The 112,133-nt window shown below is 70.9% G+C and carries 113 protein-coding genes, 4 tRNA genes and 1 pseudogene (1 of these 118 running past the window's edge); 89 read left to right on the forward strand and 29 right to left on the reverse strand.

What is annotated here, in order from left to right:
• Positions 1–273: pseudogene (locus ACZDYF_RS02940) on the forward strand (pyridine nucleotide-disulfide oxidoreductase); the annotation flags it as partial.
• A gap of 205 nt (positions 274–478) precedes the next feature.
• A complete protein-coding gene (gene htpX, locus ACZDYF_RS02945) occupies positions 479–1,354 on the forward strand; it encodes a zinc metalloprotease HtpX (protein WP_475053196.1) in 876 nt (291 codons plus the stop codon).
• Positions 1,355–1,417: 63 nt separating this feature from the next.
• On the opposite strand, the gene ACZDYF_RS02950 is transcribed toward htpX, so the two are convergent.
• From ACZDYF_RS02950 to rarD, 4 genes are all read right to left on the reverse strand, one after another.
• Complete coding sequence (locus tag ACZDYF_RS02950) at positions 1,418–2,326, reverse strand: alpha/beta hydrolase family protein (RefSeq protein WP_475053199.1); 909 nt, start codon at positions 2,324–2,326, stop codon at positions 1,418–1,420.
• Positions 2,327–2,463: 137 nt separating this feature from the next.
• Complete coding sequence (locus ACZDYF_RS02955) at positions 2,464–3,312, reverse strand: HAD family hydrolase (protein WP_475053201.1); 849 nt, start codon at positions 3,310–3,312, stop codon at positions 2,464–2,466.
• 221 nt (positions 3,313–3,533) lie between these two features.
• A complete protein-coding gene (locus tag ACZDYF_RS02960) occupies positions 3,534–4,028 on the reverse strand; it encodes a YajQ family cyclic di-GMP-binding protein (protein ID WP_191791633.1) in 495 nt (164 codons plus the stop codon).
• 109 nt (positions 4,029–4,137) lie between these two features.
• Complete coding sequence (gene rarD, locus ACZDYF_RS02965) at positions 4,138–5,049, reverse strand: EamA family transporter RarD (protein ID WP_475054583.1); 912 nt, start codon at positions 5,047–5,049, stop codon at positions 4,138–4,140.
• Positions 5,050–5,282: 233 nt separating this feature from the next.
• Between rarD and ACZDYF_RS02970 the strand changes: the two genes are divergently transcribed.
• The 6 genes from ACZDYF_RS02970 to ACZDYF_RS02995 all read left to right on the forward strand — a co-directional run bounded on the left by ACZDYF_RS02970 (position 5,283) and on the right by ACZDYF_RS02995 (position 7,148).
• Positions 5,283–5,364: transfer RNA gene (locus tag ACZDYF_RS02970), tRNA-Tyr, on the forward strand.
• A 364-nt stretch (positions 5,365–5,728) separates the two neighbouring features.
• A tRNA-Thr gene (locus ACZDYF_RS02975) sits at positions 5,729–5,801 on the forward strand.
• A 63-nt stretch (positions 5,802–5,864) separates the two neighbouring features.
• Positions 5,865–5,941, forward strand: a tRNA-Met gene (locus ACZDYF_RS02980).
• An 88-nt stretch (positions 5,942–6,029) separates the two neighbouring features.
• On the forward strand, positions 6,030–6,200 hold the full coding sequence (rpmG, locus tag ACZDYF_RS02985; protein ID WP_030151977.1) for a 50S ribosomal protein L33: 171 nt from the start codon (positions 6,030–6,032) through the stop codon (positions 6,198–6,200).
• Between the two features lie 31 nt (positions 6,201–6,231).
• Positions 6,232–6,699 (forward strand): FAS1-like dehydratase domain-containing protein, encoded by a 468-nt coding sequence (locus ACZDYF_RS02990; RefSeq protein ID WP_475053215.1) that lies wholly within the window; start codon positions 6,232–6,234, stop codon positions 6,697–6,699.
• A complete protein-coding gene (locus ACZDYF_RS02995; RefSeq protein ID WP_191791629.1) occupies positions 6,696–7,148 on the forward strand; it encodes a MaoC family dehydratase in 453 nt (150 codons plus the stop codon). Before ACZDYF_RS02990 ends, ACZDYF_RS02995 begins: the two co-directional genes overlap by 4 nt.
• A gap of 84 nt (positions 7,149–7,232) precedes the next feature.
• Here ACZDYF_RS02995 and ACZDYF_RS03000 read toward each other — a convergent pair whose 3' ends face one another.
• Positions 7,233–8,333 (reverse strand): LacI family DNA-binding transcriptional regulator, encoded by a 1,101-nt coding sequence (locus ACZDYF_RS03000; RefSeq protein ID WP_204807925.1) that lies wholly within the window; start codon positions 8,331–8,333, stop codon positions 7,233–7,235.
• A 109-nt stretch (positions 8,334–8,442) separates the two neighbouring features.
• Between ACZDYF_RS03000 and ACZDYF_RS03005 the strand changes: the two genes are divergently transcribed.
• The 3 genes from ACZDYF_RS03005 to ACZDYF_RS03015 are packed head-to-tail and all read left to right on the forward strand — an operon-like array spanning position 8,443 to position 12,560.
• On the forward strand, positions 8,443–9,996 hold the full coding sequence (locus ACZDYF_RS03005) for an MFS transporter (protein WP_475053226.1): 1,554 nt from the start codon (positions 8,443–8,445) through the stop codon (positions 9,994–9,996).
• Positions 9,993–11,297 (forward strand): MFS transporter, encoded by a 1,305-nt coding sequence (locus tag ACZDYF_RS03010; RefSeq protein ID WP_475053231.1) that lies wholly within the window; start codon positions 9,993–9,995, stop codon positions 11,295–11,297. The genes ACZDYF_RS03005 and ACZDYF_RS03010 overlap by 4 nt, the downstream gene beginning before the upstream one ends.
• Before the next feature lie 45 nt (positions 11,298–11,342).
• A complete protein-coding gene (locus ACZDYF_RS03015; protein ID WP_364077958.1) occupies positions 11,343–12,560 on the forward strand; it encodes a UDP-N-acetylmuramate dehydrogenase in 1,218 nt (405 codons plus the stop codon).
• A gap of 102 nt (positions 12,561–12,662) precedes the next feature.
• Here the strand turns inward: ACZDYF_RS03015 and ACZDYF_RS03020 are convergent, their stop codons facing one another.
• A complete protein-coding gene (locus tag ACZDYF_RS03020; protein WP_475053240.1) occupies positions 12,663–13,559 on the reverse strand; it encodes a L,D-transpeptidase family protein in 897 nt (298 codons plus the stop codon).
• 193 nt (positions 13,560–13,752) lie between these two features.
• A complete protein-coding gene (locus ACZDYF_RS03025) occupies positions 13,753–14,148 on the reverse strand; it encodes a GntR family transcriptional regulator (protein ID WP_191791580.1) in 396 nt (131 codons plus the stop codon).
• A gap of 103 nt (positions 14,149–14,251) precedes the next feature.
• On the opposite strand from ACZDYF_RS03025, the gene ACZDYF_RS03030 reads away from it, so the two are divergent.
• Together ACZDYF_RS03030 and ACZDYF_RS03035 are read left to right on the forward strand one after the other, a co-directional pair.
• Positions 14,252–15,613 (forward strand): phosphotransferase family protein, encoded by a 1,362-nt coding sequence (locus ACZDYF_RS03030; protein WP_475053246.1) that lies wholly within the window; start codon positions 14,252–14,254, stop codon positions 15,611–15,613.
• A gap of 14 nt (positions 15,614–15,627) precedes the next feature.
• On the forward strand, positions 15,628–15,948 hold the full coding sequence (locus ACZDYF_RS03035) for a hypothetical protein (RefSeq protein ID WP_191791576.1): 321 nt from the start codon (positions 15,628–15,630) through the stop codon (positions 15,946–15,948).
• A 126-nt stretch (positions 15,949–16,074) separates the two neighbouring features.
• Here the strand turns inward: ACZDYF_RS03035 and ACZDYF_RS03040 are convergent, their stop codons facing one another.
• The 8 genes from ACZDYF_RS03040 to ACZDYF_RS03075 all read right to left on the reverse strand — a co-directional run bounded on the left by ACZDYF_RS03040 (position 16,075) and on the right by ACZDYF_RS03075 (position 23,983).
• Entirely contained in the window at positions 16,075–16,743 is a 669-nt protein-coding gene (locus ACZDYF_RS03040) for a response regulator transcription factor (RefSeq protein WP_191791574.1), read from the reverse strand.
• Positions 16,740–18,344 (reverse strand): sensor histidine kinase, encoded by a 1,605-nt coding sequence (locus tag ACZDYF_RS03045; protein WP_475053257.1) that lies wholly within the window; start codon positions 18,342–18,344, stop codon positions 16,740–16,742. Before ACZDYF_RS03045 ends, ACZDYF_RS03040 begins: the two co-directional genes overlap by 4 nt.
• A complete protein-coding gene (locus ACZDYF_RS03050) occupies positions 18,344–18,772 on the reverse strand; it encodes a hypothetical protein (RefSeq protein ID WP_475053260.1) in 429 nt (142 codons plus the stop codon). The genes ACZDYF_RS03045 and ACZDYF_RS03050 overlap by 1 nt, the downstream gene beginning before the upstream one ends.
• Positions 18,773–18,852: 80 nt before the next feature.
• Positions 18,853–19,941: an adenosine deaminase gene (locus ACZDYF_RS03055; RefSeq protein ID WP_475053262.1), complete on the reverse strand. Its 1,089-nt coding sequence runs from the start codon at positions 19,939–19,941 to the stop codon at positions 18,853–18,855.
• 86 nt (positions 19,942–20,027) lie between these two features.
• On the reverse strand, positions 20,028–20,756 hold the full coding sequence (locus ACZDYF_RS03060; RefSeq protein ID WP_191791566.1) for a response regulator: 729 nt from the start codon (positions 20,754–20,756) through the stop codon (positions 20,028–20,030).
• On the reverse strand, positions 20,753–22,123 hold the full coding sequence (locus ACZDYF_RS03065; RefSeq protein WP_475053268.1) for a sensor histidine kinase: 1,371 nt from the start codon (positions 22,121–22,123) through the stop codon (positions 20,753–20,755). The genes ACZDYF_RS03060 and ACZDYF_RS03065 overlap by 4 nt, the downstream gene beginning before the upstream one ends.
• Positions 22,110–22,964, reverse strand: a complete 855-nt coding sequence (locus ACZDYF_RS03070) for an ABC transporter permease (RefSeq protein WP_475053271.1) — start codon at positions 22,962–22,964, stop codon at positions 22,110–22,112. The genes ACZDYF_RS03065 and ACZDYF_RS03070 overlap by 14 nt, the downstream gene beginning before the upstream one ends.
• Positions 22,961–23,983, reverse strand: coding sequence for an ABC transporter ATP-binding protein (locus ACZDYF_RS03075; protein ID WP_475053274.1), 1,023 nt, complete (start codon positions 23,981–23,983; stop codon positions 22,961–22,963). The genes ACZDYF_RS03070 and ACZDYF_RS03075 overlap by 4 nt, the downstream gene beginning before the upstream one ends.
• A 144-nt stretch (positions 23,984–24,127) precedes the next feature.
• On the opposite strand from ACZDYF_RS03075, the gene ACZDYF_RS03080 reads away from it, so the two are divergent.
• Positions 24,128–25,969, forward strand: a complete 1,842-nt coding sequence (locus tag ACZDYF_RS03080) for an SLC13 family permease (protein WP_475053280.1) — start codon at positions 24,128–24,130, stop codon at positions 25,967–25,969.
• A gap of 120 nt (positions 25,970–26,089) precedes the next feature.
• Here the strand turns inward: ACZDYF_RS03080 and ACZDYF_RS03085 are convergent, their stop codons facing one another.
• A complete protein-coding gene (locus tag ACZDYF_RS03085) occupies positions 26,090–27,736 on the reverse strand; it encodes an AbgT family transporter (protein ID WP_475053283.1) in 1,647 nt (548 codons plus the stop codon).
• Positions 27,737–28,100: 364 nt separating this feature from the next.
• Between ACZDYF_RS03085 and ACZDYF_RS03090 the strand changes: the two genes are divergently transcribed.
• The 6 genes from ACZDYF_RS03090 (at position 28,101) to ACZDYF_RS03115 (ending at position 33,228) form a co-directional block, all read left to right on the forward strand.
• A tRNA-Trp gene (locus ACZDYF_RS03090) sits at positions 28,101–28,173 on the forward strand.
• Positions 28,174–28,277: 104 nt separating this feature from the next.
• Positions 28,278–28,553, forward strand: a complete 276-nt coding sequence (secE, locus tag ACZDYF_RS03095) for a preprotein translocase subunit SecE (protein ID WP_191791556.1) — start codon at positions 28,278–28,280, stop codon at positions 28,551–28,553.
• A 126-nt stretch (positions 28,554–28,679) separates the two neighbouring features.
• Positions 28,680–29,495, forward strand: a complete 816-nt coding sequence (nusG, locus tag ACZDYF_RS03100) for a transcription termination/antitermination protein NusG (protein ID WP_475053287.1) — start codon at positions 28,680–28,682, stop codon at positions 29,493–29,495.
• 73 nt (positions 29,496–29,568) lie between these two features.
• Positions 29,569–30,000 (forward strand): 50S ribosomal protein L11, encoded by a 432-nt coding sequence (gene rplK, locus ACZDYF_RS03105; protein WP_030151954.1) that lies wholly within the window; start codon positions 29,569–29,571, stop codon positions 29,998–30,000.
• 154 nt (positions 30,001–30,154) lie between these two features.
• The gene (gene rplA / locus ACZDYF_RS03110; RefSeq protein WP_191791553.1) at positions 30,155–30,871 is read left to right on the forward strand and encodes a 50S ribosomal protein L1; all 717 of its coding nucleotides are present in this window, start codon (positions 30,155–30,157) and stop codon (positions 30,869–30,871) included.
• Between the two features lie 314 nt (positions 30,872–31,185).
• Positions 31,186–33,228 carry an alkaline phosphatase family protein gene (locus tag ACZDYF_RS03115; RefSeq protein ID WP_475053292.1) on the forward strand — a complete coding sequence of 681 codons (2,043 nt, stop codon included), beginning with the start codon at positions 31,186–31,188 and terminating at the stop codon, positions 33,226–33,228.
• A gap of 138 nt (positions 33,229–33,366) precedes the next feature.
• On the opposite strand, the gene ACZDYF_RS03120 is transcribed toward ACZDYF_RS03115, so the two are convergent.
• Entirely contained in the window at positions 33,367–34,824 is a 1,458-nt protein-coding gene (locus ACZDYF_RS03120) for a glycosyl hydrolase family 18 protein (RefSeq protein WP_475053295.1), read from the reverse strand.
• A 522-nt stretch (positions 34,825–35,346) separates the two neighbouring features.
• On the opposite strand from ACZDYF_RS03120, the gene ACZDYF_RS03125 reads away from it, so the two are divergent.
• From ACZDYF_RS03125 to ACZDYF_RS03335, 43 genes are all read left to right on the forward strand, one after another.
• Entirely contained in the window at positions 35,347–35,946 is a 600-nt protein-coding gene (locus tag ACZDYF_RS03125) for an RNA polymerase sigma factor (protein WP_475053298.1), read from the forward strand.
• Positions 35,943–36,440 (forward strand): carboxypeptidase-like regulatory domain-containing protein, encoded by a 498-nt coding sequence (locus ACZDYF_RS03130; protein ID WP_475053302.1) that lies wholly within the window; start codon positions 35,943–35,945, stop codon positions 36,438–36,440. The genes ACZDYF_RS03125 and ACZDYF_RS03130 overlap by 4 nt, the downstream gene beginning before the upstream one ends.
• 79 nt (positions 36,441–36,519) lie before the next feature.
• Complete coding sequence (locus ACZDYF_RS03135) at positions 36,520–38,325, forward strand: S8/S53 family peptidase (RefSeq protein ID WP_400274514.1); 1,806 nt, start codon at positions 36,520–36,522, stop codon at positions 38,323–38,325.
• A gap of 9 nt (positions 38,326–38,334) precedes the next feature.
• Complete coding sequence (locus ACZDYF_RS03140; RefSeq protein ID WP_475053305.1) at positions 38,335–40,905, forward strand: CHAT domain-containing protein; 2,571 nt, start codon at positions 38,335–38,337, stop codon at positions 40,903–40,905.
• Positions 40,906–41,246: 341 nt separating this feature from the next.
• Complete coding sequence (gene rplJ, locus ACZDYF_RS03145) at positions 41,247–41,774, forward strand: 50S ribosomal protein L10 (RefSeq protein WP_191791537.1); 528 nt, start codon at positions 41,247–41,249, stop codon at positions 41,772–41,774.
• Between the two features lie 108 nt (positions 41,775–41,882).
• On the forward strand, positions 41,883–42,266 hold the full coding sequence (gene rplL, locus ACZDYF_RS03150; protein ID WP_030151946.1) for a 50S ribosomal protein L7/L12: 384 nt from the start codon (positions 41,883–41,885) through the stop codon (positions 42,264–42,266).
• A gap of 476 nt (positions 42,267–42,742) precedes the next feature.
• Positions 42,743–46,267: a DNA-directed RNA polymerase subunit beta gene (rpoB, locus tag ACZDYF_RS03155; RefSeq protein ID WP_191791536.1), complete on the forward strand. Its 3,525-nt coding sequence runs from the start codon at positions 42,743–42,745 to the stop codon at positions 46,265–46,267.
• Between the two features lie 126 nt (positions 46,268–46,393).
• Entirely contained in the window at positions 46,394–50,263 is a 3,870-nt protein-coding gene (locus ACZDYF_RS03160) for a DNA-directed RNA polymerase subunit beta' (protein ID WP_191791534.1), read from the forward strand.
• 391 nt (positions 50,264–50,654) lie between these two features.
• Positions 50,655–51,029: a 30S ribosomal protein S12 gene (gene rpsL, locus ACZDYF_RS03165; protein WP_030151943.1), complete on the forward strand. Its 375-nt coding sequence runs from the start codon at positions 50,655–50,657 to the stop codon at positions 51,027–51,029.
• Complete coding sequence (gene rpsG, locus ACZDYF_RS03170) at positions 51,029–51,499, forward strand: 30S ribosomal protein S7 (RefSeq protein WP_030151942.1); 471 nt, start codon at positions 51,029–51,031, stop codon at positions 51,497–51,499. The genes rpsL and rpsG overlap by 1 nt, the downstream gene beginning before the upstream one ends.
• Before the next feature lie 106 nt (positions 51,500–51,605).
• Entirely contained in the window at positions 51,606–53,711 is a 2,106-nt protein-coding gene (gene fusA, locus ACZDYF_RS03175) for an elongation factor G (RefSeq protein WP_191791532.1), read from the forward strand.
• A 118-nt stretch (positions 53,712–53,829) separates the two neighbouring features.
• A complete protein-coding gene (gene tuf, locus ACZDYF_RS03180; RefSeq protein WP_030151940.1) occupies positions 53,830–55,020 on the forward strand; it encodes an elongation factor Tu in 1,191 nt (396 codons plus the stop codon).
• Between the two features lie 1,093 nt (positions 55,021–56,113).
• A complete protein-coding gene (gene rpsJ / locus ACZDYF_RS03185; protein ID WP_012867945.1) occupies positions 56,114–56,422 on the forward strand; it encodes a 30S ribosomal protein S10 in 309 nt (102 codons plus the stop codon).
• 14 nt (positions 56,423–56,436) lie between these two features.
• The gene (gene rplC, locus ACZDYF_RS03190; RefSeq protein WP_191791530.1) at positions 56,437–57,099 is read left to right on the forward strand and encodes a 50S ribosomal protein L3; all 663 of its coding nucleotides are present in this window, start codon (positions 56,437–56,439) and stop codon (positions 57,097–57,099) included.
• A gap of 5 nt (positions 57,100–57,104) precedes the next feature.
• Positions 57,105–57,806, forward strand: a complete 702-nt coding sequence (rplD, locus tag ACZDYF_RS03195) for a 50S ribosomal protein L4 (protein WP_191791528.1) — start codon at positions 57,105–57,107, stop codon at positions 57,804–57,806.
• Positions 57,803–58,105, forward strand: coding sequence for a 50S ribosomal protein L23 (gene rplW, locus ACZDYF_RS03200; RefSeq protein WP_030151937.1), 303 nt, complete (start codon positions 57,803–57,805; stop codon positions 58,103–58,105). The genes rplD and rplW overlap by 4 nt, the downstream gene beginning before the upstream one ends.
• A 33-nt stretch (positions 58,106–58,138) precedes the next feature.
• On the forward strand, positions 58,139–58,975 hold the full coding sequence (gene rplB / locus ACZDYF_RS03205) for a 50S ribosomal protein L2 (RefSeq protein WP_056653766.1): 837 nt from the start codon (positions 58,139–58,141) through the stop codon (positions 58,973–58,975).
• Positions 58,976–58,989: 14 nt separating this feature from the next.
• Positions 58,990–59,271: a 30S ribosomal protein S19 gene (gene rpsS / locus ACZDYF_RS03210; RefSeq protein ID WP_012867940.1), complete on the forward strand. Its 282-nt coding sequence runs from the start codon at positions 58,990–58,992 to the stop codon at positions 59,269–59,271.
• A gap of 70 nt (positions 59,272–59,341) precedes the next feature.
• Positions 59,342–59,713 carry a 50S ribosomal protein L22 gene (gene rplV, locus ACZDYF_RS03215; protein ID WP_030151935.1) on the forward strand — a complete coding sequence of 124 codons (372 nt, stop codon included), beginning with the start codon at positions 59,342–59,344 and terminating at the stop codon, positions 59,711–59,713.
• Entirely contained in the window at positions 59,713–60,555 is an 843-nt protein-coding gene (gene rpsC, locus ACZDYF_RS03220) for a 30S ribosomal protein S3 (protein ID WP_030151934.1), read from the forward strand. Before rplV ends, rpsC begins: the two co-directional genes overlap by 1 nt.
• Before the next feature lie 2 nt (positions 60,556–60,557).
• Positions 60,558–60,977: a 50S ribosomal protein L16 gene (gene rplP / locus ACZDYF_RS03225; protein ID WP_030151933.1), complete on the forward strand. Its 420-nt coding sequence runs from the start codon at positions 60,558–60,560 to the stop codon at positions 60,975–60,977.
• A complete protein-coding gene (rpmC, locus tag ACZDYF_RS03230) occupies positions 60,977–61,216 on the forward strand; it encodes a 50S ribosomal protein L29 (RefSeq protein WP_030151932.1) in 240 nt (79 codons plus the stop codon). The genes rplP and rpmC overlap by 1 nt, the downstream gene beginning before the upstream one ends.
• A gap of 7 nt (positions 61,217–61,223) precedes the next feature.
• A complete protein-coding gene (gene rpsQ, locus ACZDYF_RS03235; protein ID WP_030151931.1) occupies positions 61,224–61,526 on the forward strand; it encodes a 30S ribosomal protein S17 in 303 nt (100 codons plus the stop codon).
• Between the two features lie 203 nt (positions 61,527–61,729).
• Positions 61,730–62,098 (forward strand): 50S ribosomal protein L14, encoded by a 369-nt coding sequence (gene rplN / locus ACZDYF_RS03240; protein ID WP_021480431.1) that lies wholly within the window; start codon positions 61,730–61,732, stop codon positions 62,096–62,098.
• Positions 62,099–62,100: 2 nt separating this feature from the next.
• Entirely contained in the window at positions 62,101–62,442 is a 342-nt protein-coding gene (rplX, locus tag ACZDYF_RS03245) for a 50S ribosomal protein L24 (protein WP_191791527.1), read from the forward strand.
• Complete coding sequence (gene rplE / locus ACZDYF_RS03250; protein ID WP_030151929.1) at positions 62,442–63,011, forward strand: 50S ribosomal protein L5; 570 nt, start codon at positions 62,442–62,444, stop codon at positions 63,009–63,011. The genes rplX and rplE overlap by 1 nt, the downstream gene beginning before the upstream one ends.
• 1 nt (position 63,012) lies before the next feature.
• Positions 63,013–63,198, forward strand: coding sequence for a type Z 30S ribosomal protein S14 (locus ACZDYF_RS03255; protein WP_012867931.1), 186 nt, complete (start codon positions 63,013–63,015; stop codon positions 63,196–63,198).
• A 76-nt stretch (positions 63,199–63,274) separates the two neighbouring features.
• Positions 63,275–63,673, forward strand: coding sequence for a 30S ribosomal protein S8 (gene rpsH / locus ACZDYF_RS03260; RefSeq protein ID WP_030151928.1), 399 nt, complete (start codon positions 63,275–63,277; stop codon positions 63,671–63,673).
• 20 nt (positions 63,674–63,693) lie between these two features.
• Positions 63,694–64,230, forward strand: coding sequence for a 50S ribosomal protein L6 (gene rplF, locus ACZDYF_RS03265; protein WP_030151927.1), 537 nt, complete (start codon positions 63,694–63,696; stop codon positions 64,228–64,230).
• 2 nt (positions 64,231–64,232) lie between these two features.
• Positions 64,233–64,604, forward strand: a complete 372-nt coding sequence (gene rplR / locus ACZDYF_RS03270) for a 50S ribosomal protein L18 (RefSeq protein ID WP_030151926.1) — start codon at positions 64,233–64,235, stop codon at positions 64,602–64,604.
• 52 nt (positions 64,605–64,656) lie between these two features.
• Entirely contained in the window at positions 64,657–65,313 is a 657-nt protein-coding gene (gene rpsE, locus ACZDYF_RS03275) for a 30S ribosomal protein S5 (RefSeq protein ID WP_191791525.1), read from the forward strand.
• Positions 65,313–65,495, forward strand: a complete 183-nt coding sequence (rpmD, locus tag ACZDYF_RS03280) for a 50S ribosomal protein L30 (RefSeq protein WP_030151924.1) — start codon at positions 65,313–65,315, stop codon at positions 65,493–65,495. The genes rpsE and rpmD overlap by 1 nt, the downstream gene beginning before the upstream one ends.
• A gap of 2 nt (positions 65,496–65,497) precedes the next feature.
• A complete protein-coding gene (gene rplO, locus ACZDYF_RS03285; RefSeq protein ID WP_138825543.1) occupies positions 65,498–66,070 on the forward strand; it encodes a 50S ribosomal protein L15 in 573 nt (190 codons plus the stop codon).
• A 231-nt stretch (positions 66,071–66,301) separates the two neighbouring features.
• On the forward strand, positions 66,302–67,597 hold the full coding sequence (gene secY / locus ACZDYF_RS03290) for a preprotein translocase subunit SecY (protein ID WP_191791521.1): 1,296 nt from the start codon (positions 66,302–66,304) through the stop codon (positions 67,595–67,597).
• 59 nt (positions 67,598–67,656) lie between these two features.
• Positions 67,657–68,214 (forward strand): adenylate kinase, encoded by a 558-nt coding sequence (locus ACZDYF_RS03295; protein WP_191791642.1) that lies wholly within the window; start codon positions 67,657–67,659, stop codon positions 68,212–68,214.
• Positions 68,215–68,237: 23 nt separating this feature from the next.
• On the forward strand, positions 68,238–69,074 hold the full coding sequence (map, locus tag ACZDYF_RS03300; protein ID WP_364078160.1) for a type I methionyl aminopeptidase: 837 nt from the start codon (positions 68,238–68,240) through the stop codon (positions 69,072–69,074).
• A 397-nt stretch (positions 69,075–69,471) separates the two neighbouring features.
• Positions 69,472–69,693 (forward strand): translation initiation factor IF-1, encoded by a 222-nt coding sequence (gene infA, locus ACZDYF_RS03305; protein WP_012867920.1) that lies wholly within the window; start codon positions 69,472–69,474, stop codon positions 69,691–69,693.
• An 85-nt stretch (positions 69,694–69,778) separates the two neighbouring features.
• On the forward strand, positions 69,779–69,892 hold the full coding sequence (gene rpmJ, locus ACZDYF_RS03310; protein ID WP_009740505.1) for a 50S ribosomal protein L36: 114 nt from the start codon (positions 69,779–69,781) through the stop codon (positions 69,890–69,892).
• 213 nt (positions 69,893–70,105) lie between these two features.
• Complete coding sequence (gene rpsM, locus ACZDYF_RS03315; protein WP_030151919.1) at positions 70,106–70,480, forward strand: 30S ribosomal protein S13; 375 nt, start codon at positions 70,106–70,108, stop codon at positions 70,478–70,480.
• A gap of 103 nt (positions 70,481–70,583) precedes the next feature.
• Positions 70,584–70,988 carry a 30S ribosomal protein S11 gene (gene rpsK / locus ACZDYF_RS03320; RefSeq protein ID WP_030151918.1) on the forward strand — a complete coding sequence of 135 codons (405 nt, stop codon included), beginning with the start codon at positions 70,584–70,586 and terminating at the stop codon, positions 70,986–70,988.
• A gap of 154 nt (positions 70,989–71,142) precedes the next feature.
• Positions 71,143–72,162 (forward strand): DNA-directed RNA polymerase subunit alpha, encoded by a 1,020-nt coding sequence (locus tag ACZDYF_RS03325; protein ID WP_030151917.1) that lies wholly within the window; start codon positions 71,143–71,145, stop codon positions 72,160–72,162.
• A gap of 56 nt (positions 72,163–72,218) precedes the next feature.
• Entirely contained in the window at positions 72,219–72,764 is a 546-nt protein-coding gene (gene rplQ / locus ACZDYF_RS03330; protein WP_191791518.1) for a 50S ribosomal protein L17, read from the forward strand.
• Between the two features lie 148 nt (positions 72,765–72,912).
• Entirely contained in the window at positions 72,913–73,632 is a 720-nt protein-coding gene (locus ACZDYF_RS03335) for an alpha/beta fold hydrolase (protein ID WP_475053338.1), read from the forward strand.
• Position 73,633: 1 nt separating this feature from the next.
• Here ACZDYF_RS03335 and ACZDYF_RS03340 read toward each other — a convergent pair whose 3' ends face one another.
• Positions 73,634–74,419: an ROK family protein gene (locus ACZDYF_RS03340; protein ID WP_191791515.1), complete on the reverse strand. Its 786-nt coding sequence runs from the start codon at positions 74,417–74,419 to the stop codon at positions 73,634–73,636.
• A gap of 34 nt (positions 74,420–74,453) precedes the next feature.
• Here ACZDYF_RS03340 and truA point away from each other — a divergent pair, with 34 nt between their 5' ends.
• Positions 74,454–75,368, forward strand: coding sequence for a tRNA pseudouridine(38-40) synthase TruA (gene truA, locus ACZDYF_RS03345; protein ID WP_475053341.1), 915 nt, complete (start codon positions 74,454–74,456; stop codon positions 75,366–75,368).
• A 3-nt stretch (positions 75,369–75,371) separates the two neighbouring features.
• Here the strand turns inward: truA and ACZDYF_RS03350 are convergent, their stop codons facing one another.
• Positions 75,372–75,770: a DUF5709 domain-containing protein gene (locus ACZDYF_RS03350; protein WP_475053344.1), complete on the reverse strand. Its 399-nt coding sequence runs from the start codon at positions 75,768–75,770 to the stop codon at positions 75,372–75,374.
• Between the two features lie 223 nt (positions 75,771–75,993).
• Here ACZDYF_RS03350 and ACZDYF_RS03355 point away from each other — a divergent pair, with 223 nt between their 5' ends.
• The 7 genes from ACZDYF_RS03355 (at position 75,994) to ACZDYF_RS03385 (ending at position 83,292) form a co-directional block, all read left to right on the forward strand.
• Positions 75,994–77,709 (forward strand): ABC-F family ATP-binding cassette domain-containing protein, encoded by a 1,716-nt coding sequence (locus ACZDYF_RS03355; protein ID WP_191791509.1) that lies wholly within the window; start codon positions 75,994–75,996, stop codon positions 77,707–77,709.
• 116 nt (positions 77,710–77,825) lie between these two features.
• Positions 77,826–78,785: an oxygen-dependent tRNA uridine(34) hydroxylase TrhO gene (gene trhO, locus ACZDYF_RS03360; RefSeq protein WP_475053349.1), complete on the forward strand. Its 960-nt coding sequence runs from the start codon at positions 77,826–77,828 to the stop codon at positions 78,783–78,785.
• 266 nt (positions 78,786–79,051) lie between these two features.
• Positions 79,052–79,495, forward strand: a complete 444-nt coding sequence (gene rplM, locus ACZDYF_RS03365) for a 50S ribosomal protein L13 (protein ID WP_030151909.1) — start codon at positions 79,052–79,054, stop codon at positions 79,493–79,495.
• 46 nt (positions 79,496–79,541) lie between these two features.
• Positions 79,542–80,030 carry a 30S ribosomal protein S9 gene (gene rpsI, locus ACZDYF_RS03370; protein ID WP_138825522.1) on the forward strand — a complete coding sequence of 163 codons (489 nt, stop codon included), beginning with the start codon at positions 79,542–79,544 and terminating at the stop codon, positions 80,028–80,030.
• Between the two features lie 153 nt (positions 80,031–80,183).
• The gene (gene glmM / locus ACZDYF_RS03375) at positions 80,184–81,548 is read left to right on the forward strand and encodes a phosphoglucosamine mutase (RefSeq protein WP_191791505.1); all 1,365 of its coding nucleotides are present in this window, start codon (positions 80,184–80,186) and stop codon (positions 81,546–81,548) included.
• A complete protein-coding gene (locus tag ACZDYF_RS03380; RefSeq protein WP_400274520.1) occupies positions 81,545–82,231 on the forward strand; it encodes a peptide deformylase in 687 nt (228 codons plus the stop codon). Before glmM ends, ACZDYF_RS03380 begins: the two co-directional genes overlap by 4 nt.
• Positions 82,232–82,536: 305 nt before the next feature.
• On the forward strand, positions 82,537–83,292 hold the full coding sequence (locus ACZDYF_RS03385) for a DedA family protein (protein ID WP_475053353.1): 756 nt from the start codon (positions 82,537–82,539) through the stop codon (positions 83,290–83,292).
• A gap of 12 nt (positions 83,293–83,304) precedes the next feature.
• On the opposite strand, the gene coaA is transcribed toward ACZDYF_RS03385, so the two are convergent.
• On the reverse strand, positions 83,305–84,252 hold the full coding sequence (gene coaA, locus ACZDYF_RS03390) for a type I pantothenate kinase (protein ID WP_475054587.1): 948 nt from the start codon (positions 84,250–84,252) through the stop codon (positions 83,305–83,307).
• 205 nt (positions 84,253–84,457) lie between these two features.
• Here coaA and glmS point away from each other — a divergent pair, with 205 nt between their 5' ends.
• Both glmS and ACZDYF_RS03400 read left to right on the forward strand, forming a co-directional pair.
• The gene (gene glmS / locus ACZDYF_RS03395) at positions 84,458–86,323 is read left to right on the forward strand and encodes a glutamine--fructose-6-phosphate transaminase (isomerizing) (protein WP_475053356.1); all 1,866 of its coding nucleotides are present in this window, start codon (positions 84,458–84,460) and stop codon (positions 86,321–86,323) included.
• 117 nt (positions 86,324–86,440) lie between these two features.
• Positions 86,441–86,791: a holo-ACP synthase gene (locus ACZDYF_RS03400; RefSeq protein ID WP_191791501.1), complete on the forward strand. Its 351-nt coding sequence runs from the start codon at positions 86,441–86,443 to the stop codon at positions 86,789–86,791.
• A 127-nt stretch (positions 86,792–86,918) separates the two neighbouring features.
• Here the strand turns inward: ACZDYF_RS03400 and ACZDYF_RS03405 are convergent, their stop codons facing one another.
• Positions 86,919–87,971: a TIGR03560 family F420-dependent LLM class oxidoreductase gene (locus tag ACZDYF_RS03405; protein WP_475053359.1), complete on the reverse strand. Its 1,053-nt coding sequence runs from the start codon at positions 87,969–87,971 to the stop codon at positions 86,919–86,921.
• 92 nt (positions 87,972–88,063) lie between these two features.
• Between ACZDYF_RS03405 and ACZDYF_RS03410 the strand changes: the two genes are divergently transcribed.
• The 8 genes from ACZDYF_RS03410 (at position 88,064) to ACZDYF_RS03445 (ending at position 95,889) form a co-directional block, all read left to right on the forward strand.
• Complete coding sequence (locus ACZDYF_RS03410; RefSeq protein ID WP_475053362.1) at positions 88,064–89,746, forward strand: bifunctional ADP-dependent NAD(P)H-hydrate dehydratase/NAD(P)H-hydrate epimerase; 1,683 nt, start codon at positions 88,064–88,066, stop codon at positions 89,744–89,746.
• 63 nt (positions 89,747–89,809) lie between these two features.
• Entirely contained in the window at positions 89,810–90,523 is a 714-nt protein-coding gene (locus ACZDYF_RS03415) for a nucleoside/nucleotide kinase family protein (RefSeq protein WP_475053365.1), read from the forward strand.
• Between the two features lie 58 nt (positions 90,524–90,581).
• On the forward strand, positions 90,582–91,580 hold the full coding sequence (locus ACZDYF_RS03420) for a pseudouridine synthase (protein ID WP_475053368.1): 999 nt from the start codon (positions 90,582–90,584) through the stop codon (positions 91,578–91,580).
• A 91-nt stretch (positions 91,581–91,671) separates the two neighbouring features.
• The gene (alr, locus tag ACZDYF_RS03425) at positions 91,672–93,093 is read left to right on the forward strand and encodes an alanine racemase (protein WP_475053372.1); all 1,422 of its coding nucleotides are present in this window, start codon (positions 91,672–91,674) and stop codon (positions 93,091–93,093) included.
• Positions 93,090–93,749: a tRNA (adenosine(37)-N6)-threonylcarbamoyltransferase complex ATPase subunit type 1 TsaE gene (gene tsaE / locus ACZDYF_RS03430; RefSeq protein ID WP_204808021.1), complete on the forward strand. Its 660-nt coding sequence runs from the start codon at positions 93,090–93,092 to the stop codon at positions 93,747–93,749. Before alr ends, tsaE begins: the two co-directional genes overlap by 4 nt.
• Before the next feature lie 9 nt (positions 93,750–93,758).
• Entirely contained in the window at positions 93,759–94,490 is a 732-nt protein-coding gene (gene tsaB, locus ACZDYF_RS03435; protein WP_475053376.1) for a tRNA (adenosine(37)-N6)-threonylcarbamoyltransferase complex dimerization subunit type 1 TsaB, read from the forward strand.
• Positions 94,487–95,035 carry a ribosomal protein S18-alanine N-acetyltransferase gene (rimI, locus tag ACZDYF_RS03440; protein ID WP_191791487.1) on the forward strand — a complete coding sequence of 183 codons (549 nt, stop codon included), beginning with the start codon at positions 94,487–94,489 and terminating at the stop codon, positions 95,033–95,035. The genes tsaB and rimI overlap by 4 nt, the downstream gene beginning before the upstream one ends.
• The gene (locus ACZDYF_RS03445; RefSeq protein ID WP_475053379.1) at positions 95,032–95,889 is read left to right on the forward strand and encodes a sulfurtransferase; all 858 of its coding nucleotides are present in this window, start codon (positions 95,032–95,034) and stop codon (positions 95,887–95,889) included. The genes rimI and ACZDYF_RS03445 overlap by 4 nt, the downstream gene beginning before the upstream one ends.
• A gap of 45 nt (positions 95,890–95,934) precedes the next feature.
• On the opposite strand, the gene ACZDYF_RS03450 is transcribed toward ACZDYF_RS03445, so the two are convergent.
• Complete coding sequence (locus ACZDYF_RS03450; RefSeq protein WP_191791483.1) at positions 95,935–96,576, reverse strand: malonic semialdehyde reductase; 642 nt, start codon at positions 96,574–96,576, stop codon at positions 95,935–95,937.
• 166 nt (positions 96,577–96,742) lie between these two features.
• Between ACZDYF_RS03450 and tsaD the strand changes: the two genes are divergently transcribed.
• A complete protein-coding gene (gene tsaD / locus ACZDYF_RS03455; RefSeq protein WP_204808030.1) occupies positions 96,743–97,813 on the forward strand; it encodes a tRNA (adenosine(37)-N6)-threonylcarbamoyltransferase complex transferase subunit TsaD in 1,071 nt (356 codons plus the stop codon).
• A 42-nt stretch (positions 97,814–97,855) separates the two neighbouring features.
• Here tsaD and ACZDYF_RS03460 read toward each other — a convergent pair whose 3' ends face one another.
• The 3 genes from ACZDYF_RS03460 to ACZDYF_RS03470 form a co-directional block, all read right to left on the reverse strand.
• A complete protein-coding gene (locus ACZDYF_RS03460; RefSeq protein ID WP_475053384.1) occupies positions 97,856–98,605 on the reverse strand; it encodes a class I SAM-dependent methyltransferase in 750 nt (249 codons plus the stop codon).
• Between the two features lie 67 nt (positions 98,606–98,672).
• Complete coding sequence (locus ACZDYF_RS03465; RefSeq protein ID WP_138825488.1) at positions 98,673–99,809, reverse strand: glutamate--cysteine ligase; 1,137 nt, start codon at positions 99,807–99,809, stop codon at positions 98,673–98,675.
• 3 nt (positions 99,810–99,812) lie between these two features.
• Complete coding sequence (locus ACZDYF_RS03470; RefSeq protein WP_475053387.1) at positions 99,813–101,111, reverse strand: class I SAM-dependent methyltransferase; 1,299 nt, start codon at positions 101,109–101,111, stop codon at positions 99,813–99,815.
• A gap of 203 nt (positions 101,112–101,314) precedes the next feature.
• On the opposite strand from ACZDYF_RS03470, the gene groES reads away from it, so the two are divergent.
• Positions 101,315–101,611 carry a co-chaperone GroES gene (gene groES, locus ACZDYF_RS03475; RefSeq protein WP_030151887.1) on the forward strand — a complete coding sequence of 99 codons (297 nt, stop codon included), beginning with the start codon at positions 101,315–101,317 and terminating at the stop codon, positions 101,609–101,611.
• Between the two features lie 213 nt (positions 101,612–101,824).
• Here the strand turns inward: groES and ACZDYF_RS03480 are convergent, their stop codons facing one another.
• Positions 101,825–102,112, reverse strand: a complete 288-nt coding sequence (locus ACZDYF_RS03480; protein ID WP_030151886.1) for a WhiB family transcriptional regulator — start codon at positions 102,110–102,112, stop codon at positions 101,825–101,827.
• A gap of 211 nt (positions 102,113–102,323) precedes the next feature.
• Between ACZDYF_RS03480 and ACZDYF_RS03485 the strand changes: the two genes are divergently transcribed.
• Positions 102,324–103,469 (forward strand): MerR family transcriptional regulator, encoded by a 1,146-nt coding sequence (locus ACZDYF_RS03485; RefSeq protein WP_475053392.1) that lies wholly within the window; start codon positions 102,324–102,326, stop codon positions 103,467–103,469.
• Between the two features lie 94 nt (positions 103,470–103,563).
• Positions 103,564–105,087 (forward strand): IMP dehydrogenase, encoded by a 1,524-nt coding sequence (gene guaB / locus ACZDYF_RS03490; protein WP_138825480.1) that lies wholly within the window; start codon positions 103,564–103,566, stop codon positions 105,085–105,087.
• Between the two features lie 135 nt (positions 105,088–105,222).
• Here guaB and ACZDYF_RS03495 read toward each other — a convergent pair whose 3' ends face one another.
• Positions 105,223–106,764: a UDP-N-acetylglucosamine 1-carboxyvinyltransferase gene (locus ACZDYF_RS03495; RefSeq protein WP_475053395.1), complete on the reverse strand. Its 1,542-nt coding sequence runs from the start codon at positions 106,762–106,764 to the stop codon at positions 105,223–105,225.
• 123 nt (positions 106,765–106,887) lie between these two features.
• Complete coding sequence (locus ACZDYF_RS03500; protein WP_191791474.1) at positions 106,888–107,586, reverse strand: exonuclease domain-containing protein; 699 nt, start codon at positions 107,584–107,586, stop codon at positions 106,888–106,890.
• Between the two features lie 190 nt (positions 107,587–107,776).
• On the opposite strand from ACZDYF_RS03500, the gene ACZDYF_RS03505 reads away from it, so the two are divergent.
• Positions 107,777–108,901 carry a GuaB3 family IMP dehydrogenase-related protein gene (locus ACZDYF_RS03505; protein WP_191791472.1) on the forward strand — a complete coding sequence of 375 codons (1,125 nt, stop codon included), beginning with the start codon at positions 107,777–107,779 and terminating at the stop codon, positions 108,899–108,901.
• Positions 108,901–109,449 carry a GNAT family acetyltransferase gene (locus ACZDYF_RS03510; RefSeq protein WP_475053399.1) on the forward strand — a complete coding sequence of 183 codons (549 nt, stop codon included), beginning with the start codon at positions 108,901–108,903 and terminating at the stop codon, positions 109,447–109,449. The genes ACZDYF_RS03505 and ACZDYF_RS03510 overlap by 1 nt, the downstream gene beginning before the upstream one ends.
• A gap of 86 nt (positions 109,450–109,535) precedes the next feature.
• On the opposite strand, the gene ACZDYF_RS03515 is transcribed toward ACZDYF_RS03510, so the two are convergent.
• On the reverse strand, positions 109,536–110,297 hold the full coding sequence (locus ACZDYF_RS03515; protein WP_191791469.1) for an SDR family NAD(P)-dependent oxidoreductase: 762 nt from the start codon (positions 110,295–110,297) through the stop codon (positions 109,536–109,538).
• A gap of 95 nt (positions 110,298–110,392) precedes the next feature.
• On the opposite strand from ACZDYF_RS03515, the gene ACZDYF_RS03520 reads away from it, so the two are divergent.
• A complete protein-coding gene (locus ACZDYF_RS03520; RefSeq protein ID WP_475053402.1) occupies positions 110,393–111,007 on the forward strand; it encodes a TetR family transcriptional regulator in 615 nt (204 codons plus the stop codon).
• Between the two features lie 132 nt (positions 111,008–111,139).
• Positions 111,140–112,133: the 5' portion of a succinic semialdehyde dehydrogenase gene (locus tag ACZDYF_RS03525; RefSeq protein ID WP_191791465.1), read on the forward strand. Its footprint extends 632 nt past the window's final position; the window shows 994 of its 1,626 coding nt (coding positions 1–994); it begins with the start codon at positions 111,140–111,142; the stop codon falls past the right edge of the window.

Raw genomic sequence — 112,133 nt, forward strand, 5'->3', positions numbered from 1 at the left:
GTGACCGGTGCGGTCGCCGCCTCGGAGGGCGTGGAGGCGGTCGAGGGTGACCTCGAGGCCGGTCGCGTCGCGCCGCACGGTTCGCCCGAGGCGGTCCTGGAGTTCCTGACCGAGCGCGGTGTGGACGTCATCCAGTGGGCCGACTGGGAGGTCCTGGACGCCCACGAGCGCACCCTCGGGGAGCCGCACGGGCGCGAGCGCATCAAGGTCGTGCCCCGCGAGGACATGATCCGCATCGCCCGCCGCCAGACCGAGGCAGCCACCGAGGCCTGACCCGCACGACGCGCACCACGCCACGGCGCCCCTGCCCACCCGGGCCGGGGCGCCGTCGTCGTCCGTGCGAGGACGGAGCCGCGCTCAGGCCCGGCATGCCGAGCCGTCCGGGTCAGGTGGCGCAGGGAACCCCCCGCGTGCGCCGAGCGTTCTCCCGGTGGATGCTCGCACCACGGCATCCTGTGCTCGACGGAAGGGGCTGAGCGTGGGTCATCAGCATTTCAACGGTCTGAAGACCGCAGGGCTCTTCGGGATCATGTGGGTCGTGATCCTGGGCCTGTGGGCCGTGTTCGGACGGTCGGCCAGCACGTTGTGGATCTTCGTCGCGATCGGTCTCGTGACCACGGCGTACGGGTACTGGAACTCCGACAAGATCGCGATCCGGGCCATGCACGCGCGGCCGGTGAGCGAGCTCGAGCAGCCCGCGATGTACCGGATCGTGCGGGAGCTCTCGACCGCCGCGCGTCAGCCGATGCCCAAGCTGTACGTCTCGCCCACGCAGGCCCCCAACGCGTTCGCGACGGGTCGCAACCCCAAGAACGCCGCGGTCTGCTGCACCGAGGGCATCCTGACGCTGCTCGACGAGCGCGAGCTGCGCGGCGTGCTGGGGCACGAGCTCATGCACGTGTACAACCGTGACATCCTCACGTCGTCCGTCGCGAGCGCGATGGCCGGCGTCATCACGTCGCTGGCCCAGTTCCTGCTGATCTTCGGTGGCAACCGCGAGCGTGGGGGCAACCCGCTCGCGGCGATCGCCATGTCGCTCCTCGCGCCCGTGGCCGCGATGGTGATCCAGCTCGCGATCTCCCGCACACGCGAGTACGACGCCGACGAGGACGGCGCCAAGCTCACGGGCGACCCGCTCGCGCTCGCCTCGGCGCTCCGCAAGCTCGAGCAGGGGACGGCACGCGCGCCGCTGCCGCAGAACCGCGACCTCGTCGACGTCTCGCACCTCATGATCGCCAACCCGTTCCGCGGCGCGGGCGTCGCGAAGTTGTTCGCGACGCACCCGCCCATGGCCGACCGCATCCAGCGCCTCGAGCGCATGGCTGGCCAGCAGGGTGGCATCACGCGCTACTGAGCCCGCGTCGCCGAGGCACCCGTCGCTGAAGGTCCCTGCCGCCGAGGGAGAGCCGAGCTCCCTCTATCTCGCGGCCCCCGCCGACGTGATGCCGCGCTCGGCCAGCCAGTCGCGCACCGCGGCCCACGCGCCCGAGCGGGGGTTCTGGGGCGACAGGTGGTCCTCGCCAGGGATCACCGCGAGCGTCACGTCGTCCCCGGCCGCTCGCGCCGCCTCGGCATAGCCGGTCGCGACCGAGGGCAGGACCACGGCGTCCAGGTCGCCGGTCGTCACGAGCGTCGGGACGCCGAGCGGGAGTCGCGCGGTGGGGTCCGCCAGGTCGTACCGGTCGTCGGTGACCTCGCTCGTCGAGCCGCCCATGAGCGCCTCGACCGGCCCCCGCGACCCGTGCACCGACCCCGCGGCCGTCAGGTCGTTCACGCCCGCCTGGGTGACCACGAGGTCGGGCCGGACGCGCGGGGAGGCTCCGGGGGCGCCGTCGGGCAGGGTGTGCCGGGCCGCGAGCCACAGGGCCATGGTCCCGCCCGCGGAGTGCCCGACGACGGCCACGCGCCCGGGCGCCAGGCCCACGGTCCCGAGGGCTTCGGGGAGCAGGTCGAGGCCTGCCGCGACGTCCTCGAACGTGCCGGGCCAACCGCCGTCGTCGGCAGGGTCGGCCGCGCCCACGCCGCGGTAGTCGAGGTTCCACACCACGATGCCGTCGTCGGTGAGGTCGCGGGCCACGGCGGCCTCGGACGAGCGGTCGTACTCGGCGCCCCAGCCGCCGCCGTGGACCAGGACCACGACGTCGACGGTCTCTCCCGCCTCCTCGACCTCCGTGGTCTCGGACGGCGTACGCAGTTCCTCGGTGCCTGCGGCGAGCGCTGCGGGCAGGATCAGGTCGGCCGTCTGGGCCGGGCGCGGGCCGTAGGAGAACGTGGTGAGCATCGCGTCGTCTGGCGCGGTGGCCGGCGAGGAGGTCGATGCGGGCACCTGTTGATCCGCAGGGGAGGGGCTCGTGCACCCGGTGGTCGCGAGAGCGAGCGCGAGCGCGAGGGCCACCGTCCGGCCGCGTCGGCCGGTCGCGGCCGAGGGCGCCTGGCGGGGCCCGGTGCCCTGTCGGGCGCGCATCAGCTGCCCTGTCTCTCGGTTGCCGTCGGCGTGCCCGATGGGGCTGCCCCGTCGAGCAACCGCTCCAGGGCCACCGCGACACCGTCCTCGTCGTTCGACGCCGTCACGTGGGTCGCGGCCTCGAGCACCTCCGGGTGCGCGTTCGATACGGCGTACGAGGTTCCCGCCCAGGTGAGCATCGGCAGGTCGTTGGGCATGTCGCCGAACGCCCAGACCTCGTGGGCCCCGATGCCGTGGGACGAGGACCAGGCGGCCAGCGCACCGGCCTTGGTCACGTCGGGAGGGAGGAGCTCGGCGAGCCCCGCGGCCCCGGAGAACGCGAGCAGGGCACGGTCGCCCACGACGTCGAGCACCTGCTCGAAGAACTCGTCCTGGCCCAGGGCGTCCGTGCGCGCGAGCAGCTTGGCGACGGGGGAGTCGAGCGCGCGCTCGACCGGCCCGCGCCAGGAGTCCGGCATGTCCTCCTCGTGCCGGAACGTCGAGTCGAACACCGGGCCGTCGACCTGCTCGACGGCGAGCGCGACACCGGGCACCGCGGCGCGCAGGTCGCGGACCACGTCACGCAGGGCGGGCAGTGCGAAACCACGGGACTCGACGACCTGGCGCGTGCCGACGTCGTACACGCACGCGCCGCCCAGGCAGATGATGACCCCGTGCCCTCCCACCAGGCGCCCGACCTCGGTCAGCCAGCGGGGCGGGCGGGCCGTGACGAACACGACCTGGGTGCCGGCCTCGTCCAGAGCGGCCAGGACACGGCGGGTGCGGTCGGAGACCGTGCCGTCCGAGCGCAGCAGCGTCCCGTCGAGGTCGGTCGCGATCACACGAGGGCGGCGCAGGGGGCTGGTCATGCCGGGGACCCAGCGGCGCGCGCCGGGACGGTGTCGAGGGCCCCGTGGCTCTGCACGGGCGCCACCGCCGGGAGTCGGTGAGTGTCCACGCCGCGAGTCTAGGTCGGCGCGGTAGCGACACGCCCGCACGTCGCGGGCGTGACACGGCGGGGCCCGGCACGCGGACGGGCGCGCCGTCGTCGGGCAGGAGCCCGAGCAGCGACGCGCCCGTCAGGAGCCGGTCAGCGGTAGTTCGTGAACTGCACCGCGAAGTCCAGGTCCGCGCCCTTGAGCAGCGCCTGGACGGTCTGGAGGTCGTCGCGCGACTTGCTCGTCGCGCGGACCTCGTCGCCCGTGATCTGCGTCTTGACGCCCTTGGGCCCCTCCTCGCGGATGATCTTGGTGACCTTCTTCGCGTTCTCGCCCGCGAGGCCCTCCTTCAGCACACCCTCGAGGCGGTACTCCTTGCCCGACAGCTTGGGCTCGTTCTCGCCCGTGTCGAACGCCTTGAGCGAGATGCCGCGCTTGATGAGCTTGGTCTGGAACACGTCGAGGATCGCGAGGACGCGCTCCTCGGAGTTCGCGACCATGACGATCTTTTCGCCGCTCCAGGCGATCGACGCGCCGATGTTCTTGAAGTCGTAGCGGGTCTGGATCTCCTTGATCGCCTGGTTGAGGGCGTTGTCGACCTCCTGGCGGTCGACCTTGCTGACGATGTCCATCGATGAATCGGCCACGGTGCTCTCCTGACACGGTAGGTGGATTGGTCTGGGGTCAACGGTAGTGGGCGGGGGCCGGGGGCGTCGCCTCGGGCACCCGCCTGCGAGCCGACCGCGGTCCGATCGGTCAGCGAGCCGCGAGCCGGGACACGCGCATCGCGCGCAGGGCGTCGACGCTGAGCACGATCAGCGCGAGCCACACGAGCGAGAAGCCGGCCCACCGTGCGGGCGGCATGGACTCGTGGAACACGAGCAGCCCGACGAGGAACTGGAGCACGGGCGCGAGGTACTGGAGCATGCCGACGAGGCTCAGCGGCAGGCGTCGGGCGGCCGCGCCGAACAGCAGCAGGGGCAGGGCCGTGACGATGCCGCTGGATGCGAGCAGGAGGGCATGACCTGTGCCCTCGGCCGCGAACGTCCCGACGCCCGTGACCCCGAGGAAGACGAGGTAGCCGAGCGCCACGGGGAACAGCAGGGTCGTCTCGACCGCCAGGCCGGGCAGGGCCTCGACGTCGCGCCCGACACGGTTCTTGACGAGTCCGTACAGGCCGAACGAGGCGGCGAGGGTCAGCGCGATCCACGGGAGCCGGCCGACGCCGATCGTGAGGACGACCACGGCGGCCGTGCCGATCCCGAGCGCGACCCACTGCGCGGGGCGCAGCCGCTCCTTGAGCACGAGCACCGCGAGCAGCACCGTGACGAGGGGGTTGATGAAGTACCCGAGGGCCGCGTCGAGCACGTGCCCGGACAGCACGCCGTAGACGTACACGGTCCAGTTCGTGGCCACGAGCACCGCGGCGATCGCCAGCAGCCCCACGGTCCGGCGCACGCGGAACGCGGCCCGGAACGCGGGCAGCTTGCGCATCACGAGCAGCAGGAGGAGGCAGAACAGCAGGCTCCACACCACGCGGTGGGAGATGATCTCGAGCGGCCCGGCAGGCTGGAGCAGCGGGAAGAAGAGGGGCATCGCGCCCCACAGGAAGTACGCGCTCGCCCCGAGGACCACGCCGAGGCGGTCGATCGGGGCCGGCGTGGGGATGCCCGGAGCGCCCGGACGGGAGGCGCCCGGTGGCGCGGAGAGGTCGTTCACGGGGTGCTGGGGTGCCTGGCTCACGGTCCACTGTAAGCGTGTGCAGGCGGATCGTGAGGGGTCGATTTTCCTCCGGGGTCGGATTCGCTGTACTGTTGCCACGCTCCCGCAGTTCGGAAGCGTCTTTCGGTTGTGCCTCGGCACGGTCGGGGCGAGGCCGACGGGAGTGCACAACTCAACATGGCAGGTTGCCCGAGCGGCCAAAGGGATCTGACTGTAAATCAGACGGCATAGCCTTCGTGGGTTCGAATCCCTCACCTGCCACGCACATGAACGAGGCGTCACCCGTCGGGTGGCGCCTCGTTCGCGTTGAGGTCGACGTGCGGGGTCGAGCCCTGGGGGCTCGGGCAGGGTCTCCCGGGGCGCGGTCTGCGGCCCGACGGCGGAGGTCACCAGGGTCGTCCGGCCGGCGGCGCGCCTCCGGGACGCGTCGAGGGTGCGGGCAGCTCGTGCGGGCGGGGGTGAAGTCGTGACATGTCGGACCGGTTCCGCTCGCCCGACGCGCGTCCGCAGAGCGAGGAGGGCGACTCTCGGTCGGGCCGCAGAATCGGCCTGATCACTGGGGTCCGGGGCAGCCGCCGGGGTCGATTTCGCACCACGCCAGAACCCGTGTAATCTTCTTACCGCTGCCCCGATAGCTCAGTCGGCAGAGCGTCTCCATGGTAAGGAGAAGGTCAAGGGTTCGATTCCCTTTCGGGGCTCTGTGAAGTGACGCGGGGTCGTCTCGCTGGAATACTGGCGACACGACCCCGCGTTCATCACGCGGCGGGGTAGCTCAGCTGGTCAGAGCGCACGGCTCATAATCGTGAGGTCGCGGGTTCGAGCCCCGCCCCCGCTACCACTTCCTGACAACACACCGTACGGCGGCCGGCGCCGTGCGGCCTAGCAAGCACGTAGCGCCCTCCGGAGGCGCGAGAGGTGGCACTACCGTGGCAAGCAAGAGCTCAGACGTTCGCCCGAAGATCACGCTCGCATGCGTGGACTGCAAGGAGCGGAACTACATCACCAAGAAGAACCGCCGCAACGACCCCGACCGTCTCGAGCTGGCGAAGTTCTGCCCGCGCTGCGGCAAGCACACCGCTCACCGCGAGACCCGCTGATCCAGCGGCTCCGCTGAGCAGCTCCGCACGCATGGCGATCAACGCTGACTACGCCGGTCGCGAGTACCCGGCCACCGCCCCGTACTCGGTCGGCCGCGAGAAGATCCGCGAGTTCGCCGCTGCTGTCGGTTCGACCCACCCCGCGCACCACGATGTGGCCACTGCGCGGGGTTTGGGCTATCCGGACCTGATCGCGCCGCCCACGTTCGCGGTCATCGTCGCGCAGCGCGCCGAGGCCCCGTTCATCCAGAATCCTGAGGCAGGCGTCGACTTCACACGCGTCGTGCACGCCGACGAGCGGTTCGTGCACCACCGTCCGATCGTCGCCGGCGACGAGCTCGTGACGGTGCTGCACGTCGACTCGATCACGCAGCGGGCCGGCATCTCGATGGTCACGACTCGCGCCGAGATCGGCGCCCTGGCGGCAGACGGGTCCGGAACCGTCGAGCCCGTCGCGACCGTCACGTCGAGCCTCGTCGTCCGCGGGGAGGACGCATGACCGAGCACATCGCCTCTCCGGTGAGCACCGCTCGACCGGACCTCGCCGCCCTCGCGGTGGGCGACGTCGTCGGGAGCCGCGAGGTCCTCGTCGACCGGGCGCGCCTCGTCCGCTACGCCGGTGCGAGCGGCGACTTCAACCCGATCCACTGGAACGACGCCTTCGCGCAGAGCGTGGACCTGCCCGGCGTGATCGCGCACGGCATGTTCACCATGGGGGCCGCCGTCGCGCTGGTCGAGGACTGGGCCGGGGACCCGGGCGCGGTCGTCGACTACCAGACCCGCTTCACTCGTCCCGTGCCCGTGCCGAACCCGGGCGAGGCCGTCATCTCGGTGTCGGGAGCGATCGGTGCGATCGATCTCGAGGCCCGCACGGTCCGTGTCGACCTCACGGTCACGTTCGAGGGCGCCAAGGTCCTCATGAAGGCGCAGGCGGTCGTCCGCCTCTAGCCGCCGGACACAGCTCGCAGAAGGGCGCCTCTCCCGCACGGGAGAGGCGCCCTTCGTGCGTCACGGTTCGGGGAGCGGGGCGGTTCAGGCGCTCGGCGCGGGTCCTGTCGTGGTCCCGAGCACGAGCCCGACGTCGAGCATGACGGTCTCCGGCTCCTTGCCGGCGAGGAGCGCCACGACCGCGTTGCCCAGCTCGGCGCCCTTCTCGGCGAGGGGCTGGTGGACGCTCGTGAGGGTGTCGGGGCTGAGCCAGGGGAGGTCGAGGCCGTCGAACCCGGCGATGGACAGGTCTTCTGGCACGCGCAGCCCGAGCTCCTTGGCACCGAGGAGCGCGCCCGCGGCGAGCAGGTCGGAGTGGGCGATGATCGCGGTGGGCCGTTCGTCGTCGGGGACCCAGGTCCCGAGGATCTCGACGGCCGCGGCGTGCCCGTGCTCGACGAGCGAGGCCTCGGTCTCCCACGAGATGAGGGGCTCGACGACGTCGCGCACCCCGGTGAGGCGGTTGAGGGTGGGGGTGCGGTCGGCCTGGGCGAGGCGCTCGGCGTCGATGACCCCGCTGCGACGCGAGTTGTCGAGGGGGAGCGAGATCTCGGCGATGCGCGTGTGGCCGAGGTCGACGAGGTGGCGGACGGCCTCGGCCGTGCCGCGCCGGTCCTCGATGCCGACGAGCGGCGTGCCGGGTACGGGGCGTCCTTCGCCGATCACGACGGGCACGCCGCGGCGTTGCAGGGCGGCGAGGGTCGCGTCGTCGGTCCCGACGCCCCACACGAGGACCGCGACGTCCATCGCGGCGCTCTCGATGAGGGGGTCGACCGCGCGGGACGGGTCGTCGGAGGGGATGCCGGGGATGAGCAGGACGCCGAGGCCGCTGGTCCCGAGGGTGGAGACGAGGCCGTCGAGGACCTGGACGGCGACCGGGTCGCGGAACGCGCGCTTGAGCTGGTCGCCGATCACGACGCCCACGATCCCGGACTTCCCGGAGCGCAGCTGGCGCCCGAGGGGGTTGGGGCCGGTGTAGCCGAGCTCGTCGGCCGCGGCCATGACGCGGTCGCGCGTCTCGGGGGTGATGGGGCCCGCGCCCGAGAACGCGAGGGACGCGGTGGAGACGGAGACCCCGGCGAGCGCGGCGACGCGGGCGAGGGTCGGGCGGCCTGGTGGCCTGGGTGCCTGCTCGGTCTCGGTCATCGTCGCCCCTCTGTCGGTCATCTGCCGGTCATCTGGTGGTTCTCGGGTCCGGCGTGGCGCGCGGAAAGGTGTTTGACGGCGCGGCCAGACTACCCGCAGAATTGACCCCATGTCTCGAATCGTTTCGAAGGCCACCCACGCAGGAATCGAATCGATTCGACCCGTTCTTGATCCTGGCCTCTCCCGCGCCCGCTGGTCCCTCCTGGGGATCTTCCTGCTCAACGGCATCACCATGTCGAGCTGGCTCGCCCGCATCCCGTCGGTCCGCGACGCGCTCGACATGACGCCCAAGGACCTGGGCTTCGTGCTGCTCGCGGGTGCGATCGGCGCCCTGATGACCGTCACGCTGGCCGGTCCGATCGTCAACCGTTTCGGCGGCAAGGCGACCATGCTCGCCTCGACGGCCTTCTTCGCCGCGGCGCTCGTTCTCCTGGGCGTCGGACCGGCCACGGGGTCGGTCGCGCTGCTGGCCGCGGGCATCTTCCTCAACGGTGTGGCCTTCTCACTCGGCAACGTCCCCATGAACGTCGAGAGTGCGAGCGTCGAACGGCGCACCGGGCGCACGATCCTGCCGCAGTTCCACGCGGCCTTCAGCATCGGTGCGGTCGTCGGTTCTCTCGTCGGCGCCGCGTGCGCCGCGGGTGACGTCCCGGTCCTCGTGCAGTTCGTGGGCACCGCGGTCGTCGCGACGGTCTGGCGCCTGGTGAGCATCCCGATGTTCATCCACGCGACGCCGCCGCGCCCTCGCGTCGACGGTCGCCTGGGAGACGCAGGTCCCGACGGTGTCGAGGCCGCCGCCGTCCTGCACCCGCGCTCGCGCCGCGTGCGCCTGGGTGCCGCGCTGAGCGCGTGGCGCGAGCCGCGCACGCTGCTGATCGGCCTGGTCATCATGGCCGCGGCGCTCTCCGAGGGCTCCGCGAACGACTGGCTGTCCCTCGCCGTCGTCGACGGGTTCGACCAGACCGAGGCGGTCGGCGCCGTGGTCTTCGGTGCCTTCGTCGGGGCCATGACGATCATGCGCCTGCTCGGCACGCGCCTCATCGACCGCTACGGGCGGGTCGTCGTGCTGCGCTTCTCGGGCGTGGCCTCGATCGGCGGCCTGCTGCTCTTCGGCTTCGCGCCCAACCTGCCGCTCGCCGGTGTCGGGGTGCTCGCGTGGGGCATGGGGGCGGCCCTCGCGGTCCCCATCGGCATCGCCGCTGCGTCCGACGAACCGCTCCAGGCCGCGAGCCGCGTCTCGGTCGTCTCGGCGTTCTCGTCGATGGCGTCGCTCGCCGCGCCGCCGCTGCTGGGCATCGCGGCGGAGACCATGGGTGCGCGGCACGCGCTCGTGCTCATCGTGGTCGCGATGGTCGTCAGCGTGCTGCTCTCGACCAAGGTCGCGCCGCTCGCCCCGAGCAGCTCGCCGCACCCCCTGCCCGACGACGGCGCTCCCGTCACCGGACCGGGTCGCGTCGTGCACACGGTCGGGGAGGGGGACGAGGTCTCCGGCGTCCAGCGGCCGGAGCCTGACCATGTGGTAAGCAATCACCCGGTACCGTCGACCGTGGGCACACGTCGTCGTCGGTCGCTCCGTCGGCACGCACCCAGCGGCAGCACCCCGACGACGCAACCGGCCCCGACCGGCTCGACCTCTCACCGACGCGAGGAGACCTCCGCATGACCACCCCGCCCTCGCCGCTCACCGGCGGCCAGAGCGCCGTGAGCGCCGCCCGGACCGTGCAGGCGGCCACCTGGTCCGTCTTCGCGGTGTTCTTCCTCAACGGGTTCAACTTCGCGAGCTGGGCCTCGCGCCTGCCCGCGGTCCGGGACGCGCTCGGCCTCAGCGAGGGCAGCATGGGCCTCCTGCTGCTCTTCGCCGCGATCGGGTCGCTCCTCGCGCTGCCGCTCGCGGGCATGGTCGTGCAACGGATCGGCGCGTCGCGCGCCGTCCTGCTCTTCGCCACCGTCAACGTCGCCGGTCTCGTCGTCGCCGTCACCGGGGTGTCCCAGGGCTCGGTCGACGTCGTGCGAGTCGGCCTGTTCCTGTTCGGGATCGGGACCGGCGTCTGGGACGCCGCCATGAACATCGAGGGTGCCGCGGTCGAGCAGCGCCTCGGCAAGGCGATCATGCCCCGCTTCCACGCGGGCTTCTCGTTCGGCACCATGGCGGGAGCCGGCGTCGGCGCCCTGGCCGCCTTGGCTGAGGTGCCCGTCCAGTGGCACCTCGCGGTCGCGCTCGCCCTCAGCCTCCTGGGCGTCGTCTGGTGCGTGCGGTCCTTCCTCCCTGCGGGCGACGTCCACGCCGCCGGTGCGTCGCCGTCGGGCGCCGACGACGCCGCGGGGGAGGACCCTGCGACTGCCGTCCACTCGTCGAACGGGGCGCGCAGCGCCCTCGCGGCCTGGCGCGAGCCGCGGACCCTGCTGATCGGCCTCGTCGTCCTGGCGGCAGCCCTGACCGAGGGCGCGGCCAACGACTGGGTCGGGCTCGCGGTCGTCGACGGCTTCGGCACGTCGGACGCGATGGGCGCCGTGGGGCTCGGGATCTTCCTGACAGCGATGACGGGCATGCGACTGCTCGGCACCGGCCTGCTCGACCGCTTCGGACGCGTGGCCGTGCTGCGCATCTCCGCGGGCCTCGCGTTCGTGGGACTGCTCGTGTTCACGCTCGTACCCAACCTGTGGGTCGCGCTCGTCGGCGTGGTCCTGTGGGGCATGGGCGCGGCGCTCGGCTTCCCCGTGGGGATGAGCGCGGCCTCGGACGACCCCGCGCACGCCGCCGTCCGGGTCAGCGTCGTCTCGACGATCGGGTACTCGGCCTTCTTCGTCGGGCCCCCGCTCATCGGCTTCCTCGCCGAGCACATCGGGGGCTACCGTCCGGCGCTGCTCGTCATCGCAGTGCCGCTCGTGATCGGTCTGCTCGTCGTCGACGCGGCCAAGCCGCTGCCCACGGCCGCGGGCGGCGGAGGCGCACCGGTGCACTGACCTGGCCGGACGTGGCCGGGCCGACCTGCGAACTAGGCTGGACCCATGACCGCCACCTCCCCGCGCCGCGCGTCCGCCGTCGAGTCCGTCACCGAGGCCACTGCTCCCGGACCCCGAGAGGTGCTCGAGCAGCCGACGCTCGCCGAGCTCACGACGCTGCGCGTCGGGGGCCCCGCCGACGCGTACGTCGAGGCCACGACCGAGGCCGAGCTCGTGGACGCTGTCCGGGCCGCCGACGACGCGGGCGAGCCGCTCCTCGTGATCGGTGGCGGGTCCAACCTGCTCGTGAGCGACGAGGGCTTCGGCGGGGTCGTGGTGCGCGACGTGCGCGCCGAGATCCGCATCGACGCCGAGGACACGTGCGGCGGCGGGAGCCTGACCGTGACGGCCGGCCAGGACTGGGACCAGCTCGTGGAGCGGGCCGTGGCCCAGGAGTGGGTCGGGGTCGAGGCGCTGTCCGGCATCCCCGGCACCGTCGGCGCCGCGCCCGTCCAGAACATCGGCGCGTACGGCCAGGAGGTCGCCGGGGTCGTTGCCTCGGTGCGCGTGTGGGACCGTGCGCAGTCGCGGATCCGGACCCTGGCGCTGGTCGACCTCGACTTCGGATACCGCACGTCGGTCCTCAAGCGGAGCATGCACGCCTCGCCCGACGGTGGCGACATCTGGTACCCGTCCCCGCGCTACGTCGTGCTCGAGGTCAACCTCCAGATGCGCCTCGGGACGCTGTCCGCACCGATCGGCTACCCCGAGCTCGCGCGACGGCTCGGCGTGCAGGTCGGCGAGCGCGCGCCCAGCGCGGACGTCCGCGCGGCGGTCCTGGAGCTGCGGGGTGGCAAGGGCATGCTGCTCGACGACCCCGCGGCCCCCGACCACGACCGGTGGAGCGCCGGCTCGTTCTTCACCAACCCGGTCGTCGCCGCTGACCAGGCGGACCTCCTGCCGGCCGACGCCCCGCGCTTCCCCGTCCGTTCGGCCCTCCCGGCCCGCACGACGGGGCCGAGCCTCGGCGAGATCGACCCGACGCTCGTCAAGACGTCCGCGGCGTGGCTCATCGAGCACGCCGGGTTCACCAAGGGGTTCGGGGTGCACGGCCCGGCGAGCGCCGCGACGCTCTCGACCAAGCACACGCTCGCGCTCACCAACCGTGGCGGTGCGAGCGCGGCGGAGGTCGTCGAGCTTGCGCGGGCCGTGCGCGACGGCGTGCTCGACGCGTTCGGGATCGAGCTCGTCCCGGAGCCCGTGCTCGTGGGCGTCGCGCTCTGAGGTCGCTCCGCGCTCACCGGGAGGCGACGGGCTCCCGGTGAGGGAGGGGCCTGGAGGCCTCCGGCTCGACGCCGGTCCTCGATCTCGTGGACCGGCAGGACCTCAGTAGACCAGCACGGTCGTGCCCGGAGGGGCGCCCCAGGAGTCCCAGATCCAGTTCATGGCGGCGTTGGTGACCCGCACGCACCCGTGGGACGCGGGGCTCGGAGGCACCGAGCCCGAGCCGTGCACCGCGATCCCGCCGGTGAAGAACTTGGGTCGCCACATGCTGCCGAGCTCGAGCGACGACTCGTAGTTGGCGTCGACCTGCCGCCCCACCTGGAAGGTGCCGCGCGGGGTCTTGGCGACGTACGTCCGGCCCTTGGCCTCGTACCGTTCGCCGTTGCCCGAGGACGCGTTGAAGACCTTGACGACCTGCCCGTCGTCGACCGCGAGGACGAGCTGGCGGGCGATGTCGATCTCGATCACGTGACCTGAACCGCTCTGCGCTGCGGGGCGCACCCCCTGGTCGAGCGCGGCCTGCGTGGCGGGACCCACGCGGCCGTCGCGGCTGATGCCCGCAGCCTTCTGCAGCGCCCACACGGCCTGCTGGGTGCCCGAACCGAACACGCCGTCGGGGGCGGCGCCCCAGTAGCCCAGGTCGACGAGCCGCTGCTGGAGCGCCGTGACCCGCTCGCCCGTGCTGCCACGGACGAGCTCGACGGTCGCGGGGTCGGGCTCGACCGGCGGGGGTTCGACGGGCGGGGGTTCGACAGGAGGAGGCTCGACGGGCGGGGGAGGGGTCGGGACGACGGTGGGCGTCGGGAGGGGCGTCGGCGTCGGGGAAGCTGACTCGCTCGGCGTCGCGGAGGGGCGTGGCGTCGTGTGCGGGGACGACGACGCCGGTCCCGCCCCGCCGTCGACCCGGGGTCCGAGCGCGTCGCACCCGCCTACGAGCAGCATCGTGAGCACCGCGGCCGTCACCGCTGCCCATCTCGTGCCGGTCGGTCGATCCGTCATGCGTGCTCCCCCTCGACGTGGGGTCCTCGGCAGACCCCGAGTGACCACGGTCCCACGTGGCGCCGAGACGTGGCACATCGGGTGGGCAGGGGTTGCGCAATCGTTGTGAAGAGTGGCGTCGGGGGCCGCGCGGACGCAGGCCCGGGCGCTCCGGGCCTGCCGCGGGCCCCACCGTGCCGGGTCCCTTCGTCCCTCAGTCGCCGTGGCGACGCAGGAGCTCGCCGCGCACGAGGTCGAGGATCGCGTCGTCGTCCAGGCCTGCCTCGTGCGCGGTCGCGACGAACGTGTGGGCGGCCTGCCGGGCGACGACGTCGGCGGGAGCCACGCCGTCGGACACGACCGTTCCCGCACGCCGGTTCGTGGCGGTGATCCCCGCCGCCTCGAGCTCGCGGTACGCGCGAGCGACGGTCCCGGCCGCGACGCCGAGGTCGGCTGCGAGCGCGCGGATGGTCGGGAGCCGGTCGCCGACCAGGAGCCGCTCCGAAGCGACGTGCGCGACGACCTGCGCACGGATCTGCTCGTAGGGCGGGACCCCCGAGGCGGGGTCGATCTCGACGTGCAGGGAGCCGTGTCCGGATTGTGTCACCATGTTGGCACAATGTCAGCGTGGTGCTCCGGTGTCAACGCGTGTGTGAGAGCTCTCTCATGCCGTCCTCATGTGCCCATCACCCCTGGGCGGTCTCCTTGCTTCCATGGACACCGCTGCGCAGCTCCTCACCGGTCCCCGGGCGGGTGACCTCCTGGAGGCTGCGCTCGCCGTCGACCACGTGAGCCTGGGGTCGTGGCGCGTGCACCAGGTGCACGCACGCCCCGGGGCCGAGGTGAGCGTGGGGTACGAGGTCACGGTGCGCGGCGGCCACGGTGGCACGGACGGCCCCCGCACCCCGGCCGGACGGCCCGAATATCTCGTGGCGACGACTGCGGACCTCCCGCCCGACGTCGTCGAGCGGCGTGGGATCCTGCGCCTCGTCGACGGCGAGCAGACCGTCCACGTGTGGCGTCATCCCGTGGACCCGCTGCTGCCCGGCCTGGCGACCGCCTGCGACGCCGCGGCGCTCACCGACCGGTGGCGCTCGCTCGACCCGCACGCCCCGCTCGTCCTGGGACTCGATCTCGTGACCTACCGGCCGTTGCGTCGCGCGGTGCTGCGCGCACGGACCACCGACGGCGACGTCTACCTCAAGATCGTCCGCCCGGACCGGGTGACGGACCTCCGCATCCGGCACGACCTCTTCCTGGTCGCCGAGGCCGCGCCCATGGGCTACGCGCTCTCGGCCCCGCCCGCCGCTCCCCGCGTCCTCGCCTCGCTCGGCGAGGGAATCCTCGTCCTCGCGGCGCGGCCGGAGGAGACGCTCGCGTCGGCGATCGCGTCCACGGCCAGGCACGAGCAGCCGCTGACGATCGACCCGCACGAGCTCCTGCGTGCACTCGTCGCCCTCCCGCAGGACGCCGTCCTGCTCGAGCGTCGCGCCGCATGGGCCGAGCGGTCCGAGCACTACGCGCGCGCCGCCGTCGGGCGTCTTCCTGGCCATGCGGGACGCATCGAGGCCCTCGAACGCGCGGTGCGCCGGATCGTGGCCGACCGCGACCCCGGTCCCGTGGTCGCGACGCACGGCGACTTCTACGAGGCGAACGTGCTGCTCGTGGGCGGTGCCGGCTGTCGTCGCGTCGCCGCGGTCCTCGACGTCGACACGCTGGGCCCCGGTCACCGCATCGACGACCTGGCCTGCATGACGGGCCACCTCGCGGTCCTGGAGACGCTCGCGCCCCAGGTCTACCCGGGCGTCCAGGGCCTGGTCGACCGCTGCCTCGCAGTGTTCGGCGACGCCACCGACCCGATCGGGCTCCGCGCGCGCAGCGCGGGGGTCGTCCTGTCCCTCCTGCCCGGGGCGCCCCGCGAAGCACTCGCGGAGACCTGGCTCGGTGTGGCCGAGGAGCTTCTCGCGGGAGCGCAGACGCGTCTGAGAGTCCTCTCACCTGCGGCTCCTGCTCCGCTCACGTCGGCCTGTGAGTCTCGTGACGACGGGGCGGCAGCCCGGCCGCCCATCGTCTGAGGAGGTAGGGAATCATGGACGCTCGCAGGATCTGGATCGCCACCGGCACGCTCGGGGTGCTCGGCGCCGGGCTCGGCGCCACGATCGCGGCGGCGGAAGCGCGCGCGGACGTCGAGGCCCCCGCGGTCGTCGAGACGAACGACGCCACGACGACGCCGGGAGCCGTCCCGAGCCCGAGCCCGTCGGACCTCGACCCGTCGAGCTCCACGACGACCGTGTCCACGGTCACCGCGGGATCGACGACCTCGGCCCAGACCGCGACCACCGCTCCGAGTCCTGTGAGCTCGCAGAGCCCGGTCTCGGCACAGACGTCCCCGTCGGCGCCCACCCCCTAGGGGGAGGGCGCCCCGGCGGGGCGACTCAGCGGTCGGCGCGTCACCGGCCGTACGTGAGAGGGCGGAGGCACACGGGCCTCCGCCCTCTCGTCGTCCCGCGTCCTGCACGGGGCTTTGTCAGCGCGCTCAGGCAGCAGGGTCCGCCAGCCGGTAGCCCATGCCGCGGACCGTCACGACGCGCTCGGCGCCGAGCTTGTTGCGCAGGTACCGCACGTAGACGTCGACCACGTTGGAGCCCGGGTCGAAGTCGTAGCCCCACACCCGGGACAGCAGCTGCTCGCGGCTCAGGACCTGCCCGGGGTTGCGCAGGAACGTCTCGGCCAGCGCGAACTCGCGGGCCGACAGGTCGACCTCGCGGTCCTCGGTGCGGGCCCGACGGGTGCGCAGGTCCAGGCTGAGCGACCCGTGCGAGAGGACCGTGACCTCTCCGGCGGGCTCGGTCCGCAGCCGCAGCCGGATGCGTGCCAGGAGCTCCTCGAAGCGGAACGGCTTGACCATGTAGTCGTCGGCACCGCCCTCGAGCCCCGCGACGGTGTCCGTCACGGACGACCGTGCCGTGAGGATGATGACCGGGATGGTGCTGCGGGAGGCGCGCAGACGGCGGAGCACGGTGAACCCGTCCTGGTCGGGCAGCCCCAGGTCGAGGATCATGAGGTCGTAGTCCCCGGTCTGGGCGAGGTCGTACCCCTCCCGGCCCGTGGTCACGGCGGCGCTCGCGTATCCGGCGGCCCGCAGCCCCTTGGTCACGAACGACGAGATCCGGGTCTCGTCCTCGACGACGAGGATCTGGCTCACAGCGATGTCCTTTCACCCTGACGTGCCCGAGAGGAGACCGGGATCTCCATGGTGAGGGGGGTCTCGGCCGTGCTGCCGAGGGGAGTCCTCGGGACGATGGAGGCTGCACCCGGGCCGCCGTGGTCGGCAGCGTCGGGGACGGGCGCCGAGGGGCCGGGGTCGTGCGGGAGGTCGAGCGTGAAGGTCGACCCGAAGCCACGGGTCGAGGAGACCTCGACCCGCCCCTCGTGCCCCCCGGCGATCGCGCTGACGATCGCGAGGCCCAGCCCCGCACCGTCCCGGAACGCCGGCTCGCGCTCGGCCTGCGCGAAGCGGACGAAGATGCGTTCGAGCTGGTCGGGCGAGACGCCGATGCCCTCGTCGCGCACCCAGAGGCGGATGCGACCGTCGCGGACCGCCGACCCCAGGGTGATCGTGGAACCCGGTGCGGAGAACTTCACGGCGTTGGACGCGAGCTGCAGCCAGGCCTGGGTGAGACGCTGCTCGTCGACGTGGGCCGTGGCCCCGGTACGCGCGTCGACGGCCCACCGGCGGTCGCCCAGGAGACGCGCCTTGTCGAGGATGTCGTCCGTGAGCCGCCCGAGGTCGGTCTCCTCGAGCCGCACGAACCCAGGGCTGCCCGCCGTGGCGAGGGTCATGAGGTCGTCGACGAGGCGGTGCATCCGGTCGAGCTCGTCGAGCGCGAGGTCGCGCGTGCTCGCGGCGTCCTCCGGGTCGTCGGGGTCCATGAGCTCGAGGTGTCCCCGCACGATCGTGAGCGGGGTGCGCAGCTCGTGCCCGACGTCGTCGAGGAGCTCGTGCTCGGCGTCGAAGGCCGCGGCGAGGCGGTCCAGCATCTCGTTGAACGCCTGCGTGAGGTCCGAGATGTCGTCGTTGCCCGTGACCGGGATGCGCTCGGAGGTGTGGGTGTCGCTGATGCGCCGGGCCGTCTGGCCGAGGAGCCGTACGGGCCGCAGGAGGCGCCCCGCGACGAGCCAGCCCACTGCCGCGATCAGCAGCAGCGTGACGACCGCGATGATCGCGTAGGTGCGGAAGACCTGGTCGAACTCGGCGTGCTCGGCGCTGCGGTCGAACGCCAGGACGAGCGCCGACGGGACGTCGCCGTCGGTCACCGGCACGACGAGGACCCGGTAGCTCGAGACCGGGGTCGTGATCTCCCGGAGCACCACGTCCCGACCGGTCGAGAGAGGTTCGAGCGCGTCCATGAGGACCTCGTCGTCCTCGAGCCGCAGGGGGACGGGCGTCGCGGCGATCCACTGGGCCCGGCCGCCGCGGAAGCCGACCATGCCTTCGTGCGGGGCGGGGACGGTCTGGCGCATCGCGGTGTTCACGAGGTCGTCGGAGGACGTGAAGCGCTCGCCGGTCGAGGGGTGCACGCCCTCGTGCGCGAGGGCCTCGAACTCCTCCAGAGAGCGCATGAGGGACTGGTCCATGCGGTCGTCCACGTGCGCTCGCTGGGCCGTGTACGCGACGCCGCCCGCGATGAGCAGGCCGAGGGCGGCCAGGGCGAGGACAGCACCGAGGATCCGCGCGCGGACCGTCTGGAGCCGGGACGGTGCGCGACGAGGCGCGGGCCCGCTGCCCGGGGAGTGCTGCGCCATCATCCGTTCCCTGTGTCTGGTGTCCACATGCCGTCGTCGTACTCGTCGGACGGCCGGTACATGCCGTCGTCGTACTGCTCGCCCGGGTGGTACATGCCGTCGTCGTAGGTCTGCTCGGGGGTCTTGCCGACCGTGTCCGTGCCGCTGCGAGGAGGGGCGGGTTGCACGGGGACCAGCGGTGAGCTCGGGGTCGCCGACTCGTCGTCGTCGCCGTCGTCCTCCGGCTCGTCGGTGGTCTCGCCGGGTGGCGGGGTGGTGGGGGTCGGAGACGGCGACGTGGTCTCCTGGGGGGTCGGGGCTGGTGTCAGGACGACGAGGCCTCGCAGGTCGCGGTCGGGTGGGCTTGCCGAGACCAGCGCGACCGCGCCGGCGCCGGCCCCGAGTGCGACCAGCACGAGGGCGATCACCCACACCGTCGTCCGTCGCATGGCGCGAGTATCTCGGGTGCGCATGAGAGAGGGATGAGAGCGTGTGTCACCCGCCTCCGGCCGCCCGACGGTCCCTCCCGTCACCGCACCGCCCGCCCCTCCTCAGGGCCGGGAGCGCCCGCGGGGCCGGGAGCGCCCTCGGGCGCCGCGGGCTCCTCGGCGAGCCAGGCGTCGACGCCCGCGAGCAGCCGTGCCCGCGTCGCCGTGCCTGCGCGGCTCGCCCGGATCGAGGACCGGGCCAGGTCCGCGAGCTCCGCGTCGGAGAACCCGTGCTCGGTCCGCGCGGACTCGTACTGCGCCACGAGTCGGGAGCCGAACAGCAGCGGGTCGTCGGCGCCGAGGGCGACCTGGGCCCCCGCGTCGACGAGCGCCCCGAGCGGGACCTGCGCGCCGTCGTCGTACACCCCGAGGGACACGTTCGAGGCGGGGCAGACCTCGAGCGCCACCCCGCGCTCGACGACCTGCTCGAGGACCCGCGGGTCCTCGACCGAGCGCACCCCGTGCCCTATCCGGTCCGGGTCGAGGTCGGCGAGCACCTCGGTCACGTGGTCGGGGCCGAGCAGCTCGCCCCCGTGCGGGACGAGCGCGAGGCCCGCCCGGCGGGCGATCGAGAACGCCGGGGCGAAGGCCGCGGTGTCACCGCGCCGCTCGTCGTTGCTCAGCCCGAAGCCGAGGACCTCGCCCGGGCCGTCGCCCACGTACTGGGCCGCGAGACGCGCGAGGGTCCGCGCGTCGAGCGGGTGCCGCATGCGAGAGGCCGCGACGATCACGCCGACCTCGGTCCCGGTCGCCGCACTGGCCTCTCGCGCCGCGTCGAGCACGATCTCCACGGCGGGGGAGATGCCGCCCACGAAGGGCGCGTAGGACGTGGGGTCAACCTGGATCTCGAGGCGGCCCGACCCCTCAGCGGCGTCGTCCTCGGCCGCCTCGTGCACGATCCGGCGCATGTCGGCCTCAGAGCGCACGCACGCGCGCGCCGCGTCGTACAGCCGCTGGAACCGGAACCAGCCGCGCTCGGTCGCGGGCAGACGGAGCGGGTCGCCGTCGAGCAGGGCCGACGGGAGCCGTACGCCGTACTGCGCGGCGAGGTCGTGCAACGTCGCCGGCCGCATGGAGCCGGTGAAGTGCAGGTGGAGGTGGGCCTTGGGGAGCTTCGCCAGATCACGCACAGAGGCAGTCTCGCACCCTGCCCGCACCGCTCGGCGGTCCTGCTCGCCGCGCCGTCGCCCCGACGGCCCCTGCGGACCGGGCGAGGTCACGCCCCGGGCAGGATGCCCCGCTCGATCGCGACCGTCACGGCGCGCGTGCGGTCGTCGACCCCGAGCTTCGCGAAGGCGCGCAGCAGGTGCGTCTTGACCGTGGCCTCCGAGATGAAGAGCTCGCGCCCGATCGCAGGGTTGCTCAGCCCGCGCGCGACGAGGGCCAGGACCTGGGCCTCGCGCGCCGTCAGGCGCTCGCCGGCTCCCCGCACGGTCGTGACGAGCCGCGTCGCGACCGTGGGGGCCAGGACGGTCTCTCCGCGGGCTGCGGCACGGATCCCTGCGACGAGCGTCTCGCGCGGCGTGTCCTTGAGCAGGTAGCCCGTCGCGCCGGCCTCGACGGCCCGCAGGATGTCGGTGTCGGTCTCGTACGTCGTGAGCACGACGACGCGCGGGCGCCTCGCCCCCGCCGCGGAGGAGGCGAGGATCTCGGTCGTCGCACCGACGCCGTCGAGCACGGGCATGCGCAGGTCCATGAGCACGACGTCGGGACCCAGCTCGTGCGCGAGGGTCACGCCCTCGCGGCCGTCGCCCGCCTCGCCGACGACGACGAGGTCCGGCTCGGCCATGAGCATCCCGACGAGCCCCGAGCGCACCACGGGATGGTCGTCGACGACGAGGACGCGGACCGTGGGAGCCGACGAGGGCGCACCTGTCCCGGTCGCCGAGACGGTCGTCCTGGGGCGGGTGGGCGACGAGGACGGACGGTCGGCGGTCGAGGTCACGGGTGGCTCCGGGGGAGAGGGGCGGGATGGGGCGGGGCACCGGCGGGGTGGTCGGCGGGCACGGGCAGCTCGACCCGGACGCTCGTCCCACCACCCGGGGGCGACAGGACGCGCACCGTGCCCTCACCCTCGGCGACGCGTTCACGCATGCCGCGCAGACCGAACCCTTCCACGACGCCCGGTCCGAGCCCCCGCCCGTCGTCCGTGACCTCGAGGACGACCGTGGCGCCGTCGGGTGCCGCCCCCTCCGGGCCGCCCGGCCCCGCCCCCTCGCCCAGGGAGACGACGACGGAGCTCGCCTGCGCGTGCCGCCGCACGTTGGCCAGGGCCTCCTGCGCGGACCGCAGCAGGACGACGTCCTCGGCTCTGCCCAGCCCCGGGACGACCGACAGCCGCAGCGTCACCGCGACCCCCGACTCGTCCTCGAAGCGGCCGGCCAGGCGCTCGATCGCCTCGACGAGCGTCGCGCCCTGCAACGGCACGGGGGAGAACGCCGTGACGAGGGACCGGGCATCGGCCAGGTTGTCGCGCGCCGTCGTCTCGACGAGCGCGAGCCGGTCCCGGGCCGCGCCCACGTCGTCGCGGTCGAGGTCGGCGCTCGCGGCCTGGGCGAGCATGACGACGCTCGTGAACCCCTGCGCCAGGGTGTCGTGGATCTCGCGGGCCATGCGCTCGCGCTCGGCCGCGACCCCCGCCGCGTGGTGCACCGCGCCGAGCTCTGCCTGCGCGGCGTTGAGATCGTCGACGAGCTGGGCATGGCGTGCGGTCTGGAGCATCGTCTGGCCGACCCAGATCCCGAGCAGGATCGAGAAGGCGAGCGCGACGCCCATCTGCGGTGCGGCCCTCGTGAGGGCCTCGCGGGAGAACCCGGACTCGGACGTGAGCGCGAGGGTCGTGCCGACCGCGAGCAGGGTCGAGAGCGCGAGGCTGACCCACCGGCGCTCCGAGAGCATCCAGATCTGGGTGAACGCGACGAACAGCAGGAACGTCCCGAGCTGGTTCTGGATCACGGCGACGTCGGTCGCGACGATCAGGATCAGCAGGTAGGAGACCGCCAGACGCTGGTCGCGGTTCCGCGCCGCCGGCCTGCCGAGGAACGTGTACGCGAGCAGGATCACGCCGATCGCACCCAGGGCCAGGGCGAGCCGGTCGGGCTCGATCCCGGCCAGGAGCAGCGCGACCGCGCTCAGGAGCACCACGACGTAGAAGCCCACGTCCCACCACACGACCACGTGGTCCCACGAGGACTCGAAGCTGTCCAGCGCGGAGCCGGTCGACGGGCCCTGGCCCGCGGCGGGGTGCACGGGGCGCCCGCCCGCCGCGCGCTCCGTCGCCGGCCGGTCCACCGGGCTCTCAGCCGTCGTCACGCCGCCTCCACCTGAACGTCCGGACCCCCACCACGAGGCCCACGACGAGCCACGCCACCAGTACAGCAGCCGTCGCGCCGTGCTGCCACGACCCGCTCGTCTCGAGGGCCGCGGCCTCGGGCGGCAGGAAGACCGAGCGCATGCCCTGCGCGAGCCACTTGAGGGGGAACACCGAGGCGATCTGCTGCATCCAGGACGGGAGGGCGAAGAACGCGAAGAACACGCCCGAGATGAACTGGAGCACCAGGACGATCGGGGCCACGACGGCGCTCACGGACTTCCCGGAGCGGGGGACCGAGGAGAACGCGACGCCCAGCACCGACCCGGTCGCGGTGCCGAGCACGAACACCCACGCGAACGTCGTCCAGGCCGCGGCGGTGGTCGGCATCGGGACGTCGAACGCCGTGGTGGCGAGCAGCAGCAGGGCGGCGGTCTGGACGGTCGTGACGAGCAGGACCTGCCCGATCTTCCCCAGGAAGTAGGAGGTCGCGGGTAGGGGCGTCGCCCGCAGGCGCTTGAGCGTGCCGTCGTCGCGCTCGACCGCGATCGAGATCGCAAGGTTCTGGAAGCTCGTGAGCATGACGCCCGTGGCGACCATGCCCGGCAGGAAGTACTGCGCGTACGGCACGGATCCTGCGGCACTGCCCTGTTCCTCCTGCCCGAACACCGTCGCGAAGATCGCCATCATGATGAGCGGGTAGGCCAGGATGAAGACGACCGCGTCGCGCTCGCGCAGGAACGCGAGCATCTCGATCCAGGTCCGCCGCAGGCCAGTGCCGAGGACGCCGGGAAGGGGTCGCCCGGCGGGCAGCGCACGGGTGGGCGACGTCTGGGTGCTCATCGGGAGGCCTCCTCGGCGACGGGAGCGGACAGGACGGCAGAGGTCGGGGCGTCGTGCAGGGCTCCGGGCGGCGCTGCGGCGGACGGGGCCGAGCCGGAGGGGGAACCGGACGGGGCGACGGGCGCGGCCCCGATGAGCTCGAGGTACACGTCCTCGAGGCTCGGCTGGAGGACACGCAGGCCGGGCACCTCGCCGTCGGGTCCGGCCAGGGTGGCCGCGAGCGAGGTGACCAGCGCGGTCGGGTGGTCGGTCCGCTCGGCGTGCGCGACGCCGTCGGACACCCACCGCACGACGGGGCGCAGCGCACCTGGCCCGCCCAGGTCGGCCGGCGCCCCGAGGGCGACGACCTTCCCGTCGCGCACGACGGCGGCGCGGTCGGCCAGGTGCGCGGCCTCGTCGAGGTAGTGGGTCGTCAGGAGGATCGTGGTGCCGTCGGCGCGCAGCCCCAGGACGAGGTCCCAGAAGCTGCGACGCGCCTGCGGGTCGAACCCGGTCGTGGGCTCGTCGAGGAACAGCAGCTCGGGGTCGCCCACGATCCCGAGGGCGACGTCGAGGCGACGCCGCTGGCCGCCCGAGAGCTGGCGGGCACGCGTGGACGCCTTCTCCAGCAGCCCGACGGCGGCGATCACCTCCTCGGGGTCCCGCGGGGCCGGGTAGAAGGTCGCGAAGTGGTGCACGAGCTCGCGCACCGTGAGCTCGGCCTGGTCGCGCGAGTCCTGCAGGACGACGCCGATCCGGCTGCGCCATGCGCGCCCTGCGAGCGCGGGGTCCTCGCCCAGGACCTGGACCTGCCCGCCGTCGCGCTTGCGGAAGCCCTCGAGGATCTCGACCGTCGTGGTCTTGCCCGCACCGTTGGGTCCCAGGACCGCGAAGATCTCGCCGCGCTCGACCGTGAGGTCCAGGCCGTCGACGGCCTGCTTCACGACGCCGCCGCGCTGCGTGTACCGCTTGGTGAGCCCGCGGACCTCGACGGCCGGGGCGCGGGTTCCTGCTCGGGGAGGCGTCCTGTCTGTGCTCATGGCTCCAGCCTGGTCGGCGGGGGGTGCGCGCCGCGACGACCGGTCGGGTGGACCTGGGGTCCACCGACCGGTGGACGCCGGGGTGACGCTCGCGCCCGTCGCGCCGTCGCGCTGCGGCCTGTCGCGGCCGCTACTGTCGGCCGCATGAGCGACGCCGCGATCACGCTGACGGTCCTCGCGGCTGCGGTGGTCCTGTTCGTGTGGAACCGGCTGCCGGTCGGTGTGGTCGCGCTGGGCGTCGCGCTCTCGCTCTACCTCACGGGGGTCCTCACGGTCGAGGAGGCGCTCGCGGGCTTCGGCACCCCGACGGTCGTCCTCATCGCCGCGCTGTTCGTGGTCGCCGAGGCGCTCGACGCGGCCGGCATCACGGCGTGGGCGGGGCAGCAGCTCATCGACCGGGCGGGCACGGGGACGGCCCGGCTCATGATGCTCATGCTGGTGCTCTCGGCCGTCCTGTCGGCCCTCGTGACGCCCAACGGTGCGGTCGCGGCGCTGTTCCCCATGGTGGTGGTCCTCTCGACCAGGCTCGGGCGGTCGCCCTCACAGCTCCTCCTGCCGCTCGCGTTCGGGGCGCACGCGGGATCGCTCCTCCTGCTGACGGGCACGCCGGTCAACGTGATCGTCTCCGCGACGGCGCTCGCCGAGACGGGGACCGGCGTGGGGTTCTTCGAGTTCGCGCTGGTCGGGCTCCCGCTCCTGGCGGGCACGATCGTGGTGTGCGTGCTGTGGGGCCCGCGCCTGCTGCCCGACCGCAGCGCGCGCTCGTTGTCGCGCGACCTCACGGGGCTCCCCGCGGAGCTGCTGCGCGAGTACGCGCCGTCGGGGGTCATCGCGCGGCTGGACGTCCCGACCGGTTCGACGCTCGTCGGGGTCGCGGCCGACGCGATCGACACGGGGGACCGGGCGGTGCACGCGGTCGCGGTGCAGGACCCGGCGGGTCGTCCGGCGCCGGCCGTCGTGGCAGGCGGCCACGTCGTGGTGCGGGGGAGCCGCGTGGGCGTCGAGGCGTTCGCGGCCTCGCACGGCCTCCCGGCACCGCCCGGGCCCGACGGCGAGGAGGTCGTCTGCGGTCTCGTCTCGCGGGACCACGGCGTCGCCGAGGTCATCGTCCGACCGCGCTCGGGGCTGATCGGCGCGCGGGTGTTCCCGGGCATGCTGACGGACTCGGGCGAGCTCGTGGTCCTGGCGGTGAAGCGGCTCGGTGAGGTCCTCGATCCTGCGGACGACGGGGAGAACCGTCCTTCGGCGGACCCGCACGAGCACGAGACCGCGCTCCGCGCGGGTGACGCCCTGCTGCTCCAGGGGACGTGGGAGGCGCTCGACCGGCACGCCGACGACCCGGACGTCCTCGTGGTGGACACGCCGGACGCGATCCGCCGCCAGGCCGCCCCCCTGGGGCGCCGCGTCGTCCCGGCCGTCGTGGTGCTCGTGCTCATGGTGGCCGCGCTCGCCACGGACGTGCTGCCCGCGGCGGTCACGGCCGTGGGTGCGGCGATCGCGATGATCCTGCTCCGCGTGGTGACGACGCGTCAGGCGCAGCGGTCCATCTCGCTCACGACCGTGATCCTCGTGGCGGGCATGATCCCCCTGTCGACCGCGATCACGGCGACCGGGGCCGCTGAGATCGTCGCGACCGGGCTGATCGACGTGGTCGGCGGGGGAGGGGTGACGCTCCTGCTCCTGGGGATCTTCGTGCTGTGCGCGGTGCTCGGGCAGCTCATCAGCAACATGGCCACGGCGCTGGTCATGATCCCGGTCGCCGGGTCGGTGGCCGTCGAGCTCGGGATCTCGCCCGTACCGCTCCTGATGTGCGTCGCGGTCGCCTCGGCTGCCGCTCTCCTGACCCCCGTCGCCACGCCCGGCAACATGATGGTCATGGAGCCCGGTGGATACCGGTTCGGTGACTACTGGCGGCTCGGCCTGCCGGTGCTGGTCGTGTACCTCGTGGTCGCGGTCTTCCTCGTACCGCTGGTCTGGCGGCCGTGAGGGGAGCCTGCGCCCCGCTCGGCGGGCGGCGGCCGGCAGCGTCCCGGCGCGTCCGGCGTGCGGACCACGGGAGCGGGGCGCCGGCCCGACGACGCACGCTCCGCCGTCGGGCCCCGTGCCTCACTGCAGGTAGATCTCCGCGCCCGGGCCGAGCGGGAGGCCCAGGAGATACCAGCCGACCAGCAGGGCGGTCCACACGAGCAGCAGCGCGACCGTGTAGGGCAGCATGAGCGAGATGATCGAGCCCACGCCGACCTTCTTGCGATAGCGCTCGGCGAAGATGACGATGAGCGCGAAGTACGGCATGAGCGGCGTGGCCACGTTGATGGGGGAGTCGCCCACGCGGTAGGCCGCGACCGCGAGGTCGGGCGAGATGCCGAGCTGGATGAACAGCGGCACGAAGATCGGGGCGAAGATGGCCCACTTGGGCACGACCCCGCCGATGAAGATGTCGATCACGGCCGTCATCGCGATGAGCCCGATGATGAGGGGGACCGTCCCGAGGTTCGCCTGCTCCAGGGCGTCGGCCATGTTGACGGCCGCGACCGTGCCCAGGTTGGAGTAGTTGAAGTAGGCGATGAACTGGCTGATGATCAGCAGCAGGAAGATCAGCCCGGACAGGCCCGCGATGGTCTTCGTCATGGGGTTGATGACGTCCATGCTGGTCGTGATCGTCCCCGCGCCCTTGCCGTAGCACAGGCCCATGACGAAGAAGTAGATCAGGATCAGGAAGATGATGCTGCCCATGAGGGGCGAGCCCTCGATCAGGCTGCCGGTCTCAGGGTTGCGCAACGGTCCCCAGGACGGGAGCGTCAGCAGCAGCACGAGCGCCGTGACCCCGAGCAGACCGAACCCGGACCACCGCAGGCCGCGCTTCTCCGCGGCGGTCAGCTCGCCCGAGGGAGCCGGGGCGGCGGCGCCGCCGGAGTCGTGGTCGTCCGCCGCGGGAGCCTCGTCCTCGCGGTAGGTGCCCAGTCGTGGCTCGACGAACTTCTCGGTCACGAGCGTCGCGACCAAGGTCACCACGATGGTCGAGACGATCGCGAAGTAGAGGTTGCCCGTGATCGAGACGTGCTGCGCGGGGTCCGCGATCGACTCGTTGGTGATCTCGGCGAGCATGCCGTCGATCGGGGTGATGAGCAGGTTCACGCCGAAACCGCCGCCCACGCCCGCGAACGCCGCCGCAAGGCCCGCGAGCGGATGTCGGCCGAGCGTGTGGAACACCGCGGCCGCCAGCGGGATGAGGACCAGGTAGCCCGCGTCGGTCGCGATCGAGGACAGCACGCCGAGGAACACCACGATGAGCGTGATGAAGCGCGCCGGCGTGACCTTGACGAGGCGCTTGATGAAGGCGCCGATCAGCCCGACCTCCTCGGCGAGCCCTACGCCGATCATGGCGACCACGATCACCCCGACCACGCCGAATCCGTTGAAGTTCTCGACGGGCGACGTGAAGATGAACCGGATCCCGTCGGCGCTCAGGAGCGACTCGACCGAGACCGTGACCTGCTCGACCTGCGGGTCCTCGCTCTGGTACGGCGCGTCGCCGACGAGCTCCTCGCCGCTCGGCTCGACCTGCTCGGCGACCTGGGCCTGGTCGAACGTGACCGAGGTCCCTGCGAGGTAGAAAGCGTGCGAGAGCAGGATGATCAGGGCGATGAGCCCCAGGAAGATGATGGCGGGGTGCGGGACCTTGTTCCCGACCCGTTCGATCCCGTCGAGCATGCGCTCGAGTGGCGTACGGCGTACGGCCGTGGCATCCGACATGTCGGCCTCTCGTCCCGATCGGTCCGCGCTCGTGCGCGAGGACTCGGGGCAAGTATGGCGAGGAGATCGTGTGAAGGCTCGGTGAACCGGGAAGGCCTGCTGATCGATCCAGGGAGGGGCCTGCGGTGATGGTCGACAGTCCTCTACCCTGGTCGTGAAGGACGATCGCCGTGCGCTCGTCGGGGCTCGCGCCCGGTCCCGCCGTCCGGCGGGCCCCGAACGGGTTCGGCCCGGTGTCGGGCGGTGCGCGACAGAGCCGGTTCGACCACGGCGCTCGGTTCGCGTACAGTATTCCTTCGGTGGCAGGTGTCCACCCGATGTTCTCTGCCTTCACGGCAGGTTCTCGGGGTGACGCCGATCACGAAGGGCAGTGGCGCAATTGGTAGCGCAGCGGTCTCCAAAACCGCAGGTTGCAGGTTCGAGCCCTGTCTGCCCTGCAAGGCGTCGTCCCTCCCGGGGCGTGCGCGTAGTCCGGTAACGGGTTACACCACGAGAGGTCAGCATCGGTTTCGGTTTCAACGTCACGTAGTGGGGATGAACAGTGAGCGAATCGCCATCAGAGGCGCTGGGTGCTGAAGGCGTGCGCGCCGGCGGTGACAAGAAGAAGGGCGACGCGACGAAGGGCAACATCTTCTCGCGTATCGCACTCTTCGTCCGTCAGGTGATCGCGGAGCTCAAGAAGGTCGTCACCCCCACTCGTTCCGAGCTGATCACCTACACCACCGTCGTCCTCGTCTTCGTGGCCGTGGTCATGGCGTTCGTGACGGTGCTCGACTACGGGATCGGCAAGGCCGTCCTGTGGGTCTTCGGGGGCTGATCCCCGGAGGGCGCCCCGTGCCGCGAGGTTCTCGCGGCACCGGAGCAGTTCGCGCCCGGAGCGTATGGACCGGTCCCGGTCCCGTCAGTTGCATGTTCGCGTAGTCAGCAGAAAGCAGGTTCGTTCGTGTCCCAGGAGTCGCTGGACCAGGCGGAGAACGTCGATCCCACCGAGCCCGTCGCCGAAGGCGCCGAGGCCGAGCTCGACGCGCCCGAGGCTGCCATCGACGAGGTCGAGGCGGACGCGGAGGCGCAGGACGCCCCGGACACCGAGGTGGAGGACGAGGAGTCGGTCGAGGCTGACGACGAGTCCCGCGTCGACGAGGACGGCGACGTCCTCGACGACCTCGACCCCGTCGAGGAGTTCAAGAAGGACCTGCGCACCAAGCCTGGTGACTGGTTCGTCATCCACTCCTACGCGGGCTACGAGAACCGTGTGAAGGCCAACCTGGAGAACCGCATCCAGAGCCTGAACATGGAGGACTTCATCTTCCAGATCGAGGTCCCCATGGAAGAGGTCGCGGAGATCAAGAACGCGCAGAAGAAGATCGTCCGTCGCGTCCGTATCCCCGGCTACGTCCTGGTGCGCATGGACCTGACCGACGAGTCGTGGGGCGCGGTGCGCCACACGCCCGGTGTCACCGGCTTCGTGGGGCACACCCACCAGCCCGTGCCGCTGACGCACGACGAGGTCTTCTCCATGCTGGCCCCGACGATCGAGCCCAAGGCCGAGGCCGGCAAGCCTGCCGCGACCGCCAAGGCGCCGTTCGAGGTCGACTTCCAGGTCGGCGAGTCGGTCACCGTCACCGACGGTCCGTTCGACACGCTCCCCGCGACGATCTCCGAGATCAACGCCGAGGGCCAGAAGCTCAAGGTCCTCGTCTCCATCTTCGGCCGGGAGACCCCGGTCGAGCTGTCGTTCAACCAGGTCGCCAAGATCTGACCCTGCTCGACAGCACCTGCAACCGGGTCATCGCCCACGGCGTCGGCCCAGACACAGAAAGCACGGAACACTCATGCCTCCCAAGAAGAAGGTCTCTGGGCTGATCAAGCTCCAGATCCAGGCCGGTGCCGCAACTCCCGCCCCGCCGATCGGCCCCGCGCTCGGTCAGCACGGCGTCAACATCATGGAGTTCTGCAAGGCCTACAACGCGGCGACCGAGTCGCAGCGCGGCAACGTCATCCCCGTGGAGATCACGGTCTACGAGGACCGTTCCTTCACCTTCATCACGAAGACGCCGCCGGCCGCCGAGCTCATCAAGAAGGCCGCTGGCGTCGACAAGGGTTCGCCCACGCCGCACACGGTCAAGGTCGCGAAGCTGACCTCTGCGCAGGTGCGCGAGATCGCTCAGACCAAGCTCGAGGACCTCAACGCGAACGACCTCGACGCAGCGACGCTCATCATCGCGGGCACCGCCCGTTCGATGGGCATCACCGTCGAGGGCTGAGCTCCACCCCCTCCGGACCGGTCCTGACCGGTCCGTCGGTCGGCCTCCTGGCCGGCCAGTCATGAATCATCAGGTCCCGGCGGGTTCGCCCGCCGGGGCAGTGGCAGGGTCCGCGCGGACCCGTAGACCACGACTGCTCGAGAAGGAGAAGCAGATGGCAACGCGCAGCAAGGCGTACCGCGCCGCAGCGGAGAAGATCGACCACGACGAGCTCTACTCCCCGCTCCAGGCCGTCCGCCTGGCGAAGGAGACCTCGCCCACCAAGTACGACGCGACCGTCGAGGTCGCCTTCCGTCTCGGTGTCGACCCCCGCAAGGCGGACCAGATGGTCCGTGGCACGGTCAACCTCCCCCACGGCACGGGCAAGACCGCTCGCGTCCTGGTCTTCGCGAACGGCGAGAAGGCGGAGCAGGCTCGTGCGGCCGGCGCCGACATCGTCGGTGGCGACGAGCTCATCGAGAAGGTGGCCGCTGGCTTCACGGACTTCGACTCCGCTGTCGCGACCCCGGACCTCATGGGCAAGGTCGGTCGTCTCGGTAAGGTCCTGGGCCCCCGTGGTCTGATGCCGAACCCGAAGACCGGAACCGTCACGATGGACGTCGCGAAGGCCGTCGAGGACATCAAGGGTGGAAAGATCGAGTTCCGCGTCGACAAGCACGCGAACCTCCACTTCATCATCGGCAAGGTCTCGTTCGACGAGAAGGCGCTCGTGGAGAACTACGCCGCAGCGATCGAAGAGGTCCTGCGTCTGAAGCCGTCCTCCTCGAAGGGCCGCTACATCACCAAGGCGACGCTCTCGACCACGATGGGCCCCGGCATCCCGCTGGACCAGTCCAAGGTCTCGAAGCTTCTCGAGGACGACGCGGCCTGATCGCCTCGTTCTTCAAGCCCGACGGCGTCCCTCCCCTTCACGGGGAGGGGCGCCGTCGGTCTTTTGTCGTCCTGAGGTTTGAGCGTGGCGGGCCGTGGTGCCGCGGCCCGACGTAGAGGCGTTATGCCCGGTTCGTTCCTATGGTGACGCGATCTGCAGGGTGTCGGCCGGAGACGTTCACTGTCCCGATCGTCCCGGTTCATCACCGGTCTGCCTGGTGCAGTCAGAGTGATGCCTGTCTGGACAAGTGAGTCTCGCGACGCCGTCCGGACATCACATCCATGACGTGCACCATGACGACTGAAGGGTTGGACATGCGCAAGATCGCACACCTGGCACTCGCCGGGAGCCTGGCGGCGGGGACGTTCCTCGTGCCGGCGGCCGCGTTCGCGGCCGAGGGAGACGCCCCCGTCCTGCAGGGAACTCGTACGGACAAGACGCTCGTGATCGGCCTGGACGGCGCACGGCTCGACAAGATCGAGGCCGCCTCGACCCCGAACCTCCACGCGCTCATGCAGCGCGGGACGTACGGGCACAGCCTCCTGTACGCCACGAGCGACGCCGCGGAGGTGAGCCAGCGCGGGGCCCAGACGGTGTCGGGTGCGGGATGGTCGACGATCCTCACGGGCGTGTGGACGGACAAGCACAACGTCCGGGACAACTCGTTCACGGGCAAGAACTACGCGCAGTACCCCAGCTTCCTCGACCGTCTCGAGCAGGTCGACCCGAGCATCGCGACCTTCGCGGCCTCGACCTGGGCACCGATCACGTCGTCGGCGAGCAACGGGGACATCGTCTCGGCCGGGATCGACCTGCGTCTCGCGACAGGCTCGGACGTCAAGACCGAGCAGGCCGCGGTCACGTACCTCGGGACGCAGAACCCGGACGTGAGCTTCATCCACCTCGACGACATCGACGGCGCGGGCCACAGCCACGGCGCTGACGCCGCGCAGTACACGGCCGAGCTCGAGGTCCAGGACGCCCGCATCGGGCGGGTCCTCGCCGCGATCGAGGCTCGCCCCCACCGGGCGGCCGAGACCTGGAACGTCATCGTGACGGCCGACCACGGGCACCTTCCCACGGGTGGCCACGGCGGCCGGGCCCAGACCGAGCGCGCGACGTTCGTCATCGCGGCCGGAGACGGCATCGAGGCGCGAGGACGGCAGGAGAACCTCGCCGTCACGGACATCGCTCCGACGGTCATGCGGCAGGCGGGCGTCGCGGTGGACCCCGCGTGGGGCCTCGACGGCACCCCGATCGGCGACGACGTCACGGACGACTTCGACAGCCTGCGCCCCGCGCTCTCGCCACGCGTCGACGAGACGGGCGTCCCCGCCGGGACCCTCGGCTTCACGACCACGCCGCCGTCCGGCTGGAGCGTGGACAACTCGGCCATGCCGTCAGGTGGTGTGACCGAGTGGCGCGGCTGGTCGTTCACGACACAGACGTTCTGGTCCGCGGCCGAGCCGGGTCAGGCGCGCGAGAACTTCACGCGCGGACGTGACGTGATCGCGGTCGCGGACTCCGACGAGTGGGACGACAAGAGCCACGGCGCGGGAAAGCTCGACTCGACGCTCGTGACGCCGGCGTATTCGGTGGCGGGCAAGGAGCAGGCCGTGCTGAGCTTCGAGCACTCCTACCGTCACGACCGCGTGCAGGTCGCCGAAGTGCTCGTGAGCTTCGACGGAGGTGCACCGGTCCAGGTGGCGGCTTTCCCTACGAGCGACAACGGGAAGCGCACGATCGTGACGGAGGTCCCGGCCGGGACGAGGACCGCGCAGTACCGGTTCCACTACAGCGGGACGAACGACTGGTTCTGGGCCCTCGACCAGGTGCGTTTCGCGGCGCAGGGCGGGACCGACCCTGCCGGCTCGGAGGGCGTCGCGCTCCAGGCGGTCGTCGAGGAGCCCGTCGTCGAGGGCAGGCTCTCGATGACGGTGGCGAGCGACGGCGCGCCCGTGACGCTCGAAGGCGGCCTCGACGGTGACCACCTGACCTACACCGCGGCCCTGCCCGTGGTGAGCGTCTCCGACACCCGCCTCGAGGCCGCGGGGTGGGCCGTGTCCGGGCAGTCGACCGCGTTCTCCGCGGGGACGACGACGTTCGGTGCCGAGCAGCTCGGCTGGACGCCTCGCCTGGTGCTGGGCAAGCCGGGCGTCGTCGTCGGTCAGCGCGTGTCCTCGGTGCTGAGCGGGGGAGCGGGGCTGTCGGTCCCGCAGACCCTCGCCGGTGCCGACGCGATCGGTCGCAAGGGCACGTCCGACGTCACGGCCGACCTCGCTCTCGAGCTGCCGGCCAACACGGCGCCGGGTGCGTACGGTGCGACGCTGACGATGTCGCTCTTCCCCGTGGACTGAGCGGGGGCGCGAGTGGCCTGGTTCGCGGGCAGGGCCGCGGACAGCACCGAGCCGCTCGGTCCGCCACTCCCTGGGCGGGGTGGAGAACCGAGCGGCTCGGGTCGTGCGAGGGGGGCGTCGGCCTCCCGTAGAGGGGCCTCAGCAGGCGCCGAGGTCCTTCCACACGCCCCAGTCGCTGGGGGCCGGAGCGTCACCGCGGGTCCACCACTTGGCCTGCCACGTGCGGCCGTTGTGGGAGACGGTGTTGCCGCCCGTGTAGATGGTCGTCGCGCTCCAGGGAGCGGCCGCGCAGGTGGCGCCCGTCGTCCCGCCCGTCGTCCCACCCGTGGTGCCGCCGGTCGTCCCGCCGGTGGTGCCGCCGGTGGTGCCGCCCGTGGTGCCGCCGGTCGTCCCGCCGGTGGTGCCGCCGGTGGTGCCGCCCGTGGTGCCGCCGGTCGTCCCGCCCGTGGTCCCGCCGGTGGTGCCGCCCGTCGTCCCGCCGGTGGTGCCGCCGGTCGTCCCGCCGGTGGTGCCGCCGGTCGTCCCGCCGGTGGATCCACCACCGGAGCCCGTGCCGAGGCGCGCACCGACGGCCGTCGCGAACGCGTAGTTGTTCTTCTTGTCCCAGTTGATCGACCAGGTCATGACGCCGCCGATCTTCCCGTAGGGCGTCGCGGGCTTGAACGCGCCGCAGTTCGTCCCGGTCTCGAGGCAGTCGACGGCCTTGATGACGTTCGCGACGGGCTGGTAGCCGCCACCCGCCGCGGCCTGGACGGCGGGGACGCCGATGCCGACCTGGTCGGGGCGCAGGCCCATCTGGAGCTGGATGCAGCTCAGCGCGGTGAGGAAGTCGACGCTGCCCTGGCTGTAGACCTGCTGGTTGCAGCCCATCATCGCGCCCGAGTTGTAGTACTGGGTGTTGACGATCGTCAGGATGTCCTTGATCGCGAGCGTGAGCTGGTAGTAGCCCATCGAGGTGGCCTGGTAGTCGATGGTCTGGGGGGCCATCGCGATGATGAGGTTCGGGCCGGCCTTGGCCGAGAGCTGGTGCAGCGCGCTCGACATGTACGTGGCGTTGATGCCGTGCTCGAGGTCGATGTCGACGCCGTCGAAGCCGTACTCCTGCATGAGGGCGTACGCGGTGTCGGCGAAGTTCTTCGCCTCGGTCGCGTTGGAGACGATGACGTTCCCCTTCTCGCCACCGACCGACAGGATGACCTTGCGGCCCTGTGCCCGGATCGCCGCGACGTCGGCCTTGAACTGGGGCACGGTGTACCCGTTCAGCTCGGCGGTCGAGAGGTTGAACGTGATGCCGCCGGGCGTGCCGGTCAGGTTGTCGGCGAACGCGACGGCGACCAGGTTGTAGGCGGGCGGGATGTCGCTCAACGGCATGACGACCGAGCCGTTGTTGAAGTTGTGCCAGTAGCCCGTGAGCCACTGGTGGCCCGGCGCGGCGGCGGCCGCGACGGTCGTGGGCTGCGCCGCGGGCTGCGGGGCGGCCTGGGCGCTCGTGCCGGCGAGCGCGAGGCCGCCGAGGGCGACCGTGGCCGCGGTCAGTGCCGCGAGCAGGCGGGCCGGGCGGCGGGCGCCGTCGGCGGTGTGGCGATGGGTTCTCACGTGGTGCTCCTCTTGCAGGGGTCCGGGACGTCGTCGTCTCACCGGGACCGTCCGAGTGGTCCGATCTGGGTCGGCCATGCCGACGCTACGTGAGCCGCGTCACGCCTGTGATGAGGGGTTCCACCACTCTCTGGCCGCGAGCGGTACGGGGATCCCCCTACGGGTCGCGTACCCGTACACGCGAGGCCCCGCGTCCCGACGACGTCGCTCGGGTCGCGGGGAGCAGGTCACCGAGGCCGTCCAGGGTGAACCTCGAGAAGCGTCTCGCGAGCGTGTATCAAACGCGCCGCCGGTCCCTCTCTCCCGGCAGGAAGCGGTCCGGTGCTCCACCGGCCCGGTGCGTCGAGCGTGCGTGAGCACGAGCTGGAGGGAGGTCCTGCCGTGGCAGAAATGCTTGTCCCACCTGGGCAGACGCCTCTAGAATCGGGTTCCCCCGAATCACCCGCGCACGACCGAGAGCAAACGGCGCACCCAGCCATGACACGGATCACCGAGGACGTCCCGGAAGTCGACGAGCCGGAGGTGAGCCTCGGAGATCGCGCCGCGGCCGCCCTGCTCGACTACCGAGAGGGCAAGCACCAGGCACTGGCCGACTTCGTGCGAGAGGCCACCCCGTTGCTGTGGCACACGGTCAGGGCCCAGGGAGTCGTCCGCGAGCAGGCCGACGACATCGTCCAGAACACCTGGATGGCCCTCGTGCGCAACGCTCACACCATCCAGGAACCGCACGCCGTGCTCAAGTGGCTCCTGGTAACCGCCAAGCGCGGGGCCTGGGAGGCCGTCCGCAAGCAGCGGGAGGACCAGAAGCGCCGGACCGAGCTGCCCGACGACATGCTCGAGGGGCCCACGGGCACCCTGCCCTCTTCCGACCCCACCCCTGAGGCCCAGGTCCTCGACGTGGAGCGCGACCGCCACCTGTGGCGCGCTGTCCTCCAGCTGCCGGAGCGCTGTCAGCAGCTCCTCCGGCTGATCTCGTTGGCGGACCGACCCGACTACAAGTACATCTCGAGCGCCATCGGCATGCCGGTGGGCAGCATCGGGTCCAACCGTGGGCGGTGCTTGGCAAAGCTCCGCGACATCATCGAGAGCGAGCAGGGGGACAGGACATGGGAAACACCATGAGGGCACCGTTGGGGTACAGCCCCGAGGAACCGCTGGACGCCGTAGACCTCGAGATCCTGGCGGATCTCGCCCGCATCCACGCGACGCTCGACCCGGTACCCGACGGGCTCGTCGAGCGGTCGTTGTTCGCCATCACGCTCGCAGGCCTGGAGGCCGAGGTCATGGAGCTCGAGTACGTCCGCGTGCCGGAGATGTCCGTCCGGGGCGAGGCGCCGCCGGTCGAGGCGCGCACCATCACCTTCACGGCCGAGTCCCTGACCGTCATGATCACGCTGTCCGCTCGTGACGACGGTCGGATCCGGATCGACGGCTGGGCCGCGCCGGCCGCAGAGCTGACGGTCGAGCTGCACCGACCGGACGGGATGGTCTCGACCGTCGCCGACGAGGACGGCCGGTTCGTCTTCGACGCCGTCGGGCCTGGTCCTGCCAGTCTGCTGCTCCGCGCCCCCGGCTGCGACGGCGACGCCGTGACGACGCCGATCATCGAGCTGTAGTCGTACGGCTCGTCGCTCTCGCCTCGCAACGTCGGGCCGATCGACCCGACGGTAGTCCCTTTCGTGCATTGGAGCACCGATGAGTGAGACCCCTGATCAGTCGGCCACGCCGCCGGTACCGCCGGGAGGGCGGCCTTTCGGTGACCGGCCGAACCGGCTGCAGTGGCGGACGCGGACGCTCGACCCGATCACCGCACCGCGGCGGGCCGGGCAGTCCTCCCCGCACCCCACGTGGTACGTGGGGGACCGGGTCCTGGTCCCCGAGTCACCGGACGACCTGACAGGCAACCGCTCCTTGCGCTGGCTCGAGGAGGCCGCGGCGAGGTTCGACCTGACGGTCGAGGTCGAGGAGGCCAGCAGGAGCGACGCGGAGCTCATCACCCGGGCAGGGCTCGACCCTGAGACGACGCGCGACCTGCGACGCGTCTTCGGGCTGTCGGCGCGCCTGCGGCAGAAGGGCGGCAGCGAGGGGGAGCTCCCCGATGCCTGGAAGGTCATCGAGAAGCTCGGCGGGCGCCTGTGCCCCGACGACAGGTGCAGCCCGCGGGTGGGGCTCGACCACATGATCGCGCCGTCGGCAGGACCGGCCATCGGCGGCCAGCCCTACACCCAGCCCTTCCCCTACACCCAGCCTTTCCCGTACACCCAACCTTTCCCGTACACGCAGCCCTTTCCCTACACGCAGCCCTTCCCGTACACCCAGCCCTTCCCCGTCACGGGGACCGCCGAGTACGCGAACCCTGGCTCGGGGGGCCGGACGCCCGTGAACTGGGTCGGCCCCGTCCCCGCACGACGCCTCGCCGTCGGTGCCGACGACTTCACGGCGGCAGACGGTACCCGCCGCCCCGTCGTGGCGGTCCTGGACACCGGCGTGGGTGCGCACCCCTGGTTCGACGCCGCCCCGGAGTCCCGCGGGACGATCGTCGTGCGGGACCCCGAGCTCCTCGGCGAGCCGCTGTCCGTCCTCCCGGAGACGGAGTACGACTACGAGGACCCCGAGATCGGGGGTGTGTCGATCTCTCCCTTGACCGGACCGCTGGACCCGGTCGCGGGGCACGGCACGTTCATCGCCGGTCTCGTCCACCAGAAGTGCCCCGACGCGGTCATCCTGGCCCCCCGGCTCTACGGCGGCGCCGGAGTCATCCCCGAGCGGGACCTCCTGCGCTCTCTGCGTCGGGTGCTTCTCTGGCACGTGCTGGGCCTCGTCGGACGGGACGGCTACGCCCCGATCGACGTCCTGGTCCTCTCCCTCGGGTACTACCACGAGCGACCGGAGGACGCGGACTTCGACGCTCCCTTCGGCACCGTTCTGAGGGCGCTCCGGCGCTACGGGGTGCTGGTCGTCGTCTCGTCCGGGAACGACGGACAGACCAGGCCGAGCTACCCCGCGGCGTTCGCACCGCGGATCGACCGTCGCCAGACACCGCCCGTACCTCTCCCGGGCGTCTCGCTCTCGCGGGAGGAGCCGCCCGTGCTCACGGTCGGTGCGCAGAACCCGGACGGGACGACCGCGCTGTTCAGCAACGACGGCCCGTGGGTCACGTGCGTGCGTCCCGGGTCGGCTCTCGTGTCCACGGCACCGACGACGATGGACGGTGCGGTGGCGCCCAGCCGGTGGCTCAAGGAGCTCTGGTCGGAGGGCAACCGGGCCACGATCGACCCCGAAGGGTTCCAGGGCGGGTTCGCGAGCTGGAGCGGTACGTCGTTCGCCGCGCCGGTGCTGGCAGGCGAGCTCGCGTCGTACCTGCTGGACGACTCGGCGGCCGACCCGACGTCGCCGAGCGACGTGGTACCGGGTGAAGGAGCCCCAGGACGCTGCGCATGGCTGTGGCAGTCCATTACCCTGGCCACTGGACTGGTCCCCACGGCGGTGACCGCGGAATGAGGTGACGGGGTGGCGCGCAGCGGTGGCCGGACCCTGCGCGCACGCCTCGAGTTCGCGTCGGCGACCAACGCGCGGGGCCGTCATGCTCGGGCCGCGCAGCTCTTCCGCTCCGTCCTGGCGGATCTTGAGGGTGCGGCCTTCGCCGACGACCCGGACAACAGTTATGCCCACGTCCGTGCGCTGATCGGTCTGGCGATCTCCAGGTTCGAGCACGAGGGCGACGTCGATCGTTCGCTCGAGCTGCTCGAAGAGGCCCAGGTGTGGGTCGAGGCCCACGGGCCCGAGGACCTGCAGCTCGTGGTCGGCGGGCAGCGTGGCTTGCTCAGGTTGCGCACCGGCCGGGTCGTCGAGGCGGTCGAGGAGATGGACGCCGCGGCTCGGTTCATCGACGTGGCGAGGCCGCTCGACGCCGCCGTCCTCCTCCTCAACCGAGGTTCGCTGCACCTCGAGCTGGGCAACCTCGATCGCGCCGAGGCCGACCTCGCCGAAGTGGTTCGTCGCGCGGAGGCGATGGGGGACACGTTGCTCGCGTCCAAGGCGCAGCACAACCTCGGTTACGCCAAGTACCTCGGGGGGGACCTGCCGACCGCCCTGCGTGCCATGGAAGAGGCCGAGCGCGGCGCGCCGGACCGTCACGCCTCGGTCGGCCTGATCGACAAGTCGCAGGTCCTCCTCGAGGCGGGACTGCTCTCCGACGCGGACGCGACGCTCGCCGAGGCGCGCGAGCACCTCGCCCGGAACCGGATGGTCAGGGACGTCGCCGAGGTCGAGCTCCTGCGTGCGCAGTGCCTCGTGGGACTTCGCCGCTACACCGAGGCGCAGCGGCAGGCCCGCGCGGCCGCGGCGCGGTTCGACCGGATCGGCAACGACCCCTGGGCCGCCCGTGCTCGGGTGGCCGAGCTTCAGGCGCGGCTGGCCGAGGACCGCTCGACGGGCGTCTCGGTGGGCGTGGCGCGCCGTCGGGCGGCCCGCGCGCTCGCGCTCGCGGACGTGGGGGCTGCGCTCGGTGAGGCCGGAGGGCGTGGGGTGACCGTCCCTGCGCAGCTTCTCGCCGCCGAGTGGCTCCTCGCGGCGAAGGACCCGACGCGTGCGCGCGAGATCCTCTCGCACGTCCCGGGCCACCTCGGGCGGGTGGCGCTGCCGTTGCGACTGCAGCACCAGGCCGTCGCGGCCCAGCTCGCGTTCGACACCGGGGACCGCGCCGCCGCGCTCCGTGCGGTGCGCAAGGGTCAGCGCATGCTGGCCGAGCATCGCGAGGGGCTGGGGTCGGTCGACGCCGTGACGGCCTCCGCGGTCCACGGGGTACGTCTGGGGCACGTGGACGTGGCCGCGGCGCTCCGGACGGGGCGCGCCTCGGCGCTGCTCGACGCCGTGGAGCGTGGGCGCGCGACCGTCGCAGGCAGCGGCAGGGTCGTGCCGCCGTCCGACGCCGAGTCCGCCGATCTCCTCACGCGTGCGCGCCAGGAGATCGAGTCGGCCAGGCTCCTGGGGGCCAACCCGTCGGGTGAACGTCTCGAACGCCGTCGTGCGCACCTCAACGAGGCCCGACGCCTGCAGGAGGCCGCACGGCGTCGAGCCTGGCAGGACGGCGGGGGAGCGGCGACGCCGACCGCCGTCACCGCGCGCAGTCTGCGCCGCGCCCTGTCGACGGCGGGCCCGTCGACGGTCGTCGCGAACTTCGTCGTCGCGGACGAGACGCTGCGCGTCCTGCGTGCGGACGCCTCGGGGCTGAGCATGATCCGGCTGGCCTCCATGGCGGAGGTCGGCGAGCGTATCCGGCGCACGCGCGCGGACCTCGACGTCCTGTCGAACGCCCTGATCCCGGCGCCCATGCGGGCCGCCGCCCGGGCGTCGCTCGACCGGAGCCTGGCGTGGCTGGACCGTGAGGTCCTCGCGCCGATCGACGCGCAGGGCGACCTGCACATCGCCGCGCGGGACCTGCTCCTCGCGGTGCCGTGGTCCTCGCTGCCCTCGCGTGCAGGACGTCGGACCTGGGTCAACTCGTGGATCGATCTGCAGGAGGCGGCGGTCGACCAGACCAAGCCGGACGTCGTGGTCGTCGCCGGACCGGGGCTGCGGGCCGCCGTGACCGAGGCAGAGGCCGTCGCGCAGACGTGGGATCGTGCGACCGTCCTGTCCGGCGAGGAGGCCACGTGCTCGGCCACGGTCGAGAAGCTGCCGTCCGCGGCGGTCGTCCACCTCGCGACCCACGGACGGCACGAGACCGACAACCCGTTGTTCTCCTCGCTGCGGCTCGCGGACGGTCCGCTGTTCGCGCACGAGCTGGACGGCGTGGACCTCCGTGGGGCCGTGGTCGTCCTCTCGGCCTGCGAGGCGGGTCTGTCGACGGTCCGGATCGGTGGTGAACCCCTCGGGCTCACGAGCGTCCTGCTCCGGCTCGGGGCAGCGGCCGTGGTCTCGAGCGTGGCCCCCTTGCGGGACGACGTCGCCGCGCGCGTCATGCCCGAGTTCCACGGCCGGCTGCGCTCGGGGGCCACGCCGGGCGACGCCCTCGCGACCGCGATCGCGCACGAGGACGAGCCCGTGCCCCTCGTCTGCTTCGGGCCCCTCGCGGTCTGAGGCGGGCGGCCCGGGCCGCAGCGCACCACCGCGCGCCGCCGGGCTGCGCGTGCTGCGCGCCGCCGTCGGACCGGATTTGGAGCACGCGCCCGCGTCACGTACCCTGGTCCAGTACCCAAGACCGCCGGTCGTACCGTCCTGCCCGCTGACTCGTCAGCTGCAGTCCGGACCGAAGTCCCGCAGAAGTGCGGAGGCCAGCGCAGGTGAGAGTTCACGGAGCGGGCGAGAGCCTGCACTTCGAGCCCCGCGCCTGCGCGGGGCTCTTCTCGTCTCCGCAGGACCTCACCCCCCAGGGCCCCCGCCCTGCGGAGACCGGTGGCACCACCACCGGAAGGATTGCCATGGCGAGGCCGGACAAGGCAGCCGCAGTCGCAGAGCTCACGGAGAACTTCCGCGAGTCGAACGCGGCCGTGCTGACCGAGTACCGCGGGCTCACCGTCGCGCAGCTCAAGCAGCTGCGTCGGTCGCTCAGCGGCAACGCAACCTACGCCGTGGTGAAGAACACGCTGACCGCCATCGCGGCCAAGGAAGCCGGCATCGAGATCGACGCCGACTTCAAGGGCCCCTCGGCCATCGCCTTCGTGACCGGTGACCCGGTCGAGGCGGCCAAGGGCCTGCGTGACTTCGCCAAGGCGAACCCCGCACTGGTCATCAAGGGCGGTGTCCTCGACGGGCGCTCCCTGACCGCTGCGGAGATCACCAAGCTCGCGGACCTCGAGTCCCGCGAGGTCCTGCTGGCCAAGCTGGCCGGCGCGTTCAAGCAGCCGCTCTACCAGGCGGCATACCTGTTCAACGCGCCCGCTTCGCAGGCCGTCCGCACCATCGATGCCCTGCGCCTCAAGCAGGAATCGGAGAGCGCTGCCGCCTGATCCTCGTCTGAGGATCGCGCAGCACGCACACACCCCCTCTGCTTCCAGCAGGGCTCTGTGGATCGTTGACAGGGCCGCTGCCGAGCACCAACCGAAAGGACCGCCATCATGGCGAAGCTCAGCACCGAAGAGCTCATCGAGCAGTTCAAGGGCCTCTCCCTCATCGAGCTCTCCGAGTTCGTGAAGGCGTTCGAGGACGCTTTCGAGGTCACCGCGGCCGCTCCGGCCGCCGTCGCCGTCGCAGGCCCCGCGGCCGCTGCCGCCGAGGAGGTCGAGGAGAAGACGGAGTTCGACGTCATCCTCGAGGCTGCCGGCGACAAGAAGATCCAGGTCATCAAGGAGGTGCGTGCCCTCACGAGCCTCGGCCTGAAGGAGGCCAAGGACCTCGTTGACGGCGCCCCCAAGCCCGTCCTGGAGAACGTCGCCAAGGACGCTGCTGACAAGGCCAAGGCTGCCCTCGAGGGCGCCGGCGCAACCGTCACCGTCAAGTGATCACTGCCCCTCGGGGCGGTATCACATGACGGGTCGCCTCGCGCGACCTGACAGGTAGCACAGGCGACGAGGCCCGTATCCCTTCGGGGGTGCGGGCCTCTCGTCGCCTCTTCGTCTTCCGGCCCGACGCCGGAGCCCGCCTTCCACGGGAAGGTGACGGGCGCCGTCGGGCAGGGAGTCTCTTCGTGTTCTTGGGCGGCATATGGCGGCCACCGAGAAGATGTCCTCACCGGCCCGGTGGGGGAGTGCGGCAGGCGTGACGACGGTCTTGACAGGCCGTGATTTCGCGTCGCTGGACACGCTTGACTGGGCCGGGTATGCTAGCGCTTTGCGCTCGCGTGTGCCCTCGGCACCCTCTGTACTGCCCGGACCGTCTTCGGTGTGCGTCCATCGTGCACCACGGCAGCCTCAGGGGGAAGAGGTCCTCCAGCCACGCAGCGTACAGCGTGCAATCGATCTGCAGGGAAGGACCCCTCTTGGCTGCCTCGCGCACCCCTTCTGCTCCGTCCGCCGACGCTATCGCGAACCGCACCGCTTCCCGGCGCGTATCTTTCGCCAAGATCTACGAGCCTCTCGAGGTGCCCGACCTGCTCGGGCTCCAGACCGAGAGCTTCGACTGGCTGCTGGGCAACCCGGCGTGGCGCGCACGCGTCGACGCCGCGGCCGCCGCCGGTCGCCAGGACGTCCCCGCGACGTCGGGTCTCGAGGAGATCTTCGAGGAGATCTCCCCGATCGAGGACTTCGGCTCCTCCATGTCTCTCTCCTTCTCCAACCACCGCTTCGAGCCCCCGAAGTACACGGCCGAGGAGTGCAAGGAGAAGGACTTCACCTTCGCCGCGCCGCTCTTCGTCACCGCGGAGTTCGTGAACTACAACACCGGTGAGATCAAGAGCCAGACGGTCTTCATGGGCGACTTCCCGCTCATGACCGCACGCGGCACCTTCATCATCAACGGCACCGAGCGCGTCGTCGTCTCGCAGCTCGTCCGTTCGCCCGGTGTGTACTTCGAGCGCCAGGCCGACAAGACCAGCGACAAGGACATCTACTCCGCGAAGATCATCCCGTCGCGCGGTGCGTGGCTGGAGTTCGAGATCGACAAGCGCGACGCCGTCGGCGTGCGCGTCGACCGCAAGCGCAAGCAGTCCGTCACCGTGCTGCTCAAGGCCCTCGGCCTGACCGAGTCGCAGATCCGCGAGGAGTTCGCGGACTTCCCGTCGGTGCTCGACACGCTCGAGAAGGACCACGTCCACACCGAGGAAGAGGCGCTCGTCGACCTCTACCGCAAGATCCGTCCGGGCGAGCCGCCCACGGTCGAGGCCGGTCGCTCGCTCCTCGAGAACTTCTACTTCAACCCCAAGCGCTACGACTTCGCGAAGGTCGGCCGCTACAAGGCGAACAAGAAGCTCGGCGTCGACGCGCCGCTCGGCGACTCCACGCTGTCCGTCACGGACATCGTCGCGACGATCAAGTACCTCGCCGCCCTGCACGCCGAGGTCACGACCCTGCCCGGCACGCGTGCCGGCGAGCCCGTCGAGATCCGCGTCGAGACCGACGACATCGACCACTTCGGCAACCGTCGTATCCGCGCCGTGGGTGAGCTCATCCAGAACCAGGTCCGCACGGGCCTGTCCCGTATGGAGCGCGTCGTGCGCGAGCGCATGACGACCCAGGACGTCGAGGCGATCACGCCCCAGACCCTGATCAACATCCGCCCCGTGGTGGCGTCGATCAAGGAGTTCTTCGGCACCTCGCAGCTGTCGCAGTTCATGGACCAGAACAACCCGCTCGCCGGCCTGACGCACAAGCGTCGTCTGTCCGCGCTGGGCCCGGGTGGTCTGTCCCGTGACCGCGCCGGCATGGAGGTCCGTGACGTCCACCCGTCGCACTACGGCCGCATGTGCCCCATCGAGACCCCTGAAGGCCCGAACATCGGTCTGATCGGCTCGCTCGCCTCCTACGGCCGGATCAACCCGTTCGGGTTCATCGAGACGCCGTACCGCAAGGTCGAGAAGGGCCAGGTCTCCGACGAGGTCGTCTACCTGACGGCCGACGACGAGGACCGCTACGTGATCGCCCAGGCGAACACCGAGCTCAACGCCGACGGTTCGTTCCGCGCCGAGCGCGTCCTGGTCCGCACCAAGGGTGGCGAGACGGCTGACGTCCTCGGCACCGAGGTCGACTACATGGACGTCTCGCCGCGCCAGATGGTGTCGGTCGCGACCGCCCTCATCCCGTTCCTCGAGCACGACGACGCGAACCGCGCACTCATGGGTGCCAACATGCAGCGTCAGGCCGTGCCCCTGGTCCGTTCCGAGGCCCCGCTCGTGGGCACCGGCATGGAGCGTCGTGCAGCCATCGACGCCGGTGACGTCATCGTCGCCACCAAGCCCGGTGTCGTGACCGAGGTCTCCGCTGACCTGATCGTCGTCGCGAACGACGACGCGACCACGACGAGCTACCGCGCGGCGAAGTTCCGTCGCTCGAACCAGGGCACGTCGTACAACCAGCGCGTCGTCGTCGACGAGGGTGCTCGCGTCGAGGTCGGCTCCGTGCTGGCCGACGGCCCCGCGACCGACGAGGGCGAGCTCTCGCTCGGCCGCAACCTGCTCGTCGCGTTCATGTCCTGGGAAGGCCACAACTACGAGGACGCGATCATCCTGTCGCAGCGCCTCGTGCAGGACGACGTCCTGTCCTCGATCCACATCGAGGAGCACGAGGTCGACGCCCGCGACACGAAGCTCGGCCCCGAGGAGATCACGCGGGACATCCCGAACGTCTCCGAGGACGTCCTGGCGGACCTCGACGAGCGCGGTGTCATCCGCATCGGTGCCGAGGTCGGCGCAGGCGACGTGCTCGTCGGCAAGGTCACGCCCAAGGGCGAGACCGAGCTGACCCCGGAGGAGCGCCTCCTGCGCGCCATCTTCGGCGAGAAGGCCCGCGAGGTCCGCGACACGTCGCTCAAGGTGCCCCACGGCGAGTCCGGCACCGTCATCGGCGTCCGCGAGTTCAACCGCGAGGACGGCGACGAGCTGCCCGCCGGCGTGAACCAGCTGGTCCGCGTGTACATCGCGCAGCGACGCAAGATCACGGACGGCGACAAGCTCGCCGGGCGTCACGGCAACAAGGGTGTCATCTCGAAGATCCTCCCCGTCGAGGACATGCCCTTCCTCGAGGACGGCACCCCCGTGGACGTCATCCTCAACCCGCTGGGTGTCCCCGGTCGTATGAACGTCGGCCAGGTCCTCGAGACCCACCTCGGGTGGGTCGCGAAGCAGGGCTGGGACATCTCGCAGACCGACGGCGCAGCCGGCGAGGGCGACCTGTCCTGGAAGGAGCACGTCCCCGCGGTCGCTGCTTCGTCCGAGCCCGGTCGCCCCGTGGCGACGCCGGTGTTCGACGGGCTCGAGGAGGAGGCCCTCACGGGTCTGCTCTCCACGACGCTCCCGAACCGTGACGGCAACCGCATGGTCGGCCGCGACGGCAAGGCACGTCTGTTCGACGGCCGCTCCGGCGAGCCGTTCCCGGAGCCGGTCTCCGTGGGCTACATGTACATCCTGAAGCTCCACCACCTGGTGGACGACAAGATCCACGCCCGCTCGACCGGTCCGTACTCGATGATCACGCAGCAGCCGCTGGGTGGTAAGGCGCAGTTCGGTGGACAGCGTTTCGGCGAGATGGAGGTGTGGGCGCTCGAGGCATACGGCGCGGCGTACACCCTCCAGGAGCTGCTGACGATCAAGTCCGACGACGTCCCGGGCCGCGTGAAGGTCTACGAGGCGATCGTCAAGGGCGAGAACATCCCCGACTCGGGCATCCCGGAGTCCTTCAAGGTCCTCCTGAAGGAGATGCAGTCGCTGTGCCTGAACGTCGAGGTGCTCTCGAGCGACGGTGTCTCCATCGAGATGCGTGAGTCCGACGACGACGTGTACCGCGCTGCCGAGGAGCTCGGCATCGACCTGTCGCGTCGCCCCAACGCAGCATCCACGATCGACGAGATCTGATCTCGGAAGCGGTGGGGGCGTCCCTGGACGGACGCCCCCACCGCCACCCGACACTCTGTAGCACCTCCACCGCGCCGGCCGGGACGAACCCCGGACAGGCCGGCAGACGAAGGAAGTAGGACCACCTTGCTCGACGTCAATGTCTTCGACGAGCTGCGTATCGGACTGGCCACGGCAGACGACATCCGTGACTGGTCTCACGGCGAGGTCAAGAAGCCTGAGACCATCAACTACCGCACCCTCAAGCCCGAGAAGGACGGACTCTTCTGCGAGAAGATCTTCGGCCCCACCCGGGACTGGGAGTGCTACTGCGGCAAGTACAAGCGCGTGCGCTTCAAGGGCATCATCTGCGAGCGCTGCGGCGTCGAGGTGACGCGCTCGAAGGTGCGCCGTGAGCGCATGGGCCACATCGAGCTCGCCGCCCCTGTCACGCACATCTGGTTCTTCAAGGGTGTGCCCTCCCGCCTCGGTTACCTCCTCGACCTGGCACCGAAGGACCTCGAGAAGGTCATCTACTTCGCCGCCTACATGATCACGTCGGTCGACGTCGAGGGCCGTCAGGAAGACCTCCCCAACCTCCAGAACGAGATCGACCTGGAGAAGAAGGAGATCACGGACCGTCGCGACAACGACATCAACACCCGTGCCCAGAAGCTCGAGGCCGACCTGGCCGCGCTCGAGGCCGAAGGCGCTCGCGCCGACGCCCGCCGCAAGGTCCGCGACTCGGCCGAGCGTGAGATGGCGGCGATCCGCAAGCGGTCCGACGCCGAGCTCGACCGCCTGGACCAGGTCTGGGACCGCTTCAAGAACCTCAAGGTCGCCGACCTCGAGGGCGACGAGATGCTCTACCGCGCCCTCCAGGACCGCTACGGCAACTACTTCGAGGGCTCGATGGGCGCCGCGGCGATCCAGAAGCGTCTCCAGGACTTCGACCTGGTCGCCGAGGCCGAGCTCCTGCGCGAGATCATCCGCAGCGGCAAGGGCCAGAAGAAGACCCGTGCGCTCAAGCGCCTCAAGGTCGTCAACGCGTTCCTGACCACCACCAACTCGCCCACGGGCATGGTGCTGGACGCCGTCCCGGTCATCCCGCCGGACCTGCGCCCCATGGTGCAGCTCGACGGTGGCCGCTTCGCGACCTCGGACCTGAACGACCTGTACCGCCGCGTGATCAACCGGAACAACCGCCTCAAGCGTCTTCTCGACCTGGGCGCCCCGGAGATCATCGTCAACAACGAGAAGCGCATGCTGCAGGAAGCTGTGGACTCGCTCTTCGACAACGGCCGTCGTGGTCGCCCGGTCACGGGCCCCGGCAACCGTCCGCTGAAGTCGATCTCCGACATGCTCAAGGGCAAGCAGGGTCGTTTCCGTCAGAACCTGCTCGGCAAGCGTGTCGACTACTCGGGCCGTTCGGTCATCGTGGTCGGCCCGCAGCTCAAGCTGCACCAGTGCGGTCTGCCCAAGCAGATGGCCCTCGAGCTCTTCAAGCCGTTCGTGATGAAGCGCCTCGTGGACCTCAACCACGCGCAGAACATCAAGAGCGCCAAGCGCATGGTCGAGCGTGCTCGCCCGGTCGTGTGGGACGTCCTCGAAGAGGTCATCACCGAGCACCCCGTGCTGCTCAACCGTGCACCGACGCTGCACCGTCTCGGCATCCAGGCCTTTGAGCCCCAGCTGGTCGAGGGCAAGGCCATCCACCTGCACCCGCTCGTGTGCGCCGCGTTCAACGCGGACTTCGACGGTGACCAGATGGCCGTGCACCTGCCGCTGTCGGCCGAGGCCCAGGCCGAGGCACGCATCCTCATGCTCTCGAGCAACAACATCCTGAAGCCGTCGGACGGCCGTCCGGTCACCATGCCCTCGCAGGACATGATCATCGGTCTGTACCACCTGACGAACGACAAGAAGGATGCCAAGGGTGCGGGGCGGGCGTTCAGCTCGGTCGCCGAGGCCATCATGGCCTTCGACGCCGGCTCGCTGGACCTGAACGCCGAGGTCAGCATCCGCATGGACGGGCTGGTCTTCGCCGAGGGTGAGGCCCCCGAGGGCTTCGTCCCGGGGGAGCCGTTCGTCTTCGCCACGACGCTCGGCCGCGCGCTCTTCAACGAGACGCTGCCGGTCAGCTACGGCTACGTGAACGGCATCGTCGACAAGAAGAAGCTCTCGACGATCGTCAACGAGCTCGCCGAGACCTACCCCAAGGTCGAGGTCGCTGCCTCGCTCGACGCTCTCAAGGAGGCCGGTTTCCGCTGGGCCACCCGTTCGGGTGTCACCATCGCCATCTCCGACGTCGCGACCCCCGCGGCCAAGGCGGCGATCCTGGAGGAGCACGAGGCTCGTGCCCTGAAGGTGCAGCAGGAGTACGACCGCGGTCTGATCACCGACGACGAGCGTCGCCAGGAGCTCATCGAGATCTGGACGCAGGCCACCGACAAGGTCGCGACCGCGATGCGTGCGAGCTTCCCCGAGCGCAACACCGTCTACACGATGGTCGGCTCGGGTGCTCGTGGTAACTGGATGCAGGTCCGTCAGATCGCCGGTATGCGCGGCCTCGTGGCGAACCCGAAGGGTGAGATCATCCCTCGCCCGATCAAGTCCAACTACCGCGAGGGCCTCTCGGTCCTCGAGTACTTCATCGCGACGCACGGTGCCCGCAAGGGCCTCGCCGACACCGCACTGCGCACCGCCGACTCGGGCTACCTGACCCGTCGTCTGGTCGACGTGTCGCAGGACGTCATCGTCCGCGAGGAGGACTGCGGCACCGAGCGCGGCCTGACGCTGCCCGTGGGCGAGAAGATCGGCGACCGTCTGGTCCGTCACGACAAGGTCGAGACGAGCATCTACTCGCGCACCCTCGCCTCCGACGTGGAGGACGCGGACGGCCACGTCATCGCCAAGGCGGGGGACGACGCCGGTGACCTGGTCATCGACGCCCTGCTCGCGGCCGGGATCGACACGGTCAAGGTCCGCTCGGTCCTGACCTGCGAGTCCCGCGTCGGCACGTGCGCCAAGTGCTACGGCCGCTCGCTGGCCACCGGCAAGCTCGTCGACATCGGCGAGGCCGTCGGCATCATCGCGGCCCAGTCGATCGGTGAGCCCGGCACGCAGCTGACGATGCGTACCTTCCACACCGGTGGTGTGGCCTCCGCGGACGACATCACGCAGGGTCTGCCCCGTGTGACCGAGCTCTTCGAGGCACGTACCCCGAAGGGTGAGGGCCCCATCGCGGAGTTCTCGGGTCGCATCACGATCGACGAGGCGGAGCGCACGCGCCGCATCGTCCTGACCCCCGACGACGGCTCCGAGGAGCTCGCCTACCCGGTGACGAAGCGTTCGCGCCTCCTCGTCAGCGACGGCGACCACGTCGAGGTCGGCACCCAGCTGGTCCAGGGCGCCGTCGACCCGAAGAAGGTCCTGCGCATCCTCGGCCCTCGCGCCACCCAGAAGCACCTGGTGGACGAGGTCCAGGAGGTCTACCGCTCCCAGGGCGTGGACATCCACGACAAGCACATCGAGGTCATCGTGCGGCAGATGCTGCGTCGCGTGACCGTGCTGGACTCGGGCGACTCGCAGCTCCTCCCGGGCGAGCTCGCCGAGCGTGGGCGTTTCGAGGACGCCAACCGTCGCGCGGTGTCGGAGGGGGGCCAGCCGGCCTCCGGCCGTCCCGAGCTGATGGGCATCACGAAGGCGTCGCTCGCGACCGACTCGTGGCTGTCGGCGGCCTCCTTCCAGGAGACCACGCGCGTCCTCACCGAGGCGGCGATGAGCGGTCGTCGTGACCCGCTCCTCGGCCTCAAGGAGAACGTCATCCTCGGTAAGCTCATCCCGGCCGGTACGGGCCTGCCCCGCTACCGCAACGTCGAGGTCGAGCCCACCGAGCAGGCCAAGACGGAGCTCTACCCGAGCTTCGGCTACGACGAGATCGACTTCCAGGGGCTCGGCATGGGCTCCGGCGAGGCGATCCCGCTCGAGGACCTGGACTTCGGCGACTACCGCTGATCCCGGCGTCGTGGCCCTGCGACCCTGCGTCGTCGGGCCACGACGAGCCGAGTAGCACAGGGGGTGGTCCCAGCGCGCAGGACGCGCCGGGATCACCCCCTGTCTCTTTGACTACCTGCCACGTGGCAGGTAACGTAGTAGACCGTGCCCGCGCCGTCGTGCACGCTGTGTCGTTTCCAGCGTGCCGATGTGAGTGCGCGAGCATTCCGGTGACTGAGCTCTTCGGACGATCCTCGGATCGTTCGCGAGCCCAGCCCGGACCATCGAGCCGGTGGTACGTGGCGATTGCGACGCTCTGCGTCGCAGGTGCCGTTTGCCGTCGGCGCCCACAGCCCGTTGAGACCACCGCCGGGGATCACCCCGGTCCAGCTCGAGAAGACACGGAGACGTAGTGCCTACGATCCAGCAGCTCGTCCGCAAGGGGCGGACCTCGAAGGCAGGGAAGTCCAAGACTCCCGCCCTCAAGGGTTCCCCGCAGCGGCGTGGTGTGTGCACGCGTGTGTACACCACCACCCCCAAGAAGCCGAACTCCGCACTGCGCAAGGTCGCACGCGTGAAGCTCTCGTCCCAGATCGAGGTCACCGCGTACATCCCCGGTGTCGGCCACAACCTCCAGGAGCACTCCATCGTGCTCGTCCGCGGCGGTCGTGTGAAGGACCTCCCCGGTGTCCGCTACAAGATCGTCCGTGGCGCACTCGACACCCAGGGCGTCAAGAACCGCAAGCAGGCTCGCAGCCGTTACGGTGCCAAGAAGGAGAAGAGCTAATGCCTCGTAAGGGCCCCGCCCCGAAGCGGCCGCTCATCGTCGACCCTGTCTACGGTTCCCCGGTCGTCACCCAGCTCATCAACAAGGTCCTCCTGGACGGCAAGAAGTCGACCGCCGAGGCGATCGTCTACGGTGCCCTCGAGGGTGTCCGCGCGAAGACCGACGGTGACCCCGTCGTCGTCCTCAAGCGTGCGCTCGAGAACGTGCGCCCGGCCCTCGAGGTCCGTTCGCGCCGTGTCGGTGGCGCGACCTACCAGGTCCCCGTCGAGGTGCGCCCCACGCGTTCCACGACGCTCGCGCTGCGCTGGCTCACGGACTACTCGCGCGCTCGTCGCGAGAAGACCATGACCGAGCGCCTCATGAACGAGATCCTCGACGCGAGCAACGGCCTCGGTGCCGCGGTCAAGCGTCGTGAGGACATGCACAAGATGGCCGAGTCCAACAAGGCCTTCGCGCACTACCGCTGGTAGTCCGCCCGACCGGCCCTGGGGGTTCACCCCCGGGGCCGTCGGCGGGTCCGGCCGGCTTCGGTAGAAGCAGCGCCCCCGACTCAACCCACACAAAGGGGAAGTACCCGTGGCACTTGACGTGCTGACCGACCTGAACAAGGTCCGCAACATCGGCATCATGGCCCACATCGATGCCGGTAAGACCACGACCACCGAGCGCATCCTGTTCTACACCGGGGTGAACTACAAGATCGGTGAGACGCACGACGGCGCATCGACGACCGACTGGATGGAGCAGGAGAAGGAGCGCGGCATCACGATCACGTCTGCCGCCGTGACCTGCTTCTGGAACAAGAACCAGATCAACATCATCGACACCCCTGGCCACGTGGACTTCACGGTCGAGGTCGAGCGCTCCCTGCGTGTGCTCGACGGCGCTGTCGCTGTCTTCGACGGCAAGGAGGGCGTCGAGCCCCAGTCCGAGACCGTCTGGCGCCAGGCCGACAAGTACAACGTCCCGCGCATCTGCTTCGTCAACAAGATGGACAAGCTCGGCGCGGACTTCTACTTCACGGTCGACACCATCGTGAACCGCCTCAAGGCCAAGCCGCTGGTCATCCAGCTGCCGATCGGCTCCGAGAGCGACTTCACGGGCGTCGTCGACCTGCTCGAGATGCGCGCACTCGTGTGGCGCGGCGAGACGAAGATGGGCGAGGCGTACGAGATCGAGGAGATCCCCGCGGACCTCCTGGAGAAGGCGCAGCAGTACCGTGCCGACCTCATCGAGAACGTCGCCGAGGCCGACGAGGAGCTCCTCGAGAAGTACCTCAACGGCGAAGAGCTCACGCTCGCGGAGATCAAGTCCGCGATCCGCAAGCTCACCGTCTCGGGCGAGGCCTTCCCGGTGCTCTGCGGCTCCGCGTTTAAGAACAAGGGCGTCCAGCCCATGCTCGACGCAGTCATCGACTACCTGCCGTCGCCCCTCGACGTCCCGGCCATCAACGGCCACGACGTCAAGGACGAGGAGAAGATCGTCGAGCGCCACCCCGACGCCACGGAGCCGTTCTCGGCCCTCGCGTTCAAGGTCGCCTCGCACCCGTTCTTCGGCAAGCTGACGTACGTCCGCGTCTACTCCGGCCAGGTCACGCCGGGCACCCAGGTGCTCAACGCGACCAAGGGCAAGAAGGAGCGTCTGGGCAAGATCTTCCAGATGCACTCCAACAAGGAGAACGCGGTCGAGCTCGGCAGCGCCGGGCACATCTACGCGTTCATCGGCCTCAAGGACACCACGACCGGTGACACCCTGTGTGACATCGCGAACCCGGTGGTCCTCGAGTCGATGACCTTCCCGGAGCCCGTCATCGACGTGGCCATCGAGCCCAAGACGAAGGCCGACCAGGAGAAGCTCTCGGTCGCCATCCAGAAGCTCGCCGAGGAGGACCCGACCTTCCGCGTCAAGCTCGACGAGGAGACTGGCCAGACCGTCATCGGCGGTATGGGCGAGCTCCACCTCGACATCCTCGTCGACCGCATGCGTCGCGAGTTCAACGTCGAGGCCAACGTCGGCAAGCCGCAGGTCGCGTACCGCGAGACCATCCGCCGTACCGCGGAGAAGATCGACTACACGCACAAGAAGCAGACCGGTGGTTCGGGTCAGTTCGCCAAGGTGCAGGTCACCTTCGAGCCTCTCGACCTGACCGAGGGCGGCGAGCTCTACGAGTTCAAGAACGCCGTCACCGGTGGTCGCATCCCGCGTGAGTACATCCCGTCGGTCGACGCCGGTATCCAGGCCGCCCTCCAGCTGGGCGTCCTCGCCGGCTTCCCGCTCGTGGGCGTGAAGGCTACGCTCATCGACGGCGCGTACCATGATGTCGACTCTTCGGAGATGGCGTTCAAGATTGCCGGCTCGATGGTCCTCAAGGAGGGCGTCAAGCGGGCGGACCCGGTTCTGCTGGAGCCGGTCATGGCGGTCGAGGTGCGTACGCCCGAGGAGTACATGGGCGACGTGATCGGCGACCTCAACTCTCGTCGCGGCATGATCCAGTCCATGGAGGACGCGACGGGTGTCAAGGTCGTCCGTGCTCAAGTACCGTTGTCCGAGATGTTCGGGTACATCGGTGACCTGCGGTCGAAGACCCAGGGTCGCGCTGTGTACTCGATGTCATTCGACAGCTACGCCGAGGTTCCTCGGAACGTTGCCGAAGAGATCATCAAGAAGACCCGGGGCGAGTGAGTCCCCACAGGTCGAAGACCCTGTAACAACCATCAACCTGTAGCGACCCGCACGCCCCGCAGATGTCTTGTGCATCTGCATCGTTCGGCACAACTACCCAAGTCCCAGGAGGACCCCAGTGGCGAAGGCCAAGTTCGAGCGGACCAAGCCGCACGTCAACGTCGGAACGATCGGTCACGTCGACCACGGTAAGACGACGCTGACGGCAGCGATCTCGAAGGTGCTGCACGACAAGTTCCCGGACGTGAACCCCGAGTTCAAGTTCGACGAGATCGACAAGGCGCCGGAAGAGAAGCAGCGCGGTATCACGATCAACATCGCGCACATCGAGTACGAGACGGACAAGCGTCACTACGCTCACGTCGACGCTCCCGGTCACGCCGACTACATCAAGAACATGATCACCGGTGCTGCTCAGATGGACGGCGCGATCCTCGTGGTCGCCGCCACCGACGGCCCGATGGCTCAGACGCGTGAGCACGTTCTGCTCGCCCGCCAGGTGGGTGTCCCCTACCTGCTGGTCGCGCTGAACAAGTCCGACATGGTCGAGGACGAGGAAATCCTCGAGCTCGTCGAGATGGAGGTGCGCGAGCTCCTCTCCTCGCAGGGCTTCGACGGTGACGAGGCCCCCGTGGTCCGCGTCTCCGGTCTGAAGGCTCTCGAGGGCGACCCCGAGTGGGTCAAGTCCGTCGAGGCGCTCATGGAGGCCGTGGACGAGAACGTCCCCGAGCCCGTCCGTGAGCTCGACAAGCCCTTCCTCATGCCCGTCGAGGACGTCTTCACGATCACCGGTCGTGGAACCGTCGTCACCGGCAAGGTCGAGCGCGGCACCCTCGCGGTCAACTCCGAGGTCGAGATCGTCGGCATCCGCAACCCGCAGAAGACCACGGTCACGGGTATCGAGACGTTCCACAAGCAGATGGACGAGGCTCAGGCCGGCGACAACACCGGTCTGCTGCTCCGCGGCATCAAGCGCGAGGACGTCGAGCGCGGCCAGGTCGTCGTCAAGCCGGGTTCGATCACCCCGCACACCGACTTCGAGGCTCAGGTCTACATCCTGGGCAAGGACGAGGGTGGGCGTCACAACCCGTTCTTCTCGAACTACCGCCCGCAGTTCTACTTCCGCACCACGGACGTCACCGGCGTCATCACGCTGCCCGAGGGCACCGAGATGGTCATGCCCGGCGACAACACCGAGATGACGGTCGAGCTGATCCAGCCGATCGCCATGGAGGAGGGCCTCGGCTTCGCCATCCGTGAGGGCGGCCGTACGGTCGGATCGGGCCGTGTCACGAAGATCATCAAGTGATCTTCTGATCTCCTGATCCACCCCGGCTCCTGAGCCTCGCGCTCGGGGTTTCCGGGAAGGATTGACCGAAGGGCCCGGGTACCGCAAGGTACCCGGGCCCTTCGGCGTACCCAGGGGAGGTTGGGGGAGCGGGCTGCCGGCGACTGCGCGAGGCCAGGGCAGGCGACGGGAGGGCCCGCCAAGGGTGCGCCGGCTGCCGGGGCCGCGACCGCACCGCAGCGCCAGCGGGGCGCACGTCGACCCGCACGGAACGTCGCGCGGCTCGCAGCTCCCGGTGGTGCCGGTGGGCGGTGGCGCCAGTGGGCGGTGGTGCCAGTGGGCGGTGGCGCCAGTGGCGGCGCCGCCGCCGGTGTGCGTCCCGGGGGGAGGGGAGAGGCGCGCGGTCCCCCCGAACGGTCGTCGGCTCGATCACCGGTCGGTCCGAAGGGTCGTGCAGGCGGTGCGTGACCGATCCGAGGATCCGGATCGGCGAGATGTGTCGTCGGGGTGGTGCCCCGCCCGGAAGCACCCGCGCAGCATCTTTGCTGGTCAGGGACGTACCGGCCGCGGCAGCACGCCGCGCCGTGCGATGCGGTGGTCGTCCGAGGACGGTGCGCCTGGTCACACAGTTCGGCGAGAGCGCCCGGGGAGGTTACCCTGGATGGACGACGTGCCCGCTCGACGCGTGAGCACGTCGGTCGTCGCACGAGGTCGGCCCCGGTGGTCGATGTCTCGTGCACGACGATTGGTCTTCCACGGTTTCCTGTGGCAGACTGTTCAGGTTGCCTGTTACGGGTGCGCTCTTTCATGTGTCGAACAGTGTGTTGAACCGCTAAGCATGCGGACCTCGGTGTTCCGAGGTTGCCGCGGGTTGAACTCTCTGTCGACACAGATCGAGGACCCCGCGGAGCTCAGGTTCTGCACAGGCTCGACAACGTTGTGAACGGCTGTGACGCCGTCGGGCGCCAGAAGCTGGCCCGATGTGTCAGCGGTTCACATATCCAACGGCCCTGCACCGTTCTCGGTGCGTGCGCTCGGTAGGTCGCGATAGGCGACACGCCCGAGCGCGGGGGTCGGACAGCTAGCGGTTCGAGAGAGAGAGTCAGACGACGCCATGGCGGGACAGAAGATCCGCATCCGGCTCAAGTCCTACGACCACGAGGTGATTGACAGCTCGGCGCGCAAGATCGTCGACACTGTCACCCGCGCTGGTGCGACGGTCGTGGGCCCGGTGCCGCTGCCGACGGAGAAGAACGTCTTCTGCGTCATCCGGTCGCCTCACAAGTACAAGGACAGCCGCGAGCACTTCGAGATGCGCACGCACAAGCGGCTTATCGACATCATCGATCCCACGCCGAAGGCCGTCGACTCGCTCATGCGTCTCGACCTGCCTGCGGACGTGAACATCGAGATCAAGCTCTGAGGCGGGAGGACAACATGACTACGCCCCAGCAGAACGAGCGGCCCGTCACGGCCGTGCTCGGCACGAAGCTCGGCATGACCCAGCTCTGGGACGAGGCAGGCCGCCTGGTCCCCGTCACGGTCGTCGCCGTGGGCACGAACGTCGTGACCCAGGTCCGCACCGCGGACACCGACGGTTACGCCGCGGTCCAGCTGGCCGCAGGCCAGATCGACCCGCGCAAGGTCACGAAGCCCCTCAAGGGCCACTTCGAGAAGGCCGGCGTCACGCCGCGCCGTCACGTGACCGAGATCCGCACCACCGATGCCGGTGAGTACACCCTCGGCCAGGAGATCACCGCGGAGGCCTTCGAGGCCGGCGCGAAGGTCGACGTCGTGGGCACCACCAAGGGCAAGGGCACCGCCGGTGTCATGAAGCGTCACGGCTTCCACGGCGTGGGTGCCTCCCACGGTGCGCACCGCAACCACCGCAAGCCTGGTTCGATCGGTGGGGCCTCGACCCCGTCGCGAGTCTTCAAGGGCGTGCGCATGGCCGGTCGGATGGGCTTCGACCGTCAGACCACGCAGAACCTGACCGTCCACGCGGTCGACGCAGAGAAGGGTCTGCTGCTCGTCAAGGGCGCAGTGCCCGGCCCCAAGGGCGGCGTCGTCCTCGTGCGTAGCGCCGTGAAGGGAGCATGACACTCATGGCAGCTCTCACTGTTGACGTCCTCGACGCCACGGGCAAGAAGGCCGGCACCGCCGACCTTCCCGCCGAGGTGTTCGACGTCCAGACGAACGTCCCGCTGATCCACCAGGTTGTCGTCGCGCAGCTCGCTGCAGCCCGTCAGGGCACGCACGACACCAAGAGCCGCGGCGAGGTCCGCGGTGGTGGACGCAAGCCGTACAAGCAGAAGGGCACCGGCCGCGCCCGTCAGGGTTCGACCCGTGCTCCTCAGTTCGCCGGCGGTGGGGTCGTTCACGGCCCGACGCCGCGCGACTACAGCCAGCGCACCCCCAAGAAGATGAAGGCTGCTGCCCTGCGCGGCGCCCTGTCCGACCGGGCTCGTGCCGGCCGTGTCCACGTCGTGACCGGTTTCGGGATCGACGGCCAGCCGTCGACCAAGGCCGCGATCAACTCGCTCGCCAACCTCTCTCCCCGCAAGCACGTGCTCGTGGTGCTGGAGCGTGGCGACGAGCTGACGAGCAAGTCCCTCCGCAACGCGGAGCAGGTGCACCTCCTGGTCGCTGACCAGCTGAACACCTACGACGTGCTCGTCTCCGACGACGTGGTCTTCACCGAGGGCGCACTCGCTGCGTTCCTCGCCGGACCCGCCACGGGCTCTTCGGTCAAGGCCGTCGCGTCCGAGTCGGAAGCAGCTGACGAGGCCGAGGAGGCCGCGAAGTGACCGCCGTGACGAAGGACCCCCGCGACATCCTGCTCGCGCCGGTGGTCTCCGAGAAGAGCTACGGGCTCCTCGACGAGGGTAAGTACACCTTCCTCGTGGACCCGCGGGCCAACAAGACCGAGATCAAGATTGCCGTCGAGCAGATCTTCTCGGTCAAGGTTGCCTCCGTGAACACGATCAACCGCAAGGGCAAGACCCGGCGGACGCGTTTCGGACTGGGCAAGCGCAAGGACACCAAGCGTGCGATCGTCACCCTCCGCGAGGGCACGATCGACATCTTCGGCGGGCCGGTCGGCTGAGGCCGGACGAGAGCAGATTGAGGACAGATCCCCATGGGAATCCGTAAGTACAAGCCGACGACGCCCGGCCGCCGCGGCTCGAGCGTTGCCGACTTCGTCGAGATCACGCGCTCGCAGCCGGAGAAGTCGCTGGTCCGTCCGCTCACCAAGAGCGGTGGCCGCAACAGCACCGGTCGCATCACCACCCGTCACAAGGGTGGTGGCCACAAGCGCGCATACCGCGTCATCGACTTCCGTCGCCACGACAAGGACGGCGTGCCCGCGAAGGTCGCTCACATCGAGTACGACCCCAACCGCACGGCACGCATCGCGCTCCTGCACTACGCGGACGGCGAGAAGCGCTACATCATCGCGCCGAACAAGCTGAAGCAGGGCGACGTCATCGAGAACGGCGCCGGCGCTGACATCAAGCCCGGCAACAACCTGCCGTTGCGCAACATCCCGACCGGTACGGTCATCCACGCCATCGAGCTCAAGCCCGGTGGTGGCGCGAAGATCGCCCGTTCGGCTGGTGCCTCCGTGCAGCTCGTCGCCAAGGACGGCCCCTACGCCCAGCTGCGTATGCCTTCCGGTGAGATCCGCAACGTCGACCTGCGCTGCCGCGCGACGGTCGGCGAGGTGGGCAACGCCGAGCAGTCGAACATCAACTGGGGCAAGGCCGGCCGTATGCGTTGGAAGGGCAAGCGCCCCTCCGTCCGTGGTGTCGCCATGAACCCGATCGACCACCCTCACGGTGGTGGTGAAGGTAAGACCTCCGGTGGACGTCACCCGGTCAGCCCCTGGGGCCAGGCCGAAGGTCGTACCCGCCGTCCCAACAAGCCGAGCGACAAGCTGATCGTGCGTCGTCGCCGTACCGGCAAGAAGCGCTGATAGGAGCCTGACAGATGCCACGCAGCCTGAAGAAGGGCCCCTTCGTGGATGGACACCTTCAGAAGAAGGTGGACGTCCAGAACGAGAAGGGGACCAAGAACGTCATCAAGACCTGGTCCCGTCGGTCGGTCATCACGCCCGACTTCCTCGGTCACACTTTTGCCGTGCACGACGGGCGCAAGCACACTCCGGTGTTCGTCACCGAGTCGATGGTTGGCCACAAGCTCGGCGAGTTCGCACCCACCCGGACCTTCCGCGGCCACGTGAAGGACGACAAGAAGGGCCGTCGTCGCTGATCTGCGTGCAGACGCAGATCACGAGACGACGACTCCGAACGTCATGACGAGACAAGAAGGCAGGACAGCAATGGAAGCCAAGGCGCAGGCGCGGTTCGTCCGTGTCACGCCCCAGAAGGCCCGGCGCGTCGTGGACCTCATCCGTGGCAAGCAGGCCACCGAGGCCGTCGCGGTGCTGAAGTTCGCACCGCAGGCCGCGAGTGAGCCGATCCGCAAGGTCGTGGAGAGCGCGATCGCGAACGCACGGGTGAAGGCCGACCGCGCGAGCGTGGCATTCGACGAGCAGGAGCTCGTCGTTGCCCAGGCGTTCGTGGACGAGGGCCCGACCCTCAAGCGGTTCCGGCCTCGCGCTCAGGGGCGCGCGAGCCAGATCCTCAAGCGGACGAGCCACATCACCGTGGTTCTCGTTCCGCGCGAAGACACGAAGGGAAGGGCCCGATAGTGGGACAGAAGGTTCACCCGCACGGGTACCGCCTCGGCATCACCACCGACCACCGGTCGCGGTGGTTCGCCGACAGCACCAAGCCCGGACAGCGGTACCGCGACTACGTCCGCGAGGACGTGCAGATCCGCAAGCTCATGGCCACCGGCCTCGAGCGTGCCGGCATCTCCAAGGTCGAGATCGAGCGCACCCGTGACCGTGTGCGTGTGGACATCCACACGGCACGCCCGGGCATCGTCATCGGCCGCCGTGGCGCAGAGGCAGACCGCATCCGCGGCGAGCTCGAGAAGCTCACGGGCAAGCAGGTCCAGCTCAACATCCTCGAGGTCAAGAACGCTGAGATCGATGCTCAGCTCGTGGCCCAGGGGATCGCCGAGCAGCTTGCGAGCCGTGTGTCCTTCCGCCGTGCGATGCGCAAGGGCATGCAGTCCGCGCAGCGCGCCGGGGCCAAGGGCATCCGTGTCCAGTGCTCGGGCCGCCTCGGTGGCGCCGAGATGAGCCGTTCGGAGTTCTACCGCGAAGGCCGTGTGCCGCTGCACACGCTCCGCGCGAACATCGACTACGGCTTCTTCGAGGCCCGCACCACCTTCGGCCGTATCGGCGTCAAGGTGTGGATCTACAAGGGCGACATGACCGAGAAGGAGTTCGCTGCGCAGCAGGCGACCGCCGCTCCCCGCCAGGGCCGTGGTGGCCCCCGCGGTGGCGACCGTCCTGACCGTGGCGGAGACCGTCGTGGCGCCGGCCGTCGCAACGAGCGTCCGGCACAGTCCGAGGCACCTGCAGCTGCAGGGGCGGAGGCACCTGTCGCCGAGAAGGCTCCTGAGTCCGGAACGGAGGCCTGAGCATGCTGATCCCGCGCAGGCTGAAGCACCGTAAGCAGCACCACCCCTCGCGCTCCGGCGCCTCGAAGGGTGGCAACCAGATCGCGTTCGGCGAGTTCGGCATCCAGGCTCTCGAGCCTGCGTACGTCACGAACCGCCAGATCGAGGCTGCTCGTATCGCGATGACCCGCCACATCAAGCGAGGCGGAAAGGTCTGGATCAACATCTACCCGGACCGCCCGCTGACCAAGAAGCCGGCGGAGACCCGCATGGGTTCTGGTAAGGGTTCGCCCGAGTGGTGGATCGCCAACGTCAAGCCCGGCCGCATCGTCTTCGAGCTGGCCGGTGTCCCGGAGCCCCTGGCTCGCGAGGCCATGCGCCGCGCGATCCACAAGCTCCCGATGAAGTGCCGTTTCGTGGTGCGCGAGGGTGGTGGCAACTGATGGCTATCGGAACCAAGGAACTGGCTTCGAGCGAGCTTGACACGTTCGACGACGAGAAGCTCGTCGCCGAGCTGAAGAAGGCCAAGGAGGAGCTTTTCAACCTCCGCTTCCAGTCGGCCACCGGCCAGCTGGAGAGCCACGGTCGCCTGAAGGCCGTGCGCCGCGACATCGCGCGGATCTACACGATCCTCCGCGAGCGCGAGCTCGGTATCCGTACCGCACCGAGCGTGAGTGAGTGAGGCTGGAATGAGCGAGAACGCAACGAACGCCGCACCGGTGACCGAGACGGCCGCTGAGCAGCGCGCCAACCGCAAGACGCGGCGCGGCTACGTGGTGAGCGACAAGATGGACAAGACGGTCGTGATCGAGGTCGAGGACCGGGTCAAGCACCCGCTCTACGGCAAGGTCATCCGACGCACGAGCAAGGTCAAGGTCCACGACGAGCAGAACGCTGCTGGTGTCGGAGACCTCGTCCTTATCATGGAGACCCGCCCGCTGTCCGCGACCAAGCGGTGGCGCCTGGTGGAGATCCTCGAGAAGGCCAAGTAGGCCCTGTGCCTACCAGGTCGTGACGGGCGGGGTCCCGCCCGTCACGACCGGTCTCGGCCGCACCACGGTGCGGCAACCAGTAGACAGGGCGGCGAGACCCCGCCGCACCTGGCCGGTTCACCCGCGAGGGACCCGGCACTGACAGCTATCCGTTCGGCAAGGCTCGCTCTGCGAGAACCGGCTCGACGACAGGAGTTCACTACATGATCCAGCAGGAGTCGCGACTTCGCGTCGCCGACAACACGGGTGCCAAGGAGATTCTCTGCATCCGTGTTCTCGGCGGTTCGGGCCGTCGCTACGCCGGAATCGGCGACGTCATCGTCGCAACCGTCAAGGACGCTATCCCCGGTGGCAACGTGAAGAAGGGCGACGTCGTCAAGGCGGTCGTCGTACGCACCGCCAAGGAGCGCCGTCGTCCGGACGGTTCCTACATCAAGTTTGACGAGAACGCGGCCGTGATCCTCAAGAACGACGGCGAGCCCCGTGGTACGCGCATCTTCGGTCCCGTGGGCCGCGAGCTGCGTGACAAGCGGTTCATGAAGATCATCTCGCTGGCTCCGGAGGTGCTCTGAACATGGCGAAGATCAAGAAGGGCGACCTGGTGGTCGTCATCTCTGGCAAGGACCGCACCCAGCAGGGTCGCGTGCTCGAGGTCCTCACGGACTCCGACCGCGTGATCGTCGAGGGCATCAACCGCGTCACGAAGCACACCAAGGTGGGTCAGTCCCAGCGTGGGACGCGTACCGGTGGCATCGAGGTCGTCGAGGCGCCGATCCACGTGAGCAACGTGATGGTCGTCGACCCGGAGACCAAGAAGGGCACCCGCGTCGGGTACCGCACCGAAGAGGTCGAGCGTGACGGCCGTACGCGCAAGGTTCGCGTGCGCGTCGCCAAGCGTTCCGGTAAGGACATCTGATGAGCACTGAACTGCAAGCCCCTGAGATCGCGCGTCTCAAGCAGCGCTACCGCGACGAGATCGTCGCCGGCCTCCTCGAGGAGTTCGGCCACGAGAACGTCAACCAGGTTGCACGACTGACGAAGATCGTCGTCAACATGGGTGTCGGCGACGCGGCCAAGGACTCGAAGCTCATCGAGGGTGCCATCCGCGACCTCTCGGCCATCACCGGCCAGAAGCCGCAGGTCACCAAGGCCCGCAAGTCCATCGCTCAGTTCAAGCTGCGTGAGGGCATGCCGATCGGCGCGCACGTCACGCTGCGCGGCGACCGCATGTGGGAGTTCCTCGACCGCCTGCTGTCCATCGCTCTGCCCCGTATCCGCGACTTCCGCGGACTCTCGGCCAAGCAGTTCGACGGCCACGGCAACTACACCTTCGGTCTCACGGAGCAGTCGATGTTCCACGAGATCGACCAGGACAAGATCGATCGCGTCCGCGGTATGGACATCACGATCGTGACGACGGCGACGACCGACGACGAGGGCCGCTCCCTGCTGCGCCGTCTCGGCTTCCCCTTCAAGGAGAACTGACATGGCGAAGAAGGCCCTGGTCAACAAGGCAGCCGCAAAGCCTAAGTTCGCGGTCCGTGCCTACACTCGCTGCCAGAAGTGCGGTCGCCCGCACTCCGTGTACCGCAAGTTCGGCCTGTGCCGTATCTGCGTCCGCGAGATGGCACACCGTGGCGAGCTTCCCGGCGTCACCAAGAGCAGCTGGTAACAACTACGTCGCAGGTCTGGCACGGTTCCCCTCGGGGAGCCGGCCAGATACCCCGGCGAGGAAGGGCTGAAGCCCAATGACGATGACCGACCCGATCGCAGACATGCTGACCCGTCTGCGTAACGCGAACTCGGCTTACCACGAGACGGTTCAGATGCCGTTCTCGAAGCTGAAGTCGCACATTGCTGAAATCCTGCAGGCCGAGGGCTACATCTCCGGCTGGACCGTCGAGGACGCGCCCGTGGGCAAGTACCTCACGATCCAGCTGAAGTTCGGCCCGAACCGTGAGCGCTCCCTTGCCGGTGTGCGCCGCGTGTCGAAGCCCGGTCTGCGTGTGTACGCGAAGTCGACCAACCTGCCCAAGGTTCTCGGTGGCCTCGGCGTGGCGATCCTGTCCACGTCCTCCGGCCTCCTGACCGACCGTCAGGCAGCCAAGAAGGGCGTGGGCGGAGAAGTCCTCGCCTACGTCTGGTAATCGGAAAGGAGAGATACGCCATGTCTCGTATCGGCAAGATCCCCGTTCCGGTTCCCGCCGGAGTGGATGTCACGATCAGCGGCGCGCTGGTGACGGTCAAGGGCCCGAAGGGGTCCCTGGAGCACACCATCCCCGCCCCCATCGAGGTCTCCCAGGACGCTGACACCCTCGTGGTGACGCGCCCGAACGACGAGCGTGCATCGCGCGCTCTGCACGGCCTGACCCGCACCCTTCTCGCGAACCTGGTGACCGGTGTCACCCAGGGCTACGAGAAGAAGCTCGAGATCGTCGGTACCGGTTACCGCGTGACCGCGAAGGGCACTGACCTGGAGTTCGCTCTCGGTTTCAGCCACCCCGTCGTGATCTCCGCACCGGCCGGCATCACCTTCGCTGTCGAGTCCCCGACCAAGTTCTCGGTCTCGGGCATCGACAAGCAGCAGGTCGGCGAGGTCGCTGCGAACATCCGCAAGATCCGCAAGCCCGAGCCGTACAAGGGCAAGGGTGTGCGTTACGCCGGCGAGGTCGTCCGCCGCAAGGTCGGAAAGGCTGGTAAGTAACGATGGCTCTCAAGGTTCTCGGCAAGGGCAAGGCAGTTTCGCGCAAGCGTCGCCACCTCCGCCTGCGCAAGAAGATCGCCGGCACGGCCGCGCGTCCCCGCCTCGTCGTGACGCGTTCTGCGCGCCACATCACGGCGCAGATCGTGGACGACACGATCGGCCAGACCGTTGCTTCCGCATCGACCATCGAGGGCGACCTGCGGTCGTTCGACGGCGACAAGAGCGCGAAGGCCCGCAAGGTCGGCGAGCTCGTCGCCGAGCGTGCCAAGGCCGCTGGTGTCGACTCGGTCGTCTTCGACCGCGGTGGCAACAAGTACCACGGCCGGGTGGCTGCAGTCGCCGACGGGGCCCGCGAAGGCGGTCTGTCCCTGTGATGATGGCCGAAACCACCACCGTGTACACGGTACGGAAGCAAAGGATTCTCTGATGGCTGCAGGGCAGCGCAGCAACACCGGCGCCCCTACGGGTGCCGCCAACGAGTCGACCGACCGCAACTCCGGAGGCCGCGGCGGCGATCGTCGCGACGGTCGCCGTGGTGACGGTCGCCGTGGTGACGCCGCCGAGAAGAACGCCTTCGTCGAGCGCGTCGTCACCATCAACCGCGTGTCCAAGGTCGTCAAGGGTGGCCGCCGCTTCAGCTTCACCGCGCTCGTCGTGGTGGGCGATGGCGACGGAACCGTCGGCGTCGGCTACGGCAAGGCGAAGGAAGTCCCCGCGGCGATCGCCAAGGGTGTCGAGGAGGCCAAGAAGAACTTCTTCAAGGTTCCCCGCATCCAGGGCACCATCCCTCACCCCATCCAGGGTGAGGCAGCCGCCGGTGTCGTCTTCCTGCGTCCGGCAGCCCCGGGTACCGGTGTCATCGCCGGTGGTCCGGTGCGCGCCGTGCTGGAGTGCGCGGGCATCCACGACGTCCTGAGCAAGTCGCTCGGTTCGTCCAACGCGATCAACATCGTGCACGCGACGGTCGAGGCACTGCGCAACCTGGAGCAGCCTGAGGCTGTTGCAGCGCGTCGTGGCCTGCCGCTCGAGGCCGTGGCTCCGGCCGCGCTCCTTCGTGCACGCGCAGCTGGGGTAGGTGCGTGATGGCTCGACTCAAGGTGACCCAGACGAAGTCCGCCATCGGCGGCAAGCAGAATCAGCGCGACACGCTGCGCACTCTGGGCCTCAAGCGGATCGGCGACACCGCCGTGAAGGAGGACCGCCCGGAGATCCGCGGCATGGTCGCAACGGTGGCGCACCTCGTCGCCGTTGAGGAGGTCGAGTGATCATGGCTGAGAAGGCCAAGAAGGAGACCGCGGTCGAGGCTTCGACCGACGCTCCGAAGAAGAAGGCTCCTGCCAAGAAGGCTGCTGCGACCGAGGCCCCCAAGGCCGAGGCGCAGCAGACCGTCGGCGCTGGTGGCACCCTCAAGGTCCACCACCTCCGTCCCGCCCCCGGCGCCAAGAAGGCCAAGACCCGCGTGGGTCGTGGTGAGGCGTCGAAGGGTAAGACGGCCGGCCGTGGTACCAAGGGCCAGAAGGCCCGTTACCAGGTGCCGGAGCGCTTCGAAGGTGGACAGATGCCGCTGCACATGCGTCTGCCCAAGCTTCGTGGCTTCAAGAACCCGTTCCGCACGGAGTACCAGGTCGTGAACCTGGACAAGCTCTCCGCGCTGTACCCCGAGGGTGGCTCCGTCACCGTCGAGGACCTCGTCGCCAAGGGAGCCGTCCGCAAGGGCGAGCTCGTCAAGGTGCTCGGCACGGGTGAGGTCACCGTCAAGCTCGAGGTCGCGGTCGACGCGTTCTCGGCTTCCGCCAAGGACAAGATCCTTGCGGCCGGTGGCTCCGTCTCGGAGGACTGACACGTAGGACAGGGCCGATAGCGCGATGCGCTGTCGGCCCTGTCTGCGTCTGGGGGTGGCTGCCGGTGCCGCCGCTGCTCGGGGGAACGTAGAATCATCGCCGGTTGTCTCAATTTGCCGTCCATCGCGGCGCAGCGGCTAAGGTGCCCCATGGCGTCCCGTGCCGGGTGCGTCACATCTCGCCGACCAACCGGCGACACGACATCCCGCCTCGGCGGGCCAGGAGGATAGGTGCTCAGCGCATTCGCCCGGGCTTTCCGGACACCTGACCTGCGGCGCAAGCTGCTGTTCACGATCGCGATCATGGCGATCTTCCGTGTGGGCTCGTTCATCCCGACCCCTGGTGTGGACTACGCCAACGTCCAGCAGTGCATCGACACCCAGGGCCAGAACAACCTCCTGGGCATGGTGAACCTGTTCAGCGGTGGCGCCCTGCTCCAGCTCTCGATCTTCGCGCTCGGCATCATGCCGTACATCACCGCGAGCATCATCGTGCAGCTGCTCCGCGTGGTCATCCCTCACTTCGAGGCGCTGCACAAGGAGGGCCAGTCCGGCACCGCGAAGCTCACGCAGTACACGCGCTACCTGACGATCGCCCTCGCCATCCTGCAGTCCACGACCGTCATCACGACGGCCCGCAGCGGCCTGCTCTTCCCTGGCTGCCCCGTCCCCGTGATCCCCGACAACAGCTTCCTGACGTCGGCGATCATGGTGATCACCATGACCGCGGGTACCGGCCTCATCATGTGGCTCGGCGAGCTCATCTCCGAGCGCGGTGTCGGCAACGGCATGTCGCTCCTCATCTTCACGTCGATCGCCGCCAGCTTCCCGGTCGCTCTGTGGTCCATCGCGGGCGGCTCGAACGGTGCGATCAACTTCACGATCATGATCGCGGTCATCGTCCTGGTCATCGGCCTGGTGGTCTTCGTCGAGCAGTCCCAGCGCCGTGTGCCGGTCCAGTACGCGAAGCGCATGGTCGGACGCAAGATGTACGGCGGCTCGAGCACCTACATCCCGATCAAGATCAACATGTCCGGCGTCATCCCGGTCATCTTCGCGTCGTCGCTGCTCGCGGTCCCCGGCCTCATCGCCCAGTTCGGCGACACGACGGCAGGGTGGGTCCAGTGGGTCACGAAGTACCTCGCGGACCCGGCCTCGCCGATCCACATCTCGATCTACGTGGTGCTCATCGTCTTCTTCTGCTTCTTCTACACGGCCATCACGTTCAACCCGGACGAGGTCGCGGACAACATGAAGAAGTACGGCGGCTTCATCCCGGGCATCCGGGCCGGTCGCCCCACTGCCGAGTACCTCGACTACGTCATCACCCGCATCACCTCGGCGGGTGCCATCTACCTCGCGCTCGTTGCGCTGATCCCGACGCTCGTCCTGGTCCTGCTGGGGGTGAGCACCAACATCCCGTTCGGTGGTAGCTCGATCCTCATCGTGGTGGGCGTCGGCCTCGAGACGGTCAAGCAGATCGACTCGCAGCTGCAGCAGCGTCACTACGAAGGGTTCCTCCGTTGACCTCAGAGTTGACCTCCGACGCTCCGCGCTCCAGCACGGGCTCCGCTCGCCTGATCATCATGGGTCCCCAGGGCGCCGGCAAGGGCACCCAGGCGGCTCGTCTGGCGGAGCACTACGGCATCCCGGCGATCTCCACGGGCGACATCTTCCGTGCGAACATCAAGGGCGGCACCGAGCTGGGCAAGCTGGTGCAGGAGTACACGGCCAAGGGCGAGCTCGTCCCCGACTCGGTGACGAACGACATGGTCCGTGACCGCCTCGCGCAGGACGACGTCGCGCGCGGCTTCATCCTCGACGGCTACCCGCGCAACGCGGCCCAGGTCGTCGAGCTCGACGGGATCCTCGCAGACCTCGGCGTCGAGCTGGACGCCGTCCTCGAGCTCACCGCGGACCGTGACGAGCTCCTCGCCCGCCTGCGCAAGCGCGCGGAGATCGAGGGGCGCGAGGACGACACCGAGGAGGCGATCGCCCGCCGTCTCGACATCTACGCCGAGCAGACCGCTCCGCTCACGTCCGCCTACGCCGAGCGGGGCCTGCTGGCCCAGGTCGACGGCATCGGTGAGATCGACGACGTGACCGCGCGTCTCGTCGAGGCGCTCGCGCCTCTCGTCGGCTGACCCGGGGACGGTAGGAACGCGAAGTGTTCGGTCGCGAGAAGATCGAGTACAAGACGGTCGACCAGGTGCGCACGATGCGCCGGGCGGGGCTGGTGGTCGCTGACGCGCTCGCCACGGTCCGCTCGGCGGTGCGTCCGGGCATGACGACCGCGGACCTGGACGCGCTGGCCGCGGCCGTGATCGGTGACGCCGGCGCGACGCCGTCGTTCCTCGGCTACCACGGCTACCCGGCGACGCTGTGCGTGTCCGTGAACGACGAGGTCGTGCACGGCATCCCGGGGACGCGCGAGCTGCTCCCGGGCGACGTGGTGTCGGTGGACTGCGGTGCGATCGTCGACGGATGGCACGGGGACTCCGCGTTCTCGTTCGTCCTGCCCGACGCAGACCCGGCGGACGTCGCGCTCGTCGAGGCGACCGAGCGGGCGCTCTGGGCCGGCATCGCCGCCCTGGCGACCGGGGAGCGCCTGGGGGACGTCGGCAACGCGGTCGAGGACTCGATCGAGGCGTCGGCAGCGGCGGACGGCGTCCCGTACGGGATCATCGAGGAGTACGTGGGGCACGGCATCGGGACGTCGATGCACCAGCCGCCGGACGTCCTGAACTACCGCACGCGCGAGCGTGGGCCACGGCTCAAGCCGGGCATGTGCCTGGCGATCGAGCCCATGGTGACCCGTGGCGAGCGGTTCACGCAGGTGCTCGAGGACGACTGGACGGTCGTGACCGACGACGGTGCGCGTGCCGCGCACTGGGAGCACAGCGTCGCGATCCTCGAGGACGGCATCTGGGTCCTGACGGCCCCGGACGGCGGCGCAGCAAAGCTCGCCGAGCTCGGCGTGACGGTCGCCCCCCTCGACGTCTGAGCCTCGCCCTCGGCGACCGGCCCGTTCCTTGCCTCATCAGGCAGGGGACGGGCCGTCGACGTGCCGGGGGAGCGGTAGCACGGCCGTCGGGCCCTCAGGCCCCGTTCAGGAGGGGCCTGGCGCGTCGTGCGGGCTCCCGCGCGGCCTCCGCAGATCTCCTCACGTCCGCGCAGCGAGGGCCGACGAGGTCGTCTGGCGTCCACGTGTCCGGCAGCACAGTGGCTCCGGTTCCTTCTCCTGGATCAATGCCGTAGGATAGTCCGCTGGGTGTAGTCCGCGTTCCCTGTTCGAGTTCAACCGACCGGGCAGCAGGGCGGAATGCACACGACGTCCACTCACCGGTCCTCGTAGAGCACGGGTGCGTGGGAAGCAGTTCGGACGAGAGTTAGCGGAGGATATGGCAAAGAAGGACGGTGTCATCGAGATCGAGGGCAGCGTGGTCGAGGCCCTGCCGAACGCGATGTTCCGCGTGGAGCTGGCCAACGGGCACAAGGTTCTGGCTCACATCTCGGGCAAGATGCGACAGCACTACATCCGGATCCTCCCCGAGGACCGAGTGGTGGTGGAGCTGAGCCCGTACGACCTGTCCCGTGGCCGGATCGTCTACCGCTACAAGTAGTCGTCAAGAATCCACCACTCGAAACAACTGCTGCCGCAGGCCTGGGTTCGCCCGCGCGTGCGTGCGGCGGCGGAGGAACAGACTGATGAAGGTCAAGCCCAGCGTCAAGAAGATCTGCGACAAGTGCAAGGTGATTCGCCGGCACGGTCGCGTCATGGTGATCTGCGAGAACCTGCGCCACAAGCAGCGCCAGGGCTGAGTCCCCGGCGCTCCGGCGCACGGTGATCCAGGTCCGCGAGAGCGGACCGATCGCCGGCACCCTCGGGTGCCAACCAGCGCACCACCACGAACCTCACGGTCGGGCCGCACAGGCCCACTGAGGGGAACCCCCGGCTCGGAGGCCGGGGCCCGCAGCTCCGCGGGAAGATGGTGCGGTAGACCTCCGAACGAAGTAACAGGAGCCGGAAGGCACATGGCACGTCTTGTCGGCGTCGACCTCCCCCGCGAGAAGCGGCTCGAGATCGCGCTCACCTACATCTACGGCGTCGGCCGTACCCGCGCCCAGCAGACGCTGGCCGCCACCGGGATCTCCCCGGACGTTCGCGTGAAGGACCTCGGTGACACCGAGCTCGTCGCGCTGCGTGACTACCTCGAGGGCAACTACAAGCTCGAGGGTGACCTCCGCCGTGAGGTGGCTGCTGACATTCGCCGCAAGGTCGAGATCGGCTGCTACGAGGGCCTGCGTCACCGCCGTGGCCTGCCCGTCCGCGGGCAGCGCACCAAGACCAACGCGCGTACCCGCAAGGGACCCAAGCGCACCGTGGCCGGCAAGAAGAAGGCCCGCTAAGCAGTAGTCCGTGGAACGCGTGCAGCACGCCTGAGCCTCGAGCTCACCCGCGCGGCGCACGCCGACCCGGTCCGAACACCTCAGACCAGGAGAAGATCCAGAAATGCCTCCCAAGACTCGCGCCACCGCGGCCCGCAAGCCGCGCCGCAAGGACAAGAAGAACGTCCCCCACGGCCAGGCGCACATCAAGAGCACGTTCAACAACACGATCGTGTCGATCACCGACCCGACCGGTGCCGTCATCGCCTGGGCCTCGGCCGGGCACGTCGGCTTCAAGGGCTCGCGCAAGTCGACCCCGTTCGCCGCGCAGCTCGCTGCTGAGTCCGCGGCCCGCCGCGCCCAGGAGCACGGCGTCAAGAAGGTCGACGTCTTCGTCAAGGGCCCCGGCTCCGGCCGTGAGACCGCGATCCGTTCGCTCACCGCGACGGGCCTCGAGGTCGGCTCGATCCAGGACGTCACGCCTCAGGCTCACAACGGCTGCCGCCCCCCGAAGCGTCGCCGCGTCTGATCCTCTGCTCCGCTCGTCGTCGCGTCGCCCCCGGTCCTGCCGGCCGGCGCGACGACGGGCGCAGCACCCTGGACGGGTGGACAGAGTCCCGTCCAGGAGCACGCGTTGCCCGTGATGCGTCATATAGCGGACGCACACCGAAAGGAACACACCAGTGCTGATCGCACAGCGCCCCACCCTGACCGAAGAGGTCATCTCGGAGAACCGTTCGCGCTTCTCCATCGAGCCGCTCGAGCCTGGCTTCGGCTACACCCTCGGCAACTCGCTTCGTCGCACCCTGCTCTCGTCCATCCCGGGCGCTGCAGTGACCTCGATCCGCATCGACGGTGTCCTCCACGAGTTCACCACCGTTGCCGGTGTCAAGGAAGACGTCACCGAGATCATCCTCAACATCAAGAACCTCGTGGTCTCCTCGGAGAACGACGAGCCGGTCGTGATGTACCTGCGCAAGCAGGGTGCTGGCGCGGTCACCGCCGCGGACATCGTCCCGCCGGCGGGTGTGGAGGTCCACAACCCGGACCTGCACATCGCCACCCTCAACGACAAGGGCAAGCTCGAGATCGAGCTGACGGTCGAGCGTGGACGTGGCTACGTCTCCGCGAACCAGAACAAGTCCTTCGACGCCGAGATCGGCCGTGTTCCCGTCGACTCGATCTACTCGCCGGTCCTCAAGGTCACGTACAAGGTCGAGGCGACCCGTGTCGAGCAGCGCACCGACTTCGACAAGCTGATCGTCGACGTCGAGACGAAGCAGGCGATCTCCCCGCGCGACGCGCTGGCCTCGGCCGGCAAGACGCTCGTCGAGCTCTTCGGCCTCGCCCGTGAGCTGAACGTCGAGGCCGAGGGCATCGAGATCGGCCCGTCCCCGACGGATGCCGCGCTCGCTGCGGACCTCGCGCTCCCGATCGAGGAGCTCAACCTCACGATCCGCTCGTACAACTGCCTCAAGCGCGAGGGCATCCACCAGGTCGGCGAGCTCGTCGCTCGCAGCGAGGCAGACCTGCTGGACATCCGGAACTTCGGCGCGAAGTCCATCAACGAGGTCAAGGAGAAGCTCGCCGAGCTCGGCCTGAACCTCAAGGACTCGCCGCTGGACTTCGACCCCTCCACGGCGGACTACTACGAGGCCGACGAGGACGAGGCGACGTTCTCCGACGGGCAGCAGCAGTTCTGACCTTCCGTGCTCGCGGCTCGGCCGCACGCACGATCCACTTCTAAGGAGCAAGATCAATGCCTACCCCCACCAAGGGTCCGCGGCTCGGCGGTGGCCCGGCTCACGAGCGTCTCATCCTCGCGAACCTGTCCACGCAGCTCTTCGAGCACGGCCGCATCACGACCACCGAGACCAAGGCCAAGCGCCTGCGCCCGGTGGCCGAGCGCCTCATCACGTTCGCGAAGCGCGGTGACCTGGCGGCTCGTCGCCGCGTCATGACCGTCGTCCGCGACAAGTCCGTCGTGCACACGCTGTTCACCGAGATCGCCCCGCAGATGGCGGAGCGCAACGGTGGCTACACGCGCATCACGAAGGTCGGCAACCGCAAGGGCGACAACGCCCCCATGGCCGTCATCGAGCTCGTGACCGAGCCCGTCAGCCCCAAGCAGGCCGTCGTCCGCGAGGCCGAGAAGGCTGCGAAGAAGGCCAGCAAGCCCAAGGCTGCCAAGGTCGAGGACGCTCCCGTCGAGGACGCCAAGATCGAGGACGCTCCCGTCGTCGAGGACGCTCCCGTCGTGGAGGACGCCCCCGTCGAGGACGCCAAGGACTCGAAGGAGAAGTGATCCCGCCCCGGCTCAGCCGGACGGGCACCTCCTGAAGGGCCCGGCACCATCTGGTGCCGGGCCCTTCGCCGTACCCGCTGGCGGGTACCCGCCGGCCGAGCGCCCGTCGTGCGGGTGCGCGCGCCGTCGGGCCCCTAGATTGGTCCGTATGGGTCTGCCGGTGCTGTTCGTCCATGGTTCGCGTACGTCCCGCACGATGTGGCGGGCGCAGCTCGAGGCCATGGATCGTGCCGGCATCGTGGCCTCGGCCGTGGACCTGCCCGGGCACGGCGAGCGGACGGACGAGGTGTTCACGCTCGACGGTGCGGTGGCGACCGTCGCCGGGGCTATGGACGGCCTGGGAGGCCGCGCGCTCGTCGTCGGGCTCTCGCTCGGCGGGTACGTGGGGATCGAGCACCGTGCGCGGTTCCCCGGGCAGGTCGTGGGGCTCGTCGCTGCGAGCTGTTGCACGGTGCCGGCGTCGCGCCTGCGCGTCGCCTGGCGCGTCGCTGCGGACCGGATCGAGAGGCTGCCCGACAACGGTGCCGCGCTCAACCAGGCGCTCGTGCGCAGGACGCTCCCTGCGGCGGGCATCGAGGACATCGGGGCGGGTGGGTTCGCGCTGACGACCATGACGGCGATCCTGGACGAGGTGGGACGCACGGCGCCCTTGTCCGCGCTGTCGGCGACGGACTCGCCCGTGTGGTTCGTCAACGGGCGGTGGGACCACTTCCGGCTCGGGGAGCGCGCGTACGTCGCGGCGGCACGCTCGGGTGGCGCGCGGGCCGAGCTCGTCGTGATCCCGGGTGCCAAGCACCTCGTGAGCCTCGACCGTCCTGTCGCGTTCAACCGGGCGGTCCTCGCGGCGCACCGCGAGCTCGACCGGTAGGTCAGGCGAGCGGCAGGTCCCAGGCCCTTGCCCCGCCCACGAGGGCCGCCGAGTTGGGCACGATCACGACGTCGTCGCCGAGGCGTTCGAGCGCGGACGGCGTGATCTGGCGCGAGTTGCCCCCGCCCAGGTAGAGCCGGTCCCACCAGAACACGGGCCGCAGCCCCTCGACGAGCGCGACCACGCGCCGTGACCACAGGCCGTTCCCTAGGCGCCGCCGCTCGACCTCGCCGACGTACTCGTCGTACGTCGTGCCGCGCCGGACGGGCGCGTGCGACCACTCGAGGTGCGGTGCGAGACGTCCGCCGTGGAACAGTGCCGAGCCCAGCCCGGTCCCGAGCGTGAGCACGAGCTCGAGTCCTGACGCGGCGACGACCCCCGCCCCGTGGACCTCGGCGTCGTTGAGGACGAGCGCGGGCATCCGGAGGCGTTCGCCCACGGCCGCCTGGACGTCGAAGCTGGCCCACTGCTCGGCCAGGGCCGGGTCGATCCTGCTGCGCGGCCCCGAGCGCGTGATGTAGTGCGGGGTGTGCACGACGACTCCGCGGCGGATCATGCCGGGCATGCCGACCGTGACCCGGTCCGCGGGCGGCAGGCGGTCGGCGATCTGCGCGACGACGTCGACCAGGAGCGATGGTGGCAGGGGGTACGGCGTCGGGACCCGGACGGGGGTCGCGTGCGCGGTCCCGGCGGCGTCGAGCACGTTGGCCTTGATTCCGCCGCCGCCGCAGTCCACCGCGAGGGTGCGCAGCTCGGGGGAGTCGGGGCCGGAGGAGCGTTCGGGCATGTCAGCACAGTAACGGGCGCTAGCGTAGGTGCACGTGACGAACGAGCAGCCGGTCCGCGTCCGCCTGGACCTCGCCTACCAGGGCACGGCCTTCGCCGGGTGGGCACGTCAGCCCGGCCTGCGGACGGTCGAAGGGGCCCTCGAGGAGGGGCTCGGACAGATCCTGCGGGGCGAACCGCCGCGCCTGACCGTCGCGGGCCGGACCGACGCGGGGGTCCACGCGCGCGGGCAGGTCGCGCACGTCGACCTGCCGCGGGCTGCGTGGGACGCGATGCCGGGCCGCTCAGACCGCACCCCTGGTGACGCGCTCGTCGCGCGCCTCGGAGGGGTGCTTCCCGGCGACGTCGTGGTCCACCGGGTGGCGCCTGCGCCTGAGGGGTTCGACGCGCGATTCTCGGCGCTGTTCCGCAGCTACACGTTCCGCATCGTCGACGACCCCGCCCTGCGCGACCCCCTGCGCCGCGAGTGGGTCCTGTGGAACCGCAAGCAGCTCGACGCGGACGCGATGCACGAGGCGCTCCAGCCGCTGCTCGGTGTCCGGGACTTCGCGGCGTTCTGCAAGCCGCGGCCCGGCGCGACCACGATCCGCGAGCTGCAGCACCTGTCCTGGGAGCGGGCGACCGGCGGGCCCGACGCGGGGCTCGTCGTCGCGCACGTCCGTGCGGACGCGTTCTGCCACAACATGGTCCGTGCGCTGGTCGGGGCGTCGGTCGCCGTGGGGGAGGGGCGTCGCCCCGTCTCGTGGCCGGCCGAGGTCCTGGCGGCGAGGCGCAGGGACGCGGGCGCCGGCGTCGTCCCGCCGCACGGCCTGGTGCTCGAGGAGGTCACCTACCCGCCCGACGACGAGCTCGCGGCCCGGGCCGAGCGCGTCCGTGCGGTGCGCATGGACGAGGACGTGTGGGACGCGGGTGCGCCCCCGCACGCGGCCGGGACGTCCCCGACGCCGTAGCCCCTACGGCTCCTCGACGATGTGGATCGCGGCCTCTTCGGCGCTCGCCGCCGCACCGTCGATCCCGGCGTCGTCGGCGTAGGTGTCGTTGACGCGGCCGTCGAGCGCGTCGGGGTCCGCGACGAGCCGTCCCGAGCGTGTCGTGTCGGGCCGGTCGAGCGGGTCGGTCTCCCAGTCCTCGGGCTCCTCCTCGGCGAGGCGCTGGTCGAGCGACTCGCCGTCCTCCTCGAGCCGTTCGGGGTGCGCGTAGGTCAGGGGCGCACGCTCGGGCGGGGCGTATCCCTCGTCGAGCACGTCGTCGACGCCGCGGTCGACCAGGGTGTCGTCGCGCTGGAGCTGGTCGGAGTCGCCCTCGGTGCCGAGGGCGGGGTCTGTCCGGGTGGCAGGTGTGTCGTCGCTCATCCCTCCACACTGTCACCGCGGAGGCGTTCTCGCAGCCCGCGTGGGACTCCGCGTGCCCGTGACGGCCGGGCGCGCTGCCCGACGGCGGAGCGCCCCCGGGGGCGACGGTGCGCTCGGCAGGCGGTCACCCTGGGCAGGCGTGGACGTCACCGTCGGCGGTCAGGTACGTCACCGTCGGCGAAAGGAATCGTCAACGAGGGCATCGGGCAGGGAGGATGTGCCCGTGGGTCACATCGACATCAGCGACATCAGCTACTTCCTGCCCGACGGGCGCCCCCTCCTCGCCGGGGCGACCCTGCGCGTCGCGGACGGGGCCAAGGTCGCCCTCGTCGGGCCCAACGGCGCCGGCAAGACGACGCTCCTGCGCATCGTCGCGGGCGACCTCTCCCCGCACGGGGGCACGGTGGGACGCAGCGGCGGGCTCGGCGTGATGCGCCAGTTCGTGGGCCGCATCGACGACGAGCGTACGGTCCGTGACCTGCTCGTCGACCTCGCGCAGCCCTCGATCCGCGACGCCGCGCGCGAGCTCGCGGCGGCCGAGCTGGACATCATGACGGTCGACGACACCCCGTCCCAGATGCGCTACGCGCAGGCGCTCGCCGACTGGGCCGACGCGCGCGGGTACGAGGCCGAGGCCGAGTGGGACAAGGTCACGGACGAGGTGCTGTCGATCCCGTTCGAGCAGGCCCAGTTCCGCGAGGTCCGCACGCTGTCCGGCGGCGAGCAGAAGCGTCTCGTCCTCACGGCACTGTTCCGCGGCCCCGAGGAGGTGCTGCTCCTCGACGAGCCCGACAACTACCTCGACGTGCCCACCAAGCGGTGGCTCGAGGAGAAGCTCGCGGCCTCGCCCAAGACCGTGCTCTTCATCAGCCACGACCGCGAGCTCCTGGCCCGGACCGCGACCCAGGTCGCGACCGTCGAGCCCACGGCGGCCGGCGGCACGATCTGGGTCCACGGCGGCGGCTTCGGGACGTATGCCGAGGCCCGGGCCGACCGCCGGAGCCGCCTCGAGGAGCTCCTGCGCCGGTGGGAGGAGGAGCACGCCAAGCTCAAGGACCTCGTCAACACCCTCAAGAACAAGGCGGCCTTCAACGACGGGCTCGCGAGCCGGTACCAGGCCGCCCAGACGCGCCTGCGCAAGTTCGAGGAGGCCGGCCCGCCGCAGGTCCTGGCGCACGAGCAGAACGTCAAGGTCCGCCTCACGGGCGGGCGCACGGCCAAGCGGGCCGTGACGTGCGAGCAGCTCGAGCTCACGGGGCTCATGGCGCCGTTCGACCTCGAGGTCTTCTTCGGCGAGCGCGTCGCGATCCTGGGGTCCAACGGTTCGGGCAAGTCGCACTTCATGCGCCTGCTCGCTCGCGGTGGGTCGGACCCGGACGTCGAGCACCGTCCGGTCCTCGACGGTGCCGGGGACGCGTCGGGCTCGGGCGACGGCGCGATCGTCCCGCCCGTGGCCCACACCGGCCGTGCCGTGCTGGGCTCACGGGTGCGCCCGGGGTGGTTCGCGCAGAACCACGCCCACCCCGAGTTCGAGGGCCGCACCCTCCTCGAGATCCTGCACCGCGGCGACGGCGCCCGTGACGGCATGGGCCGCGAGCCCGCGAGCAAGGCGCTCGACCGCTACGAGCTCGTCGGTCAGGCCGAGCAGCGCTTCGAGACGCTGTCGGGTGGGCAGCAGGCGCGCTTCCAGATCCTGCTGCTCGAGCTCGGGGGAGCGACCCTGCTGCTGCTCGACGAGCCCACCGACAACCTCGACCTGCACTCGGCCGAGGCGCTCGAGTCGGGCCTCGCGGCGTTCGAGGGCACGGTGCTGGCCGTCACGCACGACCGATGGTTCGCGCGCGGCTTCGACCGGTTCGTGGTGTTCGGCTCCGACGGGCGCGTCGTCGAGACTCCTGAACCGGTCTGGGACGTCGAGAGGGTCAAGCGCCAGCGGTGACCGGCAGGTGCCGGACCCGGCGGCGTGCGGTGAGCGTGCGGTGAGGAAGGCCACACGCACGGCGGCGGGCCGGTAGCACGACCTGCGCGCCGCCGTCGGGCTCCTAAAATGGAGCAATGGCCGTCCCCAAGATCATCCTCTTCTACGCCTTCACACCGCTCGCCGACCCGCGCGCGGTGCAGCTGTGGCAACGCTCCCTCGGGGAGCAGTGGGGGCTGACGGGACGCGTCATCGTCTCCGAGCACGGCATCAACGCGACGCTGGGCGGGACGGTCGAGAACCTCAAGCAGTACGTCAAGACCACCAAGCAGTACCCGGGCTTCGCGGGGATCGACGTCAAGTGGTCGGACGGCACGGGCCGCGACTTCCCGCGCCTGTCGGTCAAGGTACGACCCGAGCTCGTGAGCTTCGGCGCGGTCGACGAGCTCACCGTCGACCAGGACGGCGTGGTCGACGGCGGGGCTCGCCTCGACCCCGAGGCGCTGCACGAGCTCGTGGCCGAGCGTGGCGAGGACGTCGTGTTCTTCGACGGCCGCAACGCGTTCGAGGCCGCGATCGGGAGGTTCCGTGGTGCGGTCGTACCCGACGTCGAGACGACCCGCGACTTCGTCGCCGAGCTCGACTCGGGCGCGTACGACGACCTCAAGGGCCGCCCCGTCGTGACCTACTGCACGGGCGGCGTGCGCTGCGAGGTCCTGTCCTCGCTCATGCTCGCGCGCGGCTTCGAGGAGGTCTACCAGCTCGACGGGGGGATCGTTCGCTACGGCGAGACGTTCGGCGACCAGGGGCTGTGGGAGGGGTCGCTCTACGTGTTCGACGAGCGCATGCACGTCGAGTTCGGGACCGAGACCGTCCCGCTCGGCGCGTGCAGCGAGTGCGGCGGCCCGACCGCCAAGTACGAGAACTGCGTCGACCCGGGCTGCCAGACGCTGCGCCTGTTCTGCGCCGACTGCGCGGGCGTCGCGCGCACGCTCCAGTGCGACGCGTGTGCCGACCTGCGCCCCGGCGCGTATCCTCGTCCTCGGGAAGGCGCGACCACCGACCTCTCCCACGACCACCACCGGGCAACCGCCTGAACCGGCGCTCTGGCGCCCGTGCGTGCGCCGTCGGGCACGCTGCTCACCGAGGGGCCTCACCGCCCTCGGTGTGACGCAGCATGTTTTGACCCTGCACGGGCCGTCCAGGTAGTCTGTTGAGTCGTTGTGCTTCCCCTTCGGTATCTCGTCACTTGTGCGCCCACTCGCTCCGTGACCTGGACAGCAGTCAACCGAAGGCCAAACGACTTGTCGGACGCAGGCTCCTGCGCCGAAGACACCGAAGACACGAAACGAAGGCTACGACCGTGCGTACGTACACCCCGAAGCCCGGCGACGTCCAGCGTGACTGGTACGTCATCGACGCGACCGACGTCGTCCTGGGCCGTCTCGCCACCCACGTGGCGACCCTGCTCCGTGGCAAGCACAAGGCCACCTTTGCTCCGCACGTCGACGGCGGTGACTTCGTCATCGTCATCAACGCCGGCAAGGTCGCCCTGACCGGCAACAAGCGCGAGCAGAAGCTTGCCTACACCCACTCCGGTTACCCGGGTGGTCTTCGGGCGGTCGCGTACAGCGACCTGCTGGAGAAGCACCCCGAGCGTGCTGTGGAGAAGGCCGTCCGCGGCATGATCCCCAAGACCTCGCTCGGCCGCGCCCAGTTCGGCAAGCTCAAGGTCTACGCAGGCTCTGAGCACCCGCACGCCGCGCAGCAGCCGAAGACTTTCGAGATCACCCAGGTCGCGCAGTAGGCTCCGCCTGCTCGTAGACGAGAACTTAGGACGCGAGGACACACCAGTGGCCGAGACCACCGTCGACATCGACGTGCTGGACGAAGAGACTCCCAGCAACTACACCTCTGAGAGCGCAGCCCCCACGGGCCGTGGCCAGAGCATCACCGCCCCCGCGCAGGCCCTGGGCCGTCGCAAGGAGGCCATCGCCCGCGTGCGCCTGGTGCCCGGCACCGGCCAGTGGAAGATCAACGGCCGCACCCTCGAGGGGTACTTCCCCAACAAGGTGCACCAGCAGCTCGTGAACTCCCCGCTGAAGCTGGTCGACGTCGAGGGTCGCTTCGACGTCATCGCCCGCATCAACGGTGGTGGCACGTCCGGCCAGGCCGGCGCCCTGCGTCTCGGCATCGCCCGTGCGCTCAACGAGATCGACGCCGAGCACAACCGCCCGGCACTCAAGAAGGCCGGCTTCCTGACTCGCGACGCACGCGTCGTCGAGCGCAAGAAGGCCGGGCTCAAGAAGGCCCGTAAGGCTCCGCAGTACTCCAAGCGCTGATCCAGCGCTTGCGCACGACGGCCCCGGTGGACACAGTCCACCGGGGCCGTCGTCTTTTGTCAGGGATGCTGACGAGCGACCGGACCGGTCGGCTCGCAGCGGGGGCGGGGCAGGCCCTGGTGCCTGTACCGTCCCGTTGAGGGAGGAAAACTCATGGGACGACTGTTCGGCACCGACGGCGTGCGGGGGCTGGCGAACAGGGACGTCACGGCCGAGCTCGCGCTCGGCCTGGGCGTGGCTGCCGCGAACGTGCTGGGACGCACCGGACAACCCGACGGGCACCGTCCGCGTGCCGTGATCGGGCGAGACCCGCGTGCCTCGGGCGAGTTCCTGGGCGCGGCGGTGACCGCGGGCCTCGCGAGCGCCGGGGTCAACGTGCTCGACGTCGGCGTCCTGCCGACCCCGGCCGTCGCGTTCCTCACGAGCACGCTCGACGTGGACTTCGGCGTGATGATCTCGGCCTCGCACAACCCGATGGCCGACAACGGCATCAAGTTCCTTGCCCGCGGCGGCATCAAGCTCGAGGACTCGCTCGAGGACGAGATGGAGCGCCAGCTCCACGCCGAGTGGGACCGCCCGCTCGGCGCCGAGGTCGGCCGCGTGCGCCGAGACACCGGGAGCGCCGGTGCCGACTACGTCGAGCACCTCATCGCGAGCATCGGGGCGACCGGGGACGCGCTCCCGCTCTCCGGCCTGCGGATCGCGGTCGACTGCGCGAACGGCGCCGCGAGCGACGTCGGACCTGCCGCGCTGCGTGCCGCAGGCGCTGACGTCGTCGTGATGAACGCGAGCCCCGACGGGCGCAACATCAACGAGAAGTGCGGGTCCAACCACCCCGAGCAGCTCCAGGCCGTCGTCGTGGCGTCAGAGGCGGACTTCGGTGTCGCGTTCGACGGCGACGCGGACCGCTGCATCGCGGTCGACCACCGCGGCGTCCTCGTGGACGGGGACCAGATCATGGGCGTGCTCGCGCTCGCCGAGAAGGACAAGGGCCGCCTCGCCGACGACACGCTCGTCGTGACCGTCATGAGCAACCTCGGCCTGATCCTCGCGATGCGCGAGGCCGGGATCCGCACGGTCCAGACCGGGGTCGGCGACCGCTACGTGCTCGAGGAGATGCGTGCCAAGGGGTACACGCTCGGTGGCGAGCAGTCGGGCCACATCATCCTGTCCCAGTTCGCCACGACGGGCGACGGCGTGCTGACCGCGCTCCAGCTCGCCGCGCGCATCCAGGAGTCCGGCGCCAAGCTGGCCGACCTCGCGGGCGCCGTGCCCAAGCTGCCCCAGACGCTGCTCAACGTGCGCGGCGTGGACAAGGCGCGGACCGCGACCGACGAGGTGCTCCAGGAGGCCGTCGCGGCCGCCGAGGAGCGTCTCGGCGAGACCGGGCGCGTGGTCCTGCGCTCCTCGGGCACCGAGCCGCTCGTGCGGGTCATGGTCGAGGCAGCGACGCAGGCCACGGCGGACGCCGTCGCCGAGTCCCTCGCGGGCGTCGTCCGGGACCGGCTGGCCCTGTGACGGGTCGACCTGCCGCCCCCGGGCCGGGAGGCGGGTTCGCCGGTCCCGTCGACGAGTCGTTGAGGGACCAGGTCGCGGCGCACCTCGCACGGTACGACGACGGCGTGCTGCCCATCGTGCAGGCCGGGCACCCCGTCCTGCGCCGTCCCGCCCTGGCGTACACCGGGCAGCTCGGGGACCTCTTCCCCCGGCTGGTCGAGGCGATGCGCACGACGATGCACGCGGCCCCGGGCGTCGGCCTCGCCGCCCCGCAGGTCGGGCTAGGGCTCGCGGTCGCCGTGGTCCAGGACGCGGGCGTCACCGACCCCGAGGACGCGGACCTCCGGGAGCGGTACCCCGTGCCGTTCCGGGTGCTCGTCAACCCGTCCTACACCGCGGCGGACGACGAACGGCGGTCCTTCTTCGAAGGCTGCCTGAGCGTCAGCGGGTGGCAGGCCGTCGTCGCGCGGCACCGGTCCGTACGCCTGACCGGGCAGGACGAGCACGGTGCGCCCGTGGACGAGGTCCTGACGGGATGGCCCGCGCGGATCGTCCAGCACGAGACCGACCACCTGCGGGGCGAGCTCTACCTCGACCACGCGGAGCTGCGGTCGCTCTCCTCGAACGACAACATGATGCGGTACTGGGGTGGCACCCCGGACCCCACCGAGGCGTCCGAGGCGCTGGGCTTCCGGCTGCCCTGACGTCGCGGGGGCCGGAGCACGGAACGCACGCCCGGAGCACGGAACACATCGTCCGGAGGACGTCACAGCATCCCTGCGGGGGACCTCCCTAGGGGTGGATCTCCCTCCGGAGGATGACGTGACCGGCCTGACGATCCGGCAGAATCGTCCTCGGAAGGTGGGGGTCGACATCAGGGCAGACTGGGGGGTTTCCCCGATGGTGTCGGGCCTCCGTATCCGTAGGCTGGTCACAGGCGTCGACACGATGCCTGTGACCAGCCGGTGACCAGCCTGGTCCGCCCCGCCGACCGACGAACAGAGGACCCGTGATCGAGGCCGTTTCGACCTTCTTGGAGAACCTGGAGATCTGGGTCCTCGCACTCGCGGCGTCCGCATGGATCTACCCCGCCCTGTACGCCTTCGCGACGATCGACGGATTCTTCCCGCCGATCCCCAGCGAGTCGGTCGTCATCACGCTCGCCGTCGCGGCCAGCGCCTCGGGGAACCCGAACCTCGTGCTCGTCCTGGTCATCGCTGCCGCAGGAGCCTGGACGGGCGACCAGATCGCCTACTCGTTGGGCCGCGGGATCGGGACCGAGCGCATCCGCTTCCTGCGGACCGTGCGCGGCCGCAAGGCGGTCGCGTGGGCCGACCAGGCGCTCAAGGCGCGCGGCGCAGCCTTCATCCTGGCGGCCCGCTACGTCCCGATCGGGCGGGTCGCGGTCAACATGACCGCAGGCGCCGTGGGATACCCCCGCCGCCGCTTCATGGCCTACTCCGGCCTGGCCGCCGTCACCTGGGCCCTCTACTCGGTGCTCATCGGGCTCGTGGCAGCGCAGTGGCTCGGGCACCAGCCGCTGCTCGCCATGGTCATCGGCGTCGTCATGGGTGTGCTGTCCGGCGTGATCGTCGACCGCGTCATGAACGCCATGGCACGCAGGCGCCGGGCCCGGGAGGCCGCTCGGCAAGCCGTCCAGGACGCAGCCGGCGCCACCCCGATCCACGGCGAGCCGACCGACCCGACCCCAGCGACGTCGTCGGGCGCGGAGGACGACCCGAGCGTGGTCCGTCGCGCCTCCTGACCTCCGGCCCGCTCAGACCTTGCGCAGGCGGGCGCGCTGGACCGAGTGGTCCGAGCCCTTCGTCAGCACGAGAGTCGCGCGCCCCCGCGTCGGCAGGATGTTCTCCTCCAGGTTCGGCGCGTTGATCGAGTCCCAGATCGACTTGGCCTTCTCGACGGCCTCCTCGTCCGTGAGGGTCGCGTAGCGCTTGAAGTAGGACTCGGGGCGCGCGAACGCCGTCCGGCGCAGCGACAGGAACCGGTCCACGTACCACTGGCGGATGTTGCGCGTGCGAGCGTCGACGTAGATCGAGAAGTCGAAGAAGTCGCTCACCGCGACCGCCTGGTCGTCGGACGGTCCCGGACGGGCCGGCTGGAGGACGTTGAGGCCCTCCACGATGAGGACGTCCGGTCGGCGGACGACAGTCTCGGCCCCCGGGACGATGTCGTAGGTCAGGTGGTCGTACACGGGGCTGCGGACCTCGGGCGCTCCCGCCTTGACGCGAGACAGGAACCGGATCAGGGCGCGCCGGTCGTACGACTCGGGGAACCCCTTGCGCTCCATGAGCCCGCGGCGTGCGAGCTCGGCGTTCGGGTACAGGAAGCCGTCGGTCGTGATGAGCTCGACCCGGGGGGTCTCCGGCCAGCGGGCGAGCATCTCGCGCAGGATGCGCGACGTCGTCGACTTGCCGACGGCGACCGACCCCGCGACCCCGATCACGTACGGCGTGCGGGTCGAGCTCTCGCGCAGGAACGTCGAGGTGGCCTCGTGCAGGCCGCTCGTCGCCGTCACGTAGAGGTTGAGCAGCCGCGAGATGGGGCGGTAGATGGCGTCGACCTCCGCCAGGTCGATCGGGTCGCCCAGGCCGCGGAGCTTGACGACGTCGGCGTCCGTCAGCGGCAGCGGCGTCGACTCGGAGAGCCTGCTCCACGCTGAACGGTCCAGATCGACGTACGGGGACGCCGTCGAGAGGTCGGGCAGGCGCCTGGACCCGGGCGAGGCGTCCTGATCGGTCGCGGGAGCGCCCTCGAGCGGAGGGACGGGCAGGTCGGAGGGAGGAACCACTCGGACGATTCTGCCGGACGTCGGGCCGCACCGTGAACACGAACAGGCCGGACCGCTAACAAAGAACCGCGAGATGTCGCGGCTGCGAAGCCTCCAGGACGTCCGGCTAGACTCCGAGACCATGTGTGGAATCGTGGGTTACGCAGGCCCTCCTGAAGCGTCGGGGCGACCCCTCGACGTCGTCCTCGAAGGACTCGGCAGGCTCGAGTACCGCGGCTACGACTCGGCCGGGGTCGCGCTCGTCGCGCCTGACCAGACGGACGTCGCGACGGCCAAGAAGTCCGGAAAGCTCGTCAAGCTCGTCGACGAGCTCCAGGCGCACCCGCTGCCCGCGGCCTCCGCGGCGATCGGGCACACCCGATGGGCGACGCACGGCGCCCCGAACGACACCAACGCGCACCCCCACCTCGCCGACGACGGTCGCCTCGCCGTGATCCACAACGGGATCATCGAAAACTACAGCGGACTTCGCGAGTCCCTGCTCGCCGACGGCGCCACGTTCCTCTCCGAGACCGACACCGAGGTCGCCGCCCAGCTCCTCGCCCGCGCCTACCGCCGCACGGGGGACCTGACCGAGGCCATGGCCTACGTCGCCCGCCAGCTCGAAGGCACGTTCACCCTGCTCGCCGTCCACGCGGACGCCCCGACCACCGTCGTCGGCGCCCGGCACGACTCGCCGCTCGTCGTCGGGCTCGGGGACGGAGAGAACTTCCTCGGCTCCGACGTCGCCGCGTTCATCGCGTCCACCAAGGAGGCGCTCGAGCTCGGCCAGGACCAGATCGTCACCATCACCCCGGACAGCGTCGAGGTCGTCGACTTCCACGGCAAGCCCGCCGAGGCCACGCGCTTCACGGTCGACTGGGACGCCGCAGCCGCCGAGAAGGGCGGCTTCACGTCCTTCATGGACAAGGAGATCCACGACCAGCCGCACGCCGTGGGCGACACCCTGCTCGGGCGCACCGACGCCGAGGGCCGCCTCGTCCTCGACGACCTGAGGATCGACGAGGCCGTGCTGCGGACCGTCGACAAGATCATCGTCGTCGCGTGCGGCACCGCCGCCTACTCGGGGCACGTCGCGAAGTACGCGATCGAGCACTGGTGCCGCATCCCCGTCGAGGTCGAGCTCGCCCACGAGTTCCGCTACCGCGACCCGATCGTCGACGAGAAGACGCTCGTCGTCGCCGTCACGCAGTCCGGCGAGACCATGGACACGCTCATGGCCGTGCGCCACGCGCGCGAGCAGGGCGCCAAGGTCATCTCGATCGTCAACACGCACGGGTCGACCATCCCGCGCGAGTCCGACGCCGTCCTGTACACGCACGCCGGGCCCGAGATCGCCGTCGCCTCGACCAAGGCGTTCCTGTCGCAGATCACCGCGGCCTACCTCCTGGGCCTCTACCTCGCGCAGCTGCGCGGCAACAAGTTCCCCGACGAGATCCGCGAGATCCTCGACGACCTGCGCGAGATGCCCCGCAAGATCCAGACCGTCATCGAGCGCGGCGAGTACGTCAGCGCCGTGGCGCGCTCCATGAAGGACGCGACGTCGGTCCTCTTCCTGGGGCGTCACGTCGGGTTCCCCGTCGCGCTCGAGGGCGCGCTCAAGCTCAAGGAGCTCGCGTACATCCATGCCGAGGGCTTCGCCGCGGGCGAGCTCAAGCACGGTCCCATCGCGCTCATCGACGAGGGGCAGCCGGTGTTCGTCGTCGTGCCCTCGCCGCGCGGGCGCGACTCGCTGCACTCCAAGGTCGTCTCCAACATCCAGGAGATCCGGGCGCGCGGCGCGCGGACCCTCGTGATCGCCGAGGACGGCGACGACGCGGTGCTGCCGTACGCCGACGAGATCTTCTGGATCCCGCAGTCGCCCACCCTCATGTCGCCGCTGCTCGCGGTCGTCCCGCTGCAGATCTTCGCCATGGCCCTCGCCACGGCCAAGGGGCTCGACGTCGACCAGCCACGCAACCTCGCGAAGTCGGTCACGGTCGAGTAGACGGCCGTCCCGCTCTCCGACGGAAGCCCGCCGTGCCCGCGCACGGCGGGCTTCCGGCGTCCGAGGCCGGGCCCTCGCGGCCCTCGGCAGGCCGGCGCCAGCGCATAGGGTGAGCGCATGATCATCGGGGTGGGTATCGACGTGGTCGACGTCGCGCGGTTCATGGACACGCTCGAACGCACGCCGCGCCTGCGCGAAAAGCTGTTCACCCCGGCCGAGCGGGACCTGCCCCCCTCGTCGCTCGCGGCCCGGTTCGCCGCCAAGGAGGCCATCGCGAAGGCGCTCGGTGCGCCCGGCGGCATGCGCTGGCAGGACGCGACGGTGCACCGGGTCGTCGGGGGAGCGCCCCAGGTCGAGATCTCGGGGACGGTCCAGGCGCGGGCCACGGAGCTGGGGATCGCGACGTTCCACCTGTCGATCTCGCACGACGCGGGGATCGCGTCGGCCATGGTGGTCGCGGAGGGCTGAGGGGTCCGCCGTCGAGCATGCGGTTCGTGTCGGTCGACCATGCGGTTGGCGTCGTGAAACACGTCGAGACGAACGCCAACCGCATGCTCGGCACCGAGCCCGCCGCCGGCACGGGCCGGAGAGCGGCTCAGCCCTGCAGGGCCGGGATGACCTCGCGCTCGAACAGCTCGAGGCCGGTGCGGTCGTACGCGGCCTCCGCGAAGTACGTGATCGCGTACGTCATGCCCGCGCCCTCGAGCTTGCGCAGGTTCTCGACGATCTGCTCGGGCGTACCGACGAGCGGGCCCGAGCGGAAGTCGGCCACGGTCTCCTCGGCCTTCGCGGGGACGGTCTTCGCGTAGTGCTCGCCGATCCACCGCAGGCGGTCCTCGACGTCGGCCTCGGTCGCCCCGATGACCACGTTGTAGTTGGACGAGCGCGTGATCTCCTCGAAGGGGCGCCCGATCGCCTCGCAGTGCCCGCGCAGCACCTCCGACTTGTGCGTGAAGCCCTCGAGCCGGCCGTCGAAGTTCGTGTACTGCGCGTGCTGGGCCGCGATGCGCAGCGTCTTCTTCTCGCCGCCGCCCGCGATCCACAGCGGGATGCTCGGGGCGTCGGCGCCGTCCGGCCCCACGCCGTCGAGGACCTGGAGGGGCTGCGGGTGGCACAGTGCGCCGTCGACCTGGAAGTACGTGCCGTCGAGCGTCGCGGAACCCGTGCGCCACATCTGCTCCATGACCTGCACGCCCTCGTCGAGCGCGCCCAGGCGCGCGCCCGCGCCGGGGAAGCCGTAGCCGTAGGCACGCCACTCGTGCTCGTACCAGCCGGCGCCGATGCCCATCTCGGTGCGGCCGCCGCTCACGATGTCGACGGTCGCGGCGACCTTCGCGAGGTAGGCGGGGTTGCGGTAGGCGATGCACGTGCACATCTGGCCCAGACGCACGCGCTCGGTCGAGGCAGCGAACGCGGCCATGAGCGTCCAGGCTTCGTGCGTGGCCTCGCCCGTGGGCTCGGGCACGGTGTGGAAGTGGTCGTAGACCCACGCCGACTCCCACGCGTGGCGCGCACCCGGGAGGCGCTCGCCGGCCAGTGCGGTGTCCGCGTGGCGCGCGAGGGAGCGCATGGTCTCCCACTGCTCGGAAGGGTCGATGCCGACGAGGTCCTGGCGCCAGCCTTGCGGGATGAAGAGTCCGAATCGCATGGTCGCCAATCTAGCCCGGGAGACCGCGGGCGCGCCGGGTCCGGTGCGCCGGTGGTCCGGCGGGGAGCGTGGCGGCGGGGCAGGATGGGCCCATGATCGAAGCGTTCACCGCCGCCCAGATCCGCGCTGCGGAGGAGCCGCTGCTCGACCGCGGGGTCCCGCTCATGGAACGGGCCGCGTTCGCACTCGCGACCGTCGTGGCGCAGGACCTTCGGCGCGGCCCGCACAGCGGGACGCCCGACGGCGCAGCGCGACCTCGGCGCGTGACCGGTCGAGGGGTCGTGCTCCTCGTGGGCTCGGGCAACAACGGCGGCGACGCGCTGTTCGCGGGGGCGTACCTGGCGCGGCGCGGCGTCGCGGTCGAGGCGGTGTGCACGAGCGAGCATCCGCACGCCGAGGGGGTGGCGGCCCTGCGTCGCGCGGGCGGGCGGGTGCTCGACCTGACGGCACCGGCCGTGCGCGCTCGCTGGTCGCAGGTCCTGGACACGGTCCTCGCGGCCGACGTGGTCGTCGACGGGCTGGTCGGGATCGGCGCGAGCGGGCCGCTGCGTGGCCTGGCAGGGGAGCTGGTCGGGGCTCTCGTGGACGAGCGGTCGCGGCGGTCGCGCAGGGCTGTGGGGCGGGTGCCTCCGGCCGGGTCGGGGAACGGGGGCCCGTGGGTCGTCGCGGTCGACACGCCGAGCGGCATCGGGGTCGACGACGGCTCGGTCCCCGGGCCGGTGCTCCCCGCCGACCGGACGGTCACGTTCGGCGCGCTCAAGCCCGGGCTGCTGCTGCCCCCCGCGACGCATCTCGCCGGGGTCGTGACGCTCGTCGACGTCGGGCTCGAGGACGTCGGTGGTGCGCGCGGCCCGGTGGTGCGGCGCCTCGAGCGCGCCGACGTCGCTCGCCTGTGGCCCGTCCCCGGTCCGACCGACCAGAAGTACACGCGCGGTGTCCTGGGCGTCGTCGCCGGCACGCCCACCTTCCCGGGCGCGGCGGTCCTGGCCGTCACGGCAGCGGTCCGCGCGGGCGCGGGCATGGTCCGCTATCGCGGGCCCGACGACGTCGCTCACGTCGTCGTCTCGGCGCGCCCCGAGGCCGTGCCCGCCGAGGGCAGGGTGCAGGCGTGGGCGCTCGGCTCCGGGATCCCGGCGGCGGAGGAGCGAGGTGGCGCACGGGACGGCGGCGGGAACGGGGACGGCGGGCAGAGCGCGGACGCCGGGCAGCACGAGCGGACCCGGTACGCGCTCGCGGTCGCGTGCGGGGTGCTGGCCGAGGACGTGGCGGGACCGCGGGTACCGGCCGTGGTCGACGCCGGGGCCCTGTCGCTGCTCCCGGACCGCTGTCCGGCGTCGGTCGTCCTGACGCCGCACGCGGGGGAGCTCGCGGCGCTCCTGCGAGCGCGGGGCGAGGACGTCGACCGCGCGGGCGTCGAGGCAGAGCCGGTGCGCTGGGCGCGCAGGGCGCACGACCTCACGGGCGCGACCGTGCTGCTCAAGGGGGCGGCGACCGTGGTGGTCGGTCCGGCCGGGGCGTGGTCGCAGGCCGACGGACCCGCGTGGCTCGCGACGGCCGGGGCAGGAGACGTCCTCACGGGTCTTCTGGGTGCCCTGCTGGCGGCGTACAGCGAGCGTGTGGTGCAGGAGCCCGGCCTGGCGGCAGAGCTCGCTGCTGCGGCTGCTACGGTCCACGGGTGGGCGGGCGCCCGGGCGAACCCGGGGGGACCCGTCGCGGCGCTGGACGTCGCAGAGGCGCTGCCGGGCGTGGTCGCGGAGCTGCTCCGCCGAGGGTGACGGTCTCAGCCGCCGAGGGCTACACGCGAGCCCGCCGAGGGTGACGAGACGAGAGGGCGACGCATGCCGATCGAGGGTGAGCAGGTCGTGGTCGAGGGTGACGTCGCGGCTGCCCTCGCGGCGCGGTGCCGGTCGCTCGTCGACACGGCACGGCGTGCGCAGGGACCGGGCGGTCCCGTGCGGGTGCTCGTCGGGGTCGCGGGTGCGCCGGGAGCCGGCAAGTCGACGCTCGCCGGCGAGGTCCTCGCGTCGCTCGCGCACCCGGTCTCCGGGGCGCCGGCGGTGCGCGCCGTCGTCGTGCCGATGGACGGGTTCCACCTCGCCGACGTGGAGCTCGGGCGACTGGGGCGCCGCGACCGGAAGGGGGCACCGGACACGTTCGACGCGCACGGTTTCGTGGCGCTCCTCGAACGGCTCCGGTCGCCGCGCCCGGGAGCCACGGTCTACGCCCCGGCGTTCGACCGGGACCTCGAGGAGCCCGTCGCCGGGTCGATCCCCGTGACGCCCGACGTCGAGCTCGTGCTCACGGAGGGCAACTACCTGCTGCTCGGCGAGGGCCACGACGAGGGGCGCTGGAACGCGGTACGCGGACTCCTCGACGAGGTGTGGTTCGTGGAGCTTCCCGACGAGACCCGGGTCGAGCGTCTCGTGGCCCGGCACGTCCGGCACGGCAGGTCGCTCGCTGCCGCGCGGGACTGGGTGCTCGGCTCCGACGAGACCAACGCCCGGCTGGTGGCCTCGACGCGGGACCGGGCCGACGTCGTCGTGCATCCCTGAGCACCGCCCCCGTCCCGCGCGGACACCCTGCTCGGGGGCAACGGCTACCGTGGTGGCCGTGCCCACCCCGACGACCCCCCGTGTCCCGCCGCGTCGCCGACGGATCCCGTTCCAGCCGCTGCCCGTGCGGGACGGGCTCAACGCGACGCGCGTCGTCCTGCCGGGGAACGGTGACGGCAGCGAGGGGACGCCCCGGTGGGAGACCGTCCTCGACCACCTGATCCACCGCTTCCCCGACGACGAGCCGCGCCTGCGGGAGAAGGTCGACGCGGGCGAGGTCGTCGACCACCTGGGCCGACCCGTGACCGCCGAGACGCCCTTCGCGCAGCACGCGCGCGTCTTCCTCTACCGGGACCCGCCCGTCGAGACGCGCGTACCTTTCGAGATCGAGATCCTGTACCAGGACGACGACCTGGTCGTGGTCGACAAGCCGCACTTCCTGGCGAGCATCCCGCGGGGGGCGTTCATCGCGGAGTCCGCGCTCGTGCGGCTGCGCCGAGACCTCGACCTGCCCGAGCTCTCGCCCGCCCACCGCCTCGACCGCGTCACCGGCGGGGTCCTGGTACTGACCGTACGACCCGAGGTCCGCGGTCCGTACCAGACGCTCTTCGCCGAGCGTCGCGTGACCAAGGTCTACGAGGCCGTCGCGGGCGTCGACCCGGGGCTCGAGCTCCCGCGTGTCGTGCGCAGCCGCATCCACAAGGAGCGCGGCGTCATGCGTGCGTTCGAGGTGCCCGGCGAGCCGAACTCCGAGAGCCTCGTCGAGCTCCTGGACACGCGGGAGGTCGCGGTCGGCTCGGGTCAGGGGGAACCCAGCACGCTCGGCCTCTACCGCCTGACGCCGCACACCGGCAAGACCCACCAGCTCCGGCTGCACATGAACTCGCTCGGTCTGCCGATCCTGCACGACAACTTCTACCCGACGTTCTACGACGTTCGCCCCGACGACTTCGGTCGGCCCCTCCAGCTCGTCTCGCGCTCGATCGAGTTCGTCGACCCGCTCAGCGGGAAGCAGCGGCGGTTCGAGACCACGCGCCCCCTCCAGGAGTGGCCGTAGGCCCGACGGCGTCGCCGTCGGCGGGGAGATGCGTCACCGCCGGCGGTGCCCCCGCAGGCGGGTGAAGGAACCGGTGAGAGAATCGGTGACCGTGAGCCCCTTCAGCGACCCCAGGCACGGATCCGCGGACGACGTCACCCCTCTCACGGCGGCCGGTGCGCCACGCCCCGCCGACTACTTCCCCGCGCGCGCCGTGATCGACCTGGGCGCGATCCGCTCGAACGTCGAGGCGCTCGCGTCCCGCGCGAGCACCGCGCAGGTCATGGCCGTCGTCAAGGCCGACGCCTACGGTCACGGCCTGCTGCCGAGCGCCCGCGCGGCGCTCGCGGGCGGTGCCACGTGGCTCGGCACGGCCCAGGTCTCCGAGGCGCTCGCGCTGCGTGCCGCGGGTGTCCGCCCCGACCAGGCGCGCATCCTGACGTGGCTGTACGCGCCGGGCGCGCCGCTCCAGGCGCTGGTCGAGGCCGACATCGACGTCTCGGTCGCCTCCGTGTGGGCCCTCGAGGAGCTCGCCGAGGCGGCGCGCGCGGCCGGTCGCCCGGCCCGCGCGCACCTCAAGATCGACACGGGGCTGGGCCGCAACGGGATCGTGCCGGACCAGCTTCCTGCGGCGCTCGACGCCGCGCTGCGGGCCGAGGCCGAGGGCGTGCTGAGCGTCGTCGGGATCTGGTCGCACTTCGCGTTCGCGGACGAGCCCGAACACCCGACCGTCCTGCGCCAGGTCGAGGTCTTCGACGAGGCGGTCCGCACGGCCGAGAGCGCAGGCGCCCGGTTCGAGGTGCGCCACCTCGCGAACTCCGCGGCGACCCTGACGAACCCGCGCGTGCACTACGACCTCGTTCGTCCGGGTCTCGCGGTGTACGGCCTCTCGCCGGTCCCGCAGCTCGGGACGTCCGACGACTTCGGCCTGACCCCGGCCATGACGCTCGAGGCCGAGCTCGCGACGGTCAAGCGCGTCCCGGAGGGCCAGGGCGTGTCGTACGCGCACGCCTACACGACGTCGCAGGCGACGGTCCTCGGCGTGGTGCCCCTGGGGTACGCGGACGGCATCCCGCGGCACGCGTCGGGCGCGCTGCCCGAGCGGCCGGGCGGGCCGGTGCTGGTCGGCGGCCCGGTCGACGAGGCGGGCGGGGTCGACGGCACGGGCCGCGTCCTGCACGTCGCGGGGCGGGTCTGCATGGACCAGTTCGTGCTGGACCTGGGCCCGTACGCCGCAGAGCAGGCCGGTGACGTCGTGACGCTGTTCGGACCCGGCACGGGCCTCGCGCGCGGCGGAGCGCCGACCGCCGAGGACTGGGCGCTGGCCGCCGGGACCATCAGCTACGAGATCACGACGCGCCTGGGGGCCCGCGTACCGCGCGTCTACCGGGACGGGGGCGCGTCGGGCCCGACGGCGGATTCAACCACAGGTGCGTCCGGCGACCTCGGGACGCCTGCCGCGGTGCGGCCGGACCGCGCACAGGACCACACGCTGCGTGAGCGCACGCACGACGACCAGGAGTGGCTGTCATGACCGACCTGACCTTCGACCTGCCCGACGCGGACGCGACCCGTGCGTTCGGCCTGGCGCTGGCGCGCGAGCTGCGCGCGGGGGACCTCGTGATGCTCACGGGCGACCTGGGCGCGGGCAAGACGACGCTGACGCAGGGCATCGGCACGGGGCTGGGGGTGCGCGGCCAGGTCGCGTCGCCGACCTTCATCATCGCGCGCGTCCACCCTCCGCTCGCGGACGGCCCGTACCTGGTCCACGTCGACGCCTACCGGCTCGGCTCGCTCGACGAGGTCGAGGCCCTCGACCTCGACGCGAGCCTCGACGAGTCGGTCACGGTCGTCGAGTGGGGGCAGGACCTCGTGGAGTCGCTCGCGGAGGACCGCCTGGAGATCACGATCGAGCGCCCTCGGGGTGGTGTCGACACGTCTGCCACGCACGAGGCGGCCCGGTCCGGCGAGACCGACGAGCCGATCGACCCGGACGACGAGGACGAGTCGCCCGAGGCCGGCGTCCGGCACGTGACCGTGCGGGCCCTGGGCGACCGGTGGGCCGAGGTCGCTCGCCTCGCCGACGGGCTGCGTGCGGCGGTCGAGGCCGCTGCGGAGCACGCCGCTGCGGACCCGGCCGCCGGTGGCTCGGCCCAGGACCTGGCCGCGCACCGGCCTACGGATCAGTAGGCTGGGACCGTGGCAGTTCTCGCGCTCGATACGTCAGCCGCCGTCGCGGTCGCCCTCGTCGGGGACGGCGGTGAACGGCTCGCTGTGCGCTCGGCGGACGAGCGCCGTCGGCACGCCGAGACCCTGGCCCCGCTCATCAGCGAGGTGCTCGCCGAGGCCGGGGTGGACCGTACCGCGCTGACGGCCGTCGTCGCGGGTACGGGACCTGCACCCTTCACGGGCCTGCGGGTCGGGCTGGTCACGGCGCGCACTCTCGCGCTGTCGCTCGGCATCCCGGCGTTCGGTGTCTCGGGGCTCGACGCGATCGCGGCGCAGGCCGTGAGCGACCTGGGGCTGACCCCGGGCGAGGAGGTCCTCGCGACGGCCGACGCGCGCCGGCGCGAGGTCTACTGGGCGCGCTATCGCGTGGTGGCGCACGAGGGACCGCACGCGACGCCGGTCGTCGAGCTCGTCGCCGGCCCGGACGTGGGGCCGGCCGCAGGACTGGCCGACCAGGCCGAGGGTGCCGTGGTCGTGGGTGAGGGCGCCGCGCTCTACCCCGATGACCTGCCGCTCGCGGAGGACGCCCCGCTCGTCCCCGACGCGGTCGTGCTGGCGCGGCTCGCGATCGCGCGCAGGGACGCAGGCCTCGACCAGCCCACCGAGCCGCTGTACCTGCGCCGCCCGGACGTCCAGGAGCCCGCGGCCCGCAAGCGCGCGACCGACGCCCCTGCGGCGGACCGGAAGGTGAGCGGGGCGTGAGCGCCCACTACGAGGTCAAGCTGCGCCCGCTGCGCGCGGCGGACCTGCCGCGCGTCGTGCGCCTCGAGCAGGAGCTGTTCGGCCCGAGCGCCTGGACGTACGGGATGCTGGCCGAGGAGCTCGGTGCGCTGGGCCGCTGGTACGTCGCGGCCGAGCCCGTCCGGATCTACGCGGCCGGGCCCCAGGAGCTCGTCGGCTACGCGGGGCTGTGGTTCGACGGCGACGTCACGCAGATCATGACGATCGGGGTGGACCCGCAGTACCACCACCTGGGCATCGGGTCGGTGCTCCTGACGGCGCTGATCGACCGTTCGCGCCAGGTGGGCGCGAGCGCGGTCCTGCTGGAGGTCGCGGTCGACAACGACGCGGCGCTGGCCATGTACGGCAAGTTCGGCTTCGAGCAGCTCGGCATCCGCAAGCGGTACTACCAGCCGGAGGACGTCGACGCCTACACGATGCGCCTCGAGCTGACAGACGACTCCGTCGAGACCGCTCCCGCGGCCGGCGAGAGGGACGCGCTCCCTGACGAGCCGGGCGTCGCGTGAGCGCTCGGGACGCGGTGCTCGTCTCGGCGCGGGCGCTGCACGACGAGCTCGCCGCGGGCACGGGTGACCTGGTCCTGCTCGACGTCCGCTGGGCGCTCGGCGTGACCGACGGCCACGAGCAGTACCTCGCGGGGCACCTGCCCGGCGCGGTGTTCGTGGACCTGGAGACCGAGCTCGCGGCTCCGCCGTCACCGGCGCGGGGCCGCCACCCGCTGCCGGACCTCGCCGACCTCCAGGCCGCGTGCCGCCGCTGGGGCGTGCGCGGGGGAACGCGCGTGGTCGCGTACGACGCCGTGGGGGCCACGTCGGCCGCGCGCGCGTGGTGGCTGCTGCGCTGGGCGGGCCTCGCGGACGTCCGCCTGCTCGACGGGGGACTGGGCGCCTGGACCGCCGCGGGCCTGGCCCTCGAGACGGGCGAGGTGGTCCCGGTCCCGGGCGACGTCGTGCTGTCCCAGGGCGCGCTCCCCACGCTCACACCCGACGACGCGGCGGACCTGGCGTCGTCGGGCGACGGACTGCTCCTGGACGCGCGGGCGGGCGAGCGCTTCCGGGGCGAGGTCGAGCCCGTGGACCCGCGCGCGGGACACGTCCCGGGCGCGGTGAGCGCGCCGACGACCGCCAACCTGGGACCCGACGGGCGCTTCCTCGACGAGGCCGCGCTGCGCGAGCGCTTCGCGGACCTGGGCGTGCAGGGCGGCGCGCGTCGGCAGGTCGGCGTGTACTGCGGGTCGGGCGTCACGGCCGCGCACGAGGTAGCGGCCCTCGCGACGATCGGGGTCGACGCCGCGCTGTACGCGGGATCGTGGTCGCAGTGGTCGAACGACGAGACCCGCCCGGTGGCCACGGGGGCCTGACCGGACGGGTCTCGGGGACGTGCTGGGCGGTCGCCTCAGAGGGTCTCAGAGGGTCTCGGAGGCCTGGTCGAACGTGAGGCGCGTCTGGCGCGGGTACGTCGCGCCCTCGCCGGCCGGGGTGCCGACGTTGATGACGACGAGCGACTTCCAGCCGTTCTCGCCGAAGAACTCGGCGTCGATGCCCGCGGCGTCGAACCCGCCCATGGGGCCGACGTGCAGACCGGCGGCGCGCAGGCCCACGATGAAGTAGCCGACCTGGATCAGCGCGGACGTGCGGGACATGCCCGCGCGGGTCTCGACACCGGCAGCCTCGAAGTTCTCCTTGGCGCCCTCCATGTGCGGGGCGAGGACCGGGAGGTACTCGTGGAAGTTGGGGTCGGCCGCGGCGACGATCGTGAGCGGGGCCGCGAGGGTCTTGGCCTTGTTGCCGTCGGCCATGTGCTCGACGAGGCGCGCACGGGCCTCGGGGTCGCGGACCACGAGGAGGCGCAGCGGCACGGTGTTCATAGCGGTCGGGCCCCAGCGGACCAGGTCGTAGGCGGCCTGGATCTTCTCGTCGGGCACCGCCTCGTCCTCGAAGGCGTGTACGGTCCGGGCCTCGCGGAACAGGAGGTCGGCGGTCGAGGCGTCGATCTCGAGCAGGTCGTCGAAGGCGGCGTCGATGGGGGTGAAGGTCTCGGTGCTCATGCCTCGGTCAACAGTTGAAGGATCAATCACCCTTCCCGCCCGGGGCCGTGACGTGCGACACATCCGGTCCGCGGCGCCCTGGCCACCTGCTGCTCAGGGCGCGTCCCCGCGGTCCCCGTGCGGCGCCGCGCACGACGACCGCCGCCACGCGACTACGCTGGGAACCATGGTTTCTGGCGGTTCCTCTGACACCCTCGGCGCGCCCCTGGTCCTCGGCATCGAGTCGTCCTGCGACGAGACGGGCGTCGCGCTCGTACGCGGGCGCGAGCTTCTCGTCGACGCGGTCGCGAGCTCCATGGACGAGCACGCCCGCTACGGCGGCATCATCCCCGAGGTCGCCTCGCGCGCCCACCTCGAGGCGATGATCCCCACGATCCAGCGCGCGCTGGGCGAGGCCGACGTCGACCTGTCCGAGATCGACGCGATCGCCGTGACCGCAGGGCCCGGTCTCGTGGGGCCGCTCACGATCGGCGCGTCGGCCGCCAAGGCCCTGTCGATCGGCCTGAACAAGCCGCTCTACGGCGTGAACCACGTGATCGGCCACGCCGCCGTGGACGAGCTCGTCCACGGCGAGCTCCCGGAGCGCGTCATGGCGCTCGTGGTCTCGGGCGGGCACTCCTCGCTGCTCCTGGTCGACGACATCGCGACCGACGTGACCGAGCTCGGCTCGACGCTCGACGACGCCGCCGGCGAGGCCTTCGACAAGGTCGGCCGCCTGCTCGGCCTGCCCTACCCGGGCGGTCCGCACATCGACCGCCTCGCGCGCGAGGGCGACCCGACCGCGATCCGGTTCCCGCGCGGCCTCACGGCCCGCAAGGACCAGGAGAAGCACGCGTACGACTTCTCGTTCTCGGGGCTCAAGACCGCGGTGGCGCGGTGGGTCGAGGCCCGCACCGACAGCGGCCTCGAGGTGCCGCTGAACGACGTCGCGGCCTCCTTCGCCGAGGCCGTCGCCGACGTCCTCACGGCCAAGACCATCGCGGCCTGCCAGCGGCACGGCGTCGAGACCCTCGTGGTCGGCGGTGGGTTCAGCGCCAACTCCCAGCTCCGCGACATGGCGGCCGAGCGCTGCGCCGAGGCCGGGATCGACCTGCGCATCCCGCCGATCCGCTACTGCACCGACAACGGCGCGATGATCGCCGCGCTCGGGTCCGCCGTCGTGCGGGCCGGTGTGGCGCCGTCGGGCCTGGACATCCCCGTCGACTCGTCGATGCCGCTCACGACCGTCTCGGTCTGAACCAGGACCTGCGCAGACCGGCACGCTGACGCGCGCCGCGCCTCAGCGCGCAGGGCGCAGCAGGAACGTGAACTCGTCGGCGTCCGCCGCGGCGTGGTGCCCGTCCTCGTCCTGGACGGCGACCATCTCGAGGCCCGCCGCCGAAGCGAGCGCCCGGAACCCGTCCTGCGTGTACCAGTGGATCGTCCAGAGCCGCTCCTCCACCGTGCTCGCGCCGTCGAGCACCCGCTCGTAGCGCAGCGCGCTGCGCTGGGTCCGCGTGTGCTCGTCGCGCTCCTCGGCCACGACCCCGACCCGCAGGACGGCGCCGTCCTCACGTGTCGTCTCGCGAGGGACGCCCACCGCCTCGGGGGGAGTGGGGGACGGGACGAAGAGCGGGACCAGGGCGGTCCCGTCCTCGGTCAGGTGGGACCGGATGCCGCGCAGCGCCGCGAGCGCCGTGTCGTCGTCGGGCAGGAGGCAGAACGTGGGGCCCGCGAGGAAGATCGAACGGTACGTGTGCGGCAGGTCGAGGGACTCCATGCGCTGGTGGTGGAGCGTGACGTCGAGCCCCTGGACGGCCGCGAGCTCGCGGCACCGCTCGAGCATGTCGGCCGACGAGTCCACCCCCTCGACGTCCAGGCCCAGCGAGCGCAGGACCAGGAGCGGGTCCCCGTCGCCGCAGCCCAGCTCGAGGGCCGGCTCGCCCGAGTCGAGCACGAAGCGCGCGTAGCGCTCCGGGTCCTCGTAGCCCGACTTCAGGGGAGCGTAGAGCTCGGCGACGATGCCCGTGTAGAAGTCCGCAGGATCCATGCGTCCCATGGTCTCAGCAGGGGCAACGCAATATCCGGACCGGCGCGCGGGGACGCTGCAGGCCCTGTCAGAGCGGGCGGCCCGCCCGCATCTCCGCGACGAGCGCACGCACGACGGCGTCGAGCTCGCCCCCGTTGCGCCGCGCCACGGCCCGCTGCCGCTGGTAGGAGGCGCCGCGGCGCAGGATGAGGCGCACGTCGTCGAGCTCGGCGAGGCACCCCAGACGGGCCGCGACGGGCTCGAGCTCGACGAGCAGCTTGCTCACCGCCTCGGTCACGAGCTCCTCGTTGCCCGCACGGTCGAGGATGATGATCGCGTCCATGCCGTAGCGCGCCGAGCGCCACTTGTTCTCCTGCGCGAACCACGCAGGGATCGTGGGGAGCTCCTTGCCCTCGTCGAGCAGCGTCGACAGGTGCTCGACCAGGCAGTGGTTGAGCGCGGCGAGCGCGAGGACCTCGGTCAGGTTCGTCGCGCCGTCGCAGATGCGCGTCTCGAGCGTGCCGAAGCGTGGGGACGGCCGCAGGTCCCAGCGGACCTCGTCGAACTGGTCGATCACGCCCGTGTGCATCATGTCGCCCACGTAGCCCTCGAGCTGCTCCCACGTCTCGAACTGGAAGCCCAGGCCCGCGGTCGGGAGCTGCTGGAACATGAGCGCACGGTTCGACGCGTAGCCCGTGTCCTTGCCGCCCCAGAACGGCGACGACGCCGAGAGCGACTGGAGGTGCGCAAAGTACCCCAGCATGGCGCGCGAGATGGGCAGCACCTTGGCGCGGTCCTCGATCCCGACGTGCACGTGCACGCCGTAGATGAGCATCTGACGCCCCCACCACTGCGTGCGGTCGATGAGGGTCGCGTAGCGCTCCTTGTCCGTGACCTTCTGCTGGGCCCAGCGCGCGAACGGGTGCGTGCCCGCGCTCATGAGCTCGACGCGCAGGGGGTCGGTCAGGACGCGGATCTCCTCGATCGCGGCCTCGAGGTCACGGCCGGCGTCGCCGACCGTGCGGCACACGCCGCTCACGACCTCGACCGTGTTGAGGAGCAGCTCCTGGCGGATGTGCGGGTGCTGGGTCCCGTCGGTGGGCTCGACGGCGTCCAGCACGGTCTGGGCGACCTGGCGCAGGTCGCCCGAGTCCTTGTCGACGAGCGCGAGCTCCCACTCGATGCCGACGGACGAGCGCTCGGACCGGGCGAAGGGAAGGTGCACCGATCAGCCCCTTTCTCCAGGCGTGGGGGAGTCGAGGACGCTCGTGCCGTCGGGCCGGGTCAACGGTTCGACGACCAGGACCTGCTGCGACCCGCCGACCCGGGTCAGGACGACGGTCGCCTCCGCGGTGCCGCGCAGGTCGAGCTGTCTGCGGAGCTGTTCAGGCACGACGGCCGTGCCTCGCTTCTTGATGGTCAGCCGCCCGACGCCCCGCTCGCGCAGGTACGCCTTGAGCTTCTTGAGGCTGAAGGGCATGACGTCCAGGACACGGTAGCCGATCGCAAGATCAGCGCTGTCGGCGCTGCCCACGACCGCGCGCGGCGCGGGGTGGTCCGTCGTGACGTACGCGATGGTCCGGTCGAGCAGCCGCCCGCCCAGCTCCGCCGCGGCGTGGGCCACGAGCCCGGCGCGGATGACCGCGCCGTCGGGCTCGTACAGATAGTGCCCGACGGCGCCGACGTCCGGCACGGGCTCGTCGTCGCCCTGGTCGTGGCGCAGGGTGCGCGAGGTCGTGCGGTGGTTGCCGTCGGCGTCGGTCGTGGAGCGCAGCACGAGGGCCGTGCGCCCGGGGCCGTCCGGGGCGAGGGGCCCGAACCAGAGCGCGGCCTCCACGACGTCGCCGTCGACCGAGACCCACTGGGTCTCGGCGTCGGCGGGCAGCCCCGCGTGCGGGATGCCAGGACCGACCTTGATCCCGACCGCGGGCACGACCGAGCGCAGCGCCCACACGTCGTCGAGCGCGGGAGCGTACGAGCGCGGGTCGAAGATCCGCGTGCCCGACCGCGTGCGCCGCGCCGGGTCGGCGAACACACCGTCGACGCCTTCCGCGACGAGGTCGATGCTCAGGCCGTCGGCGTGGCGGACCTCGGCCTCGGGGAAGTGGCGCAGGTTGACCGTCGCGATCGAGGCCGTGACCTCGTCGACGTCGGTCGCGAGGACCTGCAGGCCGGTCCCGGCGAAGGTCATGGAGTCCGCGCCGATGCCGCACGTCAGGTCGGCCACCTTGGTGACGCCGGCCGCGTGGTAGCGCTGCGCGTGGTGGGCCGCGACCACGAGCCGGGTCGCCTGCTCGAGACCGTCCTGGGTGAAGAGCATGCCGTCGGCGAAAGCGTCGAACTTGAGGTGGGCCTTGGCGCGCAGGCGGGACTGGGTGAGGGCTGCCGCGGCGAGCTCGGGGTCGACGCCCTGGGCGCGCAGGCCGGTCGCGAGCACCATGGCCTGGCGCTCGTCGTAGGGCGGGAGTGCGCTGAGGAGCGACCATCCCGCCGGGCTGAGCAGCTTGGTCAGTGCCGACGCGTCCATGCATCGATCTTTCCACGCCCGGCGCGCGTTGGCACTCGCCTTGACCGAGTGCTAATGCGGACCTAGATTGAGCGTAGGTCGTCCGCACCTTCGGGTGAGGGCGACGAGAGCGACTCCCGCCGGTCCGGCACCCGCGACGACGGACGGCAGGCTGCGCTCGACACCTACCCGTTGCAGTTCTCACAGCGAAACGGAGGTCCGACGTGTCGGTCCCCATCAAGCCGCTCGAGGACCGGATCGTCGTGAAGGCCCTCGAGGCCGAGACCACGACCGCATCCGGCCTGGTCATTCCGGACACCGCCAAGGAGAAGCCCCAGGAGGGCGAGGTCCTGGCCGTTGGTCCGGGTCGTATCGACGACAACGGCAACCGCGTCCCGCTGGACGTCGTCGTCGGCGACAAGGTCATCTACAGCAAGTACGGCGGCACCGAGGTCAAGTACGGGGGCCAGGAGTACCTGGTGCTCTCCGCGCGCGACATCCTCGCCGTGGTCGTCTCCTGATCTTCTGATCACCGGCTGACGTCCAGCAGCTCTGCTGGTGACGAAGGGCCCCGCAACCTGTCGGTTGCGGGGCCCTTCGTCATGTCCGGTGCCGGCGGGATCTCGAGGCCGGCGCGGGCGCCGGGGACGTGTGGTGGATGCTGACGGGTGGTGCGGGGTGCTGCGCGGACGGCTCGCGTGCGCAGGCCGAGCGGGGCCCGGCCGGTCGGCAGGTCAGCCGGTCTTCGCGACGCCGGCCAGGATCGCGGCGCGCTCGTCCTCGCTGAGGCCGCCCCAGACCCCGTAGGGCTCGCGGACCTTGAGGGACTGCTCGCGGCACTGCATCATCACCGGGCACGAGGCGCAGATCGCCTTGGCCGCCTCGGCGCGTCGTCGTCGGGTCGAGCCTCGCTCGCCCTCCGGGTGGAAGAAGAGGGTGTCGTCCTGGTCGCGGCACGAGCCCTGGTACTGCCATTCCCACAGTTCCATGACCGGTCCGGGGAGCCTCGAGATCTCTGTCATGCAGGACAACCTACAAGCGTTGCAGAAGTTGTTCAAGTGGCTGAGGTGGGCAACTTCGTGAACCGGTTCTGCGAGGTCTGCATCGATTTGGGCACGGAGTGGCGCGAACGGCACTCGTTTCACGCGTGGTTCAGCCATTCCGGGCATCACGGACTGAGACACGCCGCGTCCGAAGTGGCGAGCGACTGAACCGGTCGGCAGAATCGGGTGCATGAATTCACTCCGGTCCGCCCCGAACCCCGGCGGGCCCCGACGGAAGGCGACCGAGGCACCAGCTCTCGCCGTCGCGGCCGTTGCCAAGAGGCTGGGCGTCGCCCCGGCCACCCTCCGCACCTGGGACCGTCGCTACGGCCTCGGGCCCTCGGAGCACACCGCCGGCTCCCATCGCCGGTACACCGCCGACGACGTCGCGCGGCTCGTCATCATGCGTCGCCTGACGCTCGAGGGGGTCGCCCCCGTCGACGCAGCGCGTGCAGCCCTCGACGCGGACGAGGCCGAGCTGGCCCTCGAGAGCGACGCGGGCGACGCCGACGCCGACGGCGCCGATGACGTCGACGGCGCTGACGACGCAGGGGGTGACCTGGAGGAGGGCCCCGCACCCGCCGGTGGCTCGTCCCAGGCGGCCGACACGCCCTCCGGCGGGGTGCGGCTGCTGCGCTCGGTGCCACGATCTGCCGACGACGAGCCCATCCGCCTGGGGGCGCCTCGCCTGACGAGCGTGTCCGACGTCGTGGACGCCGCCATCGCGTTCGACCAGAAGAAGTGCGACCAGCTCCTGCGCATCGCGCCCGGCACGGACCCGGGGCACTGGTGGTCGACGCTCGTCGAGCCCGCGCTGCACCGCATCGCCGAGCGGACGTTCCTCGCGTCCCCGGGCGAGATGCCCGAGGTCGTGTTCTCGAACGCGACCCTGGCCGCACTGCGCGAGTACACGCACGCGTCCGAGGAGGCGCTCGTCGCGGGAGGCGGTCCGCCGCCCAACCACCCGAGCCGCATGCGCCGCATCGTGCTGATCTTCGCCGCGCCCGGGGAGCAGGTGCCGCTCGCAGCGCACGCGCTGGCGGCGGCCCTCGGCGCCCAGGGGGCCATGGCTCGCATCGTCACGGGCTCGGCCACGGCGCACCGCTCGCTCGAGCTCGTCACCATGGTCCGCCCAGCGGCCATCGCCGTGGTGACGATGCAGCCCCGGCCGGTGCTCGACGTCGTGCACACCCTGCACGAGGCCAACCCGGACCTGCCGATCTTCGTCGGTCTCGCGAACGACGAGGCGGCGGCGAGCCTGCCCTACGCCTCGACGGTCCAGCGCGTGCGCAGCTTCACCGGTCTGCTCCACGAGGCCCTCGCCGTCGTGCGGTGACCTGCGCCACGCGCACGCTCCCGGCCGTCCCTCGGCCGTCTCGGTGGCGGGACGGCCGGGAATATGCCCGAGGCCCTGAGCGTAGAATCTTGATGTGACCGACTCTCTCGCAGCCCCCGCACACGACCCCTTCGGCTTCACCGGACTGACGTACGACGACGTCCTCCTGCTCCCGAACGAGACGGACGTCATCCCGAGCGAGGTCGACACGACCGCCCGGCTGACGCGCGAGATCACCATGTCCGCACCGCTGCTCTCGGCGGCGATGGACACGGTGACCGAGTCGCGCATGGCGATCGCGATGGCCCGCCAGGGCGGGATCGGCATCATCCACCGCAACCTGTCGATCGAGGCGCAGGCCAAGGAGGTCGACCTCGTCAAGCGGTCCGAGTCCGGCATGATCACCGACCCGGTCACGGTCGGTCCGGAGGCCACGCTCGCCGAGCTCGACGCGCTGTGCGGTCAGTACCGGGTGTCCGGCCTGCCCGTCGTGGAGCCCGACGGCACGCTCGTCGGCATCATCACGAACCGGGACCTGCGGTTCGTCAACCCCGCGGACTTCGCCGAGCGGCGCGTGTTCGAGATCATGACCCCCATGCCCCTCGTGACGGCCCCGATCGGCATCGCGCGCGACGACGCGGCCGCGCTCCTGGCCAAGCACAAGATCGAGAAGCTCCCGCTCATCGACGCCGAGGGCCGGCTGGGCGGTCTCATCACCGTCAAGGACTTCGTCAAGACCGAGCAGTACCCGGGCGCGACCAAGGACGGCGAGGGTCGCCTGCGCGTCGGTGCGGCGATCGGGTTCTTCGGCGACGCGTGGGCTCGCGCGACGGCGCTCGCCGAGGCCGGCGTGGACGTCCTGGTCGCCGACACCGCGAACGGCCACGCACGCCTCCTGCTCGACATGATCCGCAAGCTCAAGGCGGACCCGGCGTTCAAGGACGTCCAGGTCGTCGGTGGCAACGTCGCGACCCGCGCGGGCGCGCAGGCGCTCGTCGACGCCGGAGCCGACGGCGTCAAGGTCGGCGTGGGCCCGGGCTCGATCTGCACGACCCGGGTCGTCGCGGGCGTCGGCGTCCCGCAGGTCACGGCCATCTACGAGGCCTCGCTCGCGTGCCGCCCGGCCGGCGTACCGGTCATCGGCGACGGCGGCCTCCAGTACTCGGGTGACATCGCGAAGGCGCTCGTCGCGGGTGCGGACACGGTCATGCTGGGCTCGCTCCTCGCAGGCTGCGACGAGAGCCCCGGTGACCTCGTGTTCGTCAACGGCAAGCAGTACAAGCTCTACCGCGGCATGGGCTCGATCGGGGCCATGGCCTCGCGCGGCAAGAAGGTGTCGTACTCCAAGGACCGCTACTTCCAGGCGGACGTCGCGAGCGACGACAAGATCGTGCCCGAGGGCATCGAGGGCCAGGTGCCCTACCGTGGCCCGCTCGGCGCGGTCGCCCACCAGCTCGTCGGGGGCCTGCACCAGTCGATGTTCTACGTCGGCGCGCACACGATCCCGCAGCTCCAGGAGCGAGGCAAGTTCGTGCGCATCACGCCGGCCGGGCTCAAGGAGTCGCACCCGCACGACATCCAGATGACGGTCGAGGCTCCCAACTACACGGGGCGCTGACCTCGCGGCTGCCGCCGCGGGGGCGGCTGCTGCGGGCGTCGAAGCACGACAGGACGGGCGTGACCTCCTCGGTCACGCCCGTCCTGTCGTGTGCGGGCCGCGTCGTGCGCGGATCCCGTCGTCGGTCGTCCGAGGTCAGTCGCGGAACGTCTCGATCCGCGCACCGAGCTCGATGAGCCGCTCCTGGAGCTGCTCGTAGCCGCGCGAGATGATGTCGACGTTGCGCAGCACCGAGGTGCCCTTCGCCGCGAGCATCGCGAGCAGGATCACGACGGCGGGTCGCAGCGCGGGAGGGCAGCTCACCTCGGCTCCGGACCAGTGGGTCGGTCCGGTGATGTCGAGCCGGTGGGAGTCGAGGAGGCGGACGTCGGCTCCGAGGCGCGTGAGGTCCGTCAGGTGGATCGCCCGGCCCTCGTACACCCAGTCGTGGATGAGGGTGTGCCCGCTCGCGCACGCCGCGATGACCGCGAAGAACGGCAGGTTGTCGATGTTGAGCCCCGGGAAGGGCATGGGGTGGATCTTGTCGATCGGTGCGTGGAGCTGGCTCGGGTGGACGGTCACGTCGACCAGGCGGGTGCGCCCGTTGAGTGCCAGGTACTCGGGGGAGAGCGAGTAGCGCAGACCCATCTCGGACAGGGTCGCGAGCTCGATCTCCATGAACTCGATCGGGACGCGGGCGACCGTGATCTCCGAGCCCGTGACGATCCCGGCCGTCAGGAGGCTCATGGCCTCGACCGGGTCCTCGGAGACCGCGTACTCGACGTCGGCGTCGATGTCGGTGCGCCCGTGGATGCGCAGCGTGGTCGTGCCGATGCCCTCGATGCGCACGCCCAGGAGCTCGAGGTAGAAGCAGAGGTCCTGGACCATGTAGTTGGGGCTCGCGTTGCGGATCGTGGTCACGCCCTCGCGCGACGCGGCGGCCATGATCGCGTTCTCCGTGACGGTGTCGCCGCGCTCGGTGAGGACCACGCTGAGGTCCTGGGTGCCGGGCGCCGCGACGATCGCCTCGTAGTTGCCCGAGGCCGCGGTGACGGACAGCCCGAACGGGCGCAGCGCGATCATGTGGGGTTCGACGGTCCGGGTGCCCAGGTCGCAACCGCCCGCGTAGGGGAGCGAGAACTGGGCCTGGAGGCCGAGGAGGGGCCCGAGGAACATGATGATCGAGCGGGTGCGGCGCGCGGCGTCGACGTCGATCGACGCGAGGTCGAGCTGCTCGGGCACGACGATCTCGAGGTCGCGGCCGTCTGCCGACCAGGTGGCATGCACGCCGATGCTGCGCAGGACGTCGACGATGCGGTCGACCTCGACGATGCGCGCGACCCGGCGCAGCGTGGTGCGTCCGCGGTTGAGGAGCGAGGCGCACAGCAGCGCGACCGCGCCGTTCTTCGAGGAGTTGACCTCGATGCGGCCCGAGAGCTCGTGTCCGCCGCTGACCCGCAGGTGGGAGTGCTTCTGTGCACCGAACGAGATGATCTCCGAGTCGAGAGCGGCGCTGATGCGGGCGAGCATGTCGAGACTCACGTTCTGCGAGCCCTGCTCGATCCGGTGGATCGCGCTCTGGCTCGTCCCGAGGCGCTCGGCGAGCTGGGCCTGGGTGAGGCCCTTGTTCTGGCGTGCGCCGCGGATGAGGGCGGCGACCTGTGCGAGGTGCTGGGGTGCTTCGTCGACCATGGTCATGAGCCGACGATAACTCATCGATGAGATATCGGCGCGCCGATGCCGGCGGCGCGGAGGGGCTTCACGGGATCGTCACGGGCGGCCCATATGTTCTATGAGGTTTTCATGGTCGGCCGACCGTGCTCACGACGGCCAGGCGGTGCTCGCCCCGGCACCGACGTACCCCTGCCCGGCGCGCCAGGAGTTGAAGTTCTCGGCCCAGTCCCGGTGCGCCGTGATCTGGTGACGGTGCAGCGAGTCGAGGTCCTGCTCGGCGAGCTCGGGGAAGACACGGGTCATGGCCTCGAGCACGTCGAGGGTCGCGAGCACGTCGACGTCCGCGGTGTGGAGGTTGCCGCCGTCCGTCACGCCGTAGTGCGCGCACAGGTCGCCGAGCTTGCGCTTGCCCTTGCGGTACCGGTCGAGCGACCGGTCGAGCACGAGCGGGTCGACCACGGGCGTGACCTCGCGCCCCAGGCGCTCGCCCAGGGTCGGCAGCGCGTGCCGGGCCAGCTCGGCGTCGAGCAGCGACAGGTCGAACGCGGCGTTGAACGCGACGACGGGCACGCCGATCGCGAGGTCCGCGGCGATGAGCGACGCGATCTCCTCGAGCGCGGGGCCGGGGGCCACCCCGTGCTCGACCGCGTGCTCGGTCGAGATGCCGTGGATCGCGGCCGCCTCCGCGGGGATGGGGACGCCCGGGTCGACGAGCCAGGTGCGGACCTCGGTGCTCCTTCCGGGGACGCGCCGCACGAGCGCTGCGGTCACGATGCGGTCGTTCGTGACGTCGACCCCGGTGGTCTCGGTGTCGAACCCCAGCAGCGGTCCGGTCGTCCAGCTCATCGTCGTGCTCCTTGCCGTCGTCCTGTGGGTGGTGGCCCGGCGTTCCTCGCCGTTCGCGACCGTCCCTGGTCTCTGCTGGGAGCATGCCAGCGGCCACTGACAGCCCTGCCGGGCGGTGCTGCTGGGACGCCCTGGTCCACCGCGTGGCTCGGGAGGGCGTGCCCGCGCCCGGGGCCGGTATCCTCGTCGGGTGAGCAACGAGATCGAGATCGGTCGTGGCAAGCGCGGACGGCGCGCCTTCTCCTTCGACGACATCGCCGTGGTCCCCTCCCGGCGTACGCGTGACCCGGAGGACGTGTCGGTGGGGTGGCAGATCGACGCCTACCACTTCGACCTGCCGATCCTGGCGGCCCCCATGGACTCCGTCATGAGCCCGGCGACCGCGGTCGCCCTGGGCAACGCGGGCGGCCTGGGCGTGCTGGACCTCGAGGGCCTGTGGACGCGGTACGAGAACCCGGAGCCGATCCTCGCGGAGATCGCGACGCTCGACGCCCCGAGCGCGACGCGCCGCATGCAGGAGGTGTACGCCGAGCCGATCAAGGCCGAGCTGATCACCCAGCGCCTCAAGGAGGTCCGGGAGTCGGGCGTCACGGTCGCGGGAGCCCTGTCGCCGCAGCGCACGCAGGAGTTCTACAAGACGGTCGTCGACGCCGGCGTGGACCTGTTCGTCATCCGTGGCACCACGGTCTCCGCAGAGCACGTCTCGGGCAACGCCGAGCCGCTCAACCTCAAGCGCTTCATCTACGAGCTCGACGTCCCGGTCATCGTCGGTGGCGCGTCGACCTACACCGCGGCCCTGCACCTCATGCGCACCGGAGCGGCCGGGGTCCTCGTGGGCTTCGGCGGCGGCGCGGCGCACACGACGCGTGTCAGCCTCGGCATCCACGCGCCCATGGCGACGGCCGTCGCGGACGTCGCGGCCGCGCGTCGGGACTACCTCGACGAGTCGGGCGGCCGCTACGTGCACGTCATCGCCGACGGTGGCGTGGGGCGCTCGGGCGACCTGGTCAAGGCCGTCGCGTGCGGCGCCGACGCCGTGATGCTCGGTGCTGCCCTGGCGCGCGCGACCGAGGCTCCGGGCAAGGGCTGGCACTGGGGCTCGGAGGCCCACCACCCGCAGCTTCCTCGCGGCGAGCGCGTGAGCGTCGGCACGGCCGGCACGCTCGACGAGATCCTGTTCGGCCCGGGCCGCCAGGCCGACGGCACGCTCAACCTCGTGGGTGCTCTCAAGCGCGCCATGGCCACGACGGGCTACTCGGACCTCAAGGAGTTCCAGCGCGTCGAGGTCGTCGTCTCGCCCTACCAGCCGCGCTGATGGCGCCGGGCCGCATCCGCGACGGGGTCGGGCTGACGAACGCCCTCGGCGCGGGCGCGCCCGCAGCCGTGCCCGACGCCGCCGCACCGCAGTCGCAGACCGTCGGCGGCGTCGCCTTCCACGAGATCACGGACGACGACGTCGAGCAGGTCGTCGCCCTCTGGGAGGCCTGCGGCCTCGCACGCCCGTGGAACGACCCGCGCCTCGACGTGGCGGACGCCCGGACCGTTCCCTCCTCGACGATCCTCGTCGCGCGCACGGGCACCCCAGGTGCCACGGAGCGCGAGGCGGGCGCGGTCGTCGCGACGGCCATGGCCGGGTTCGACGGGCACCGCGGCTGGATCTACTACGTCGCGGTGGCGCCCGACCTGCAGGGCACGGGGCTCGGTCGCGACGCGGTCGTCGCCGCGGAGGCCTGGCTCGCGGCGCAGGGCGTGCGCAAGGTGCGCCTCATGGTGCGCTCGACCAACACGCAGGTCCTGGGCTTCTACGAGCGGCTCGGGTACGCCGACACCGAGTGCACGGTCCTCGGCCGCGACCTCGTCTGAGACGACGAAGGTGCCGAACCCGAGGCGGGTCGAGCAGCCGCGACGAGCTGCGTGACCGGCCTCGGGACCGACACCCGGGGGAACCGTCAGATGGTCGACCAGCCGCCGTCCGACATGAGGAGCACGCCGTTCACGTTGGCCGAGTCCTCGGAGAGCAGCCAGGTGATCGAGGCCGCGAGCTGCTCGGCGGTCGCGGGCTCGGGCACGGTCGCCTGCATGATCGGCCCGAGGCGCTTGGCGCCGAGCTCGGAGCGGAAAGGCGCCTCGATGTTGGTCGCGACGGCGCCCGGCGCCACGGCGTTGACGCGCACTCCCGCGGGGCCGTAGAAGAGCGCGGTGCTCTTGGTCAGGCCCACGACCGCGTGCTTCGACGTCGCGTACGGGGTGCCCGAGGCGCCCGCGCGCACGCTGGCCTCGCTCGCGACGTTGACGATCCGGCCGTGGCCGGCCTCGACCATCGCGGGCAGCACGGCGCGCATGAGCTTCATGGGCGCGGTCACGTTGATGCGCATGACGCGCTCCCACAGGGCGTCGTCGATCTCGGCCGTGGGGACGAACGAGTCCATGATCCCGGCGTTGTTGACGAGGCCCGTGATGCGCCCCTCGCCGGCCTCGACGATGCTGGCGATCACGGCGTCGTCGGACACGTCGCCCACGATGGTCAGGAGGGGGGCTTCGCCGCTCTCGGCGACGAGTGCGGCGAGGCGGTCGGCGTCGAGGTCGCTCGCGATGACGCGTGCACCCTCGGCGAGGAGCCTGGTCGCGGTGGCCTTGCCGATGCCGGAGCCTGCGCCGGTGACGACGACGGTCGCGCCGGAGAATCGGTTCGGGATGGTCGACGTGCTCATGATGGGGGTCCTTCCGCCGGGTCGAGGTGCCTGGATGCGGCTCCTGCTACCTTTCTAACACTCAGTGCCATAAATATGTTTCGCGAGGAGATGTGATGTCGCAGACACCCGCACGCCGCGGCCGACCTGCCACGGTCGACCCGGCGCGCGTCGCCGCCACGGCTCTACGCCTGTTCACCGAGCGGGGCTTCGCCAACGTCACGATGGACGACGTCGCGAGCGCGTGCGGCGTCGGTCGGCGGACCCTCTTCCGCCTCTTCCCGTCGAAGGCCGCGATGGTCTGGGGCGGCTCGGGGGAGGCACGCGACGCGATCGCCGACGTGCTCGGCGCGAGCAGCCCGGCGAGCCTGGCCGAGGCGCTCGACGTGGTGCGCGCCGCGTTCGTCGCGTCCTCGACCTTCCCCGACGACGCGCTCGAGGTCACGCGCCAACGGCTGCGGCTCATCGGGTCGGACGACGAGCTGCTCGCCTGGGGAACCTCGCGCATCGGCACGTCGGCCGCGCTCGTCGACTCGTTCCTGACCCGCGCCGAGGGCGGGCCCGAGCCGTCGCTGCGCGCCCGGTCGCTCGCCGCGGCGTGCTCGGCGGCCAACTTCGCCGCGCTCGTCTGGTGGGCCGAGGCCGCCGCCGAGCGGGACCCGGCCCAGGTCGTCGACGACGCCCTCGCCCACCTGCTCGACGGTGCGCGTACCTGGGCGACGCAGGGCTGAACGGGACGGCGCTGCCGGGCCGAGCCCCCCGTGTCGCTGTGGACCCGGACGAGGCACGCCGGGCGAGACGTACCAAAGGGGATTGTGTGAAGGATGTTCTGCCCGGGGGTACCGCCGCGTAACCTGTCACGCATGGCAAGCGAAACACCGGACGGCAGCGCCGCCATCGACGGCCTCCTGGACCCGGAGCACCCCTCCGCGACGTACGTGCTGGAGCCCGACGTCGTCGCTCCCCTCGTGGCCCGCGTCGTCACCTCCCACACGGCGGGCGAGCACCGCTCGGTCCTCCCGTTCACCGGGGCGCCGCTCGCATCGATCCCCCTGTCCTCGGTCGAGGACGTCGCGGTCGCGGTCGGACGGGCGCGTCGGGCGCAGCGCTCCTGGGCGCACACCACGGTCGCCGAGCGCTCCGCGGTGCTGCTTCGCTTCCACGACCTGGTCCTCGAGCGGCAGGCCGAGATCCTGGACCTGCTGCAGATGGAGACGGGCAAGTCGCGCCGCAGCGCGTTCGAGGAGGTCGGCGACATCGCCCAGGTCACGCGCCACTACGGCGTGCGGGCCGCGCACTACCTGGCAGAACGCCGAGTGGGCGGCATGCTCCCCGTCCTGACGCGCGCGAGCGTGCACCGTCGCCCGGTCGGCGTGGTCGGAGCCATCGCCCCCTGGAACTACCCGCTCACGCTGGCCCTCGCCGAGGCCCTGCCCGCCCTGGTCGCAGGCAACGCCGTGGTGGTCAAGCCGGATCCGCAGACCACGCTGACGGCCCTGTGGGCCGCCGAGGTCCTGGAGGAGGCCGGGCTGCCCGGTGACCTCCTGCTCGTCGTGGCAGGCGGCGGGGAGATCGGCGCGGCCCTGACGGGGCTCGTCGACCACATCGCGTTCACGGGCTCGACCGCGACGGGGCGCAAGGTCGCCGCGCAGGCGGGCGAGCGGCTCATCGGGACCACGCTCGAGCTCGGCGGCAAGAACCCCCTGTACGTCGCGGCGGACGCGCACGTCCCGTCCGCAGCCCAGGGCGCCGTGCGCGCCTGCTTCTCCAACAGCGGCCAGCTCTGCGTCTCGGTCGAGCGGCTGATCCTGCACGAGGACGTCGCCGAGGAGTTCCTCGACGCGTTCGTCCCGCTCG

The sequence above is a fragment of the Oerskovia sp. PE-21s genome (genome assembly GCF_056158145.1).

What these genes read in the sequence shown, in the direction of transcription:
- ACZDYF_RS03460 (WP_475053384.1), bottom strand. Translation starts at nt 98,605, where the DNA reads ATGGATCCTGCGGACTTCTACACGGGCATCGTCGCCGAGCTCTACGCT.
- ACZDYF_RS03085 (WP_475053283.1), bottom strand. Translation starts at nt 27,736, where the DNA reads ATGTCGGATGCCACGGCCGTACGCCGTACGCCACTCGAGCGCATGCTC.
- rplR (WP_030151926.1), top strand. Translation starts at nt 64,233, where the DNA reads ATGGCTCTCAAGGTTCTCGGCAAGGGCAAGGCAGTTTCGCGCAAGCGT.
- ACZDYF_RS03030 (WP_475053246.1), top strand. Translation starts at nt 14,252, where the DNA reads ATGGACACCGCTGCGCAGCTCCTCACCGGTCCCCGGGCGGGTGACCTC.
- rplV (WP_030151935.1), top strand. Translation starts at nt 59,342, where the DNA reads ATGGAAGCCAAGGCGCAGGCGCGGTTCGTCCGTGTCACGCCCCAGAAG.
- ACZDYF_RS03515 (WP_191791469.1), bottom strand. Translation starts at nt 110,297, where the DNA reads ATGAGCACGTCGACCATCCCGAACCGATTCTCCGGCGCGACCGTCGTC.
- glmM (WP_191791505.1), top strand. Translation starts at nt 80,184, where the DNA reads ATGGGACGACTGTTCGGCACCGACGGCGTGCGGGGGCTGGCGAACAGG.
- ACZDYF_RS03070 (WP_475053271.1), bottom strand. Translation starts at nt 22,964, where the DNA reads ATGAGCACCCAGACGTCGCCCACCCGTGCGCTGCCCGCCGGGCGACCC.
- tsaD (WP_204808030.1), top strand. Translation starts at nt 96,743, where the DNA reads ATGGTTTCTGGCGGTTCCTCTGACACCCTCGGCGCGCCCCTGGTCCTC.
- ACZDYF_RS03350 (WP_475053344.1), bottom strand. Translation starts at nt 75,770, where the DNA reads ATGAGCGACGACACACCTGCCACCCGGACAGACCCCGCCCTCGGCACC.
- ACZDYF_RS03470 (WP_475053387.1), bottom strand. Translation starts at nt 101,111, where the DNA reads ATGGACGCGTCGGCACTGACCAAGCTGCTCAGCCCGGCGGGATGGTCG.
- ACZDYF_RS03520 (WP_475053402.1), top strand. Translation starts at nt 110,393, where the DNA reads ATGTCGCAGACACCCGCACGCCGCGGCCGACCTGCCACGGTCGACCCG.
- ACZDYF_RS03005 (WP_475053226.1), top strand. Translation starts at nt 8,443, where the DNA reads ATGTCTCGAATCGTTTCGAAGGCCACCCACGCAGGAATCGAATCGATT.
- ACZDYF_RS03135 (WP_400274514.1), top strand. Translation starts at nt 36,520, where the DNA reads ATGAGTGAGACCCCTGATCAGTCGGCCACGCCGCCGGTACCGCCGGGA.
- infA (WP_012867920.1), top strand. Translation starts at nt 69,472, where the DNA reads ATGGCAAAGAAGGACGGTGTCATCGAGATCGAGGGCAGCGTGGTCGAG.
- ACZDYF_RS03050 (WP_475053260.1), bottom strand. Translation starts at nt 18,772, where the DNA reads ATGCGACGGACGACGGTGTGGGTGATCGCCCTCGTGCTGGTCGCACTC.
- ACZDYF_RS03480 (WP_030151886.1), bottom strand. Translation starts at nt 102,112, where the DNA reads ATGACAGAGATCTCGAGGCTCCCCGGACCGGTCATGGAACTGTGGGAA.
- rplK (WP_030151954.1), top strand. Translation starts at nt 29,569, where the DNA reads ATGCCTCCCAAGAAGAAGGTCTCTGGGCTGATCAAGCTCCAGATCCAG.
- ACZDYF_RS03410 (WP_475053362.1), top strand. Translation starts at nt 88,064, where the DNA reads ATGATCGAAGCGTTCACCGCCGCCCAGATCCGCGCTGCGGAGGAGCCG.
- rplX (WP_191791527.1), top strand. Translation starts at nt 62,101, where the DNA reads ATGGCGAAGATCAAGAAGGGCGACCTGGTGGTCGTCATCTCTGGCAAG.
- tsaE (WP_204808021.1), top strand. Translation starts at nt 93,090, where the DNA reads ATGACCGACCTGACCTTCGACCTGCCCGACGCGGACGCGACCCGTGCG.
- ACZDYF_RS03295 (WP_191791642.1), top strand. Translation starts at nt 67,657, where the DNA reads ATGGGTCCCCAGGGCGCCGGCAAGGGCACCCAGGCGGCTCGTCTGGCG.
- ACZDYF_RS03405 (WP_475053359.1), bottom strand. Translation starts at nt 87,971, where the DNA reads ATGCGATTCGGACTCTTCATCCCGCAAGGCTGGCGCCAGGACCTCGTC.
- ACZDYF_RS03495 (WP_475053395.1), bottom strand. Translation starts at nt 106,764, where the DNA reads ATGACCATGGTCGACGAAGCACCCCAGCACCTCGCACAGGTCGCCGCC.
- rplB (WP_056653766.1), top strand. Translation starts at nt 58,139, where the DNA reads ATGGGAATCCGTAAGTACAAGCCGACGACGCCCGGCCGCCGCGGCTCG.
- rpmJ (WP_009740505.1), top strand. Translation starts at nt 69,779, where the DNA reads ATGAAGGTCAAGCCCAGCGTCAAGAAGATCTGCGACAAGTGCAAGGTG.
- trhO (WP_475053349.1), top strand. Translation starts at nt 77,826, where the DNA reads ATGGCCGTCCCCAAGATCATCCTCTTCTACGCCTTCACACCGCTCGCC.
- ACZDYF_RS03115 (WP_475053292.1), top strand. Translation starts at nt 31,186, where the DNA reads ATGCGCAAGATCGCACACCTGGCACTCGCCGGGAGCCTGGCGGCGGGG.
- rpmD (WP_030151924.1), top strand. Translation starts at nt 65,313, where the DNA reads ATGGCTCGACTCAAGGTGACCCAGACGAAGTCCGCCATCGGCGGCAAG.
- rplO (WP_138825543.1), top strand. Translation starts at nt 65,498, where the DNA reads ATGGCTGAGAAGGCCAAGAAGGAGACCGCGGTCGAGGCTTCGACCGAC.
- ACZDYF_RS03500 (WP_191791474.1), bottom strand. Translation starts at nt 107,586, where the DNA reads ATGAGCTGGACGACCGGACCGCTGCTGGGGTTCGACACCGAGACCACC.
- rpsH (WP_030151928.1), top strand. Translation starts at nt 63,275, where the DNA reads ATGACGATGACCGACCCGATCGCAGACATGCTGACCCGTCTGCGTAAC.
- ACZDYF_RS03335 (WP_475053338.1), top strand. Translation starts at nt 72,913, where the DNA reads ATGGGTCTGCCGGTGCTGTTCGTCCATGGTTCGCGTACGTCCCGCACG.
- rpsS (WP_012867940.1), top strand. Translation starts at nt 58,990, where the DNA reads ATGCCACGCAGCCTGAAGAAGGGCCCCTTCGTGGATGGACACCTTCAG.
- rplN (WP_021480431.1), top strand. Translation starts at nt 61,730, where the DNA reads ATGATCCAGCAGGAGTCGCGACTTCGCGTCGCCGACAACACGGGTGCC.
- ACZDYF_RS03340 (WP_191791515.1), bottom strand. Translation starts at nt 74,419, where the DNA reads ATGCCCGAACGCTCCTCCGGCCCCGACTCCCCCGAGCTGCGCACCCTC.
- ACZDYF_RS02990 (WP_475053215.1), top strand. Translation starts at nt 6,232, where the DNA reads ATGGCGATCAACGCTGACTACGCCGGTCGCGAGTACCCGGCCACCGCC.
- rplC (WP_191791530.1), top strand. Translation starts at nt 56,437, where the DNA reads ATGACTACGCCCCAGCAGAACGAGCGGCCCGTCACGGCCGTGCTCGGC.
- ACZDYF_RS02995 (WP_191791629.1), top strand. Translation starts at nt 6,696, where the DNA reads ATGACCGAGCACATCGCCTCTCCGGTGAGCACCGCTCGACCGGACCTC.
- rpsM (WP_030151919.1), top strand. Translation starts at nt 70,106, where the DNA reads ATGGCACGTCTTGTCGGCGTCGACCTCCCCCGCGAGAAGCGGCTCGAG.
- rplJ (WP_191791537.1), top strand. Translation starts at nt 41,247, where the DNA reads ATGGCGAGGCCGGACAAGGCAGCCGCAGTCGCAGAGCTCACGGAGAAC.
- rplQ (WP_191791518.1), top strand. Translation starts at nt 72,219, where the DNA reads ATGCCTACCCCCACCAAGGGTCCGCGGCTCGGCGGTGGCCCGGCTCAC.
- ACZDYF_RS03080 (WP_475053280.1), top strand. Translation starts at nt 24,128, where the DNA reads ATGAGCGACGCCGCGATCACGCTGACGGTCCTCGCGGCTGCGGTGGTC.
- rplA (WP_191791553.1), top strand. Translation starts at nt 30,155, where the DNA reads ATGGCAACGCGCAGCAAGGCGTACCGCGCCGCAGCGGAGAAGATCGAC.
- ACZDYF_RS03415 (WP_475053365.1), top strand. Translation starts at nt 89,810, where the DNA reads ATGCCGATCGAGGGTGAGCAGGTCGTGGTCGAGGGTGACGTCGCGGCT.
- ACZDYF_RS03130 (WP_475053302.1), top strand. Translation starts at nt 35,943, where the DNA reads ATGAGGGCACCGTTGGGGTACAGCCCCGAGGAACCGCTGGACGCCGTA.
- ACZDYF_RS03035 (WP_191791576.1), top strand. Translation starts at nt 15,628, where the DNA reads ATGGACGCTCGCAGGATCTGGATCGCCACCGGCACGCTCGGGGTGCTC.
- rplE (WP_030151929.1), top strand. Translation starts at nt 62,442, where the DNA reads ATGAGCACTGAACTGCAAGCCCCTGAGATCGCGCGTCTCAAGCAGCGC.
- rplD (WP_191791528.1), top strand. Translation starts at nt 57,105, where the DNA reads ATGGCAGCTCTCACTGTTGACGTCCTCGACGCCACGGGCAAGAAGGCC.
- rpsG (WP_030151942.1), top strand. Translation starts at nt 51,029, where the DNA reads ATGCCTCGTAAGGGCCCCGCCCCGAAGCGGCCGCTCATCGTCGACCCT.
- ACZDYF_RS02955 (WP_475053201.1), bottom strand. Translation starts at nt 3,312, where the DNA reads ATGACCAGCCCCCTGCGCCGCCCTCGTGTGATCGCGACCGACCTCGAC.
- rpmC (WP_030151932.1), top strand. Translation starts at nt 60,977, where the DNA reads ATGGCTATCGGAACCAAGGAACTGGCTTCGAGCGAGCTTGACACGTTC.
- ACZDYF_RS03075 (WP_475053274.1), bottom strand. Translation starts at nt 23,983, where the DNA reads ATGAGCACAGACAGGACGCCTCCCCGAGCAGGAACCCGCGCCCCGGCC.
- rpsQ (WP_030151931.1), top strand. Translation starts at nt 61,224, where the DNA reads ATGAGCGAGAACGCAACGAACGCCGCACCGGTGACCGAGACGGCCGCT.
- rplL (WP_030151946.1), top strand. Translation starts at nt 41,883, where the DNA reads ATGGCGAAGCTCAGCACCGAAGAGCTCATCGAGCAGTTCAAGGGCCTC.
- rplF (WP_030151927.1), top strand. Translation starts at nt 63,694, where the DNA reads ATGTCTCGTATCGGCAAGATCCCCGTTCCGGTTCCCGCCGGAGTGGAT.
- ACZDYF_RS03255 (WP_012867931.1), top strand. Translation starts at nt 63,013, where the DNA reads ATGGCGAAGAAGGCCCTGGTCAACAAGGCAGCCGCAAAGCCTAAGTTC.
- ACZDYF_RS03025 (WP_191791580.1), bottom strand. Translation starts at nt 14,148, where the DNA reads ATGGTGACACAATCCGGACACGGCTCCCTGCACGTCGAGATCGACCCC.
- ACZDYF_RS03485 (WP_475053392.1), top strand. Translation starts at nt 102,324, where the DNA reads ATGAATTCACTCCGGTCCGCCCCGAACCCCGGCGGGCCCCGACGGAAG.
- ACZDYF_RS03020 (WP_475053240.1), bottom strand. Translation starts at nt 13,559, where the DNA reads ATGACGGATCGACCGACCGGCACGAGATGGGCAGCGGTGACGGCCGCG.
- rpsE (WP_191791525.1), top strand. Translation starts at nt 64,657, where the DNA reads ATGGCTGCAGGGCAGCGCAGCAACACCGGCGCCCCTACGGGTGCCGCC.
- ACZDYF_RS03510 (WP_475053399.1), top strand. Translation starts at nt 108,901, where the DNA reads ATGGCGCCGGGCCGCATCCGCGACGGGGTCGGGCTGACGAACGCCCTC.
- ACZDYF_RS03015 (WP_364077958.1), top strand. Translation starts at nt 11,343, where the DNA reads ATGACCGCCACCTCCCCGCGCCGCGCGTCCGCCGTCGAGTCCGTCACC.
- rpsK (WP_030151918.1), top strand. Translation starts at nt 70,584, where the DNA reads ATGCCTCCCAAGACTCGCGCCACCGCGGCCCGCAAGCCGCGCCGCAAG.
- rpsJ (WP_012867945.1), top strand. Translation starts at nt 56,114, where the DNA reads ATGGCGGGACAGAAGATCCGCATCCGGCTCAAGTCCTACGACCACGAG.
- ACZDYF_RS03045 (WP_475053257.1), bottom strand. Translation starts at nt 18,344, where the DNA reads ATGGCGCAGCACTCCCCGGGCAGCGGGCCCGCGCCTCGTCGCGCACCG.
- ACZDYF_RS03000 (WP_204807925.1), bottom strand. Translation starts at nt 8,333, where the DNA reads ATGACCGAGACCGAGCAGGCACCCAGGCCACCAGGCCGCCCGACCCTC.
- rplP (WP_030151933.1), top strand. Translation starts at nt 60,558, where the DNA reads ATGCTGATCCCGCGCAGGCTGAAGCACCGTAAGCAGCACCACCCCTCG.
- ACZDYF_RS03400 (WP_191791501.1), top strand. Translation starts at nt 86,441, where the DNA reads ATGATCATCGGGGTGGGTATCGACGTGGTCGACGTCGCGCGGTTCATG.
- glmS (WP_475053356.1), top strand. Translation starts at nt 84,458, where the DNA reads ATGTGTGGAATCGTGGGTTACGCAGGCCCTCCTGAAGCGTCGGGGCGA.
- ACZDYF_RS03450 (WP_191791483.1), bottom strand. Translation starts at nt 96,576, where the DNA reads ATGAGCACCGAGACCTTCACCCCCATCGACGCCGCCTTCGACGACCTG.
- ACZDYF_RS03010 (WP_475053231.1), top strand. Translation starts at nt 9,993, where the DNA reads ATGACCACCCCGCCCTCGCCGCTCACCGGCGGCCAGAGCGCCGTGAGC.